The organism is Paucibacter sp. TC2R-5 (assembly GCF_025717605.1).
Taxonomy (GTDB): domain Bacteria; phylum Pseudomonadota; class Gammaproteobacteria; order Burkholderiales; family Burkholderiaceae_C; genus Paucibacter_A; species Paucibacter_A albus.
In genome coordinates this window covers 339,125-452,885 of record NZ_JAJIRQ010000003.1, presented here as the reverse complement: position 1 = coordinate 452,885, position 113,761 = coordinate 339,125, and the positions used below count along the sequence as shown (strand labels likewise).

At 62.4% G+C, this 113,761-nt stretch carries 98 protein-coding genes, 3 tRNA genes and 1 other RNA gene (1 of these 102 only partly in view); 65 read left to right on the top strand and 37 right to left on the bottom strand.

The window, feature by feature from the left end:
- The 3 genes from LNV08_RS09015 to epsA all read left to right on the top strand — a co-directional run.
- Positions 1 to 1,109: the 3' portion of an ABC transporter permease gene (locus LNV08_RS09015; protein ID WP_263533354.1), read on the top strand. It extends 106 nt beyond the left edge of the window; 1,109 of the gene's 1,215 nt are visible here — the last part of the coding sequence; the start codon falls outside the window, past its left edge; it ends in the stop codon at positions 1,107 to 1,109.
- 43 nt (positions 1,110 to 1,152) lie between these two features.
- Positions 1,153 to 1,851, top strand: coding sequence for a VIT family protein (locus tag LNV08_RS09010; RefSeq protein WP_263533353.1), 699 nt, complete (start codon positions 1,153 to 1,155; stop codon positions 1,849 to 1,851).
- Between the two features lie 276 nt (positions 1,852 to 2,127).
- Positions 2,128 to 2,979, top strand: a complete 852-nt coding sequence (gene epsA, locus LNV08_RS09005) for an XrtB/PEP-CTERM-associated transcriptional regulator EpsA (protein WP_263533352.1) — start codon at positions 2,128 to 2,130, stop codon at positions 2,977 to 2,979.
- Between the two features lie 279 nt (positions 2,980 to 3,258).
- On the opposite strand, the gene ffs is transcribed toward epsA, so the two are convergent.
- Both ffs and LNV08_RS08995 read right to left on the bottom strand, forming a co-directional pair.
- An RNA gene (ffs, locus tag LNV08_RS09000) (signal recognition particle sRNA small type) lies at positions 3,259 to 3,355 on the bottom strand.
- A 79-nt stretch (positions 3,356 to 3,434) separates the two neighbouring features.
- Positions 3,435 to 4,562 carry an AIR synthase-related protein gene (locus LNV08_RS08995; RefSeq protein ID WP_263533351.1) on the bottom strand — a complete coding sequence of 376 codons (1,128 nt, stop codon included), beginning with the start codon at positions 4,560 to 4,562 and terminating at the stop codon, positions 3,435 to 3,437.
- A 120-nt stretch (positions 4,563 to 4,682) separates the two neighbouring features.
- On the opposite strand from LNV08_RS08995, the gene dnaX reads away from it, so the two are divergent.
- The 4 genes from dnaX to LNV08_RS08975 are packed head-to-tail and all read left to right on the top strand — an operon-like array spanning position 4,683 to position 8,193.
- On the top strand, positions 4,683 to 6,797 hold the full coding sequence (gene dnaX, locus LNV08_RS08990) for a DNA polymerase III subunit gamma/tau (RefSeq protein WP_263533350.1): 2,115 nt from the start codon (positions 4,683 to 4,685) through the stop codon (positions 6,795 to 6,797).
- A 28-nt stretch (positions 6,798 to 6,825) separates the two neighbouring features.
- Positions 6,826 to 7,152 carry a YbaB/EbfC family nucleoid-associated protein gene (locus tag LNV08_RS08985; protein ID WP_263533349.1) on the top strand — a complete coding sequence of 109 codons (327 nt, stop codon included), beginning with the start codon at positions 6,826 to 6,828 and terminating at the stop codon, positions 7,150 to 7,152.
- A gap of 25 nt (positions 7,153 to 7,177) precedes the next feature.
- A complete protein-coding gene (gene recR, locus LNV08_RS08980) occupies positions 7,178 to 7,759 on the top strand; it encodes a recombination mediator RecR (protein WP_414858705.1) in 582 nt (193 codons plus the stop codon).
- Between the two features lie 38 nt (positions 7,760 to 7,797).
- A complete protein-coding gene (locus LNV08_RS08975) occupies positions 7,798 to 8,193 on the top strand; it encodes an MAPEG family protein (protein ID WP_263533347.1) in 396 nt (131 codons plus the stop codon).
- A gap of 60 nt (positions 8,194 to 8,253) precedes the next feature.
- Here the strand turns inward: LNV08_RS08975 and LNV08_RS08970 are convergent, their stop codons facing one another.
- Positions 8,254 to 9,909, bottom strand: a complete 1,656-nt coding sequence (locus LNV08_RS08970) for a transglycosylase SLT domain-containing protein (RefSeq protein WP_263533346.1) — start codon at positions 9,907 to 9,909, stop codon at positions 8,254 to 8,256.
- A complete protein-coding gene (gene gloB, locus LNV08_RS08965; RefSeq protein ID WP_263533345.1) occupies positions 9,906 to 10,688 on the bottom strand; it encodes a hydroxyacylglutathione hydrolase in 783 nt (260 codons plus the stop codon). Before gloB ends, LNV08_RS08970 begins: the two co-directional genes overlap by 4 nt.
- Before the next feature lie 38 nt (positions 10,689 to 10,726).
- Between gloB and LNV08_RS08960 the strand changes: the two genes are divergently transcribed.
- From LNV08_RS08960 to LNV08_RS08935, 6 genes are all read left to right on the top strand, one after another.
- Entirely contained in the window at positions 10,727 to 11,512 is a 786-nt protein-coding gene (locus LNV08_RS08960) for a class I SAM-dependent methyltransferase (RefSeq protein ID WP_263533344.1), read from the top strand.
- Positions 11,509 to 12,012: a ribonuclease HI gene (gene rnhA / locus LNV08_RS08955; RefSeq protein WP_263533343.1), complete on the top strand. Its 504-nt coding sequence runs from the start codon at positions 11,509 to 11,511 to the stop codon at positions 12,010 to 12,012. The genes LNV08_RS08960 and rnhA overlap by 4 nt, the downstream gene beginning before the upstream one ends.
- A gap of 181 nt (positions 12,013 to 12,193) precedes the next feature.
- A complete protein-coding gene (locus LNV08_RS08950; protein WP_263533342.1) occupies positions 12,194 to 13,411 on the top strand; it encodes an efflux RND transporter periplasmic adaptor subunit in 1,218 nt (405 codons plus the stop codon).
- Between the two features lie 10 nt (positions 13,412 to 13,421).
- Positions 13,422 to 16,481 (top strand): efflux RND transporter permease subunit, encoded by a 3,060-nt coding sequence (locus LNV08_RS08945; protein ID WP_263533341.1) that lies wholly within the window; start codon positions 13,422 to 13,424, stop codon positions 16,479 to 16,481.
- Positions 16,482 to 16,538: 57 nt separating this feature from the next.
- Positions 16,539 to 17,108, top strand: a complete 570-nt coding sequence (dcd, locus tag LNV08_RS08940; RefSeq protein ID WP_263533340.1) for a dCTP deaminase — start codon at positions 16,539 to 16,541, stop codon at positions 17,106 to 17,108.
- A 215-nt stretch (positions 17,109 to 17,323) separates the two neighbouring features.
- A complete protein-coding gene (locus tag LNV08_RS08935; RefSeq protein WP_263533339.1) occupies positions 17,324 to 17,695 on the top strand; it encodes a hypothetical protein in 372 nt (123 codons plus the stop codon).
- A 59-nt stretch (positions 17,696 to 17,754) separates the two neighbouring features.
- Here LNV08_RS08935 and LNV08_RS08930 read toward each other — a convergent pair whose 3' ends face one another.
- A complete protein-coding gene (locus LNV08_RS08930; protein ID WP_263533338.1) occupies positions 17,755 to 18,018 on the bottom strand; it encodes a hypothetical protein in 264 nt (87 codons plus the stop codon).
- Positions 18,019 to 18,200: 182 nt separating this feature from the next.
- Here LNV08_RS08930 and LNV08_RS08925 point away from each other — a divergent pair, with 182 nt between their 5' ends.
- From LNV08_RS08925 to LNV08_RS08905, 5 genes are all read left to right on the top strand, one after another.
- Entirely contained in the window at positions 18,201 to 20,378 is a 2,178-nt protein-coding gene (locus LNV08_RS08925) for a S46 family peptidase (RefSeq protein ID WP_318014111.1), read from the top strand.
- 162 nt (positions 20,379 to 20,540) lie between these two features.
- On the top strand, positions 20,541 to 22,427 hold the full coding sequence (locus LNV08_RS08920; RefSeq protein ID WP_263533553.1) for an acyl CoA:acetate/3-ketoacid CoA transferase: 1,887 nt from the start codon (positions 20,541 to 20,543) through the stop codon (positions 22,425 to 22,427).
- A gap of 101 nt (positions 22,428 to 22,528) precedes the next feature.
- On the top strand, positions 22,529 to 23,962 hold the full coding sequence (locus LNV08_RS08915) for a peptide MFS transporter (RefSeq protein ID WP_263533337.1): 1,434 nt from the start codon (positions 22,529 to 22,531) through the stop codon (positions 23,960 to 23,962).
- Positions 23,959 to 24,756, top strand: coding sequence for a type I methionyl aminopeptidase (gene map, locus LNV08_RS08910; protein ID WP_263533336.1), 798 nt, complete (start codon positions 23,959 to 23,961; stop codon positions 24,754 to 24,756). The genes LNV08_RS08915 and map overlap by 4 nt, the downstream gene beginning before the upstream one ends.
- Before the next feature lie 146 nt (positions 24,757 to 24,902).
- Positions 24,903 to 26,741, top strand: coding sequence for a pre-peptidase C-terminal domain-containing protein (locus tag LNV08_RS08905; RefSeq protein WP_263533335.1), 1,839 nt, complete (start codon positions 24,903 to 24,905; stop codon positions 26,739 to 26,741).
- A gap of 13 nt (positions 26,742 to 26,754) precedes the next feature.
- Here LNV08_RS08905 and LNV08_RS08900 read toward each other — a convergent pair whose 3' ends face one another.
- Positions 26,755 to 28,335, bottom strand: coding sequence for a YfcC family protein (locus tag LNV08_RS08900; protein ID WP_263533334.1), 1,581 nt, complete (start codon positions 28,333 to 28,335; stop codon positions 26,755 to 26,757).
- A gap of 230 nt (positions 28,336 to 28,565) precedes the next feature.
- Here LNV08_RS08900 and LNV08_RS08895 point away from each other — a divergent pair, with 230 nt between their 5' ends.
- Positions 28,566 to 29,054: a hypothetical protein gene (locus LNV08_RS08895; RefSeq protein WP_263533333.1), complete on the top strand. Its 489-nt coding sequence runs from the start codon at positions 28,566 to 28,568 to the stop codon at positions 29,052 to 29,054.
- A 12-nt stretch (positions 29,055 to 29,066) separates the two neighbouring features.
- Here LNV08_RS08895 and LNV08_RS08890 read toward each other — a convergent pair whose 3' ends face one another.
- Positions 29,067 to 30,215 carry an L-lactate dehydrogenase gene (locus LNV08_RS08890; protein WP_263533332.1) on the bottom strand — a complete coding sequence of 383 codons (1,149 nt, stop codon included), beginning with the start codon at positions 30,213 to 30,215 and terminating at the stop codon, positions 29,067 to 29,069.
- A 118-nt stretch (positions 30,216 to 30,333) separates the two neighbouring features.
- Here LNV08_RS08890 and LNV08_RS08885 point away from each other — a divergent pair, with 118 nt between their 5' ends.
- Complete coding sequence (locus LNV08_RS08885; protein WP_263533331.1) at positions 30,334 to 30,732, top strand: YbaN family protein; 399 nt, start codon at positions 30,334 to 30,336, stop codon at positions 30,730 to 30,732.
- A 9-nt stretch (positions 30,733 to 30,741) separates the two neighbouring features.
- Here the strand turns inward: LNV08_RS08885 and LNV08_RS08880 are convergent, their stop codons facing one another.
- The 5 genes from LNV08_RS08880 to argH all read right to left on the bottom strand — a co-directional run bounded on the left by LNV08_RS08880 (position 30,742) and on the right by argH (position 37,425).
- The gene (locus LNV08_RS08880; RefSeq protein WP_263533330.1) at positions 30,742 to 33,042 is read right to left on the bottom strand and encodes an ATP-binding protein; all 2,301 of its coding nucleotides are present in this window, start codon (positions 33,040 to 33,042) and stop codon (positions 30,742 to 30,744) included.
- 204 nt (positions 33,043 to 33,246) lie between these two features.
- Complete coding sequence (dinB, locus tag LNV08_RS08875; protein WP_263533329.1) at positions 33,247 to 34,491, bottom strand: DNA polymerase IV; 1,245 nt, start codon at positions 34,489 to 34,491, stop codon at positions 33,247 to 33,249.
- Positions 34,492 to 34,594: 103 nt separating this feature from the next.
- A complete protein-coding gene (locus tag LNV08_RS08870) occupies positions 34,595 to 35,092 on the bottom strand; it encodes a hemerythrin domain-containing protein (protein ID WP_263533328.1) in 498 nt (165 codons plus the stop codon).
- 115 nt (positions 35,093 to 35,207) lie between these two features.
- The gene (locus LNV08_RS08865; protein ID WP_263533327.1) at positions 35,208 to 35,894 is read right to left on the bottom strand and encodes a hypothetical protein; all 687 of its coding nucleotides are present in this window, start codon (positions 35,892 to 35,894) and stop codon (positions 35,208 to 35,210) included.
- A 124-nt stretch (positions 35,895 to 36,018) separates the two neighbouring features.
- On the bottom strand, positions 36,019 to 37,425 hold the full coding sequence (gene argH / locus LNV08_RS08860; RefSeq protein ID WP_263533326.1) for an argininosuccinate lyase: 1,407 nt from the start codon (positions 37,423 to 37,425) through the stop codon (positions 36,019 to 36,021).
- Positions 37,426 to 37,463: 38 nt separating this feature from the next.
- Here argH and LNV08_RS08855 point away from each other — a divergent pair, with 38 nt between their 5' ends.
- Both LNV08_RS08855 and LNV08_RS08850 read left to right on the top strand, forming a co-directional pair.
- Positions 37,464 to 38,624 carry a sensor histidine kinase gene (locus tag LNV08_RS08855; RefSeq protein WP_263533325.1) on the top strand — a complete coding sequence of 387 codons (1,161 nt, stop codon included), beginning with the start codon at positions 37,464 to 37,466 and terminating at the stop codon, positions 38,622 to 38,624.
- A gap of 22 nt (positions 38,625 to 38,646) precedes the next feature.
- Positions 38,647 to 39,483 (top strand): LytR/AlgR family response regulator transcription factor, encoded by an 837-nt coding sequence (locus tag LNV08_RS08850; RefSeq protein ID WP_263533324.1) that lies wholly within the window; start codon positions 38,647 to 38,649, stop codon positions 39,481 to 39,483.
- Positions 39,484 to 39,502: 19 nt separating this feature from the next.
- On the opposite strand, the gene LNV08_RS08845 is transcribed toward LNV08_RS08850, so the two are convergent.
- The 5 genes from LNV08_RS08845 to LNV08_RS08825 form a co-directional block, all read right to left on the bottom strand.
- Positions 39,503 to 40,114 carry a sensor histidine kinase gene (locus LNV08_RS08845; RefSeq protein WP_263533323.1) on the bottom strand — a complete coding sequence of 204 codons (612 nt, stop codon included), beginning with the start codon at positions 40,112 to 40,114 and terminating at the stop codon, positions 39,503 to 39,505.
- Between the two features lie 4 nt (positions 40,115 to 40,118).
- Positions 40,119 to 41,804 carry a response regulator gene (locus LNV08_RS08840; RefSeq protein WP_263533322.1) on the bottom strand — a complete coding sequence of 562 codons (1,686 nt, stop codon included), beginning with the start codon at positions 41,802 to 41,804 and terminating at the stop codon, positions 40,119 to 40,121.
- A 127-nt stretch (positions 41,805 to 41,931) separates the two neighbouring features.
- A complete protein-coding gene (locus LNV08_RS08835) occupies positions 41,932 to 42,141 on the bottom strand; it encodes a putative motility protein (RefSeq protein ID WP_263533321.1) in 210 nt (69 codons plus the stop codon).
- Positions 42,142 to 42,213: 72 nt separating this feature from the next.
- Positions 42,214 to 45,042, bottom strand: a complete 2,829-nt coding sequence (gene ppc, locus LNV08_RS08830) for a phosphoenolpyruvate carboxylase (protein ID WP_263533320.1) — start codon at positions 45,040 to 45,042, stop codon at positions 42,214 to 42,216.
- A gap of 98 nt (positions 45,043 to 45,140) precedes the next feature.
- The gene (locus LNV08_RS08825) at positions 45,141 to 46,400 is read right to left on the bottom strand and encodes a cytochrome-c peroxidase (RefSeq protein WP_263533319.1); all 1,260 of its coding nucleotides are present in this window, start codon (positions 46,398 to 46,400) and stop codon (positions 45,141 to 45,143) included.
- A gap of 161 nt (positions 46,401 to 46,561) precedes the next feature.
- Between LNV08_RS08825 and LNV08_RS08820 the strand changes: the two genes are divergently transcribed.
- From LNV08_RS08820 to LNV08_RS08785, 8 genes are all read left to right on the top strand, one after another.
- Positions 46,562 to 48,076 carry an ATP-binding protein gene (locus tag LNV08_RS08820; protein ID WP_263533318.1) on the top strand — a complete coding sequence of 505 codons (1,515 nt, stop codon included), beginning with the start codon at positions 46,562 to 46,564 and terminating at the stop codon, positions 48,074 to 48,076.
- Positions 48,073 to 48,798 (top strand): response regulator, encoded by a 726-nt coding sequence (locus tag LNV08_RS08815; RefSeq protein ID WP_263533317.1) that lies wholly within the window; start codon positions 48,073 to 48,075, stop codon positions 48,796 to 48,798. Before LNV08_RS08820 ends, LNV08_RS08815 begins: the two co-directional genes overlap by 4 nt.
- A gap of 35 nt (positions 48,799 to 48,833) precedes the next feature.
- Positions 48,834 to 49,763: a hydroxymethylbilane synthase gene (hemC, locus tag LNV08_RS08810; protein ID WP_263533316.1), complete on the top strand. Its 930-nt coding sequence runs from the start codon at positions 48,834 to 48,836 to the stop codon at positions 49,761 to 49,763.
- A 9-nt stretch (positions 49,764 to 49,772) separates the two neighbouring features.
- Positions 49,773 to 50,570, top strand: coding sequence for a uroporphyrinogen-III synthase (locus tag LNV08_RS08805; RefSeq protein ID WP_263533315.1), 798 nt, complete (start codon positions 49,773 to 49,775; stop codon positions 50,568 to 50,570).
- A complete protein-coding gene (locus LNV08_RS08800; protein WP_263533314.1) occupies positions 50,567 to 51,727 on the top strand; it encodes a uroporphyrinogen-III C-methyltransferase in 1,161 nt (386 codons plus the stop codon). Before LNV08_RS08805 ends, LNV08_RS08800 begins: the two co-directional genes overlap by 4 nt.
- Positions 51,728 to 51,742: 15 nt before the next feature.
- Positions 51,743 to 52,990: a heme biosynthesis HemY N-terminal domain-containing protein gene (locus LNV08_RS08795; protein ID WP_263533313.1), complete on the top strand. Its 1,248-nt coding sequence runs from the start codon at positions 51,743 to 51,745 to the stop codon at positions 52,988 to 52,990.
- A gap of 61 nt (positions 52,991 to 53,051) precedes the next feature.
- A tRNA-Arg gene (locus LNV08_RS08790) sits at positions 53,052 to 53,128 on the top strand.
- Positions 53,129 to 53,295: 167 nt separating this feature from the next.
- Positions 53,296 to 53,372, top strand: a tRNA-Arg gene (locus LNV08_RS08785).
- Positions 53,373 to 53,487: 115 nt separating this feature from the next.
- Here the strand turns inward: LNV08_RS08785 and LNV08_RS08780 are convergent.
- Positions 53,488 to 54,624, bottom strand: a complete 1,137-nt coding sequence (locus tag LNV08_RS08780) for a CaiB/BaiF CoA transferase family protein (protein WP_263533312.1) — start codon at positions 54,622 to 54,624, stop codon at positions 53,488 to 53,490.
- Between the two features lie 57 nt (positions 54,625 to 54,681).
- Between LNV08_RS08780 and greB the strand changes: the two genes are divergently transcribed.
- Positions 54,682 to 55,260, top strand: a complete 579-nt coding sequence (gene greB, locus LNV08_RS08775; RefSeq protein ID WP_263533311.1) for a transcription elongation factor GreB — start codon at positions 54,682 to 54,684, stop codon at positions 55,258 to 55,260.
- Between the two features lie 142 nt (positions 55,261 to 55,402).
- Here the strand turns inward: greB and LNV08_RS08770 are convergent, their stop codons facing one another.
- The 4 genes from LNV08_RS08770 to LNV08_RS08755 all read right to left on the bottom strand — a co-directional run bounded on the left by LNV08_RS08770 (position 55,403) and on the right by LNV08_RS08755 (position 59,599).
- Positions 55,403 to 57,691 (bottom strand): RelA/SpoT family protein, encoded by a 2,289-nt coding sequence (locus LNV08_RS08770; protein ID WP_263533310.1) that lies wholly within the window; start codon positions 57,689 to 57,691, stop codon positions 55,403 to 55,405.
- A 111-nt stretch (positions 57,692 to 57,802) separates the two neighbouring features.
- Positions 57,803 to 58,006 carry a DNA-directed RNA polymerase subunit omega gene (rpoZ, locus tag LNV08_RS08765; protein WP_124452325.1) on the bottom strand — a complete coding sequence of 68 codons (204 nt, stop codon included), beginning with the start codon at positions 58,004 to 58,006 and terminating at the stop codon, positions 57,803 to 57,805.
- 32 nt (positions 58,007 to 58,038) lie between these two features.
- Entirely contained in the window at positions 58,039 to 58,659 is a 621-nt protein-coding gene (gene gmk / locus LNV08_RS08760; RefSeq protein ID WP_263533309.1) for a guanylate kinase, read from the bottom strand.
- Positions 58,660 to 58,678: 19 nt separating this feature from the next.
- Complete coding sequence (locus tag LNV08_RS08755; protein ID WP_318014110.1) at positions 58,679 to 59,599, bottom strand: YicC/YloC family endoribonuclease; 921 nt, start codon at positions 59,597 to 59,599, stop codon at positions 58,679 to 58,681.
- 46 nt (positions 59,600 to 59,645) lie between these two features.
- Here LNV08_RS08755 and LNV08_RS08750 point away from each other — a divergent pair, with 46 nt between their 5' ends.
- From LNV08_RS08750 to hemW, 5 genes are all read left to right on the top strand, one after another.
- Positions 59,646 to 60,614 carry a serine/threonine protein kinase gene (locus tag LNV08_RS08750; RefSeq protein ID WP_263533307.1) on the top strand — a complete coding sequence of 323 codons (969 nt, stop codon included), beginning with the start codon at positions 59,646 to 59,648 and terminating at the stop codon, positions 60,612 to 60,614.
- 151 nt (positions 60,615 to 60,765) lie between these two features.
- Complete coding sequence (locus LNV08_RS08745; protein ID WP_263533306.1) at positions 60,766 to 61,725, top strand: PP2C family protein-serine/threonine phosphatase; 960 nt, start codon at positions 60,766 to 60,768, stop codon at positions 61,723 to 61,725.
- Between the two features lie 11 nt (positions 61,726 to 61,736).
- Positions 61,737 to 62,474, top strand: coding sequence for a ribonuclease PH (gene rph, locus LNV08_RS08740; protein WP_263533305.1), 738 nt, complete (start codon positions 61,737 to 61,739; stop codon positions 62,472 to 62,474).
- 5 nt (positions 62,475 to 62,479) lie between these two features.
- A complete protein-coding gene (gene rdgB, locus LNV08_RS08735; RefSeq protein WP_263533304.1) occupies positions 62,480 to 63,094 on the top strand; it encodes an RdgB/HAM1 family non-canonical purine NTP pyrophosphatase in 615 nt (204 codons plus the stop codon).
- A 74-nt stretch (positions 63,095 to 63,168) separates the two neighbouring features.
- Complete coding sequence (gene hemW / locus LNV08_RS08730) at positions 63,169 to 64,419, top strand: radical SAM family heme chaperone HemW (protein ID WP_263533303.1); 1,251 nt, start codon at positions 63,169 to 63,171, stop codon at positions 64,417 to 64,419.
- Positions 64,420 to 64,427: 8 nt separating this feature from the next.
- Here the strand turns inward: hemW and LNV08_RS08725 are convergent, their stop codons facing one another.
- From LNV08_RS08725 to LNV08_RS08710, 4 genes are all read right to left on the bottom strand, one after another.
- Positions 64,428 to 66,227: a GGDEF domain-containing protein gene (locus tag LNV08_RS08725; RefSeq protein ID WP_263533302.1), complete on the bottom strand. Its 1,800-nt coding sequence runs from the start codon at positions 66,225 to 66,227 to the stop codon at positions 64,428 to 64,430.
- Between the two features lie 123 nt (positions 66,228 to 66,350).
- Positions 66,351 to 67,463 carry a protein-glutamate methylesterase/protein-glutamine glutaminase gene (locus tag LNV08_RS08720; RefSeq protein WP_263533301.1) on the bottom strand — a complete coding sequence of 371 codons (1,113 nt, stop codon included), beginning with the start codon at positions 67,461 to 67,463 and terminating at the stop codon, positions 66,351 to 66,353.
- A 27-nt stretch (positions 67,464 to 67,490) separates the two neighbouring features.
- Positions 67,491 to 68,165: a chemoreceptor glutamine deamidase CheD gene (cheD, locus tag LNV08_RS08715; RefSeq protein ID WP_414858704.1), complete on the bottom strand. Its 675-nt coding sequence runs from the start codon at positions 68,163 to 68,165 to the stop codon at positions 67,491 to 67,493.
- Positions 68,166 to 68,220: 55 nt separating this feature from the next.
- Entirely contained in the window at positions 68,221 to 69,072 is an 852-nt protein-coding gene (locus tag LNV08_RS08710) for a CheR family methyltransferase (RefSeq protein ID WP_263533300.1), read from the bottom strand.
- A gap of 217 nt (positions 69,073 to 69,289) precedes the next feature.
- On the opposite strand from LNV08_RS08710, the gene LNV08_RS08705 reads away from it, so the two are divergent.
- Positions 69,290 to 70,012 carry a GGDEF domain-containing protein gene (locus tag LNV08_RS08705; protein ID WP_263533299.1) on the top strand — a complete coding sequence of 241 codons (723 nt, stop codon included), beginning with the start codon at positions 69,290 to 69,292 and terminating at the stop codon, positions 70,010 to 70,012.
- Positions 70,009 to 70,845 (top strand): MinD/ParA family protein, encoded by an 837-nt coding sequence (locus LNV08_RS08700; RefSeq protein ID WP_263533298.1) that lies wholly within the window; start codon positions 70,009 to 70,011, stop codon positions 70,843 to 70,845. Before LNV08_RS08705 ends, LNV08_RS08700 begins: the two co-directional genes overlap by 4 nt.
- 39 nt (positions 70,846 to 70,884) lie before the next feature.
- Here the strand turns inward: LNV08_RS08700 and LNV08_RS08695 are convergent, their stop codons facing one another.
- From LNV08_RS08695 to radC, 3 genes are read right to left on the bottom strand one after another with little or no spacing between them, the layout of a single operon-like run.
- The gene (locus tag LNV08_RS08695) at positions 70,885 to 71,283 is read right to left on the bottom strand and encodes a group II truncated hemoglobin (protein ID WP_263533297.1); all 399 of its coding nucleotides are present in this window, start codon (positions 71,281 to 71,283) and stop codon (positions 70,885 to 70,887) included.
- A gap of 31 nt (positions 71,284 to 71,314) precedes the next feature.
- The gene (locus tag LNV08_RS08690; RefSeq protein WP_263533296.1) at positions 71,315 to 71,971 is read right to left on the bottom strand and encodes a Smr/MutS family protein; all 657 of its coding nucleotides are present in this window, start codon (positions 71,969 to 71,971) and stop codon (positions 71,315 to 71,317) included.
- Complete coding sequence (gene radC, locus LNV08_RS08685; protein WP_263533295.1) at positions 71,968 to 72,642, bottom strand: RadC family protein; 675 nt, start codon at positions 72,640 to 72,642, stop codon at positions 71,968 to 71,970. Before radC ends, LNV08_RS08690 begins: the two co-directional genes overlap by 4 nt.
- Before the next feature lie 97 nt (positions 72,643 to 72,739).
- On the opposite strand from radC, the gene LNV08_RS08680 reads away from it, so the two are divergent.
- The 13 genes from LNV08_RS08680 to LNV08_RS08620 all read left to right on the top strand — a co-directional run bounded on the left by LNV08_RS08680 (position 72,740) and on the right by LNV08_RS08620 (position 85,362).
- Positions 72,740 to 73,183: an FKBP-type peptidyl-prolyl cis-trans isomerase gene (locus LNV08_RS08680; protein WP_263533294.1), complete on the top strand. Its 444-nt coding sequence runs from the start codon at positions 72,740 to 72,742 to the stop codon at positions 73,181 to 73,183.
- A gap of 1 nt (position 73,184) precedes the next feature.
- A complete protein-coding gene (gene ispH, locus LNV08_RS08675; RefSeq protein WP_263533293.1) occupies positions 73,185 to 74,171 on the top strand; it encodes a 4-hydroxy-3-methylbut-2-enyl diphosphate reductase in 987 nt (328 codons plus the stop codon).
- Positions 74,172 to 74,256: 85 nt separating this feature from the next.
- Positions 74,257 to 75,552, top strand: coding sequence for a serine--tRNA ligase (serS, locus tag LNV08_RS08670; RefSeq protein WP_263533292.1), 1,296 nt, complete (start codon positions 74,257 to 74,259; stop codon positions 75,550 to 75,552).
- Positions 75,553 to 75,642: 90 nt separating this feature from the next.
- Positions 75,643 to 75,732: transfer RNA gene (locus tag LNV08_RS08665), tRNA-Ser, on the top strand.
- 221 nt (positions 75,733 to 75,953) lie between these two features.
- Positions 75,954 to 78,269, top strand: coding sequence for a bifunctional salicylyl-CoA 5-hydroxylase/oxidoreductase (locus LNV08_RS08660; RefSeq protein ID WP_263533291.1), 2,316 nt, complete (start codon positions 75,954 to 75,956; stop codon positions 78,267 to 78,269).
- Positions 78,266 to 79,048, top strand: coding sequence for an SDR family NAD(P)-dependent oxidoreductase (locus LNV08_RS08655; protein WP_263533290.1), 783 nt, complete (start codon positions 78,266 to 78,268; stop codon positions 79,046 to 79,048). Before LNV08_RS08660 ends, LNV08_RS08655 begins: the two co-directional genes overlap by 4 nt.
- The gene (locus tag LNV08_RS08650; protein WP_263533289.1) at positions 79,048 to 79,557 is read left to right on the top strand and encodes a MarR family winged helix-turn-helix transcriptional regulator; all 510 of its coding nucleotides are present in this window, start codon (positions 79,048 to 79,050) and stop codon (positions 79,555 to 79,557) included. Before LNV08_RS08655 ends, LNV08_RS08650 begins: the two co-directional genes overlap by 1 nt.
- Positions 79,554 to 80,408 carry an enoyl-CoA hydratase family protein gene (locus tag LNV08_RS08645; protein WP_263533288.1) on the top strand — a complete coding sequence of 285 codons (855 nt, stop codon included), beginning with the start codon at positions 79,554 to 79,556 and terminating at the stop codon, positions 80,406 to 80,408. The genes LNV08_RS08650 and LNV08_RS08645 overlap by 4 nt, the downstream gene beginning before the upstream one ends.
- A 111-nt stretch (positions 80,409 to 80,519) precedes the next feature.
- Complete coding sequence (locus LNV08_RS08640) at positions 80,520 to 81,671, top strand: acyl-CoA dehydrogenase family protein (RefSeq protein ID WP_414858703.1); 1,152 nt, start codon at positions 80,520 to 80,522, stop codon at positions 81,669 to 81,671.
- Positions 81,668 to 83,290 carry an AMP-binding protein gene (locus LNV08_RS08635; protein ID WP_263533287.1) on the top strand — a complete coding sequence of 541 codons (1,623 nt, stop codon included), beginning with the start codon at positions 81,668 to 81,670 and terminating at the stop codon, positions 83,288 to 83,290. Before LNV08_RS08640 ends, LNV08_RS08635 begins: the two co-directional genes overlap by 4 nt.
- A 17-nt stretch (positions 83,291 to 83,307) precedes the next feature.
- The gene (locus tag LNV08_RS08630; protein ID WP_263533286.1) at positions 83,308 to 83,754 is read left to right on the top strand and encodes an acyl-CoA thioesterase; all 447 of its coding nucleotides are present in this window, start codon (positions 83,308 to 83,310) and stop codon (positions 83,752 to 83,754) included.
- Positions 83,751 to 84,170 (top strand): RidA family protein, encoded by a 420-nt coding sequence (locus tag LNV08_RS08625; RefSeq protein WP_263533285.1) that lies wholly within the window; start codon positions 83,751 to 83,753, stop codon positions 84,168 to 84,170. Before LNV08_RS08630 ends, LNV08_RS08625 begins: the two co-directional genes overlap by 4 nt.
- Positions 84,171 to 84,186: 16 nt before the next feature.
- Positions 84,187 to 85,362 (top strand): acyl-CoA dehydrogenase, encoded by a 1,176-nt coding sequence (locus LNV08_RS08620; protein WP_263533284.1) that lies wholly within the window; start codon positions 84,187 to 84,189, stop codon positions 85,360 to 85,362.
- Positions 85,363 to 85,459: 97 nt separating this feature from the next.
- Here the strand turns inward: LNV08_RS08620 and LNV08_RS08615 are convergent, their stop codons facing one another.
- Positions 85,460 to 85,792 (bottom strand): DUF6172 family protein, encoded by a 333-nt coding sequence (locus LNV08_RS08615; protein ID WP_263533283.1) that lies wholly within the window; start codon positions 85,790 to 85,792, stop codon positions 85,460 to 85,462.
- A gap of 232 nt (positions 85,793 to 86,024) precedes the next feature.
- Between LNV08_RS08615 and LNV08_RS08610 the strand changes: the two genes are divergently transcribed.
- Both LNV08_RS08610 and LNV08_RS08605 read left to right on the top strand, forming a co-directional pair.
- Positions 86,025 to 88,175 (top strand): sensor domain-containing diguanylate cyclase, encoded by a 2,151-nt coding sequence (locus tag LNV08_RS08610; RefSeq protein WP_263533282.1) that lies wholly within the window; start codon positions 86,025 to 86,027, stop codon positions 88,173 to 88,175.
- Positions 88,172 to 90,229, top strand: a complete 2,058-nt coding sequence (locus LNV08_RS08605) for a diguanylate cyclase domain-containing protein (protein WP_263533281.1) — start codon at positions 88,172 to 88,174, stop codon at positions 90,227 to 90,229. Before LNV08_RS08610 ends, LNV08_RS08605 begins: the two co-directional genes overlap by 4 nt.
- A gap of 6 nt (positions 90,230 to 90,235) precedes the next feature.
- Here LNV08_RS08605 and LNV08_RS08600 read toward each other — a convergent pair whose 3' ends face one another.
- From LNV08_RS08600 to hppD, 3 genes are all read right to left on the bottom strand, one after another.
- Positions 90,236 to 90,661 (bottom strand): hypothetical protein, encoded by a 426-nt coding sequence (locus LNV08_RS08600; RefSeq protein WP_263533280.1) that lies wholly within the window; start codon positions 90,659 to 90,661, stop codon positions 90,236 to 90,238.
- A 609-nt stretch (positions 90,662 to 91,270) separates the two neighbouring features.
- Positions 91,271 to 91,816 (bottom strand): VOC family protein, encoded by a 546-nt coding sequence (locus tag LNV08_RS08595; RefSeq protein WP_263533279.1) that lies wholly within the window; start codon positions 91,814 to 91,816, stop codon positions 91,271 to 91,273.
- 42 nt (positions 91,817 to 91,858) lie between these two features.
- Positions 91,859 to 92,896 (bottom strand): 4-hydroxyphenylpyruvate dioxygenase, encoded by a 1,038-nt coding sequence (gene hppD / locus LNV08_RS08590; protein ID WP_263533278.1) that lies wholly within the window; start codon positions 92,894 to 92,896, stop codon positions 91,859 to 91,861.
- A 120-nt stretch (positions 92,897 to 93,016) separates the two neighbouring features.
- Between hppD and LNV08_RS08585 the strand changes: the two genes are divergently transcribed.
- The gene (locus tag LNV08_RS08585) at positions 93,017 to 93,907 is read left to right on the top strand and encodes a LysR family transcriptional regulator (protein ID WP_263533277.1); all 891 of its coding nucleotides are present in this window, start codon (positions 93,017 to 93,019) and stop codon (positions 93,905 to 93,907) included.
- A 41-nt stretch (positions 93,908 to 93,948) separates the two neighbouring features.
- Positions 93,949 to 94,341, top strand: a complete 393-nt coding sequence (locus tag LNV08_RS08580; protein ID WP_263533276.1) for a VOC family protein — start codon at positions 93,949 to 93,951, stop codon at positions 94,339 to 94,341.
- A 3-nt stretch (positions 94,342 to 94,344) separates the two neighbouring features.
- Here LNV08_RS08580 and LNV08_RS08575 read toward each other — a convergent pair whose 3' ends face one another.
- Entirely contained in the window at positions 94,345 to 94,785 is a 441-nt protein-coding gene (locus LNV08_RS08575) for a GyrI-like domain-containing protein (protein ID WP_263533275.1), read from the bottom strand.
- 331 nt (positions 94,786 to 95,116) lie between these two features.
- Here LNV08_RS08575 and LNV08_RS08570 point away from each other — a divergent pair, with 331 nt between their 5' ends.
- Positions 95,117 to 95,389, top strand: a complete 273-nt coding sequence (locus LNV08_RS08570; RefSeq protein ID WP_263533274.1) for a hypothetical protein — start codon at positions 95,117 to 95,119, stop codon at positions 95,387 to 95,389.
- Between the two features lie 12 nt (positions 95,390 to 95,401).
- Here LNV08_RS08570 and LNV08_RS08565 read toward each other — a convergent pair whose 3' ends face one another.
- Positions 95,402 to 96,979: a methyl-accepting chemotaxis protein gene (locus LNV08_RS08565; RefSeq protein ID WP_263533273.1), complete on the bottom strand. Its 1,578-nt coding sequence runs from the start codon at positions 96,977 to 96,979 to the stop codon at positions 95,402 to 95,404.
- Between the two features lie 269 nt (positions 96,980 to 97,248).
- Here LNV08_RS08565 and LNV08_RS08560 point away from each other — a divergent pair, with 269 nt between their 5' ends.
- The 9 genes from LNV08_RS08560 to LNV08_RS08520 all read left to right on the top strand — a co-directional run bounded on the left by LNV08_RS08560 (position 97,249) and on the right by LNV08_RS08520 (position 110,019).
- The gene (locus LNV08_RS08560) at positions 97,249 to 98,304 is read left to right on the top strand and encodes an alkene reductase (RefSeq protein WP_263533272.1); all 1,056 of its coding nucleotides are present in this window, start codon (positions 97,249 to 97,251) and stop codon (positions 98,302 to 98,304) included.
- A 122-nt stretch (positions 98,305 to 98,426) separates the two neighbouring features.
- On the top strand, positions 98,427 to 100,484 hold the full coding sequence (locus LNV08_RS08555; protein WP_263533271.1) for a M13 family metallopeptidase: 2,058 nt from the start codon (positions 98,427 to 98,429) through the stop codon (positions 100,482 to 100,484).
- 16 nt (positions 100,485 to 100,500) lie between these two features.
- Entirely contained in the window at positions 100,501 to 101,949 is a 1,449-nt protein-coding gene (locus LNV08_RS08550) for a PDZ domain-containing protein (protein ID WP_263533270.1), read from the top strand.
- Positions 101,950 to 102,792: 843 nt separating this feature from the next.
- Positions 102,793 to 104,319 carry a methyl-accepting chemotaxis protein gene (locus tag LNV08_RS08545; RefSeq protein WP_263533269.1) on the top strand — a complete coding sequence of 509 codons (1,527 nt, stop codon included), beginning with the start codon at positions 102,793 to 102,795 and terminating at the stop codon, positions 104,317 to 104,319.
- A 156-nt stretch (positions 104,320 to 104,475) separates the two neighbouring features.
- On the top strand, positions 104,476 to 105,819 hold the full coding sequence (locus tag LNV08_RS08540) for a hypothetical protein (protein ID WP_263533268.1): 1,344 nt from the start codon (positions 104,476 to 104,478) through the stop codon (positions 105,817 to 105,819).
- A 14-nt stretch (positions 105,820 to 105,833) separates the two neighbouring features.
- On the top strand, positions 105,834 to 106,268 hold the full coding sequence (locus LNV08_RS08535) for a phosphate ABC transporter substrate-binding protein (RefSeq protein ID WP_263533267.1): 435 nt from the start codon (positions 105,834 to 105,836) through the stop codon (positions 106,266 to 106,268).
- Between the two features lie 64 nt (positions 106,269 to 106,332).
- The gene (locus tag LNV08_RS08530; protein ID WP_263533266.1) at positions 106,333 to 107,682 is read left to right on the top strand and encodes a hypothetical protein; all 1,350 of its coding nucleotides are present in this window, start codon (positions 106,333 to 106,335) and stop codon (positions 107,680 to 107,682) included.
- 2 nt (positions 107,683 to 107,684) lie between these two features.
- The gene (locus tag LNV08_RS08525; RefSeq protein ID WP_263533265.1) at positions 107,685 to 108,110 is read left to right on the top strand and encodes a hypothetical protein; all 426 of its coding nucleotides are present in this window, start codon (positions 107,685 to 107,687) and stop codon (positions 108,108 to 108,110) included.
- 145 nt (positions 108,111 to 108,255) lie between these two features.
- On the top strand, positions 108,256 to 110,019 hold the full coding sequence (locus LNV08_RS08520) for a putative bifunctional diguanylate cyclase/phosphodiesterase (RefSeq protein WP_263533264.1): 1,764 nt from the start codon (positions 108,256 to 108,258) through the stop codon (positions 110,017 to 110,019).
- Between the two features lie 47 nt (positions 110,020 to 110,066).
- On the opposite strand, the gene LNV08_RS08515 is transcribed toward LNV08_RS08520, so the two are convergent.
- On the bottom strand, positions 110,067 to 112,370 hold the full coding sequence (locus LNV08_RS08515; RefSeq protein WP_263533263.1) for a winged helix-turn-helix domain-containing protein: 2,304 nt from the start codon (positions 112,368 to 112,370) through the stop codon (positions 110,067 to 110,069).
- 421 nt (positions 112,371 to 112,791) lie between these two features.
- Positions 112,792 to 113,550 carry a substrate-binding periplasmic protein gene (locus LNV08_RS08510; protein WP_263533262.1) on the bottom strand — a complete coding sequence of 253 codons (759 nt, stop codon included), beginning with the start codon at positions 113,548 to 113,550 and terminating at the stop codon, positions 112,792 to 112,794.
- Positions 113,551 to 113,761 lie beyond the last annotated feature (211 nt).

Genomic DNA, 113,761 nt, shown 5'->3' with positions numbered 1-113,761 from the left:
CCATGGTGACCCTGGGCAATGGCGCCACCCAGGCGATCGAGCAGAAGATCACCAGCCTGGGCACCAATTTGCTGATGGTCAGCCCGGGCCAGCGCATAGGCGGTGGCGGCGGTGGTGGTGGCGTGCCGCAGTTTGTCGAAGCCGATGGCGAGGCGATCTCAGCCCAGATCGGCGGCGTGGCGGCCGTCGCGCCGCAGGGCCGCTCCAGCGCCACCGTGGTGGCGAATGGGCGCAACTGGGCCACTACCGTCGTCGGCAGCAGCAACGCCTGGTTCGAGACCGGCAATTGGCAGCTCGCCAGTGGGCGGCTGTTTGCGCCCGATGAGCAGTTGTCGGGCGCGGCCGTGTGCATCATCGGCGAGACGGTGCGGCGCGAACTCTGGGGCGCCACGGTCGGCCAAACAGGGCTGGGTCAGCAGTTGCGCGTGAAGAACTTTTCCTGCGAGGTCGTCGGCATCCTGGTCCCCAAGGGGCAAGGCGGCATGGGTGACCAGGACGACACCGTGCTCTTGCCACTGCATACGCTGCAGCGCCGCGTCACCGGCAGCCGCAAGGTCGGCGTCTTGCTGGTGTCCATGCAAGACGGCAGCGACAGCGCGCCGCTCAAAGCCAGCTTGCGCCAACTGCTGCGGGAGCGTCGCCACCTGGCGGACAGCGACGACGACAACTTCAATATCTTCGACACCCAGCAACTCGCCGAGACCCTGTCCAGCACCATGGGCGTGCTGACCAGCTTGCTCGGTGCGGTGGCGGCGGTCAGCCTGCTGGTGGGCGGCATTGGCATCATGAACATCATGCTGGTCAGCGTCACCGAACGCACGCGCGAGATTGGCCTGCGCCTGGCCGTGGGCGCGCTGGAAAGTGAGGTGCTGCTGCAGTTCCTGATCGAGGCGGTGGTGCTGTCGGCGCTGGGCGGGCTGATCGGCGTCATCATCGCCACGGCGGCGTCCTATGTGCTGTCGGGCGTGATGGGCGTGCCCTATACCTTTGATCCCGCCATCAATCTGCTCTCGCTGCTGTTCTCGGCCGCCATCGGCGTGGTGTTTGGCTACTTTCCAGCGCGCCGTGCGGCGCGCATGGATCCTATCGAAGCGCTGCGGCACGAATAGTCCCGGCAATGTCCTAACTACTTATATTTACGGAGGCCGAGCAATGCGCCGTCATACTGAAAATCACCGCAGCGAGCGCATTGGCTGGCTGCGCGCCGCCGTGCTGGGCGCCAATGACGGCATCGTCTCGACCGCCAGTCTGGTACTCGGTGTGGCCGCGGCCGGTGCCGAGCCTCGCTTGATTTTGCTGACCAGTGTGTCGGGGCTGATCGCCGGCGCGATGTCGATGGCGGCGGGCGAATTCGTCTCTGTTCATTCGCAGCAAGATACCGAGCATGCTGATCTGGCGCGCGAGCGCGCCGAGTTGGAGCAAGACCCCGCCGCTGAGCTGCGCGAATTGACGGGCATTTATGTGGGCCGTGGTCTGGACAAGGACTTGGCCGAACAGGTCGCCAAACAGTTGACGGCCCGAGACGCGCTGGGCGCGCATGCCCGCGACGAGTTGGGCCTGTCCGACACGACTGCCGCGCGTCCGACTCAGGCCGCGCTGGCCTCGGCGGCCAGCTTCGCGGTCGGTGCGGCTCTGCCGATCGCAGTCGTCGCCACGGCCTCGTCGGCGTCGTTGATTGTCTGGGTATCGGCCTCTTCGCTGGTTTTTCTGGCGGGTTTGGGCGCTGTCTCGGCCCATGCCGGTGGTGCGCCGATCTGGAGCGGCACTTGGCGGGTCGCGTTCTGGGGGGCTGTGGCCATGGCAGTCACCGCAGGAGCAGGGGCCTTGTTTGGTGTGGTGGCTGGTGCTTGAACCCTGAAAGCCGGCATCAAATGAGCCTGCAATAAGGCAATCAGGCGGGCTCGCGTTGCAGCCTGTGCTACTGCTGCCGGCTCATCCTGAAGGCCTAGGACGCTTGCGGCCCGCAGCTGCGGGCCGGCTAAACCAGACTCGAAATGATCCGAACGGCTCATATCCATTTGTATTTTTAAACACCCGGTCATCTGGCCTCACTAAAGTCCACCCGCAGCCAAGTGCTGTTGGTCCAACGTTCTTTCTATCCCCCGTCGCGCCTATGTCAACTTCACCATGCACAACTCTGAAATGAACGACGCTGTGCTGCTGAGCAACAGCCATATTGAAGCCATTGTGCGTGCGGCCGAGCAGTCTTTGGACGTGCGGCGCCGCTACCAGTTTTTCGTCTGGACGCAAAGCAATCTGCAACTGCTGATCCCGCACCAGGTCGCCATCTGTGGCGCCTACCAGCGTGCGCAGCGGGAGCTGGTGTTCGATGCCTTCAACAACGTCACGATCGCCGACGAAGTGTTGCTGAGCCTGACCGCGCCGCGCTGTGTGCTGATGCAGCAGTTGCAAGGTCTGTGGCTGGAAGCGCGTTGCAAGCCGGTTCGAGTGACGGTCGAGCAGTTGGAGGGTCAGGCCTTGCAGCCTCAGCTGGCAGGTTTGCGCGCGGCCGGCATCCTCGAATTGCTGGTGCACGGCGTGTCGCGCCCGCAGCGGCCCAGCGAGATAGAGAGCTTCTTTGTATTTGCACTGCAAAACGCCAAGCTAACGCCGCAGCACAGCAGCTATCTGGAGCTGATGATGCCGCATATTCACGCCACTTGGCAGCGCGTGCAAGTGGTCGAACGCGAGGTCAATACCGCGCCGCAGCCAACCCCCGTCAACGGTGCACGCCAGTCCGGCATCACCGAGCGCGAACGGCAGATTCTGTCCTGGCTGCGTGAGGGCATGAGCAATCAGCAGGTCGGCCAGGTCTTGGGCATCAGCGCGCTGACGGTCAAAAACCATGTGCAAAAAATCCTGCGCAAGCTCAACGCCGCCAACCGCGCGCAGGCGGTTGCGCGGGCCATGTCGATGAATTTGCTGGACCGCGCGCCCGTGGAACAGGTCAAAACTGCCATGCCAGCAGAGGTTTTCTAAATCGGCGGGTCTGAGCTGCTTTGCATATTGCACATTGGGGCAGCAGCATGCCCGTTAGCCGATCGCTTTTTCTTCAGGTCAACGGGTTCTTGGCAGATGGAGGCAATCAAGAGAAGGTGCGATCCATCCTGCTCGCTGGTGGGCTTGTTCAGCGCAGAGGCCTACATACATAGAGATGTTGGTCCGGGCAGGCGATGACGATTGACCTGAAAGACTGGCCGGCCAGAAAGCAAAAAACCTGCTCGTTGGCAGGTTTAATGGCTTGGATCTTATGGGGTGGTTGACGAGCCTTACCCCGGCACTGGTCACAACGGTTGGGGCTGCTTCGTTCCCGACCTGACCCGGTTGGCCGCGCTTCCATGCGAGGAGGCCCGTCAGAGGGGATTGTAAACGATGCCTTGCCTGGGCTTTGGCTCGCTGTTGGGAATCCGCTCCAAAAAGGCTTGAACAGCCTCTCAGCGCAGCTGCAAATCGTCGTCGCTAAAGCGTATGTTCAGCGGTTCGATCAGCAACTGTTTCGGGCCTTCTTCCAGCTGGCCGGCAATGATGGCGTCGATGCCGCAGGCCTTGGCCACTTCGACCGTGCGAGCCGCATCCTCGGCCTTCACAAAGATCGCAAAACCCGCGCCCATATTGAGCGTGGAATAGGCTTCGCGGTCGTCTTGCTTGGCTTGCTCTTGCATGAAGCGCAGCACCGGCGTGACGGGCGGTACGCTGTGAATACGGTAAGTGAACTGAGCCTGATGGCGCAGCAGCTTGCGCCAGCCATGGCCGGTGATGTTGGCGCAGTAATGCGGCAGGATGCCGGCCTTGAACAGCGCCTCGGTGACCGGCGAGTACAGCGTGGTGGGCGCGAGCAGCGCGTCGCCATAAGTCAGGCCGGGGGCAATCTCGGTCAGATAGCCTTGCGGCAGGCGCTCGACCAACTTGCGCGCCAGGCTCAGGCCATTGGCATGGATGCCGCTGGAGGCCAGCAAGACGATGACGTCACCGGCGCCGAGCTTGTCGCCCACCGACAGCCGTTCTTTCGGGTTGATCAAGCCGGTGCAAGACGCGGCGAGGTCGATACGACCGGCTTCGACGATGCCGGCCAGAGCCGGGGTCTCACCACCGCCCCAGGCGACCTGGCAGGTGTCGCAGGCGCGTTTCCAGCCTTCGACCAGGCTTTGTGCGCGTTGCTTGTCGCCGAACCAGTCCGAGCCGCCGGCGGCCCAGTAGGCTTGCACGACCAGCGGCGTGGCGCCGACGGTGATCAGGTCGTTGACGGCCATCGCAATGGTGTCTTGCGCGATGCTGTCGTAATAGCTTTTGCCTGTCAACTCGCGCATTTCGTCTGCGACCAGGGTCTTGGTGCCCAGGCATTCGACGATGGAGGCGATGTAGAACGGGCCAACGTCGACCACATAGGCCGATTCGCCGCGCGAGGCCAGCACTTCGGTGAAGCCGTGCGCCCCGAGGTGAGCGCCGGTGGCGGCGGCTGCGCGCTGGGCGCTGATCTTCAAAGGATCGATCAAGTCGTAGTTGACACCGGCTTGGCTGTAGCTGAGGGTGTCGGCGGAGGAGGGGGCTTCGTGCGTGCTCATGGGGCGGGATTATCGGTCACTCTGTGCGTGTCGCGGCGCGCCTGCCGCTGATTGTTTCCGCTGGGTCGCTAGACCCAGCTCGCCCGGGGACTTGTTGAGAGGCCCGTAGAATCCACGCCCATGAGCTACCAGGTCCTCGCCCGCAAATATCGCCCCCACAGTTTTGAAGAGCTGGTGGGTCAGGAGCATGTGGTGCAGGCCTTGGCCAATGCCTTGACGCAGCAGCGCCTGCACCATGCCTATTTGTTCACCGGCACACGCGGTGTCGGCAAGACCACGGTCTCGCGCATCCTGGCCAAGAGCCTGAACTGCACCGGTGCCGATGGGCAGGGCGGCATCACGGCCACACCTTGCGGAGTCTGCGATGCCTGCCGTGATATCGATGCGGGCCGCTTTGTCGACTACATCGAACTCGATGCGGCCTCGAACCGGGGTGTCGAGGAGATTTCGCAGCTGCTGGATCAGTCGGTTTACAAGCCGGTGATGGGTCGCTTCAAGGTCTATATGATCGACGAAGTCCATATGCTCTCGAATACCGCCTTCAACGCGATGTTGAAGACGCTGGAGGAGCCGCCTGACTATTTGAAGTTTGTGCTGGCCACCACCGACCCGCAAAAAGTGCCGGTCACCGTTTTGTCGCGTTGTTTGCAGTTCAACTTGCGCCCGATGGCACCGCAAACCGTGCTGAGCCATCTGCGCCAAGTCTTGCAGGCCGAAAACGTGCCGGCCGACGCGGGTGCCCTGCGGCTTTTGAGCCGCTCGGCACGTGGTTCGATGCGCGACGCGCTGTCCTTGGCCGACCAGGCCATTGCCTTCGGTGCGGGCAGTCTGGTCGAAGAGGGTGTGCGGCAGATGCTGGGCAGCGTGGACCGCGGCCATGTGATCGCGATCCTGGATGCTCTGATCGCGGCCAATGGTGTCGATGTGGTGGCACAGGCCGATGGTTTGCGCAGCCTGGGGCTTTCGGCTGCCGGCACACTGGAGGATTTGGCCGGCTTGCTGCAGCAAATGGCAGTGGCGCAAGCCGCGCCGGGCGCCCTGGATGAGCAAGACCCGGACACCGCTGAAGCCGAGCGTTTGGCCGCGCTGCTGCCGGCCGATGAGATACAGCTGATGTACAGCATGGCGCTGCATGGCCGCCAAGAGCTGGCCCTGGCGCCAGACGAGTACGCGGGGCTGTTGATGGTCTTGTTGCGGATGCTGAGCTTTCGGCCTGTAGGCACCAGCGGCGCACAGCCCAGCAGGCCCAAGCCGCAGGCGGCGCCGTCCAGCGCGCCTTTGCTGCGGCCGCAAGCGGCGCAAGCTACGGTGCGGGCGCCGCTACCTCCTCAAGCCGCCCATTCAATCGCACATTCACCCGCCCTTGCGCCGAAAGTGGTCGTTGAACAGCCGCCGGTAGCGACGCCAGTGCCCAGCCCAAAGTCGCCTGATGATGCCGTAGCCGAGGTCGGCCAGGCGGCCGAGCCTGCAGCGCCGAGCGTGCATGTGGTACCTGTCGTCGCGCCTGTGGTGGCCTCGGCGGCAGCCCCTGCGGCTGCCCCTTTTACGGCCCCCTTTACTGCACCTGCGGTCAAGCCGGCCCTGCTGGCGCGTGAACCTGCGGCCGGCGGCCACAGTGCACGGCTGCGCCCCCGGGCCGTCGAGGCCAAATCCGCTCCCGCTGCTGTTGCGTCGCCCGAGGCGAGCGACGAAATGCCGCCCTGGATGGATGCTCCACCCGCCGACGATGAAGGCGGCGGCGCAGAAGAATCGTTTTACGAAGCGGCGGACGTTGGCGACGGCGAAGCGTCGTCGCAGGGTCAGGCTTATGCCTCCACTGCCGGTGCCGATGTGGCGCTGCACCCAACACCGCTTGGCGAGCGCTGGGCCGAACAAATTCGCCCCATGGGATTGCTGGCCTTGACGCGTGAATTGGCCGTCAGGTCGGAGTGTGTCGCTGTGGAAGAGCAGGGCGAAACCTTGTTGTGGCGCTTGCGGGTGGAGCGCGAATCCCTGCGCCAACCGGCGCTCAAGGACAAGTTGCAGGCGGCGCTTGCGGCATTTTTGCAGCGCCCGGTGCTGATTGAATTGGAGGCCGGCGTGGCGCATGATTCGCCCGCGCTGCGTGATGCCGCGCAAGTGCAAGCGCGCCAGCGGGCGGTCGAGCAGATCGTGGTTCAAGACCCATTGGCACAGCAGTTGCTGGCCCAGTTCAAAACAGCGCGCATCGTGCCGGGCTCGATCCGGTCGCATTGAATTTTTTGGAAAAAAGAGGAGTACGAAGATGATGAAGGGTCAACTCGCAGGTCTGATGAAACAAGCTCAGGCGATGCAAGACAATATGAAGAAAGCGCAGGACGAACTGGCGCAGGTCGAGGTCGAGGGTCAGTCGGGCGCGGGCTTGGTGAAGGTCGTGATGACCTGTAAGAACGACGTTAAACGCGTCACCATCGACCCCAGCCTGCTGGCGGACGACAAAGACATGTTGGAAGATCTGGTCGCTGCGGCCTTCAATGATGCGGTGCGCCGCGCCGAAGAAGTCAGCGCGCAGAAAATGGGCAAGCTGACCGCTGGCATGCCGATGCCGCCCGGCATGAAGTTCCCGTTTTGAACTTCATTTGATGATGCGCTGATTGGTGACTGCACTCGAAACCCTGATCGAGGCGCTCAAGCGCCTGCCCGGCGTGGGCCAGAAATCTGCTCAGCGCATGGCTTATCACCTCTTGCAGCATGACCGGGACGGTGCCGCGCGCCTGTCCCTGGCGCTGCGTGCGGCGGCCGAGCAAATCGGGCATTGCCGGCGCTGCCATACCTTCAGCGAAACCGAGATTTGCAGCATCTGTGCCGACGTCAGCCGCGACCCGGCGCTGCTTTGCGTGGTGGAGTCGCCGGCCGATCAGGCGGCCCTTGAGCGCACCAACTCTTACCGTGGTTATTACTTTGTGCTGCTGGGGCGGGTCAGCCCCTTGGACGGCGTAGGCACGGCGCAAATCGGGGCGGCGGAGTTGCTCTTGCGTGCGGCCGAAACCGGGGTGGCGGAAGTGATCCTCGCTTGCAGCTTTACGGCCGAGGGCGAGGCAACGGCCCATGTCTTGGGCGAAGCGCTGCGCTCGCGCGGCATCCGTGCCACCCGCTTGGCGCGTGGCGTGCCGGTCGGCAGCGAATTGGAGTATGTTGATTTGGGCACGATTGCCCATGCCTTGGTCGACCGGCGCTGACGCGCTGGCCGCCTGCCTCACCCACTTAGAGGATTTTCATGACGATTGCCAACTATTGCATCTTGCTGGCCTGCGCCTTGCCGATTGTCTGCGCCGGTCTGGCCAAGTCGGGCAGCTTCGGGCGGCCGCGTCGTGAGGGTGGCTATGACAACCACGACCCGCGCGCTTGGGCGGCCCAACTGACGGGCCGCAAGGCGCGCGCCAACGCCGCCCAGGCGAACAGTTTTGAGGCTTTGCCGCTGTTCATCGCGGGTGTTTTGGTGGCGCAGCAGATGAGCGCGCCACAAGGCCTGGTGGACGCGCTGGCGCTGGGCTTTATTGCCGCCCGCGTGGCCTATATTGCGGCCTATCTGGCCGACCTGGCCAGCCTGCGCTCGGGCATCTGGGCGGTCAGCGTGATCTGCAGCGTGGCGCTGTTTTTCAGCGCCAATTAGGCGTTCAAACCAATTAGGCGCTCAAGAAACCGCGCCACCTCGGCGCCAAGCCCGGCTCAATCAGCGTTTGCTCATCTGCCGGGCGGCGCTGCTGGAAGTCGGCGATGCGCCGCCGCCCGATTTGGCTGCCACCGTGCGCGCTGCGCCGGGCTTGCCTCCGGTCTTGGCCGCCGGTGCCGACTTGGCCGCTTGGCCGGGCTTGCCCGCTGCATTGCTGGGCTTGGCCATGGCAAGCCGCTTGGTCGGGAAGGCTTGGTACATCACCACGGTCTGGCCCGGCTTGAAGCTGGCCTTGACCCCGACCTTGTTCCACTCGGCCACCTGCACCGAGCTAACGCGGTAACGGCTCGCCAAGCTCTCCACCGTTTCGGCCTTGCCGGCCTTGACGCTGATGCGGCGCAGCGGCGGCGTGTCGGCGGCCAGGTTGATCGAGGCGTTCTCGGCCATATGCTCGGACACGTCTTCGATGCGATGCGCCGCTCGCGGCACAAGCAGTGTCGAGCCCTGCAAGACCCGCATGCGCGGCGGAATCTTATTGATTTCGCGCAGCTGCGCTTCGCTCATGCCGACTTGCTTGGCCGCAGCGGCTGGGCTCATCGTCTGCGTGACGGTCCAGGCGGTCCAACTCGCCAGCGGGCCGCGGTGCGCGGCCAAGGCCTCGGCAAAAGTCTTGGCGTTGTCGTAAGGCAGCAGCATCTGGCCTGTCACGGCCGCCAGCATCACTGGCTTGTTCATCTGAGGGTTGAACTGCTTGAATTCCTCGACCGTCATGCCGGCCAAGCGCGCGGCCAGATCGACGTCGATATCGCGGTCCAGCGTCACGCTGAGGAAGTAGGGGTGGTTGGACATAGCCGGCAGATTCAGGCTGAATTTTTGCGGCGCCAGCACGATGTTCTTGACTGCCTGCAGCTTGGGCAGGTAGTAGCGTGTTTCGTCCGGCATCTTCAGATTGTCGTAATCGGTCGGCAGGCCGGCTTTTTGGTTGCGGGCAATGGCTTTTTGCACATTGCCCTGGCCCCAGTTATAGGCCGCCAAAGCGAGTTGCCAATCTCCACCGAACATCTTGTTCAAGCGGCTCAGGTAGTCGAGCGCGGCGCGGGTGGAGGCCAGCACATCGCGCCTGTCATCGCGGAAGATGTTTTGCTTCAGGGCGAAATCTCGGCCCGTGGCCGGTACGAACTGCCACATGCCTGAGGCCTTGGCGGTGGACATCGCTTGCGGGTTGAACGCACTTTCGATAAAGGGCAGCAGCGCCAACTCGGTCGGCATGCCGCGCTTTTCGACCTCTTCAATGATGTGAAACAGGTAGCGGCCGCCGCGCTCAGTCATGCGTTGCACATAATCGGGCCGGCTGCTGTACCAAGTTTCGGCACGGCGTACGCCGTCGTTTTCAAGCTCAGGCATGGCGAAGCCGCTGCGCAGGCGCACCCAGAGGTCGGCCGAGGCACGCGCCTCGTTCAGATCGATGGCGACGCCCGGCTGAAGACTGTCTTCCAATACGGGGTGAGCGCTGTCCGCTGGCTTGGCGGTGTCAGCAAATGCAGCAGGCTGCGCAGACGCGCTGGCCGTGGGGCTCCAGGCCCGTGGCAAGGCATTGCGATCGCTGCTGGGGCTCAGGTCTTGCTGCGGCGGGGTGCTGGCGCAGGCGCTGAGCAAGCCGGCGATGACGATAGCGCTCAAGCGCTTGAGCAGCGCTGGCAACTGGACTTTATTCATCGGTAGTCGTTCTTCCATTGACGCAGCTGTGTGAACACTGCGACCGGGTCAGAGACCCGGGTCTGGTTTGAAAACGCTTGAGCGGCCGCCATCACGGCTGGCTCGCTGCAGCGCAAAAAGGGGTTGATCTGCAACTCCAGAGCCAAGCTGGAGGGCAGGGTGGGCAGGTCTTCACTGCGGCGCTGTTCGCACCATTGCTGATAGGCCGCCAGTTCGGGGTTGTCCGGCTCGACCGTGCGCGCAAAGCGCAAATTGGCCAAGGTGTACTCATGCGTGCAGCAAACGCGGCTGGCGCCGGGCAGCGCCGCTAGGCTTTGCAGCGAGGCAAACATCTGCGCCGGCGTGCCTTCAAACAATCGACCGCAGCCGCCCGAGAACAGGGTGTCGCCACAGAACAGCAGCGGTGCGGCGCCGTCGCTGGGGCTTTCCAGATAGAAGGCAATATGGCCGGCGGTATGGCCGGGCACGTCGATGACTCGAAAATCTTGGCCCAGCAGGTGGAAGCTATCACCGTCTTGGCAGGACGTTATGGGAACTGGCATCTGCTCATGCGCCGGCCCAAAAACAGGCGCCTGCTGATGCGCCAGCAAGGCACTCAGACCGCCAACATGGTCGCCGTGGTGATGCGTCACTAGAATGCCAGCCAGACGCAGCGAGCGCGCTGCCAAGGCGTCAAGTACCGGGGCCGCGTCACCCGGGTCGACCACGAGGGCTTCGGCTCCATCGTGCAACATCCAGATGTAGTTGTCCGCAAAGGCAGCGATGGCCTCAAGTTTCATGCAGTCAAACCCAGATCTGTTCCCACTATTTCACGTCCATGGCCAGTGAAACCGCGATTATAGAGTTGGCCGCATGGCTGCAGACCCCGCCCGGGCGCTATTTGCTGGCCTGGGAGCAAGCGCAAATGGACGCGGCCGTGGTGGATCTGTTCGGCTTTCATGCCTTGCAGCTGGGTTTGCCCGAACTGCCGGGGCTGCGCAGCAACCGCATGCCGCATCGCTGGGTTGCGCTCCAGCAACCTGAGCAGGCCCAGGCCGGTGCCCTGGCCGGCCCCGGTGTGGCCCTGCACTGCGAGTTTGACAGCCTGCCCTTCGAGAGCGGCAGCTTGGATCTGGTGGTCTTGCCGCATACGCTGGAGTTGGCGCATGACCCGCATCAAACGCTGCGCGAGGTGGAGCGGGTCTTGCGGCCGGAAGGTCGCTTGGTGATTTTGGGGCTCAATCCGGCCAGTCTTTGGGGGCTCAGGCAAAATCTGGGTCAAGTGCTGCCGGGTGGTCCTCGGCTTTATCTGCCGCAAGACGGTGATTTCATTGGTTACTGGCGCTTGCGCGACTGGTTGCGTTTGCTCAGTTTCGATGTCGAGGCCGCGCAATTCGGCTGTTATTGCCCGCCTTTGCGCTCGGCTGCTTGGCTGGAGCGCTGGGCCTGGGTCGAGCCTATCGGCGGGCGCTGGTGGCCGGTGCTGGGGGCGGTTTATTTCATCAAGGCGGTCAAGCGTGTGCACGGCATGCGCTTGATTGGGCTTGAGCGCAAGCGTGTCGCTAGGCGCAGCGCTGCACCGGCGGTCGCGGTGCAGCAACAACATAAAGAACAAGGTCCATGAATCAAGCAGTTACTCCTTCCCCTACATTGGCCGGTTCGGCAGCACCGGCAGCAAAGATCGCCAGGCCCGTGGTTGTCATCTACACCGACGGCGCGTGCAAGGGCAATCCGGGTCGCGGCGGTTGGGGCGCATGGCTGAGTGCCGGTGGGCATGAGAAAGAAATGTTCGGCGGCGAGGCCAACACGACCAATAACCGCATGGAGCTGACCGCGGTGATCGAGGCCTTGGCCTCTCTGAAGCGGACTTGCGACATCACCGTGTTTACCGACAGCGAATATGTCCGCAAGGGCATGACCGAATGGATTGGCGGCTGGCAGCGGCGCGGCTGGAAGACGGCCGATAACAAGCCGGTCAAGAACGCCGACCTCTGGCAGCGACTGGACGCTTTGCGCAAGCTGCATCAGGTCGAATGGCGCTGGGTCAAGGGGCATGCGGGCGACCCTGGCAACGAGCGTGCCGACGCGCTGGCCAACCAAGGCGTCAACGGCGTCTCTCGCTGAGGGTTGCCGAGCGGCCGCGCTGACTTTGCTTGAGGCTCGCGTTCAGGTTCAGGTTCAAGTTCATTTGAAATTTGTGCGTTGTGCGTACGCTTGTCGTCGCTGACGGCCTCAAACACGTATTTCATGCCATTTGCTCGGCGAGGCCTGTGGACTGCCGCTAGAGTGCGCACCGGAGACTCGCATGACTGTTCACAGAAAATTTCACACCGTGGTGGCCCTTGTGGCTCTTGTTGGGCTGAGCGGCGCCGCTTATTGGTGGCAGCACCGGCCGGCTCAGGCGCAAACCGCCCAAGCCCCTGAGGCGAAGCCAGATGCAAAACCTGGCTCGAAGGCCCCGGGCGCAGCCGGTGGCAAGGAAGCCAGCGGCCCGATACCGGTCGAGGTGGGCAGGGTCGAATCGGTCTTGCTGCCCGACGACGCACAGACCGTCGGCACCTTGAAGGCGCGCCAGTCGGCCTTGCTCAAGCCCGAGGTCAGCGGGCGCATTGTCAAACTGGGCTTCACCGATGGTCAGCGCGTGCGCCAGGGCCAGTTGCTGGTGCAACTCGATGACAGCTTGCAGGCGGCGCAGCTGCAGCAGTCGCAGGCGCAGGCCAGCATTGCGCGCTCCAGCCTGAAGCGCAATAACGAGTTGCTGGCGCAGGGTTTTGTCAGTGCCAGTGCGGTTGAGCAAGCGCAATCGGTCTTGCAAGTGGCCGAGGCGCAAGTGGCGCTGAGCCAGGCGCAACTGCTGCGCATGCAGGTGCGCGCGCCTTTCGACGGCGAGATGGGTATTCGCAGCGTCAATGTGGGCGACTACGTCAAGGACGGCAGTGATCTTGTCACCATCGAAGACAGCTCCATGATGTGGGTGGACTTCCGCCTGCCAGAGCGCTTTGTGCCGCGCCTGAAGATGGGACAACAGGTCGAAGTGATGCTGGACGCGTTGCCAGGCAAGTCCTTTACGGCCCAGATTGCGGCCTTGGATACGCAGCTCGATGCCAATGGCCGCTCATTGCTGGTGCGGGCCAAGTTGCCCGCCGGCACGCCCGAGCTGCGCTCCGGCTTGTTTGCCCGCGTGCGGGTGTTGTTGGCCGTGCATCAAAACGCCTTGCTGGTGCCCGAGGAGGCCTTGGTGCCGCAAGGCGGCAAGCAATATGTGATCAAGCTGCTGGAAAACGGCGCTGCGCCGCCGACTGCCCAGCGCATCGAGGCCAAGCTGGGCCTGCGCTTGCCGGGCAAGGTGGAAATTTTGGAGGGCTTGAAGGCCGGTGAGCGCGTGGTGACGGCCGGCCAGGCCAAGCTGATGCGCGGCGAGGGTCAGGTCTTGAAGATCATCGACGTCGACAAGCAGGGCGTTCCGCGCGGTGCGGCAGCCTCCTCGGCCACCGGCATCTCTGCCAGCGCGGCCAGCCGCTGAAAGGCCCGCGATGCGAATTTCCGAAATCTCTATCCGTCGCCCTGTCTTTGCGACGGTGATGTCGCTGCTGCTGATCCTGGTCGGCATCGTGGCTTTCGGGCGCCTCTCCTTGCGCGAGTATCCGCGCATCGACGAGCCGGTCGTGACGGTCAGCACTCGGCTGGTGGGGGCTTCCAGCGAAGTGATCGAAAGCCAGATCACCAAGCCGCTGGAGGATTCGATCGCCGGCATCGACGGCATCGAGGTCTTGACCTCGAGTTCGCGTACCGAATCGAGCCAGATCACCGCCCGCTTCAAGCTGGAGAAGAACCCCGATGACGCCGCCGCCGATGTGCGCGACCGCGTCGCCCGCGTGCGCGGACGCCTGCCCGATGCGGCTGATGAGCCGGTCGTTGCCAAGGTCGAGGCGGATGCGCAGCCCACCATCTGGATTGCTTTCTCCAGCGAGACCTTGAGCCCGCTGGAGATCACCGATCTGGTCAACCGCATCGTCAAGCCGCGCCTGCAGACCATCCCCGGCGTGGCCGATGTGCAGACCGGCGGTGACCGCAAATACGGCATGCGGATCTGGCTCGACGCCGACCGCCTGGCCGCCTACAAGCTCACCGTGCAGGACGTCGAAGACGCGCTGCGACGGCAAAACCTGGAAGTGCCGGCCGGCCGAATCGAAAGCGAGCAGCGCGAATTCAGTGTGACGGCACGTACCGATCTGAACACGGTGGCAGAGTTCTCTGAGGTGATTCTGAAGCAGACCGGTGGCTTCGCCGTGCGGCTGAAGGATGTGGCTCGGATCGAGGAGGCGGCGTCGAGCGAGCGCTCCCGCGTGCGCTTGAACGGTGTGTTATCGGTCTCGCTGGGCGTGATTCGCCAGGCCACGGCCAACCCGCTGGAAGTGTCTGCGGCGGTGCGCGAAATGATGCCCAAGCTGCAGGCCGATCTGCCCGACAGCATCAAGGTGCTGCCGGCGAATGACAACTCGGTCTTTATTGACCGCTCGATCAAGTCGGTCTACTCCACGATTGTTGAATCGGTGGTCTTGGTGGCATTGGTGGTGTTCGTGTTCTTGCGCACGCTGCGCGCGTCCATCATCCCTTTGGTGACGATTCCGATCAGCTTGATCGGGTCCTTTGCGCTGATGGCCGCCGCCGGCTTCACCGTCAACACCTTGACTTTGCTGGCGCTGGTGCTGGCGATCGGCCTGGTGGTGGATGATGCGATCGTGGTGCTGGAGAACATCTTTCGCCATATCGAGGAGGGCCTGGAGCCTTTCCAGGCGGCGCTGAAGGGCGCCAAGGAAATCGGCTTTGCGGTCTTGGCGATGACGCTGACGCTGGCCGCAGTGTTCGCGCCGCTGGCCTTCACGCCGGGGCGTACCGGTCGTTTGTTTGTGGAGTTTGCGCTGACCTTGGCGGGGGCCGTGATCGTGTCCGGCTTTGTGGCGCTGACCTTGACGCCGATGATGTGCAGCAAATTGCTGCGCCATAACGCCAATCCAAGCCGGTTTGACCGCGGCATGGAGCGCGTCTTGGTGTGGGTGTCGGACAGCTATGCGCGCGTCTTGCGTTATGTGTTGCGGGCACGCTGGTTGGTGGTGCTGGTGATGCTGGCATCGGGCGCCGGCAGCTGGTATTTGTTCAGCACCATGAAGTCCGAATTGGCACCGATGGAGGACAGAGGCGTGATCGTGATGCCGATCAGCGCGCCGGACGGCTCTACGCTGGCCTTTACCGCGCGTTATTTGGATGCGGTTGATCGCATCGCGGCGCAGTACCCGGAGTTCGACCGGGCCTTTCTGTTCTCGGGCGGCGGCGGTGTGTCCTCCGGGCTGGCGATTTTGCGTACCGTTGATTGGTCCGAGCGCAAGCGCAGCACGCAAGAGATCGCTCGCTTGATGCTGCCGCAGGTCAGCAATTTGCCCGGTGTGCAGGCCTTCCCGACCACGCCGGCCAGCCTGGGCCAGGGCTTTACCGCCAGGCCGGTGAACTTCGTCGTGGTCACCAGTGACAGCTATGCCAATCTGGCCAAGGTCACGCAGGCCATGATGGCCGAGATGGGCAAGAACCCGGGTCTGAGTCAGCCGGACAATGATTTGCGCTTGAACAAGCCCGAGCTGTTCATGGAAATCGACCGCGAGCGCGCGGCCGATCTGGGTGTGTCGGTGGAAGCGGTGGCGCGCACGGTTGAGACCATGTTGGGCAGCCGCGCGGTAACCCGTTACAAGCGCGGCGCCGATCAATACGATGTGCTGGTGCAGACCGAGGCAGCGGGGCGTGCCACGCCCGAGCAGATCGAGCGCCTGTTTGTGCGCGGCCGGGGTGACACCATGGTGCCCTTGTCCAGCCTGATCAAGGTGAACGAGGCGGTCAGCCCGCGCGAGTTGAATCACTTCAACCAGCGCCGCTCGGTGACGCTCACCGCCAATCTGGCGCCCGGCTATTCCTTGGGCGAGGCGCTGAGCTTTATGGATCAGACGGCCGCCAAGGTGATGCCGGTCGGCTACGCGACCGAGTTGAACGGCGTGTCGCGTGAATTCAAGTCCAGCAGTGGCGCGCTCGGCCTGGTGTTTGTGTTGGCGCTGTTGTTCATCTTCCTGGTCTTGGCGGCGCAGTTCGAGAGCTTTGTCGACCCGCTGGTGATCATGTTGTCTGTGCCTTTGTCCATGGTCGGCGCCTTGGCTGCGTTGCAATGGTCGGGCGGCACTTTGAACGTCTATTCGCAGATCGGTCTGATCACGCTAGTGGGTTTGATCACCAAGCATGGCATTTTGATCGTCGAGTTCAGTAATCAGTTACGTCAGCAGGGGCGCGGCGTCCACGCTGCCGTGGTCGAGGCGGCCGCCTTGCGTTTGCGACCCATCTTGATGACCACCGGTGCGATGGTGCTGGGTGCCTTGCCTTTGGCGCTGGCCAGTGGCGCTGGCGCCGAGAGCCGCCAGCAAATCGGCTGGGTGATTGTCGGCGGCATGAGCTTTGGCACCTTGCTGACCATCTTTGTCGTGCCCACGATGTACACGCTGTTCGCGCGCAAGAGCACGCCGGGAGAGATCACGACGCCGGCCTTGTCGAACTGACTCGAACTGATTCGGGCCAGCCTCTAAAATGCCGCGATACACCCTGGGGAATTACAGATGAGCATCAAGAGCGATAAGTGGATACGCCGTATGGCCGAGCAGCACGGCATGATCGAGCCGTTTGAGCCGGGCCAGGTGCGCGCCAACGCGGCCGGCGAGAAAATCGTCAGCTACGGCACTTCCAGCTATGGCTACGACATCCGCTGCGCGCCCGAGTTCAAGGTCTTTACCAATGTCTACAGCTCCATCGTCGACCCGAAGAACTTCGATGAGAAGAGCTTTGTCGACATGGAGGGCGACTACTGCATCATCCCGCCGAACAGTTTTTGCCTGGCCCGCACGGTCGAGTATTTCCGCATTCCGCGCAATGTGCTGACGGTGTGCCTGGGCAAAAGCACTTATGCGCGCTGCGGCATCATCGTTAACGTGACGCCGTTTGAGCCCGAGTGGGAAGGCTATGTGACGCTGGAGTTCAGCAACACCACGCCGCTGCCGGCCAAAATCTATGCGGGCGAGGGCTGTGCGCAGGTGCTGTTCTTCGAGAGCGACGAGGTCTGCGAGACCAGCTACAAGGACCGTGGCGGCAAGTACCAGGGCCAGCGTGGCGTGACGCTGCCTAAAACGTGAAAGAAGGACTTACGCAAAACCGCCCCAGCGTCGTTCCGACGCCTTGTCGTACAAGGCGTACTGCCTTTGGCGTCATGCCTAGCTGGAACAATTTTGCGTAAGTCCTAAGAAGAAAACTTGAATCGAATCAGCGGGTGAAATGCCGGCTTTTTCGGATTTAAGTTTTTGCTCAGGCCGGCATCATGGAGCTATCCAAGCCCCAAGCCGAGGAAGCCATGAGCAACGTCTATCGCCTGACACCAGATCTGCCGCTTAGCGCACCGATCTATTTCGATCTGCGCGAGGCTTCGCCCGATTACGTCTTCAATGGGCATTCGTTCGATCCGGCGCTGCGCCCACAGTCCTCGCTTGAATTCGGCTCACCGATTGTTGGGCCGGTAGATGGCGGCGATCTGCAACGCTTTCACGCGCTGATGGCGCAAGAGGGTTTGGCCCTGCAGCCGACCCGCATGCTCTATGACCGCCTGTATGCCTGCGAGCGCTTGGCTCAGGGTCACGCCAGCGCTAATGCGAGCTTGCGTGAATTGGCGATGCGCATGTTCAATAATTATCAGCAAGCCGGGGAATGGATAGGCTTGATCCACTGAGTCAGCCTTCGTACCTCGCGATCAAAAAGCCCTCGTCAGAGGGCTTTTTGTTGCTGGGTTCACAGCGCCGTCAGCCAGTCGCAACGCAGGCGCCCGCTGCGATGCAGCCGAACTCGCCACGAGGCGTAAAAGCCCGGCAGCAAAAAGCCCGCCGGGCATAAGGGCAACAAGGCCCATTCATGGATCAGCAGCAGCGCCGGCAGAGCCACCCAGCCGATCACCCAGGCCGTCAGTACCATGTCCCAGGCACACAACTCCAGCGGGTGTCGGCGGCCATGCAGGAACAACCAGCGCTTGATCTGAGTCAGCTGAACCAGGGTCATGGCACACCTCCGTGCTTGCGGGCGACTAGGTGTCAGTTTCATGTCAGCTTGGCAATCGGTCAAGGCTGGGGGAATATCCAGTCGAAGCGCGGTGCCGACTGTGAAAACCCATGGAGCCTTACTTTTGGCATGGGGCTAGCCACGGTGTAGGCTGCGAGCCTCTTTGAAAAGGCTTGCCTCTCGTGCGCATCAAAAAATTTAAGATTTTGGGACTTATCTCGGCCATCGCCGCCATGGCGCAAATGCCTGCTCAGGCCGCCGAAGGCATGTGGATGCCGCAGCAATTGCCGCAGATTGCCAGTGGCTTGAGAGCCGCCGGTCTGAAGATCGAGCCCAGCCGTCTGTCGCAGCTGACCGAGTTCCCGATGGGGGCCGTCGTCAGCCTGGGCGGCTGCACGGCTTCGTTTGTGTCACCGCAAGGGCTGATCGTGACCAACCATCACTGCGCCTACGGCAGCATCCAATACAACACCAGTGCGCAGCGCGACTTGCTCAAAGACGGGTTCTTGGCCGCGAGTTTGACCGAGGAGTTGCCCGCCGAGCCCGGCAGTCGGGTCTATGTGACGGTGGCGGTGACGGATGTCAGCGCGCAAGTGCTGGATCGCAAGGTTCAAGCCTTGCGAGGCAAGGCGCGTTTTGATGCGATCGAGGCGATTCAAAAACGCTTGACCGCCGATTGCGAGGCCGATGCTGGGCACCGCTGCGAAGTGAGCAGTTTCTATGGCGGCTCGCAATACCAGTTGATCAAGCAGCTGGAGTTGCGTGACATCCGTTTGGTGCACGCGCCCGCGCTCGGCGTGGGTCTGTTCGGCGGCGATGCCGACAACTGGATGTGGCCGCGCCACACCGGGGACTACAGCTTCTATCGCGCCTACGTCGGGCCAGACGGTCGCCCGGCCGACTTCAGTCCCGACAACAAGCCCTTCGAGCCCAAGCATCATCTGAAGTTGGCCAGGCAGCCGCTCAAGGAGGGAGATTTTGTGATGGTGGCCGGCTACCCCGGACATACCAACAGGCACCGTTTGCCGGCCGAGGTGGACTTCACCTTCTCTGAGTGGCAACCCAGCCATATCCGCTTGATGGGCGAGCAACTCGCCCTGATCAAGGCCGCAACCGCCGGCCGGCGCGACGCCGAGATTGCACTGGCTGACCGGGTCGCCGGCATCAGCAATGGCCACAAGAATATGCAGGGTCAGCAAGCCAGCTTTGAGCGCAGCGACATCTTGGCGCGCAAGTCGCAAGGCTTTGCTGATTTGAAGCGCTGGGTAGCTGCTGATGCAGGCCGCCAAGCGCGGTACGGCGCCGATCTGGCCCAGGTTGAACGCTTGCTGGCACAGCGCCAGGAGATTGTCCGTGCCGAACTCTTGTTGGATTATGTGGCGCCTCAATTGCTGGACACAGCGCGCAGCCTCTACCAACACGCGCAGCAGCAAGCCTTGCCTGATGCGCAGCGCAAGCCTGGCTTTCAAGCCCGCGACAGCCTGGCCTTCAGCCAGAGCCTGGAAACGCTGCAACGCCGCTATGACGAGCCGGTGGATCAGGGGCTGAGTGCGCATTTCTTTGCCCAGTATTTGGCCTTGCCGGCCGCACAACTGAACCAGCCTCTGCTGGCGGCCTTGGGGCTGCAGCCCGGCATGATTGAGGCGGCCATCAAAGCGCGCTTGTCGCCCATTTACAGTGGCAGTCAGTTGCAGCAGCAGACCGAGCGCATGGCCTGGTTGACGCGCGATGTGGCGGCGTTCAAGGCCAGTGACGACAGCCTCATCAAGGCGGCGGTGGCCTTGTATGCCGATGATGAAACGCGCGAGGCCCGTGACAAAGAGCTCAGTGGCCAAATCGGCCAAGCCTATGCCGGCACCATGCGGGCCTTGATCGCCTACAAAGCCAGTCAAGGCGAGGTGGTGTACCCGGACGCCAACAGCACGCTGCGGGTCGCTTACGGTCATGTTCAAGGGCGCAAGGGCGCGGTGGACGGCGCCGATTGGCAGGCCTTCACGACGCTGCGCGGCATTGCTGCCAAGCATACCGGCGAGGGTGAATTCAATGCGCCGGCGCCGCAGTTGGCGGCTATCAAAGCGCGTCAGTTTGATGACTACAAGGTGGCTAGCCTGGATTCGGTACCGGTCAATTTTTTGGCCACCCTGGACACCACCGGCGGCAACTCCGGCTCGCCGGTCTTGAACGACCGGGCCGAGTTGGTGGGCTTGCTGTTTGACGGCACGCTGGACAGTGTCATCGACAGCTGGGACTTTGATGCCAAGCGCTCGCGCAGCATCTGCCTGGATGCGCGCTATATGCTGTGGCAGATGAAAGTGGTGGACAAGGCCGAGCGCTTGTTGCGAGAAATGAAGGTCTTGTAGAAGCCATGTGCTGGCGTAGGCATCTATGGCCATGTCTCTGCCTATGTCGGCGACACTGTGCGCAATCACTCAGCCGGAGTCGCCATGACGCAGCCTCTTCACAGCCAAGCCGAAGACAGCCCCCGTTCGCAACGCCTGGTGCAGCTGCATGCGCTGCAGACCATGGAACATGGCAAGGTGGTGGCCCCTGCCGAGGCGGTGGCGCTGATTCATGACGGCGATTGCCTGGCCACCTCGGGCTTTATCGGCATCGGCTTCGCTGAGAACTTGGCGGTGGCGCTGGAGGCGCGCTATTTGCGCAGCGGCCGCCCCCGTGATCTGAGCCTGGTTTATGCGGCGGGCCAAGGTGACGGCAAGCAGCGCGGCCTCAATCACTTCGGCCACAAGGGTTTACTCCGGCGCGTGGTGGGCGGGCATTGGGGGCTGGTGCCGGCCTTGCAAAAGCTCGCACTCGACGGCGATATCGAGGCCTGGAATCTGCCGCAAGGCGTGATCAGCCATCTTTACCGCGACATCGCCGCGGGCAAGCCCGGCCATCTGAGTCGCGTCGGGCTGGATACCTTTGTCGACCCTCGCCATGGCGGCGGCGCCGTCAACGCGCGCAGCATCGAGGCCTTGGTGCGCTTGATGGAGATCGACGGTGAGCCGTATCTGTTCTACAAGGCTTTCCCGATTGATGTGGCTTTGCTGCGCGGCACCACGGCGGACGCCGACGGCAACATTACCATGGAGCGCGAGGCGCTAACGCTGGATTCACTGGCCATCGCAATGGCTGCGCGCAACAGCGGCGGCATCGTGATCGTGCAGGTTGAACGTTTGGCCGAACGCGGCAGCCTGAATCCGCGCCAGGTCAAGATTCCCGGTATCTTGGTCGATGCGGTGGTGTTGGCCGAGAAGCCCGAGTTCCATATGCAGACCTTCGCCGAAGCCTACAGCCCCGCATTTGCTGCCGAGTTGCGGGTGCCGATGGCGGCCTTGCAAACAATGGCCCAGGGTCTGCGCAAGGTGATCGCCCGCCGCGCCGCGCTGGAGTTGCAAACGCACGATGTGGTCAACCTCGGCATCGGCATGCCCGAGGGTGTGGCGGCGGTGGCGGCCGAGGAGCATATCTCCGACCTGATCACGCTCACGGCGGAGGCCGGCGTGATCGGCGGCCTGCCGGCCGGCGGCCTGAACTTTGGTGCGGCGGTCAATACCCAAGCCGTTATCGACCAGCCCTATCAGTTCGATTTCTATGATGGCGGCGGGCTTGATCTGGCGGTCTTGGGGCTAGCGCAGGCCGATGCTCAGGGCAATGTCAATGTCAGCCGCTTCGGTTCGCGCCTGGCCGGCGCCGGCGGCTTTATCAACATCAGCCAGAACGCCAAGCGCTTGGTTTTTGTTGGCAGTTTTTTGAGCGACGACAAGCCCAAGTTCCTGGCAGAAGTGGAGCAGCGCACCTTCTCGGGAAGAGAGGCGAGCCGGCGCGGCCAGCAGGTGCTCTATGTGACCGAGCGCTGCGTGCTCAGGCTCGCTCCCGAGGGTTTGATCCTGTCTGAAGTGGCGCCGGGTCTGGATCTGCAGCGTGATGTGCTGGATCTGATGGGCTTTGCGCCCTTGATGCCGACGCCGCCGTCCATCATGGACGCGGCGCTGTTCAAAGACGAGGCGATTGGTTTGCGCGCCAGGCTCTTGATGCTGCCGCTGGCCGATCGTTTCAGCTATGACGCGGCGACGCGGCAGCTGTTTCTCAACTTCGAGCGCTTGGCGGTGCGCAGTAGCGACGATGTGGAAGCGATTCGCGCCGAGGTGGAGCGCCGTCTGGCACCGCTGGGGCAGCGCGTTTGGTGCGTGGTCAACTATGACCATTTCCACCTCGACCCCGAGGTCGCCGACGCTTACGCTGCGATGGTGCGGGAGCTGAGTGACCAGTTCTATGAGAACGTGACGCGCTACGGGACGGCCGGTTTCAACCGCAGCTTGCTGGGTGCCGCGCTGGCAGCGCGCGGCGTCGAGCCGCAGATGTTTGACTCGGCCGAGCGCGCCTTGTTGGAGGTCAAGCCTGTCTGAGGCTGTGCCGCGCCGCGCGGGCTATGGTTAATGCCACTTGCATGCGCGCCTCGGCTGGTGGACAGTCTCGGCTGAGCAATTTTCTATGAGCATTTTAGTCCGTGTCCTCTCTCACTCCTGGCGATCTTCGCCTTAAACAAGACCGAGCCTTTCTCGGTCATCCCGCCGGCCTGGGTTGGCTGGCATTCTGTGAATTCTGGGAGCGCTTCTCCTATTACGGCATGCAGGCGCTGCTGGTGCTCTACCTCAGCAACTACCTGTTCCTGCCCGAGAACATCGGCAATGTCGCCGGCATCGACGCCCTGCGGGCCTTTATCGAGCGGGCCACCGGGCCGCGCTCGCCGCAGCAACTGGCCTCGGCCGTGTTTGGCCTTTATGCGGGCCTGGTCTACCTAACGCCAATATTTGGCGGCTTGCTGGCCGACCGGCTGCTCGGTCGCACCCGCACCGTCGTGATAGGCGCCAGCCTGATGGCGCTTGGGCATTTCTTGATGGCATTTGAGGCGAGCTTTTTGCTGGCCCTGGCTTGCTTGCTGCTGGGTGTTGGTTGCTTCAAGGGCAATATCGCGGCGCAAGTCGGCGCGCTCTATGCGCCCGGCGACAAGCGTCGTGCCAGCGCTTTCCAGATCTTCATGCTGTCGGTGCAGATGGCGGTGATCCTGGCGCCCATCGTCTGCGGCACGCTGGGCGAGAAGGTGGCTTGGCACTGGGGCTTTGGTGCGGCCGGTGTGGGCATGTTGATCGGTTTGGTGGTCTACCTGGCCGGGCGGCGCTACTTGCCGCCCGAGGAGGCTCGCGTCAAGACGGCAGTGCGCAGAGAGGGCGAGGCCAGGCCGCGCATGACGAGCCAAGAAAAGGCCAGATTCGTGCTGCTGATCGCGCTGATCCCTGTGCTGATGCTGTCCATCGTCGGCAACCAGCAGTTCAACAATGCCTACCCGCTGTGGTCGCAAAAGCATATGGACTTGCTGCTGTTCGGCTTTCAGGTGCCGGTGAGCTGGCTGCAGGCGGTGGACGCGTTGATCAGCACCTCGACCATGGTGGCCTCGATCGCGTTCTGGCGCTGGTGGGCGACGCGCCGGCGTGAGCCCGATGAACTGACCAAGATGGCTTTCGGCGCCTTGCTCGCGGCCTGCGCGCCGGCGCTGTTGGTGATTGCCGCCGGCTCAATCGCCGGTACCAACGAGAAGGTCAGCTTCGTCTGGACGCTGGGCTACACCTTGATCAACAACCTGGGCTTCGCCAATATCTTGCCGGTTGGCATCGCGCTGTACTCGCGCGCCGCACCGCGCCGGCTGGAGGGCTTGATGATTGGCATCTACTACTTGCACCTGTTCCTGGGCAATAGTTTTGTCGGTTGGCTGGCCGGCTTGCTCGATGAGATGCCGGGTACCGAGTTCTGGGGCCTGCATGCGGTCTTGGTGGCCAGTGCCGGCGTCTTGCTGCTGGCGGTCAAGTTTTTGTTTGGGCGGGTTCTGTTGCCGGATGAGCAAGCGCCGCCGCAAGGCGTGCAAAAAGGAGGGCTTCCTGCATGAGAGGCAATTCAGTGAAGATTCGGGGTGCGGAAGAAATTGCCAAGGCCAGGGAGGCCGGCCGCTTGGCCGCCCAGGTCTTGCAGATGATCACGCCGCATGTGCAGCCCGGTGTCAGCACCGATGCGCTGGACAAAATCTGCCATGACTACATCGTCGATGAGTTGGGCGTCACGCCGGCCAATATCGGCTATCACGGCTACCCCAAGACGCTGTGCAGCTCGGTCAATGAGGTGGTCTGCCATGGCATCCCCTCGCCGACAAGAATCCTCAAGAATGGCGACATCGTCAACCTCGATGTGGCGCTGATCAAGGACGGCTGGTTCGGTGACACCAGCCGCATGTATTTTGTCGGTGAGCCCAAGCCGCAAGCGCGCCGCCTGGTCAACACCACTTACGAGGCGCTGCGGGCCGGCATCCTCAAGGTGCGCCCCGGCGCCACGCTGGGCGATATCGGGCATGCGATCCAGAGCGTGGCGCACCGCGCGGGCTTCAGCGTCGTGCGCGAGTATGGTGGCCACGGCATCGGCGACGTCTATCACGACCAACCCCATGTCAACCATTTCGGCCAGCCGGGCGAGGGCATGAAGCTGCAGGCCGGCATGATCTTCACCATCGAGCCGATGATCAACGCCGGCAAGCGCGGTATCAAAGAACTCGCCGACGGCTGGACCGTGGTCACCCAGGACCGCAGCCTGTCGGCGCAATGGGAGCATATGGTGCTGGTCACCGCCAGCGGCTTCGAGTTGCTGACCGCTTGGCCGGAAGGGTTTGGAGACTATCCCGTCATAGCGTGAGCGGTGGCGGGGCGCCGTGAAGCGAATGTGCTTTGCTGCGACCCTGTCAACTATGCCTATACCCGGCCCGAGCCAGGGGCGAGGACACTGCCGGCGCTGGCCACAAGCGCGGCGAACCCTCAACACTTTGCTCGGAGACTCTCACTATGTACAAAAGAAGATCGCTGGCCCTGGCGGCCATGCTGTCCCTCGCCGGCCTGACGCAGGCCCAGCCTGCCGATCTTGCCAATGCTTTGAGCGTCGATATCGGCAGCGGCGAGCAAGTCATTCAGGCCTTGCGCGATCAGCACAAGGGCGCGCGCACGACTTTTTTCCGCACGCTGGGGGCCGACTCGCTGGCCGTACACATCAAGGACTTCTTTGACAAGAACGGCCAAGTTTCGATCTCCGGTCATGCGCTGGGCAATGCGAACTCGGTGTTCTTTTTGAAGGGCAATAGCAAGAAGCTACATGGTTTTTTGGCCCTCAATGACGGCCGCAAGGCCTTCGAGTACAGCAGCAATGAACTGGGGCAGGTGACGGTGCGCGAGGTGCCGTACACCAAGGTATTCCCTGACTTCGAGGAGAAGTTTCAGCGCGACTATGCCTTGGCGCAAGGGGTCAGCACTTTGGCCGTGGCCGCGCCGACGTACAGCCCGATGGCTCTGCGCCAGGCGCCGCATATCGGCCCCTACGCCAATCAAGACGTCACCAAGCTGGAGAGCAAGCCCGGCAGCCCCTGGGTGTTCTATCTCAATACCGCAGCGGTGATGAGCGGCAGCACGCCGCTCAACGGTGTCAGCAAGGAGCAGATGTACCGGGCCTGGCAATCGGTGGCCGATCAGTATTCGATGCTGAATATGAACGTCACCACCAACCGGACTGTCTATGACGCTGCGCGCGCGGCCAATACCTTGCGCACCGGCATCATCAACTTCGTCAACCAGGACGGCCGCTCGTTTGCGCCGCTGCAGTCCTTCGGCACCACCTCGGCCGGCACGCTCTACCGCAACCCCTCGGCCGGTTTTGACTATGGCTACGGCATCGGCATGACGGGCGCGCATGAGGTCGGCCACCAGATGGGCATGTCGCATGACGGCGGCGGCACGGGCGGCGAGTATTTCGAAGGCATTGCCGCCTACCAGTGGGGCCCCATCATGGGCAATTACTGGATGGGGGGCAGCTGGGCCAACCAGTTATTTACCTGGAGCCGTGGCGAGTACAGCACGGCCAATAACCAGGAAGATGATTTCCGCATCATGACGGTCAATGAGTCGGTGCCCTATGTGGCGGATGACAACGTCAGCGGCAAGGCGCTGGCGTTGCGCGCGGCCGGGGAGATCAACCCGCAGGACAACTGGGGCCAGATCGAGCGCAATAGCGACAGCGATGTCTTCAACTTCACGGTCGCGGCTTCGGGTGTGCTGAATCTGCGCATCGATCCGATCGAGTACCTGCGCATGCTGGACGTGGACGCCTCCATCATCAATGCCGCCGGTCAAGTGGTGGCGCGCAGCAATCTGGCCGTCAACCGCTCGGCCGAGTTCAAGAATCTGCAACTCGGTGCCGGCAGTTATCAGCTCAAAATTCAGGGCGGCGCCGAGGGCACGCCGCAGAATGGCTTTTCGAACTATTCGTCGGTGGGCTACTACGCGATGCAGGGCAGTTTGACCGGTGGCAGCGAAATTCCCGCTACGCCCTTGACCAGCGGTGTGCCTCTGCTCAATCAAAGCGGTGCCACCGGGGTTTGGAGTTATTACGCGATCAACTTGCCAAGCAGCGCGAGCAAATTGACGGTCACCGTCAGGGGCAGCAATGGCGACGCCGATCTGTTCGTGCGCAAGGACTTGCGGCCCACGACCACTACCTATGGCTGCAAGAGCGACGGCTCCACCAGTGCAGAGACCTGCAGCATCACTTCAGCGGCAGCGGGTACCTATTACGTCGGCGTCTACGGCTATAGCGCCTACACAGGCTTGACGGTGACGGCCACGGTCACGCCTTGACCTGATTCCGGCTTCACTCCAGCGTCGCCGCAATCCCGATGATCAAGGTCGATACGGCAAACAAGGCCAAGAGCAGCGGCCAGACGAAGCGCAGGTATTTGTCGTAGCCGACCTTGGCGATGGCAAGTCCGCCGACCAGCACCACGCTGGTCGGCGCCATCAGCAGCGCCAGGCCGTGACCCATGATCCAGGCGGTGATGGTGCTGGCCCGGCTGACCTGCGCAAAGTCGGCCAAGGGCGCCAGCAAAGGCATGGCCAGCGCGCCATGGCCGGAACTGGACGGAATCAAAATGGCCAACGGGATATTCACCAACACGGTCAGGAAGACGAAAAAGCCCGCCGAAGCGCCGGTCACCAAGCGTTCCATCGAGTGCAAAATTGTGTCCAGCGTTTGCGTGTTGTTCATGATCACCGACACCCCGCCGGCCAAGAGCACCACCATGGCCGGGCCCATCATGTCGGAGGCGCCGGCGGCAATCAGCCGCACCGTCTCCTTCTCGCCCATGCCCGCGACGATGCCGACCAGCACCGAGGCCAGAATGAAGAGCATCGCCAGCTGCGGAAACCACCAGTTCAGCTCGAACCAAAAAGGCGTTGCCCCCACCACCGCGTGCAAGCCGTAGTAATCGGCCGCACCGGCGCGGCCGCCTAGCACGCTGGACCAGGGGATGACGGAGAAGATCATCAGCCCAAAAGCCAGCGCCGTGATCAGCAGCACCCATTTTTGCGTGCCGGTCAGCCGGGCTTGCGCGTCAGCACTTGGGCTTTGTTCGGCGGCCGCAGCGGTGTCCTGCTGCGTATCCCAACCCACCAGCGACGCCGAGGGGTCGCGGCGCACCTTGGCCGCATAGCGCAGCACCCAGCCTATGGACATCGCTGTCAGCACCACCCACAGTACAAAACGCAAGCCAATGCCGTCGCCAATCGAGATGCCTGCCTCGCCGGCAGCCACGCCAATGGAAAAGGGGTTGACGGTCGAACTCATCACGCCGACCAAGGCGCCGATGATGATCATGGCCGCAGTCACCAGTCTGTCGTAGCCGAGGGCTGTCATCAGCGGGATGAAGAGTGCGTAAAAACCCAGCGTTTCGACCGAAAAGCCCATGGTGGAGCCGAGCAGCGAGAACAGCGTCATCACGGCGGCGATCAACATCCAGCCTTTCTCCCGCAGCCGGTCGGCGAGTGCCGCTACCGCTACTTCTAGCGCGCGAGTGGCGAAGCTGACCGAGATAAAGGCGCCGATCGCCATGATGAACACGATTACGCCGATCTGCCCGAACATGCGGCCGACGGTTTCGCTGTCCACCCGCTTGGTGTTTGAGTTGTGCAAGCCGTAAACGCCATTGACCGGCGCCAGCACAAGTTGCTCCGCCGCTTCCTTGAGGCTCAAGGGAGAGGCTTGCTGCTGGAAGGTGCCGGGGATGGGCGAGCCATGCTCATCAAGCTGGTATAGACCGGAAGGAATAAACAGCGTCGCGACCCAGACCAGCAAGGTGACGATGGCCAGCGTGGTGACGGCGCCGGGGAACTTGAAGCCGCGCTTGGGTGTCGCTGCTTTGCTATCGCCATCGGTGTCGCTACTGCTGCCTGCCATTGTTATTCCCCATGCTTGCTTATGTAAGCGCAGTTTAACCAAGCATTCGTACGGTATGGCCGCCTGCTCGCCTGTTTTGCACGCTGGTTTGCAGGCACTTGCTGACCCTGAGTTGCCCCATGTTTGAATGCGATCCGGGAATGCTATGCTGAATTGACACAGACCAGAGTGACCGAAACCCGATGCCACATCACTGCAAAACCCTTGGCTCAGCAATCGGCTTCAGCCTCTTGCTTCCCTGCATTGCTGCGCTGGCCCAGCCGGCGTCGCCGCAACAATGCCGAGCATTGCCGGATGCTCAGGCTCGCTTGCTTTGCTATGACACTTGGGTGGATGGGCAGGCGGCGGCCCTAAAGACGCCGGGCCAAGTTGACCCGGCTCTAGCTGCGGCGGCGGCTGCGGCTGCGGCGCCTGCGCTTGTTCCTGCAGCTGTATCGACTGCACAGCCTGCCGCTGCCAGCTTTGGCCTCGAGCAGCAGGCTCGCAAAGCCGAAGCTCAGGAGGTCGAAAGCGAGATCAGCGGGCTGTTTGAAGGCTGGGGCCCCAAGCATGTGATCCGATTAGCCAATGGCCAGCTTTGGCAGATCGTGGACGGCAGCTCGGCCGTGCTCTATTTGAAGAACCCCAAGGTCAAGGTGCGCCGCGGCATGTTGGGCACTTACGTGCTGGAGTTCGAGGCCAGCAACGAGACCGCCAAGGTGCGGCGTTTGGAGCGCTGAAGTCTGAGCGCTTCAGCGCAGTCTGGGTGGCAGCAAAACATCCGGCCCGACTTGGTCGATCTGCGTGTGGCCGCAAAACGCCATCGTCAAGTCCAGCTCCTTGTGGATGATCTCCAGCGCCTTGGCTACGCCGGCTTCACCCATGGCGCCCAGGCCATATAAAAACGCCCGGCCGATATAGGTGCCGCGTGCGCCCAGGGCGCGGGCCTTCAGCACATCCTGCCCCGAGCGGATGCCGCCGTCCATATGCACTTCGATTTGGCTGCCCACCGCGTCAACAATGGCGGGCAGCGCGTGGATGCTGGACTCGGCGCCGTCAAGCTGGCGACCGCCATGGTTGCTGACGATCAAGGCATCGGCGCCGGAATTGACGGCCAGCCTTGCGTCTTCTACGTCTTGGATGCCCTTCAGAATCAGCTTGCCGCCCCAACGCTTTTTGATCCACTCGACATCGCCCCAGTTGAGCGCGGTGTCGAACTGTTTGGCCGTCCATTCGGATAGCGAGCCCATGTTCTCTACGCCCTTCACATGGCCGACGATATTGCCAAACTGGCGCCGGGGTGTGCCCAACATGCCCAGACACCAGCGTGGCTTGGTCATCAGGTTGATCAGGTTGGCGATGGTTGGCTTAGGCGGCGCCGACAGGCCGTTCTTGATGTCTTTGTGGCGCTGGCCGAGGATTTGCAAGTCCAGCGTCAAGACCAGCGCGCCGCAGCGCGCCGCCTTGGCCCGGTCGATCAGTCGCTCGATATAGGCGCGGTCTTTCATCACATAGAGCTGGAACCAGAACGGCGCTTGGGTGCGAGCCGCCACGTCTTCGATCGAGCAGATGCTCATCGTTGACAAGGTAAACGGGATGCCGAACTTCTCGGCCGCGCGCGCCGCCAGGATTTCGCCGTCGGCATGCTGCATGCCGGTCAGGCCGGTCGGCGCAATCGCCACCGGCATCGCCACATCAACGCCAATCATCTGCGTCGCGGTGGAGCGGTTTTCCAGATTGACCGCAACCCGCTGGCGCAGCTTGATGGCCTGGAAGTCCGCCGAATTGGCGCGGTAAGTGCCTTCGGTCCATGAGCCGGAATCGGCATAGTCATAGAACATGCGCGGCACGCGCTTTTGAGCCAGAACGCGCAGGTCTTCGATGCAGGTGATCACGGGCATATGGGAGTCTCTCGGTGTTTTATGGTCTTGTTGGCGGCAATGCTAGCGGAGCTAGCTGAGAGAATGTTGAATGGGAACGCGGTTTGTCGTTTCCAGGTTTGCCACCCACGAGTCGCTGATGCCTGTCGCTGAGAATTTTGTAAATCCCTTGCCCACCTGGCAGCGCGTGCTGTGGCTATTGGCCGGCATCGCGAGTTTGGTCTTGGGCTTTGTCGGCATCTTTGTGCCGCTGCTGCCGACCACGCCTTTTGTGCTGTTGGCGGCGTTTTGCTTTTCGCGCGGCAGCAGCCGCTGCGAGCGCTGGTTGCTCAGCCACAAGCTGTTCGGCCCTATGGTGCGCGACTGGCGCGCCACGCGCGCGGTGCCGCTACGCGCCAAGCAGTTGGCCAGCGTGATGATGTTGTTCGGCTCGGTCACGGCCTGGTTCAAGCTGCCGCTGCTGTGGGCTTGGCTGCCCGCCGCGTCTTGCGCCTGCGTGGCTTGGTGGTTATGGCGCTTGCCGACGCGCAAGCCCTGATTCCAGGCCTCAGCCCTTGTGGGCAAGCAGCGGCAAATGCAAACGCACGCACAAGCCTTGTTCGACCTCGGGCAATTCGATGCTGCCGCCTAGGCGCCCCATGATGGAGTGAACGATGTACATGCCCAGGCCCGAGCCCCCCTGGCCGCGCTTGGTTGTGAAGAAGGGCTCGAAGATGCGTGCCCGCACCGCCGCACTGACGCCGACACCGTCATCGGCCACATCCAGGCAAACCTGTTGCCCGTCCAGGCTCGCGCTGATTCGAATCTTGCCGCCGCGCCGGTCAGGGAATGCGTGGTGGATGCTGTTCATGATCAGGTTCGAGATCACCTGCGTCAGCAGCCCGGAGGCCATGCACAGTTCGATGCCGGAATCCACATTGACGCTGACCTCCACGGCTGCCTTGCGCAGTGCTGGGCTGAGCACCGAAATCACGCTGTTCAAGTATTCGGCCAAGGGGAACTCGCTGACCGCCTCCGAGGCCTGATCGACGGTGACCTTCTTGAAGTTGCCGATCAGGCTTGCGGCCCTCTCCAAATTGCGCTCGACCAAGTCTGAACCGGTATTCAGGCGAACCGAGAGCTGCTGCAGCTCGCTGCGGCTGATGCGTTCGCTGGCCAGCATGTCAACCAGCCGCTGCGCGTTGTCAGACACGCTGGAGGCGGCCGTGACTGCCACGCCAATCGGCGTATTGACCTCATGTGCCACGCCGGCCACCAGGCGACCCAAGGCATCGGCTTTTTCCTGCTCCATCAAGGCCTGGGTCTGCTGGGCCAGGGCCAGGTCGGCACTCAGCAGCACACGCTCGAACACCTTGCCCAGATGGCTGGCCTGTAGCTGGTCTTGGCGTGACCAGGCACGCTGCTGCCCATGCTGGGTCAGCCAGAGCACGGCCCGCAGCTGCTGCTGCACAAAAAGCGGGATTTCTATCTGCGAGGCGGCCCCCTGCATGGGCGCCAAGCCGATCAATTCCTGCAGGCAGGGGTGCAGGCTCAAGTCGGCCAGGAACAAGGGTTCGCGCCGCTGGGTGAGCAGTTTCAGGTAGGCGGCCTGCGCAGGCTCGCTCAGGCAGGTGCTTTCAGCGCAGTCGCCATTTTCAGTCATACTCGGCTCCCCACAATTGACCCCTGACTCGACCTTATCCGACTCATGTTGCAACAGGGGGTAGACGCCGGGCGTCTGGTGGGCCCACCACAGGCTGACCCTGTCCAGCGCCAGGATTTTGCCGGCCTTGGTGCTCAGCTCCGCAAATGCCTGCTTGAGTTCGGCGGCACTGTCGAGCGGCCATTGCTGGTTCGAGAGTTCCAGCAGCATTTCGTCGGGCGGCTTGCGCGAGAGGTCGTAATGGGCCAGCTTGGCCAAGCGCTCGGGCAGGCTCAGGCGCTCGATCTCGGCTTGCACCTCGACATGCTTCCACAAATGGCCCAGGGCGGCTTGCAGCTGGCCTTGTGATTGGTAGAGCTGTGCCAACTGCTGGTGTGAACGGCTCTCCTGCGCACGCGACTGTATGCGCAGCGCTTGCTCCAGCGCGTGTTGAGCGCTCTTCAGGGCCTCGGATTGGTCGTTGCGCGCCAGCGCAACTTCGGTCCAGGTCTGGCTGGCGACGCTCTCCAGCCATAGATGCCCCAGGCGTCTGGCCAATTCCAAGGCCTGGTGGCACTGGTGTGCGGCCAGGTCGGTCTGCCCACGCAGCAGGGCTGCGCGGGCCAGATGCCAAAGGGCTTCGGCCTCAAACTCCAGGTGCTGGCCCCGGCGGGCCGCCGCAAGACCTTTGCTGAATTGGGCCTCGGCCTCCTCCAGCTGCGAATTCTCGTAATTGCCCACACCCAGATTGAGGGCCAGCTTGGCCTCCAAATAGCTGTCATCCAGGCTGGACAGCAAGGCTGCGGCGTCGCGATGAAAGCGCCGCCCGTTGTCCCAGGCGCCCATGGCGTAGTGGATCTGGCCCAGGCCAATGCGTGCCGCAACGCCGATGCGCAACTCGCCGACCAGTTGCGCCAAATCGAGTGCTCGCGTCCATTTTTCGGTCGCCAACAAATAGTCGCCGGTTTGGTAGGCAATGCGCCCCAGGGCTTCAAACATGCGCGCGGCCTGGCATTGCAAGCCCGCCGATGCGGCCTGGGCTTGGGCCTGTGTCAGGCTGCCTTGCAGCTGCTGCGCCCGGCCCATGTGTTCGAGCAGATTGAAGCGGATGTAGAGCAGGTCGATGGCGCACGCTAAATCGCCCCGGCCGCGTGCCGTCTGTTCAAGTACCTCGTAGCGGCGCAATGCGCATGAGGGGTGCCGTTTAGCCAGCCGTGCGAGACGCATCAGCAGTTCATCAAATGCTGCGGACTGAACGGGCGCTGGCACTGCGTCTGACACTTGCTCGACACTCCTGGCTGATGTGCAACAGCACACTTGAGCGCCACTGCTTGTGGCGCGACGCAAGGATAAGGGCTTTGCGGCGGCTTGTCAGTGTGTGGCCCCATTGCGCTGGTCTGGATCAAGCCCCGCAAGACCGGAAAACAACAGTCAGAACAAGGCGAGGTTTTCCGGCCTTGGGCCGGCGGTGGTGCTTGCGACCTTGCGCGGCTTGCTGCCCAGGGCGTCAATGGCACCGGGCCGGCTCAAGCCTCCCACTCGCACGCCGAGCAGCCGAATTCGTTTGTCCAGCGGCACGCGCTTCAGGCAGGCTCCGGCGGCGCGGCGGATGGCTTGCGCATCTTGCGTCGGCTGGGGCAGCGTCAGGTCACGCGTGACGGTATGAAAGCCCTCGAAGCGCAGCTTCAAACCTATGGTGCGGCCCTGATAGCCCTTGCGCAGCAGGTCGCTGGCCACTTGCTCGCACAGTCGGGTGAAGATGGTGCTCAGCTCGGCCTTGTCATGCACCGCATGCAGGTCGCGCTCAAACGTGGTCTCGCGGCTGATCGAGACGGGTTCGCTGTGCGTGACCACCGCGCGCTTGTCGCGCCCATGCGCTGCCGCATGCAGCCAGGCGCCAAAGCTGTTGCCAAACTGGTTGATCAGCATCTGCGGCTCGGCGCGCGCCAGTTGCTCGACGGTTTCAATCCCCAATCCCAGCAGCTTGGCCGCCGCCTTGGGGCCGATGCCATTGATTTTGCGCACGCCCAGCGGCCAGATGCGCGTCGGGATATCGGCTTCGGTCAGGAGCGTGATGCCGTCGGGCTTGTCCAGATCGGAGGCGATCTTGGACAGCAGCTTGTTGGGGGTGATACCGATCGAGCAGGTCAGGCCGGTGGCACGCAAAACGGAGTTCTTGATCTCGCGTGCCACTGCGCGCAGGCCGCCGAGTGGGTCATGGCCGACGGTTTCTCGGATGCCGGGGATGTCACTCAGGTCGATGTAGATTTCGTCAATACCCCTGTCCTCAATCACCGGCGCCAACTCAGCCACCGCCGCTTTGAACAGGCGCGAGTAGAGGCGGTAGGCGTCAAAGTCGGTCGGCAAGAGGATGGCATCAGGTGCCCGCAGGGCCGCCTTCATCAGGCCCATGCCCGAGAACACGCCCAGATCGCGGGCGGCGTAAGTGGAGGTGGTGATGACGCCACGGCCGGTGTAGTCGCGCAGCCGCGAGTAGCGCCGGCTGCCGTCTTCCAGTGTCACCGGTGCATGGCTGCGACGCCCACCGATCACAACCGCTTGGCCCTTCAAATCGGGGTAACGCAGCAACTCCACGGAGGCGTAGAACGCGTCCATGTCCAGATGCGCAATCAAGCGCTCGGGCAGTATGGTCGAGGTCAGCGTCGGTGTTGACATGCGCGCATTGTCGGCGCAGCGGCTGTCAGCTCTTGTCAGCAGTGCGGAGCGGCGCAGTGCACGTCAATCTACCCGCCAGCGCCAGGTGTTCAACCGTATTTTTTCAGCCGCAGCTGCCGCTGCCGCAGGAGCTGATCGGCTCAGCGCCCACCAGCGCTGTTGTGCTGGCTGCCCCGGTTGCTGGGTCAAAACCAACTTGGCTCATGTGATAGACCAAGGCCGCGTCCATCATCTCGGCGTGGGCCGGAAACCAATTGACCAGTTCCGGCAGCAGATTGCGCATAGGCTCAAGATCCTGCTCGGCATGGGTATGCACCAGCACCTGGCGCATCACGTCCAGCACCATGGCGTGTTGCTTGCTGTGGCAGTTGTCCGGGGCGAAGCCGGTCGCGGCCATAAAGCCTTCTTCCATCGCGAAGTGCTGCTCCGTGTGAGTCAGCAAGCGCTGGTACGCGGGCAGGGCGTCTGCGGGCTCGGTGCAAGTCGGCAAGAGTTCAGCCAACTCGTTGAGCAAGGTCACGAATTCATGGTGGGTTTGATCGATCTGCGGCTGATTCAGCGTCAGCGCATCGGTCCAGGTCAATGTACTTGGGGTATTCATGGGGTCAGCAGCTTAAACGATGGCTGCGTACTGTGTGACGGCGTGAGGACGGCAGCGCTGCTTTGAGCGCGTAATCTTTGCGCTGAGTCAAGGCTGCGTGCATTGGATGCGTGCATTACATGGGCACGGGGGCTTCGGCCCAGGACTTGACGTCGACTTCAAATCGAACCTCGGGGCCCTTGCCGCGTATCGCCGCCTTGATTTCTCCGGTCACTTTGTTAGCCAGTGAGCGCTCTTTGCTGGCAATTTCGTAATGCGAGCTGAGGTCCAAACTCAGCACCATCAAAAAGCGACCCTTGACATCGATGCGGTGAGGGCGGCCTGTTTCGGGCTCGACCCAAGCGCGCATCAGTACGTCGCGGCCAAATCCTTTGTCCTGCGCTTCGAACAGAGTCCAGAGTTTGCCGTCAAGGCTCTGCCCATCGCTGCGCTTGACCGGGGTGCTCGGCAATAGCAGCTGATTGCCTTGGCCCAAGGCCGATGAAATCTGCTGATCGGCCTTGTTGGCGCGGGTGATGCGCAGATCATCATCGGTCCAGATGGGGGGCTCGGCGGCCACGATCTCGTAGCTGGGTTTGCCGTCCTTCCAGCCAACGAGTTTGCGGCTGATGAAGTCCCGCTCGCCGGTACCGCCGGCCTCGCGCGGCAGCATCAGCAAGGTGTCCGATTCATCCGGCACCACCTGCTTTTGCGCCTGTAGGTGCGCAAGCAACTGCAGCCACAGGGGGTCAGCGACTTGGGCTTGGCTGGTTTGTACCCCGGACAGCAGCAGCGCCAGGGCCAGCAAAAAAGTTCGAATCATGAGGGCAGGGGGGCGATGAAGCCCGCAGCTTGAGTTTGCGGCCAGTTTCGGCCGAGGCTTCACTTAGCGCGGCCGTCGGCCGCGCGGTTGACAAGCCTGCCGAATTGGGCTGTCTCTGCCTGAATCAGCCCAAGCGCACCCGGTGCCGCGCAATCTGTGCCCGCACCTGCGCCGGCGCGGTGCCGCCCAAGATGTTGCGAGCATTCAGCGAGCCGCGCAGAGATAAGACCTCGAACACATCCTCGCCAATGCGGGCGTCGAATTTCTGCAACTCACTCAAGGGCAGGGCCGACAGATCAAGCCCGGTGCCGATGGCGGTTTTGACCGCATGGGCGACGATCTCATGTGCGTCGCGGAAGGCCAGGCCTTTCTTGACCAGGTAGTCGGCCAGATCGGTCGCGGTGGCATAACCCTTGAGCGCAGCGCGCTCCATGGCCTCGGGTTTGACGGTCAGCCCGCCCATCATTTCGGCAAAGATGCGCAGCGTGTCCTTGAGCGTGTCAACGGTGTCGAACAGCGGCTCCTTGTCTTCCTGGTTGTCCTTGTTATAGGCCAGCGGCTGGCCCTTCATCAAGGTGATCAAGCCCATCAGATGGCCGACCACGCGACCGGTTTTTCCCCGTGCCAGCTCCGGCACATCGGGATTTTTCTTCTGCGGCATGATGGAGGAGCCGGTGCAAAAGCGGTCCGCCAGGTCGATGAAACCAAAGCTCTGGCTCATCCACAAAATCAACTCTTCGCTCAGCCGCGAGATATGCACCATCACCAAGGAGGCGGCGGCCGTGAACTCGATCGCGAAGTCACGGTCGGAGACGGCATCGAGGCTGTTTTGGCACACAGCCTCCATGCCCAAGGTCTTTGCCACACGTTCACGGTCAAGTGGGTAACTGGTGCCGGCGAGTGCGGCCGCACCCAGCGGCAAGCGGTTGACACGCCGGCGCACGTCGGCGAAGCGCTCTGCATCGCGCGCAAACATCTCCACATAGGCCAGTAAATGATGGCCAAAAGCGACCGGCTGAGCGACTTGCAGATGGGTGAAGCCGGGCAGGATCACCTCGGCGTTCTTCTCGGCCACATCGACCAGCGCGGTCTGCAGCGCGTTCAACAAGACGCTCAGCTCATCGATCTCGCCGCGCAGCCACAGTCGCACATCGGTGGCGACCTGGTCATTGCGGCTGCGCCCGGTGTGCAGGCGTTTGCCGGCAATGCCGATCAGCGCGGTCAGGCGCGCTTCGATATTCAGGTGCACATCTTCCAGGTCCAGCTGCCACTCGAAGCTGCCAGCTTCGATCTCGCTCTTGATCGTCGCCATGCCTTGCTGAATGGCGGTGTGGTCTTCGGCACTCAAAATCCCTTGCGCCATCAGCATCTCGGCATGCGCCAAGCTGCCTGCGATATCGGCCGCCCAGAGCCGCTTGTCGAAGAAGACGCTGGCGGTGTAGCGCTTGACCAAGTCGCTCATAGGCTCCGAAAACAGCGCGGACCAGGCTTGGGCTTTGTTGGCAAGGGGATTTTCTGAGACTGAGGACATGGCGGGCGGTCTGGCGGTTAGTAAAGAGGCGGGCCGGCTTGACAGACAATCCGGCGCAGCGCGATTCTATCGAGCCGCACTTCCACCAGACGCCGCAGAGCGAAAGCAAAATCTTGAAACCCAGCAGCAAGCGACCGGACTGGCCCGACAGCGGCAACCTGAGCAGCATCCTCGGCTTCGCGCCCAGCGATGGCAGCGAGGCCACGGTCCTGCCCTTGTTCGACCCCGCGCGGGTTTTCGATGTGTGCCATGTGGGCCTCGTGCTGCGCGCGGTGTTGGGCGTGCAGGGCTTGCTGGCCTTGGGGCTGGCGCTGGTCTCGCGCGATCTGGGCCACTGGATGCAGAACATGGCCAGCGGCACAGTGGTGACGATGTCGGCCGTGCTGGCCTGGCTGCTGCTGGTGTGCAGCGCGCGCCGCCAATTGGCCGGCTTGCGTGGGCTGTGGCAATGGACCGTATTGTTGGCTTTGGGGGCGCTGTGCGCCTTGGCGGGTTGGGAGTTGTTGAATCTGGCCAATGATGAGCCCAGCAGCGGGTTTCGGCTGATCAGCGTGAGCTTGGCCGGTGCGGCCTGCGCGGGCCAGCTCTTGCTCTGGCTGAAGCAGCGCGAACGGGCGCAGCGCCCGGCAGACGCGATGGCGCAATTGGTCGAGTTGCAAGCGCGCATACGGCCGCATTTCTTGTTCAATACGCTGAACAGCGCGATTGCGCTGGTGCGGCTGGACCCGCACAAGGCCGAGGGGCTGCTGGAGGACTTGAGCGAGCTGTTCCGTGTCGCTTTGGCCGATGCGACGGCCGTGGTCAGCCTGGACGCCGAGATTGAGCTGGCGCGCCGATACCTCGATATAGAGCAGATCCGCTTTGACGGGCGCTTGCGCATCCATTGGCGCTTAGATCCGGCCGCCGGCGCCGCCAAGGTGCCACCCTTGTTGTTGCAGCCCCTGGTCGAGAATGCGGTGCGTCATGGCGTCGAGCCTAATGAGGCGGGCGGTGACGTCGAAATCAGCACCCGGCGTCTGGGCAGCGAGGTGGAGATCTGCGTGGTCAACACAGTGGGGCTGCCGGCCCAAACATCCGGGCATGGTTTGGCGCTGCGCAATGTGCGCCAGCGCCTACGCCTGATGCATGATGTAGCCGCGCGCTTTGAGCTCAAGCGCGAGCCGGAGCGCTTCAGCGTGCGCATCATGTTGCCACGCTGATGGTTTTCACTGGAGCTGCCTGATGTCTGTGCCGTCCTTGTTGAAGGTTTTATTGGTCGATGACGAGCCATTGGCGCGGCTGCGCTTGCGCAGCTTGCTCGAAGGCTGTGTCGACCCGCGCGCCGAGGTGCTGGCCGAGGCCGGCAGTGCTTCGCAGGCGCAAGCTTGGCTGCGCGAGCATCGTTGCGACCTGATCTTGCTGGATGTGCAAATGCCCGGGCCCGACGGGCTGCAACTGGCCGGCGCCTTGCGGGCGCAGGCTCAGCAGGGCGGAAATAGCCCGGCGGTGGTGTTTGTCACCGCCCATGCCGAGCATGCGCTGCAGGCTTTTGAGCTGGAGGCGACCGACTACTTGAGCAAGCCGGTACGCCGCGAGCGCCTGCAAGCCGCTTTGCTGCGGGTCGCTCAGCGCCTGGCCGAACGCGCCGCCATGCAGGCCCAGCCAGAGGGTCGGGGCTTGCCGCTTGGGGAGCCAGACGGCGTGATCAATGTGAGCGACCGTGGCCGGCTCTTGCGCGTGCCCTTGGCCGAGGTGCTTTATTTCAAGGCCGAGCTGAAGTATTTGACTTTGCGCACCGCTACGCAAAGCCTGGTGATGGACGGCAGCTTGTCGGACCTGGAGCCGCGCTTGGGCGAGCGCTTTTTGCGCGTGCACCGCAATGCTTTGGTGGCCAAGGCGGCGGTGCGCGAGTTGCAGCGCCATGCGGTCAGCCATGCCGGGGAGGATGAAGCAAACAGTGACAGCGCCGACGGTGCCGACGGTTGGGCGGTCCGGATTGCCGGTGTCAACGAGTGGTTGGCGGTGTCCCGGCGGCAAGTGGCGGCCGTGCGTGAAGCGCTGGCGGGGCAGGGCGGCTGATTTTTCAGGCCTTCAAGGCTTAGGGCAGCCAGATCTCGAATTTGGTGCCGCCTTCCGGGCGCGGCGCCAGCAAGACCCGGCCCTGCCGCTCTCCGTTTCTATGAGCGCGCGCGACGGCCGCGCAGAGCTCCATCCCCAAGCCGGTGGATGAGCGGCTAGATGGGTCTTTGCTGCCCAGACCCAGCCCGTCATCCTCGACCGAGAGCACCAGGTAAGCGTCTACTTGAGCGGCGCCTAGCGAGACATCGGAGCGGGCAAAGCGCCAAGCATTGTGCAGTGCCGCCTCCATGGCCAGCAGCACCAGGCGGGCGTCAAAATACCAAAAAGGCGGCGCCTGGCTCACTTCGCCCAAGCGCAGCGGCGCGCCGTCCGGCCGCGAGTCCACCTTCAAGAGCTTTTGCAGAAAATCCAGCGGCGACTCATCCTCGGCCTGTGCGCTCATGGGCCTGTCGTCCGAGGCGTAGAGGGTCAGATAGGCGATCAGTCGCTGGCGCAACTGCGAACAATGCTGGTGGGCGCGGTGGGCGCGTGCCCGGTCGGGCTCGGCCTCCAGCAAGTGCAACTCGGCCTCAAGTACACCCAGCTGGTTCTTGATGTCATGCACGAACAGGGCCAACAACTCTCGGTTCATGCCACTATTTCACCAGTTTGCCGAAGCTGGAGGCCGGGCTGTTGGATAACTCCACCGCCGCACCCTTGGTCTGCAAGGCGGCCAGCGTCTCGCGCAAATAGCGGCGCATGCTGGCCACGCGGTCATTGGCTGGCAGCAGCTTCTCCAACCGCGCCAGATAGTCGCGCACCTGCTCGACACGGCGCTCGTCCAGTGATTTTTTCAGGCGCAGCGACATGCAATTCATCTGCGCGCATTCCAGCAAGACGGTGGTGTTGTCGGGGTACTCCGACAATTCAGCTTCAATCGCCTCCAGGGCCGCATCCAGCTCGCCGGCCCGCAGCAGGCGCTTGGCCTCATGCAGCCGGGTCTTCAGGCCTTGGGTGGCGGCCTTGACCAGCAACTCAACTTGCTCGGGGTGGCCGGTGTCGACCAGGGCTTTGCAGATCAGTTGCTGGACGCGCGAGTTTTCATGGTCGGCATTAACTGCTTGACGCAGCAGCGCCAGGCCGGCCTCGACATGACCGGCCTGCAGCGCGGCGCGCGCCACGGTGACGGTGGCAAAGTCAGCCTTGCCTTGGGGCAGGCCGGCGAGTGCCGAGGCGGCTTCTTTTTCCGCCTTGGCCGTGTCGCCCTGCAGCGCATGGGCTTGCGCGCGTATGGCCAAGGCTACATTGTCAAATTCGGGCGTGTGGGCGCCTCGCGTGGCGGCTTCGCTGAGGGTCTCCAAGGCCTCCTTGGCCTCGCCCATATCGACTTGGGCCTGCGCCATGGTCAGCAAGTCTTGCGAGTTCGCGGTCATGGCGCCCTGGCTGGACTTCAAGGCCTTGGCCAGGCTGGCTTTTGCCGTGACAAGGTCTCCATTGCGATAGGCGCTCTCGGACAGCACACGCAGGCGTTTGGCCGAAGGCACGACTTGCGCGGCTTGCTTCATCAACGCCAGCGCGCTGCCGGTGTCGCCTAGTGCCTCCATCGAGGCGGCCACCAGGTCAAAAGCGGCCAGGCATTTGGCACCTTCCGCGCTGCCCAAGATTTCTTGGCCCAGGCGTTTGGATTCTTCGAACTTGCCCGAGGCCTTGGCGGCCTTGACCAGGCCCAGCTGCGCCCACATCAGCCCATCGCGCAAGGCCAGCGCATCCTGGTAGATGCGCTTGGCGTCATCGGGGCAGCCCAGATCGAGCAGGGCCTGCGCCTTGATTTGCAGCGCATGCATATACCAGCGGTCTTTTTTGGCCAGCAAGGCGTCGCAGGCCGCCACGGCGGCGGCTAAATCGTTTTTGTTCAGCTGGCGGTTGATCTCCAGCAGCGCCTGGCGCTTGTCGAGTTGGTTCTTCAGCCGGTCCTCGATATCGCCGGCGGTGATGGGTTTGAGCAAATAGGCGTCGGGCATATGCTCGCTGGCGGCCGCCACCGAGTTGTAATTGCTTTCGGCCGTGATCATGAAGAACAGGCAATCGGGGGCGAGCAGGCGCTGCTCGCGCAGCAACTCGAACAGCTGTTGGCCGTCGGTGCGATGGTTGAGGTTGTAATCGCACAGAATCAGGCCGTAGCGTTTGGCCTTGATCATGCGCAGCGCATCTTCGGCCGAGCCGGCCGCGTCAATCTTGCCCACCCCCACCATGCCCAACTGACCACGCAGCGTGGTTTGCTGGGTGGCCATATCGTCAACCACCAAGGCTTCGATCTTGGCGTAGGGAGTTTCAATATGCATGGGCTGTGGCCTTGGTCGAGCGCCTAACTCTGTGATCAGGCGCAACGCATAGAAGTTTGCTCGCAAGCCAGAGCTTAACGGACGAATCGCTGCCCGGCACGGCGAGCATGCCGAAGCCCAACTTTTTTCAGGCGTAGGTGTTCAGTCGGGTGCCGAGCGACCCGCTGGTGGCCAGCGCAGGCTGTGTTGGCGTAGGCGGTAAGCTGCCCAGCAAGTCCATCACTCCTTGGGCCTGCAGATTGATCGCTTTTTTGAGCACCATCATCTGGGCCGAGCTTTGCACCGAGCTGCCTGAGCTGCCGACGTTGTTGACCAAGGCGGTGTTGGCGAGATCCATGACGCATGCTCCTTGAGGGGGATGCTTTCGTCATCGGCAAAAAGGCCGCTCAACTTGAGCGGCCCGCCAGCTTTAACCGGTATTGCGCAGCCCCGCCGCAATCCCGTTGATCGACAAATGAATGCCGCGCTGCACGCGCTCGAGTGCCGGATCTTCGGTCCGCTTGTCCGCCGGAATAGCGCGGTAGCGCCGCATCAGCTCGACCTGTAAGTGGTTCAGCGGGTCGATATAGGGGAAGCGGTGCTCGATCGAGCGCGCAAGCGCCGGGTTGCCGGCCAGTCGATTGGCCTCGCCGGTGATCAGGCTTAGCGCTTGCTGCGTGCGCTCGAACTCGGCCTTGACGGCAGCAAAGATCCGCTTGCCCAGGCGCTTGTCCTCGACCAGCTCGACATAGCGCTCGGCAATGCCCAGATCAGTCTTGGCCAAGACCATGTCCAGATTGGAGAGCAAGGTGCGGAAGAAGGGCCAACCTTTCAGCATGCGCTTGAGCAGGGTCAGGTTTTGCGTGTGCTGAGCTGAGCCTTCTTCGCCCAAGAACTGCAACACCGCCGAGCCGAAGCCGCACCAGCCAGGGAGTGCTACACGGCTCTGGCCCCAGCTGAAGCCCCAGGGGATGGCGCGCAGGTCTTCGATCGCGCGGGTCGCCTTGCGCGAAGCGGGGCGCGAGCCAATATTCAGCTCGGCAATTTCGCGGATCGGCGTGGCGGCGAAGAAGTACTCCGCAAAACCGGGCGTGTCATAGACCAGGCCGCGATAGGCCTTGAAGCTGGCGTCGGACAGTGTTTGCGCAGCCTCAAGAAAGCTCTTCGGCGCGTTCTTGGTCGGGTGCAGCAGCGTGGCTTCCAGCGTGGCCGCCACCAGCGTTTCCAGATTGCGCCGGCCGATTTCGGGGTTAGCGTACTTGGAGGCGATCACCTCGCCCTGTTCGGTCAGGCGGATCTGGCCGTTGACGGTGCCCGGGGGCTGGGCCAGGATGGCTTGGTAGCTCGGGCCGCCGCCGCGGCCGACCGTGCCGCCACGGCCGTGGAACAGGCGCAGCGTGATGCCATGCGCAGCGCGCAGCTTTTCGAACATCTCGACCAGCGCGATCTCGGCGCGGTAGAGCTCCCAGCTGCTGGTGAAGACGCCGCCGTCCTTGTTGGAGTCGGAGTAGCCCAGCATGATGTCTTGCTCCGCGCCACTGCGGATCAGCATGTCGGCGACACCCGGCAACTCGTAGAACTCGGCCATGATGGCCGGCGCCTCGCGCAGGTCACCAATGGTCTCGAACAGCGGCGAGACGATCAGGTCGTTGACGGCGCTGCCATCATCCAGCGTGCCGCGCAGCAGGCCGACTTCTTTCAGCAGCAGCAGCACCTCCAGCAGGTCGCTGACCGACTCGGTGTGCGAGATGATGTAGTGGCGCAGCGACTCGCGGCCGAAGCGCTGCAGCGATTCGCGCGCCGCCTCAAAAACCGCCAGCTCGGTCAGGCTGCGTTCGCTGTATTCGGCGCCGTGCACGCGCAAGGGACGAGCGTCGTTCAGCAGCTTGAGCAGCAGCTCGCGCTTGTGCGCCTCGTTCAGGCTGGAGTAATCCGATTCGATGCGAGCAATCTGCAGCAGCTCGGCCAGCACGGCCTCGTGCTGATCGGAGCTTTGGCGCAGATCCAGCGTGGCGAGGTGGAAGCCAAACACCCGCACCGCACGCATCAGCGGCTTCAGACGCGGCGCGATCAGCGCCTCGGCGTGGTTGCTGCGCAGCGAGGCCTCGATCACGGCCAGATCGGCCAGCAGCTCGTCGGCGCTTGCATAGGGCTCTTGGGGTGCGACCGCGTGGCGCATCGCCTCGGTGCCGGTCAGCTGGTGCAAGGTGGCGGCAGCGCGCGCATACATGCCCGTCAAAGCGCGGCGATAGGGCTCGTCCATGCGGTGCTCGTTGCGGTCCGGGCTGCGTTCGGCCAAGGCCTGCATCGCGGGCGAGACCTGTGCCAAACGGGCCGAAATCGACAGCTCCGCGCCCAGTTCATGCAGCTCGGTCAGGTAATGGCGCAGCGCCACCTCGCTCTGGCGCGCCAGCGCATGGCGCATGGTGGTGGCGGTGACATTGGGGTTGCCGTCACGGTCGCCGCCGATCCAGTGGCCCATGCGCAAAAAGCTGTTGAAGTCATGGCCCGGCAGCGCTTCTTCCAGCTCGGCATAGAGCTTGGGGATCTGGCGCAAAAAGGTTGATTGGTAATAGGACAGCGCGTTCTCGATCTCGTCGGCCACCGTCAGCTTGCTGTAGCGCAGCATGCGGGTCTGCCAGAGCTGGGTGACGCGGGCGCGGATGGCGGCCTCGTTGTCACGGTGCTCACGCTCGGTGTGCAGCTCATCGCGCTGCTCGACCAACTGCGCGACGGCGCGCTCGGCGTCCAGAATGCTCTTGCGCTGCACCTCGGTCGGGTGGGCGGTCAAGACGGGCGAGATGAAGCCGTGATGCAAGGTCTTGGCGATCTCGGCCGGGCGCACGCCGGCGTCGTGCAGGCGCTCCAGCGCGAAGGCCAGCGAGCCGGCTTGTTGGCTGCCGGCGCGCTCATGAATCTCACGCCGGCGCACATGGTGGCGGTCTTCGGCGATATTGGCCAGATGCGAGAAATAGCTGAAGGCGCGGATCACACTGACCGCTTGTTCGCCGCTCAGGCTCTTGAGCAGCTTGTCAAAGCTCTTGCCCGCCTGTGCGTCGGCCTTGTGGCGATAAGCGACCGAGAGCTTGCGGATGCGCTCGATCAGCTCATAGGTGTCGCGCCCCTCTTGCTCGCGAATCACCTCGCCCAGAATGCGGCCCAGCAGACGAATGTCATCCATCAAGGGCAGGTTTTTGTCGGCAGCAGTAGGTGCAGACTTTTTGGCGCGGGACACTGGGCTTACTGGCTTGGGCGGCATGGCGGGGCTCGTCAGAAGGGTGAAACATGCATGTAACCAAGTTACATGTTTCTGACTTTAACAGTTTCTTTGCGCCTTGCCAGCCCAGCCTGTGCAGATTAGGGCGAACTGTTGAATCCGTCCGACAGCGTGTGCAAGAAAGCGACCAGATCGCCCACATCTTGAGGGCTCAAGGCGGGCGGCTGATTGGCGCGCCGTCCGAACGGTGGACCCTGGTGAACATTGGCCCGGTAGGCAGCGGGCAAGTCGTTGAAGCGCTGCACCTGGCCGGCGACGAACGGGTACCAGCGCGCCGGGTCGCTGTCTCGCGTGGCGTAAAAGGCCACGGCATCCTCCAAGGTCTTGACGGCGCCGTTGTGAAAATAGGGCGCGGTCAAGGCCACATTGCGAAGCGTCGGTACTTTGAACATGCCGCATAAATCGCTGCGGCCGCTCAAGTCGCTGCGCTGCGGGCCGCATAGACCGAGGTCGAAAAAGGCGGGGTCAGCCGTGGCCTGGCTGCTGTTGCGCGGCACGCCGAGGGCGAAGTAGCGGAAGTTGCTGAAGGCGGCGGGCTGGCCATTGGGCCTGGGCGAGCTGTCATGGCAGGCCGCGCAATTGCCGCGTTGCGGGTCATTGAAGGTGGCCAGCCCGCGCGCCTCTTGGGCCGTGAAGCTGGCGCGGCCGGCCTGCACCGCGTCGAACTTGCTGCTGTGCGCGTGGAAGTCGATATCGCTGACTTGGTAGGCCGCCAAGGCGCTGGTGACGGCCTGCAGCAATTGCTCGTCGCTGGCGCTGGCGCTCAGATTGGCGCTGCGCACAAGGTCGGGGAAGTAGCTCAAGGCGCGCAGCTTGTTGCTGAAGGCCGGCCCTTCCGTATTGGCCATCTCTTTGGCGTTGAACAAGGGGCCACGGGCTTGCGCCTCACGGCTGTCGGCGCGGCCGTCCCAGAACAGGCCGCCCTGTGGGTCGCCTTGGGCATTGAAGCGGAAGGCGCCCGCGCCTTCGAGGTAGTTCAGGCTGGGGCTGCTGCGCAGGCCTTGCGCCTGACCATCGATGCCGCCCAGCGGCAGGAAGCCACCGGCGGGGTCGGCATGGCCAGCCGCTTGCACATGGCAGCCCGCGCAGGACAGCTTGCCGCTGGCGGACAGGCTGACTTCATTGAACAGGCGATCGCCGACTTCGCTCAGGGTCAGTGGCGCAGGGTTTGGTGCCGGCGCAGGAGCAGGAGCCGGGGCCGGGGCCGGCTTGGCCATCGGGGCTACTGTTGTGTCGCTTGCGCCGCCGCCGCTGCCTCCGCCACAGGCACTCAAGATCAGTAATGCGCCAGCGCCAAAGTGGGCGAAGAAGGGGTGGCGAATTTTGCTGGGGCCGTTCATAGGGTTCTCCGTCAAGCCAAGGGGTGAGCGCAAGCTTGAGCAAAGTCTGTGCACAGAGGATGGATGAAATGTGGAGATGAGCTCCATAGTTGCCGATCAATGTCTGCGTAAGATGGCGCTTCACTCCCTTGCGGTCCACTCCTTTGCGCATTCGCTTACGCTTGCTTCATCAACTTTCGCTGCTGTTGCTGGCCAGCACGGCCTTGGCGGTGTTGGCGATGGCGGGTGTGGTGGCGTGGAATTTGCGCGCTGGCTTCAGCGACTATTTGCGCGCCCAAGATGGGCAAATGCTGGATCGCCTGATGCTGCTGGCCGAGCAAGACTTGGCGCAGCGCCGGCAAGTGCCGGGCTTGTGGCCCGAGCGACCCGAACAGTGGCGGCCCGTGCTGAGGCAGTGGTTGGACGGCAGCCTTGAATTGAGCGATGGCCGCCGTGCGGGGGGTGTTTTTGATGAACCCGATGCCGGTCGGCCTCCGCCGCGCCGGCCACCTCTTTTTGGAGGCTGGCGCGATCGGCCGCCACCACCACATCCTCCTCCTCCTCCTCGGCCCAATGGCGACCCGAATTTGTTCGGACCCCGTCTTGTGCTCCTGGATGCGAGCGGTACGCGGGCGCTGGCCGGTCACCGAGAAGTGCTCGATTTGCCCGGGCAGCTGCGTGCGCTCAAAGTTGAGGGCGACACCGTCTTGATGTTGCGTTTGGCCGAGCGGGCTGGCCCCGCGCAGGGCGTGGATGCGAGCTTTTTGCGCCGTCAATATTGGGGCTTGGGCGGCATGGCGGTCTTGTTGATTGCGCTGGCGCTGTTGGCGGCGCGCTTGCTTGCGGCGCGTTGGGTGCGGCCGCTTCAAGCGGCGCAGGCGGCGACCCGCAGAATCGCCCATGGTGAGTTGAGCGTGCGGATTGCCAAACAGCGCGATGACGAGCTGGGCGAACTCAGCGAGGACATCAACGCCATGGCTGCGGCGCTGGCGCGGCTGGAATCGAGCCGGCGGCGCTGGATTGCCGAGCTTTCGCATGAGTTGCGCACGCCCTTGGCGGTGCTGCGTGCTGAGTTGGAGGCCTTGCAAGACGGCATCCGGCCGCTGGACGCTGCGGCGCTGGCGTCACTGCAAGATGAGGTGCAGCGCTTGAGTCGGCTGACCGATGACTTCCATACCCTGGCGATGTCCGAACTGCAGGAGTTGCCTTGCAAATTCGCGCCGGCCGATGTGCCTGCCCTGTTGAGCGAAACCTTGGCGCGGATTCGCTCGCGCGCGGTGGGTGCCGGTTTGACCTTGCAGTCCGATTGGCCGCAGGCCTTGCCTCAAGCGCTGTGGGACGGAGAGCGCATCGCGCAGATGATGGCCAATCTGCTTGAAAACAGCTTGCGCTATACCGATGCGCCGGGCTTGGTGCGCCTGAGTACCAGGCTCCTGGGCGAGCATATCGAGATCAGCCTCGACGACAGCAAGCCGGGCGTGCCGGCTGCCGCCTTGGCGCATTTATTCGAGCCGCTTTATCGGGTGGACGCTTCGCGCAGCCGGCAGGCCGGCGGCAGTGGCTTAGGGCTGGGTGTGGCGCAGGCCATCGCCCGCAGTCACGGTGGTCACCTGCAGGCTGAGCCTTCGAGCTTGGGCGGATTGACGTTGCGCCTGACCTTGCCCTTGCGGCCGCCGGCAGCAAAGGGGGTGGTATGAAACATGATGCGCGGCGCATTCTGGTTGTTGAAGATGAGCCCAAGCTAGCCGCCGTGCTGTGCGATTACTTGCACGCCGCCGGCTATGTCTGCGAATGGCTGGCCGATGGGCGCCAAGCCTTGCATCGCGTGCAAGACAACAGCCAAACCAAGCCGGCGGCGATGTTGCTGGACCTGATGTTGCCGGGCCTGGACGGCCTGGAGGTGTGCCGGGGCGTGCGCCTGCTGTCCGATCTGCCCATCCTCATCATCAGCGCTCGGGTCGATGAGCTGGACCGACTCTTGGGCCTGGAGTTGGGTGCCGATGACTATGTCTGCAAGCCCTTCAGTCCGCGCGAGGTCGTGGCGCGGGTGCGGGCTTTGTTGCGGCGCGCCGATGGCCGCTTGACGCCCGCGGGTCAGCAAACTCCTGTTCAGCCCTTGATCGGCGGCTTCACCGTGGACGAAGCAGGCCAGCGCCTGGCTTGGCAGGGTCAGGTCTTGCATCTGACGCCGGTGGAGTTCAAATTGCTGCGCTTGCTCCTGTCTCAGCCCGGCCGTGTGTTCGAGCGCAGCCAATTGCTGGACGCCATCCATGAAGATTTCCGCGACGTCAGCGACCGCGTGGTCGACAGCCATGTCAAGAACATCCGCCGCAAGCTGGCCGCGCTGCAGCCGCCGCAGGATTGCATCAGCGCGGTCTATGGCGTCGGCTATCGCTTTGATCCGGCAGCTATTGCTTGAAGCAGGGTGAATGACTCGCCTGATAGCATTCGGTCATGACCGAAAACATCATCATCGCAACCCGTGAAAGTCGCCTTGCCCTGTGGCAGGCCGAGCATGTCAAAGCCTTGCTGGAGCAGCGCCTGCAATTGCAGGTCGACCTGCTGGGCATGACGACCCGCGGCGACCAGATTCTCGACCGCAGCTTGTCCAAGGTGGGCGGCAAGGGACTGTTCGTCAAGGAGCTGGAAACCGCCTTGGAGGAGGGCCGGGCCCACCTGGCCGTGCATTCCTTGAAGGATGTGCCGATGGAATTGCCGGCCGGCTTCGAGCTGGTGGCAATTCTGGAGCGCGAAGATCCGCGTGACGCCTTTGTTTCCAATCTCTATGCCAGCCTGGCCGAGTTGCCGCAGGGCGCGGTGGTTGGCACATCCAGCTTGCGCCGGGTGGTGCAACTCAAGGCCTTGCGGCCGGACCTGCAGATTGAGCCCTTGCGCGGCAATCTGGACACCCGTTTGCGCAAGCTCGACGAGGGCGGTTATGCCGCGATTGTCCTGGCTTCGGCCGGGCTCAAGCGGCTTGGGCTGGCATCGCGCATTCGCTGCTGCTTCAGCGTTGAGGAAATGATTCCCTGCGCCGGCCAAGGTGCGCTCGGGATTGAGGTGCGTGCCGACGCGCTTAGCCTGAAAAGTAGTCTGAGCGGCTTGATCGATATCCCTACCTGGCTGGCAACACAGGCCGAGCGTGCTGTTTCACGCAGCCTGGGCGGCAGCTGCAGCATGCCGCTGGCAGCGCATGCCCATTGGGTTGGGGCCGAGCTGCACATGGCCGTCGCCTTGGGCGACGCGGAGCAGACCGAGCGCCCACTGCTGAAGGCTTCTATTCGGGCCGCCGTGCAGTCGGTCGAGCAGGCCTTGAGCTTCGGCGAGCAGGCCGCGCAAGCCTTGCGGGATTTGGGCGCGCAAAGCTATTTGCCGCTTGCGTGAAAGTTCGCTGTGAGCGAGGCTGAACAGACGCTATTGCTGACCCGCCCCAAGCAGCAGGCGGGTGAATGGCTGGCGCGTATGGCGGCATTGGGGGTGCAGGCGGTCAGCTTGCCCTTGATCGACATCGTGCCGACCGACGGGCAGGCGGCTCGCGCCGCCGGAACCTTGTTGCCAACAGCTGCTTTGGCGGTGTTTGTCAGCCCGAATGCGGTGACGCAGTTTTTTGCCGCGCAAGCGCCGGGTTTCGCGTGGCCCGCGCACACCCTGGCGGCTTGTGTAGGCCCAGGCAGTGCGCAGGCTTTGCGCGCGGCCGGCGTTCCGGCGGCCCTGATCGTGCAGCCGCCGGCCGATTCACCGAGCCTGGATTCTGAACATCTGTGGCCCCAGCTGCGCGAGCGCGCTTGGGGCGGCCGGCGCGTGCTGATGATCAGAGGCGACGGTGGGCGTGAATGGCTGGCCGATCGCTTGCGTGAACTGGGCGCCATGCCCGAGTTTTTCAGCGTTTACCAGCGGCGCTGCCCAGAGCTGACGCTGCCCGAGCAGGCCTTGCTGCAAGCGGCACTGAGCGCGCCCGGGCGCTATGTTTGGCTGTTCAGCAGTGCCGAGGCGATCGGCTATTTGCACACGCTGAGCGGGCCTGCTGCTGATTGGCGACATGCCCGTTGCATTGCGACTCATGCGCGAATTGCGGCGCGCGCCGAGGAACTTGGCGTCGGGCATGTGGTTTTGGCGCGACCCGATGCACGCGCAGTGGCCGAAGCCTTGGGTGTGATGCGAGGCCGGCCCCTACAATCATTTTCACTGTGAGTGAAACCCAACAAACCCCTCAAGAGACCGGCCCCGCGCCCGCCGTCTCGTCCGCCGCACCTTACCCTGTGGCCGCCCCAAGCGCCGCTTTGCCCGGCTGGTTGCCGGTGACGGCGGTGATCTTGGCCCTGACATCATTTGGCGGCCTTGGCTTGGCCTGGCAAGGCCTCAGCCGGCAACAAGCGCTGGAGCAGGAATTGGTGCGCCGCCAAGCTTTGGTGCAGGCCGATGCCAGCGAAGCCAAGGCAGCATCCAAGCAGTCGCAAGACTTGACGCGTGATACCGCGGCCAAGGTGGCTTTGCTCGACGCACGCTTGGCCGAAGTGGCCTTGCAGCGGGGCCAGTTGGAGGAGTTGATTCAATCGATGTCGCGCTCGCGAGATGAGAATGTGATTGGCGATATCGAGGCTTCCATCCGTGTCGCCTTGCAGCAGTCCAGCATCACCGGTAGCGCCGAGCCCTTGATCGCGACGCTGAAGCAGGCCGAGGAGCGCCTATTGCGCTACAAGCAGCCGCGCATGGAAGGCGTGCGCCGGGCCGTGGCGCGCGACCTGGACCGGGTCAAGGCGATCAGCGTGGTCGATATGTCGACGCTGACGATCAAGCTCGACGAGGTGGTGCGTCTTCTGGATGAATTGCCCTTGATGGCGAGTGCCGAGCGTTCCGACGGCAAGGGCCGCGAGGACAAGGCGGCGGCGGCCAACACGCCGAAAAATACCCGTAGCCAAGGTACAGGCGCCAAGCCCGCCGCGCCAGCAGATGGTACGTTGGCGACTTGGTGGTGGCAGGCCAAAACCGGCTTGAGCGAAGCCGCCGGCTTGGTGTGGGGTGAGGCCAGAACCTTGTTGCGCGTGACCCGGATCGATCATCCCGAGGCTGCCTTGCTGGCCCCGGATCAAGCATTTTTCTTGCGAGAGAATTTGAAACTCCGCCTGCTCAATGCGCGGCTGGCCTTGTTGAGTCGACAGTTTGATACCGCGCAAGCCGACCTGCGCGATGCCCAAGAGGCCTTGGCGCGCTACTTTGACCCGCAATCGCGCAAGGTGGTGGCGGCCAATGACTTGATCCGCCAAGTGGCGGGCCAAGCACGCCAGGTCAACGTGCCCCGACCCGACGACACGCTGGCGGCCTTGGCCGCCGCAGCGGCCGGACGCTGAACGGGGGCAAGGGCGATGCGCACCGTTATTTGGTTGATTTTGCTGTTTGCCGTGGCTGTGGTTGCGGCGCTGGTGCTGGGTCGCAACGACGGCCTGGCCAGTTTTTATTGGAATGGCTGGCGGCTTGATGTCTCGCTGAATCTGTTCTTGCTGGTTTTGGTGGGTTCATGTTTTGCGCTGGTGACCGCGATACAGACGCTGCACGCCTTGACGACCTTGCCCGAACGTGCGCGAGCCTGGCGCCTTGCGCAGCGCGAACGTTCGGCACAGCTGGCGCTGCGTGAAGCCTTGGCCGAGTTCTTCGGTGCGCGCTATGGCCGCGCTCAAAAAGCCGCTCAACGGGCCTTGAGCATTCACCAGCAGACGCCGGAGTTGGTGCAAGACCCAGGCTTCACGGCGCTGGGTCATTTACTCAGCGCTAGCAGCGCACATCGCCTGCAGGACAGGCGGCGCAGGGATGAACAGTTGCAGTTGGCTTTGGAGTTATCCAAGCGCAGCTCGACCACTCGCGCACAAGAGGAGGGCGCCTTGTTGCTGGCGGCCGAATGGGCCTTGGATGACCGCGATGCCGGCCGTGCGCTGGACTTGCTGGCCGACTTGAATCCGGGCGTGGCGCGTCGCACACAAGCACTGCGTTTGAAGCTGCAGGCCACCCGCTTGGCCAAACAGCCCTTGGAGGCCTTGCGCACGGCTCGTTTGTTGGCCAAGCATCAGGGCTTTTCCAAGGCTGCGGCGCAGGGCTTGCTGAGGTCGCTGGCCTTTGAGGCGCTGGACGGCGCGCGTGATGCGGATCAGCTCCGCGCTGTTTGGCAGCAACTCGACAATGTCGACAGGCGTGATGTGGTGGTCGCCGCCCGCGCCACTCAGCGCGCCGCTGCGCTGGGCGCGCCGGAAGATGGCCGCGGCTGGCTGCGTCCATTCTGGGACGATATTGCCGACCTGTCACCAGATGACCGGGCGGTGCTGGCCGAGGCCTTGGTGCCGGTCTTGCCGGGGCTAGGCCCGGAATGGCTGCAGCGTCTGGAGTCTGCGGTGCAGCGCTTCCCGCGCGACAAGTATCTGGCCTATGCCCTGGGTCATGCGCTGGCCGAGCGTCAGCTCTGGGGCAAAGCCTGCATGATGTTGGAGCAGGTGGGGGAAGACCATGCCATGCCTGCTGCGGCGCGGCGGCGGAGTTGGTTGATGTTGGCGCAAATGGCCGATGGCGACGGCAATCAAGAACGGCGTGCGCGCTGCCATGAGGCTGCAGCCTTGATTCAGTAAAACTTGTTTGGGCCGAAAGGCTTGCAAGCCAAGTAAAAATCGTGCTACACTGCGAGGCTTGGCGGCTGTAGCTCAGTTGGATAGAGTACTTGGCTACGAACCAAGGGGTCGTGGGTTCGAATCCTGCCAGCCGCACCAAAAATAAAAAGTACCGAAAAGTACGCTAATAAGAAACTGAAAAGCACTCATGAAAAATCATGGGTGCTTTTTCAATTCCTGCCGAGGATTTCAAGTGGCAGTTTTGTGAAGAATATTTGATTCTTTTGCTTTGGTCGATAATTCGATGCTATAGTAGAGGGCTTGGAGCGGCTGTAGCTCAGTTGGATAGAGTACTTGGCTACGAACCAAGGGGTCGTGGGTTCGAATCCTGCCAGCCGCACCAAAACCATAAAAACGGGAAGGGCCAGTGAGAAATCACTGGCCCTTTTCTATTTGTACTTTGGATTATCCAATCGCAGATTGGGCGCCAATTCTGGGACGTCAAACCGGGCGCCAATTCAGGCAGGCGCCATCTGTTTGATTTGTTCCAAATTGAAGCCCAGTTCGAGCAGCAACTCCCTGCTGTGTTGACCCGGCAGCGGCCCCGCTTGTGGTGGCCGAGCTTGACTGCGTGAAAAACGCGGCGCGGCGGCCGCTTGAAGCTCACCCTCGACCTCTGCAAAGTTGCCGCGCCAGCGGTTATGCGGATGTTCGGCGGCTTCGTCCAAGGTCAATACCGGCGCAAAGCAGGCCTCCGAGCCTTCCAGCAGCTCGCACCATTGCGTGCGCGTTTTGCTTTTGATCCGATCAGCCACGCGCGCTCGTAGGCCTGGCCACTGAGCGGCGTCATATTGCCGGCTCGGGTCAACATCGCTGAGTTCGAGCAAACGCAACATCTCGCGGTAGAACTTTGGCTCCAGCGCGCCCAGGGTGATGTAGCGGCCGTCCGCGCATTCAAAGCTGTCGTAAAAGGGCGAGTTGTGCAGGAACAGGTTCTGCTCCGGCGTGGCGGGCCACATGCCACTGCCCCGCATCGAATGGATCAAACCGCTGAGCGCACTGACGCCGTCAATCATCGCAGCGTCCACGACCTGACCCCGCCCGCTGCGCTGGGCCTCCAGAATGGCGCAGAGCAGACCAAAGGCAAGAAACATCGCGCCGCCCGCCATATCGCCGATCAAGGTGGCGGGCAAACTGGGCGCCGCACCTGCCCGTGAGGCGATAGCGCTGACGCCGCTCAGGGCGACAAAATTGATGTCGTGGCCCGGCGCTTGGGCGAGCGGCCCGGTCTGGCCCCAGCCGGTGACGCGGCCAAACACCAGCTGCGGGTTGCTGACCTCGAAAGCTGCCGGCGCCAGGCCGAGATGCTCCATCACGCCGGGTCTATAGCCTTCAATCAAGGCGCTGGCGCCGTTGATCAAGGCCTTGGCGGCCTGCAGGCCCAGCGTTGACTTCAGGTCCAGGCAGATCGAGCGTTTGCCGCGGTTGATGGCGTTGCCGGTGTTTAAACCCCTCAAGGCCGCAGGTCGCTCGATCACGATCACGTCGGCGCCCATGTCGGCCAACAATCTGCCGCAAAAGGGCGCTGGGCCGAGGCCGGCCATCTCGATCACGCGCAGACCTTGCAGTGGACCCTTGGCAGCTTGATTGCTCATCGTTCGGATAACCTGGTTGAAGTGCGTGGGCGATTGGCTTGGCGCCACAATACACGCATGAACAAGGCATTCACCAAAGAAAGCGACCATCAAGACGATGAAGAGGAGGGTGCCTCAGGCGCGCTACCTGCCTTACCGCAAGGCACTCGCAACTACATGACGCCCGAGGGCTATGCCCGCATGCGGGCGGAGTTTATGACGCTGCTGGATGAAGAGCGTCCCAAGATCGTCGAAATTGTTTCCTGGGCCGCCAAGAATGGTGACCGCTCCGAGAATGGCGACTATCTGTACGGTAAGAAGCGCTTGCGCGAAATTGACCGCCGCTTGCGCTTTTTGACCAAGCGGCTGGATATCGCCGAGGTCGCCGACCCCAGCATCCACTACGGCAAGGATCAGGTCTTTTTCGGCGCGACCGTGACCTACTCAAACGCCAAAGGCGAAGAGCGCACGATCACCATCAAGGGCATCGACGAGTCTGACAGCTTGGCCGGCGAGGTCAGCTGGATTGCGCCGATAGCGCGTGTGCTGCTGAAGTCACGCGAGGGCGATGAGTTGCAGCTGATGACGCCGGGCGGACTGGAGCAGATCGAGGTCCTGGAAGTGCACTATCCGGCGCCTGGTTCTTCGGGCGCATAGGCCGAATTGAGTCGATGAAGGCCGGACGCCGGGCCGCCCCAAGGCAGGCCCTGTGCCGATGTGATCGTGGGGTAACCCCCGCGATCATGGGCGTCCCCTCGGGGGACCGCCTGCGTACTCGCAAATCAACGGGAATTGGGGCCTACGGCTTGACGCGCCAAACCCGCAATACGGCCGGAGAGCGTTTCAAGGTACGCAGCACATCGGCCAAGTGCAGCCGGTCACGCACCGACAGCAGCAAGTTCATCTCGGCGGTTTCGCGTTGCTGCGACTCGTCACTCATCAAGATATGGGTGATGTCGGCTTCGGCCGCGCTGACGGCGGCAGCGACTTGCGCCAGCACACCCTTGCCGTTGTTGAGCAGCAGCGAGACGGCGGCTTCAAAGGGGCGGGTTAACTCATCGGCCCAGTGGACGGCAATCCAATGCTCGCTGTCACGTGCAAACAGCTTGCGGCCCACCTGGCATTCGGCGGTGTGAACCAGCAGGCCTTCGCCGCGGCCCAAATAGCCCTTGACCTCATCGCCGGGGATCGGCCGGCAACAAGTAGCTAAGCGCACCGAGGCGCCTTCGCTGCCGTCCAGCGTGACCTGACCCTGGGCCGGCTCGGCGTCAGCGGCGAAGCGCCCCATGCTGAGCATCACGGCGTCGGGCCGCTGGCCCTGCGCGGACAACATGCGGGCCAGCTTTTTGGCCACGATGGTGGCGATCTTGCGGCCCAGGCCAATCTCCACCAGCAACTCGTCCACATGGCGGTTGCCGGCCCAACGCGCCAGTTGCTGCCAGAGCTGGGCGGCACTGTCGGTGCCGGCGGCGTCTTCGGCGTCCTCATGCAGGCTTGGCAAGGCCAAGCCTTCGGCACGCAAGGCTTGCGAGAGCATTTTTTCGCCCAAATCGCGCGATTCGTCTTGCTCCAGATTCTTCAAGAAATGCCGGATCTTGGAGCGTGCTCGGCCGGTGCGTACAAAGCTCAACCAGGCCGGATTCGGGCGAGCCCCGGCCGCAGTGACGATCTCGATCACATCGCCGCTGCGCAATTCGGTCCGCAAAGGCACGGCCTCGCCGTTGATTTGCGCCGCCACGCAATGGTCGCCCACGTCGGAGTGGATCGCGTAGGCAAAGTCCACCGGCGTGGCACCTTTGGGCAGGGCCATGATCTTGGACTTGGGCGTGAAGACGTAGACCGCGTCGGGGAAGAGGTCGATCTTGACATGCTCAAGGAACTCGTTGGCGTCACGGGTTTCGTCTTGAATTTCGATCAGTGACTGCAACCAGCGCGCACCCATTTGCTGCGCGCTGTGCGCGCCGCCACTGTCTTTGTAGAGCCAATGTGCGGCAACGCCTTTTTCGGCCACCATATGCATGGCTTCGGTTCGAATCTGGAACTCCACCGGCGTGCCCAGCGGGCTCACCAGGGTGGTGTGCAGCGACTGATAGCCATTCGGCTTGGGGATGGCGATGTAATCCTTGAAGCGGCCAGGCTGTGGCTTGTAGAGTTGGTGCAGCACGCCCAGGCTGAGGTAGCAGTGGGGCAGGTCGGCCACGACGACTCGAAAGCCAAAAATGTCGCTGACCTGAGCAAAACTCAGGTGCTTGTCCTTCATCTTTTTATAGATGGAATAGATGGTCTTCTCGCGGCCGTCGATCTCTGCCTTGTATTGCGCGCCCTCAAAGGCTTTCAACACATCTTTTTCAATCCGCGACACCAGATCGCGCCGATTGCCGCGCGCCTTGGAGATGGCCTTGCTCAAGGCGGCATGGCGCCATGGGTTGATATGCTGGAAGGACAGGTCTTGTAGTTCGCGGTAAATTTGGTTCAGACCCAGGCGATGCGCAATCGGGGCGTAGATGTCCAGCGTTTCGCGCGCAATGCGGCGGCGTTTGATGGCGGCCATCGCCTCCATGGTGCGCATATTGTGCAATCGGTCGGCCAGCTTGATCAGGATTACGCGCACGTCCCTAGCCATCGCCAGCAGCATCTTGCGAAAGCTCTCGGCTTGCGATTCTTCTTTGGTCGAGAACTGCAGCTTGTCCAGCTTGGTCAGGCCGTCGACCAATTCCGCCGTGGGTGCCTCGAAGCGCTCGATCAACTCGGTCTTGGTGACGCCGCAATCCTCCATCGCGTCATGCATCAGCGCTGCCATGATGGCTTGTGCGTCGAGACGCCATTCGGCGCAGATGCCGGCCACCGCGATCGGGTGGGTGATGTAGGGTTCACCGCTGGCGCGGAACTGGCCCAGATGGGCCTCGTCGGCGAATTTATAGGCCTCGCGCACGCGCTTGATATCGGCCTTGGGCAGATAGCTCAGCAGATGCAGCAAGGCGTCGAAAGACGCCGCTTCGGCAGCGGTCGGCTCGATGGGCGAACGCAGGCCTGGTAGGCCGGTGAGGGCCGCAGGCAAGCGGGAGGCAGCAAATGATCGAAAACCCATAGCGCCTAATTTAACGCATCAGCGGGGCAAGCTAGCGCACAGGGGCACTCAGAAACGACAACGGGCGCCCGAAGGCGCCCGCGTGCAGCGAAATTTATCGCCAGGTGCTGCTTAGACCGGCACCTTGCGCAGCATCTCGATGCCAACTTCGCCGGCAGCAATTTCACGCAAGGCGGTCACGCCTGGCTTGTTCTTGCTCTCAATTTTTGGCGTGTGGCCTTGGCTCAACATGCGAGCGCGGTAGGTTGCAGCGAGCACCAACTGGAAGCGGTTAGGGATCTTGGTCAGGCAGTCTTCAACAGTGATGCGGGCCATTTTGGGTTCCAGTACAGGTGTTCGGTGAAAAACTAGGGCAGATCGAGCGCCAGGAAAACGACGGACCGATTTCTGCGCTGAGCCGCGTATTTTAACCGCTGCGCGTGAACAATCGCCTTCAAATCAAAAACAGCGGTGTCAAAGACGGCATTTACCACCACAAAATCGAACTTTTGGGCCTGCGCCACCTCGATGCGGGCGTTGGCCATGCGTCTGGCGATCACCGCCGGGTCGGTGTCGCCGCGCCGGTTCAGGCGCTGCTCCAACTCTTCCCAACTGGGCGGCAAGATGAAAACCAAGACAGCGTAGGGGAACAGTTGCTTGATCTGCAGCGCGCCCTGAAAGTCGATCTCCAGCACCACATCGTCGCCATGCGCCATGCGGGCTTCGATCGCGGTGCGCGAGGTGCCGTAGAGATTGCCGTGTACTTCGGCCCATTCAAAGAACTCGCCGCGCGCGGCCATCGCCTTGAATTCTTCGACCGTGGTGAACCAGTACTCGCGGCCATGTTGCTCTTGCCCGCGTGGCGCGCGCGAGGTGTGGGAGATCGAGACGTCCAGTTTGGCGTCAAGCTCCAACAAGGCTTTTACCAAGCTGGACTTGCCGGCCCCGCTGGGCGCCGCGACGACGAATAAATTGCCTGGGTATTCCATGCTCTATCGATTCTTTGGCTTATTCAATGTTCTGCACTTGCTCGCGCAGTTGTTCGACGGCGACCTTCATCTCGACCGAGATATTGGTCAGCTCAAGTGCTGCAGCCTTGGAGCCCAAGGTGTTGGCCTCGCGGTGCAGCTCTTGGATCAGGAAGTCCAGCCGCTTGCCAATCTCTCCGCCTTTTTTCAGCAGGCGAGCAATTTCTTCCAGATGCGCGCGCAAACGAGCGAGTTCCTCGGCCACGTCGATCCGGATCGCATAAGCGGCCGCTTCATTCAGCGCGCGCTCCTTGAGGTTCTCCTCGGGGATGGTTTGCGCCGCGCCGGTGCTGGCCAAGGCTTCTTGCCAGCGCTCCAGAAAGCGCTGCTGCTGGCGTTGCACGATGGCGGGCAGCATGGGTTCGGCCGCGTCGGCCAATTCGCGCAGTTTGGCGACCCGCTCCATCAGGATGGCGACAAGTTTTTCGCCTTCGCGCTCGCGCGCTTCCAGCAGCCCCTCCACGCATTTGCGGGCGGCTTCCATCGCCGGCTCATCGAGCTTTTCGGTCGCCGCGCCACCGCCTTTGCACCACTGCAAGGCCTCATGGACCGACAGCGGCTGCGCCTTGGGCAGCCAGTTTTGCACCGTACCTTCCAGGCGTGACAAACGGTTCAATTGATCGGACTGCGGCTGCGGCCATGAACCTTCGACATCGCGCTGGGTGTTGATGCGCAACTCGATCTTGCCGCGCTTGAGCTTGCCCGTCAGCAACTCCCGCAAGGCCGGCTCAAGCCCACGCAGGTCTTCCGGCATGCGGAATCCCAGGTCAAGAAAGCGGCCGTTGACGGAGCGCAATTCCACCGTCACGGCCGTATGGACGGCTGCGCTGGCGGGGCTTGCGACCCCGGAAGAGTCGGTGGGGGCGGAGGGCTGCGAGCTGGCGCTGGCATATCCTGTCATGCTGTAGACTGGCATCTAGCGTCCGGTAAGTAGATAAAACTCGATTATGTCAAAGCCTAAACCGGCGCCCCTGCCTGCAGGCACCGTCGTTGGGGGCTACCAGATCATCAAACGACTGGCAGCAGGTGGATTCGGCGTGGTTTACCTCGCCGAAGACCCCGAACACCACCTCGTCGCCCTGAAAGAATACCTGCCTTCCAGCTTGGCCGAGCGTTCGCCGGGCGAGTTGACGCCGCGCGTGCGGCCCGAGAAGCAGCCGCTGTACCGGCTCGGCCTGAAGAGTTTCTTTGAAGAGGGGCGCTCGCTGGCGCAGATCTCGCACCCCAGCGTGGTCTCGGTCTTGAACTTCCTGCGCGAGAACGAAACCGTCTACATGGTGATGAATTACTTGCAGGGCGACACCTTGCAGGACTTCATCGTGACGGCGCGCGACATGAAGCGCGACAAGGTCTTCCGCGAGTCCACCATACGCAGCTTGTTTGACGAGATTCTGCGCGGCCTGCGCATCGTGCATCAGCACAAGATGCTGCATTTGGACATCAAGCCGGCCAATATCTTCATCACCAATGAAAACAAGGCGGTGCTCTTGGACTTTGGCGCCGCGCGCGAAGTGCTGTCCAAGGAAGGTAACTTCATCCGGCCGATGTATACGCCGGGTTTTGCCGCACCCGAGATGTACCGTCGCGATGGCGCTTTAGGCCCCTGGACCGATATCTACGCGATCGGTGCGTGCATCTACGCCTGTATGCAGGGCTATCCGCCCAACGATGCACCGCAGCGCTTAGAGAAGGATAGGTTGGCGCTGAGCCTGTCTCGGCTGCGCAATGTCTACTCCGACAATATGATCGAAGTCGCCGAGTGGTGCATGTCGCTGGACCCTTTGGCGCGCCCGCAAAGCGTGTTTTCATTGCAAAAGGAACTGGCGCGCGAGACCGAAAGGCGCTACACCAAGCTGAGCTTCAGTGAGCGGCTGAAGCTGCAGCTGGAAAATCTCAAGACCGGAGCCAAAGCTTGATGAGCCCCCTCGCTCACTTTCGTTCGCTGCCCCCCGAGGGGGCTGAATGGCGCGGCTCCGAGTCGACCTGCGTCGACTTGGACGCCATGAAGGCCGGCAGCGTCCCGCTGCCGGCGCAAAGCCCCCTCGGGGCGGCCCGTCGGAGGCTTTCGTGAGATTCACCACCTATCAGGTCAGCCGTCGCGGCGGGCGCGAGAAGAACGAAGACCGCATGGGTTATTGCTACACCCGTGAAGCCGGTCTGTTCGCGCTTGCTGACGGCATGGGCGGACACCCGGAGGGCGAGGTGGCCGCGCAGCTGGCCTTGCAGACCTTGGCGGCGATCTTTCAGCGCGAGGCCAAACCGGCGCTGGCCAATCCGGCGGCATTTTTGCAAGACGCGATTCTGATCGCGCAGCAGCAACTGCTGCGTTATGCGGCCGACAAAGGTATGTCGGACACGCCCCGCACCACCATCGTCGCCTGCGTGCTGCAAGGCCGCAAGGCTTATTGGGCGCATTGCGGTGATTCGCGTTTGTATCTCGTGCGCGCCTCCAAGCTGATTGCCCGTACGCGCGATCACTCCTATATCGAACTGCAAGCCGCCTTGGGGCGTTTGCCGCAAAGCGCCGAGGGCTTCAACCGTAACGTGCTGTTTACCTGTCTGGGCAGTCCGGGCAAGCCGATGATTGATATCCACGGGCCCATGTTGCTGGAAGCGGGCGACCGTTTGCTGCTGTGCTCGGACGGGCTATGGGGCACGGTCACCGATGACATCATCACCGAACAACTCGCTTCTCGGCCGATCTCCGATGCAGTGCCCGAGTTGGTCGAGCAGGCGCTGCGCAATGGGGGCCCGCGTTGCGACAACGTGACGGTGCTGGCGCTGGAATGGGACGGCATTGGCGAGCCGGACGCCGGCGAAGATTCTGTCGCTGTGTCCACCCAGGCGCTCGAAGACCAAGGCTTTGCCTCGACGATCCAGGGTCGCGAAGTGCCGGATAGCGCGGACCGCAGATTCGAGATGGACGAGGCTGAGATCGATCGCTCGGTGCGAGAGATCAAGGAAGCCATACGCCTCGGCAATGAACGAGCCCGCGCCAACGAGAGCACGGCCAAGAAGAAATCCTGAAAGAAAAATCGATGACTGTTGAATTGAATGCTGCCCGCGCCGGCGGCCGTGCGCCCAATGCCTTGCGCGCTGTGACCATCACCCGCAACTACACCCGCCATGCCGAAGGCTCGGTGCTGATCGAATTTGGCGGTACCAAAGTTTTGTGCACCGCTTCGGTGGAAGAAAAAGTACCGCCGCACAAGCGCGGCTCTGGCCAGGGCTGGGTCACGGCTGAATACGGCATGTTGCCGCGCGCGACCCATACGCGCAGCGACCGTGAAGCTGCGCGTGGCAAGCAAAGCGGCCGCACTCAAGAGATTCAGCGCCTGATTGGCCGCTCGCTGCGCTGCGTGTTTGACCTGAGCTTGCTGGGCGAGCGCACGATTGCGCTCGACTGCGACGTGATTCAGGCCGACGGTGGAACCCGCACGGCCGCCATCACCGGCGCCTATGTGGCTGCCCATGACGCGGTGACTTGGCTGCTGGCGCAAGGCAAGATCACGCAGTCGCCGATCCGCGACGCGGTGGCGGCGATCTCGGTCGGCATCGTGGACGGAGTGCCCTTGCTGGACCTCGAATACACCGAAGACTCGGCCTGCGATACCGATATGAATGTGGTGATGACCGCCGCCGGTGGCTTTGTCGAGCTGCAAGGCACGGCCGAGGGCGTCGCTTTCAGCCGCCAAGAAATGAATGCTCTGCTGGACTTGGCCGAGCAGGGCATCTTTGATTTGTTGGCTGCGCAACGCCGCGCCTTAGGGATCTGATCACCATGGATTTGGTACTGGCCTCCAACAACGCCAAAAAGCTTGCTGAGCTGCAGGCCTTGTTCGCGCCCCTGGGCGTCAACTTGCTAACGCAGGGCTCGCTCGGCATTCCTGAGGCGGAGGAGCCGTTTGAGACTTTCGTCGAGAACGCCCTCACCAAGGCGCGGCATGCGTCCCGGCTGAGCGGGCTGCCGGCCTTGGCCGATGACTCCGGCCTGGCGGTCGAGGCCTTGGCAGGCGCCCCCGGCGTGCTTTCGGCGCGCTATGCGACGCTGTTCGGCCAAGCCAAGTCGGATGCGGACAATAACCGCGTGCTGCTGGAGCAGATGGCCAGCTTTGCAGCACCCGAGCAGCGTGGCGCGCGCTTTGTGTGTGCGCTGGTCGCGGTGCGCAATGCGGCCGACCCCGAGCCCTTGATCGCCCTGGGCCGCTGGCAGGGTCAGATCTTGCCGGCCCTGGCGGGCGAAGCCGGTTTCGGCTATGACCCCTTGATGTGGATTCCCGCCTTGGGTCGCAGCGTCGCGCAACTCAGTGCGGCCGAGAAGAATGCCCAAAGTCACCGGGCCCTGGCGTCGGCAGACTTGGTGCGGCAAATGCGTGAGGCCTGGCATCTTGGCTGACATGAAGCCCCCACGCCCATTTCGTGGGCTGTCCCCTCAGGTGACGCAGCCGATGTTGGGGAAGGCCCTGCGCCATGGCTGATGTCCTGCATATGATGCGGCCCGGCACCTTGAGCTTGGCCGCTTTGCCGCCGCTGTCGCTGTATGTGCATCTGCCTTGGTGCCTGCGCAAATGCCCTTATTGCGACTTCAATTCGCACGAGTTGCCGGGGCCGAACGGCAAGGTCATCCCCTTGGCGTCCGCAGGCACTGCACCTGTCAGCACCCAGCTGTCGGTGGAGACGGCGCGCGCCTATCTGGCCGCCTTGCGCCTGGATCTGGAAGCGGCACTGCCCTTGATCTGGGGTCGGCCGGTGGTCAGCATCTTCATCGGCGGCGGCACGCCCAGCTTGTTTGCGCCCGAGCAAATCGCCGAGCTGATCTCCGATCTGCGCGCGCGCCTGCCCCTGGAGCCGGGCTGCGAAATCACGCTGGAGGCCAACCCCGGCACCTTCGAGCGCGACCGTTTCAAGGGCTTTCGCGCTGCCGGCGTGACGCGTTTGTCTATCGGGGTGCAGAGCTTTGATGATGCCAAGCTGAAGACCTTGGGCCGCGTCCACAGCGCCGAGCAAGCCAAAGCGGCGATTGCTGAAGCCGCGCAGGCTTTTGATACCTTCAATATTGACTTGATGTATGCCTTGCCCGGGCAGACGCTTGCGCAGCTTGACGCTGAGCTGAGCACCGCTCTGGCGTTCAAGCCGCCGCATCTGTCGGTCTACCACCTGACGATCGAGCCCAATACCCGATTTGCGACGGCGCCGCCCGCGCAGCTGCCCGATGCCGATCTGGCCAGCGAGATGCTGGATCTGATCACGGCGCGCACCGGTGCCATGGGGCTGGAGCGTTATGAAGTGTCGGCCTTTGGGCGTGCTGGACACCGCTGCGCGCACAACCTGAACTATTGGCAGTTCGGCGACTATCTTGGTATTGGTGCTGGCGCGCACAGCAAGCTGTCCTTCCCGCACCGGGTCTTGCGCCAAGTGCGTTGGCGCGAGCCGGCCGCTTATATGAGCAAGGCAGCTGAGGGTGCGGCTGTGTCGAACGAGAACGAGGTCAGCCGTGCTGACTTGCCGTTTGAATTCATGCTCAATGCCCTGCGCTTGCGTGAAGGCGTGCCGCTGACGTCCTACCTGGAGCGCACCGGACTGCCGCCGTCCAGCATCGCAAAGGCGCTTGATGCTGCGCGCGCCAAGGGTCTGCTGGAGCCGGACGCGGCCCGTTTGGCCGCCACGCCGCGCGGTTTTGATTTCCTCAATGATTTGCAGGAGCTGTTTCTGGCACCCTGATCGAGTGCTTAAGCGGCCATCACATACACGCTGAGCTGCTCATGCTTGGCATGACGCTTGGCAGTGGCTGCGGCACTGGCCACTTGCTCTGGCCGCTGCAAGGTGCCCGGTGCTATTTGCACCGCGCCAATGCTCAGCGTGGTGCAGGGGTGAAAGCGCATATCGCCGTGGCGGTCTTCGGCCATGATGCCGCCGGCTTGCAGCGCGGCGGCGTCGAAGAGATTGCGCGCCAAGTCATTGAATCGCGTGACGATTTGCTCGCAGCGCAGTTCCCAATCGTCGCTTTGAAACAGCATCACAAAGTCATCGCCGCCGACATGGCCCAGAAAGTCGCGCTGGCTGTCGCAATGGCTGCTGGCCACGCGCGCGACCAAGCGGATCATCTCGTCGCCGCGCCAATAGCCATACTCGTCGTTGAAGGGCTTGAAGTGGTTCAGGTCGGCATAGGCGGCCACAAAGCCGCGCCCGCTGGTCAACAGGCGGCCGATGTGCTGGCTGATCGGAATATTGCCGGGCAAAAAGGTCAGGGGGTTGGCGTGGCGCGCCGCTTCAATGCGCGCCTCGGTGACCGAACGCACCAGTTGTTCGCCCGTGCCCAGGCCCAGGTAGCGGCCCTCGCGCGTGATGATGAAACCTTCACGCAGATAGCGCTGATCGGCCGAGGTCAGCACCGTGGTCAAGGCCTCGATGCCGGTGTCGGCGTCCACGATCAGGGGCGATGGGTTGGCGAACAGCGTGCAGGCGTGGCGACCATACAAATCGTTGAAGAAAGGCTTGGCCCAGCGGTTGATGAACTGGCTGCGGTCCACCAAGGCGACCGGCTCATCCTTTGCATTGAGCACGGCGATCGCGTGCAACTGCTCATGTTCGTTGAAAAGGCGGAACAGCTGCTCATGGCTGGCGTCTTCGCGCACCGTCACGGCTTCCATCATCAAGCGCTCGGCCGTAACGCCATTGCTCGACGCACGGCGCAGCTCGGGCAGCACGGCGATGTCGCTGCTGGCAAGCACTGTGCGAGCGCCCGGCAGGGCTTCAGTGGCACCTTCGCGGCTGGGACGGCCAATCAACCAACCTTGGCCGAAGGTCACGCCCAGATCACGCAGGACGCGCAGTTCCTCGGCGCTCTCGATGCCTTCGGCGATCAGCTGCGCGCCGAAGGTCTCGGCCAGTTGCAGCAGCGCTCGGAAGGTCTGCAGCTTCTCGGCGTGGGCCGGCAGGTCATGGCTAAAGTACTTGTCGATCTTGACGATGTCGGGCTGAATCTCGGACCACAAGCGCAGCGAGGAGCGCCCGTCGCCGAAGTCGTCCAGCGCGATGCCCACACCTTGGCGGCGTAAGGCGGTGATGGCTCGGCGCAGGCTCTCGATGTCGGTGACGCGCTCATGTTCGGTCAGCTCGATCATGATGCTGCCCGGCGCCACGCCAAACGCTTCATCGCTGAACAGGCCGCCACGCCCCTGTTCGTCATGCAGCGCGTGGGTCAGGGCAGCGGCACTCATATTGATCAGTAATCGGCCGCCGAGCTTGTGCCGACTCCAATCTTTCAAAGCTTGGGCCGCGCAGCGCACCTCTAGCTCTACCGTCAGGCCTTCGCGGCGACCGGCGGCGAAGAGGGCGTCCGGGTATTCCAAGGCGCTGCCAGCAGGTCCGCGCACCAGCGCTTCGTGACCGTAGATCAAGCCGCAGTCCAGCTGCACAATTGGCTGGAACAAGGTGGTCAACAGGTCTTCGGAGATCAGCGTCTGAACCCGCAGTGGGGCGGGGCGCTCAAGGCTGCGGCTGGGGGCAGGAGAGATCAAGGTCGTCATGCCGGCATCTTGTCTGCCGTCTATGACAGCGCCACGAAACGGCGCACCGCTTGCAACACAAAGGGCCGGCCCGTGACAAATTGCTCGCGGCCGGTTTTGACCAGTCGTGCTAGGCAGGCGCTCCTAGACGCGATTCATCGACATGCCGGCCGTGCTGCGCAGGCGCTCGATCAAGCGCGTGGCAATTTGCGGCAGCGGCAACACTTCGTCCGCCGCTCCGGCGGCAATCGCTTCGCGCGGCATGCCGAAGACCACGCAAGTCGCCTCGTCCTGCACGAAGTTATAGGCCCCGGCATCTTTCATGACCTTCATCGCCTTGGCGCCATCCGCGCCCATGCCGGTCAGCATGATGCCCAGGGCGTTTTGCCCCACTACGCGCGCGGCAGAATTGAACAAGACTTCGACCGAGGGCTTGTGGCGATTCACCGGTTCGCCGTCTTGCACTCGCGCGATGTAGTTCGCGCCGGAGCGCTCCACGCTGAGGTGAAAGCCACCGGGGGCGATATAGCCGTGGCCCGGCAGAATCCGCTCGCCGTCGGTCGCTTCCTTGACGCGAATCCGGCACAGGCTGTCGAGCCGCGCCGCATAGCTCTTGGTGAAGCCGGGCGGCATATGCTGGGTGATGACCACCGCAGGGCAGTCGGCCGGCAGGTTGATCAAGACATCTTTGGTCGCTTCGGTGCCACCGGTGGACGCGCCGATGAAGATGATTTTTTCGGTCGACAGTCTGCCCAAGCTGGCCATGGTCACCGGCTTGGCCGGTGCGCTAACGCCGGCGTGGGCGCCGCCGCCGGTGGCCGCGGCGGGCGCGATCGCCGCATGGCTGCGCCGGATATGGGCTTTTGAGGCGATGCGGATCTTGTCGGTGATGTCATCGGCCAGCAAGCGGATGCCATCGGCCACGCCGATCTTGGGCTTGGCGACAAAGTCCACCGCGCCCAGCTCCAAGGCCTTCATGGTCACTTCGGCACCGCGCTCGGTCAGCGTGGACACCATCACCACCGGCATCGGCCGCAGCCGCATCAGGCGTGACAAAAAGTCCAGCCCGTCCATCTTGGGCATCTCGATGTCCAGGGTGATGACATCGGGGTTGAGCGAGCGGATCATTTCGCGCGCCAGCAGCGGGTCGGCCGCAGCGCCTATGCATTCCATATCGGGTTGGCGGTTGATGATTTCGGTCAGGATGCTGCGCACCAGCGCCGAGTCATCCACCACCACAACAGTGATTTTGGCCATCGAATACTTCTCCTAGCGAGTGGGGGCTCAGAACAAATCGACCGAGCCGCCCGTGGCGACAACCGGTTGAGCCTTCTGAGCGGCGGCACGGTCTTGTTGCACCAAGGCGTCGGTGTTGGCCGGAGCCAAACGCTTGACCATGGCCTTGCCGCTGTGCGGCAGGAAGCAGACCTTGCGCGGGTAAATGTCCATCACGTCTTTGGAGACGATGGGAATCCGTTCGGTCTTCAGATAGTCGATCACGAAGTTGGTGTTGCGCTCGCCGACGTTGATGGTGTTCATGCCGGCAATCACGGCGCCGCCGCCAAAAATTTTGGCTTCCATACGGCTTTTGGCAGCGCCGCGCTTCATCATTTCATTGATCAAGAGCTCCATCGCAAACGAGCCATAACGGCCAGAATCCCCGCTGCCTTCCGGCAGCATGAAATGATTCATGCCGCCGATTTGCGCGTGCCGGTCCCACAGGCATGCCGCGATGCAGGAGCCCAGCGTGGTCATGACCAGAATGTCTTCGTTGTCGACGAAATACTCGCCCGGCAAGATCTTGACGGCCGCGTTCTTGAAATGCGCGTCGTAGAAAAAGAAGGAAGCCTCGCCGTTTTTGCGCGGCATGGACTTCAGCTGGCTGACCCTGGCGGCACCCGGGCTGCTGGATAACATCGAGCCGGAGCCGGCACCGGTGGAGGCGGGGGAGGTGCTCATTTGTTTTGGGCTTGCCGCGAGGCTGCTGACTGAGGGGTTTCGACAGCGCCTGACATCAGACGCGCTCGTAGATGGTCTTGCCACGCAGGCGGAACAAATCTTTGGACTCGGTGAAGTTCTCCGAATGCCCAACAAACAAAAGCCCGTTCGGTCGCATCACCTTGTGAATGCGTTCCAAGACCTTGCGCTGCGTTGGCGGATCAAAATAAATCATCACATTGCGGCAAAACACAATGTGAAAGGGCTCTCCCAGCGACCACTGCGTATCCATCAGATTCAAGGAGCGGAAGTCGATCCAGCGCTGCAACTCCGGCTTGACGCGAATGCGCCCGGCGTTGTCGCCGGTGCCGCGCATGAAGAAATTGCGCAGCCGGGTCTGGTCCAGGCCGCGAGCGTCGGCGTTGTAGACGCCGCGTTTGGCGGTGTTGAGCACATTGGTGTCGATGTCGCTCGCGCTGATCTGCACCTGCGCATTGGCGCCAAGGGCCTCGCTGCAGGTCATGGCGATCGAATAGGGTTCCTCGCCGGTGGATGCGGCGCAGCACCAAATCCTGACGGGCTTGCCGGCCAGCGGCTTGAGGTCATCGATCAAGGCGTGGAAATGATGTTCCTCGCGGAAGAAAGAGGTCAGATTGGTGGTCAGGCAGTTGACGAATTCCTGCCACTCCTGGGTGCTTTGGGCGCCGGTAGAGCTTTCCAGCCACTGCAAATAGGCGGAGAAAGACTTGTGACCGGTATCACGCAGGCGGCGCGACAGACGGCTGTAAACCATCGCATGCTTACCTTCATGCAAGCTGATGCCGGCATGCTTGTAAATCAGCTCACGCACACGGTCAAAGTCGGTCCGGCTAAAACCGAACTCGTGGTCAATCACTTCTGCGCCTGAGGCGCTTGGTGCAGTGGACATGTGTTGGGCTCGCTTGTTGTTCGGGTCAGCTCTGAATGAGCCGGGATCTGATTTTGCTCTGGCGGCAAGTTTGGCCCGAGAGCGCTTGTCAGCATAGAGCAAACAGGCCCATCAACACAGGCTTGTTTGCATGCTGGAGCGAGTTTTTGTGCTGCTAGACTGGCTTCGCACCAGGCTTGTACTGGCCTTCAAACACCTTGGCACACCTTGGAATACCTTGGATTCAAGCTCCCAATCCCCTCCATTCGATGCTCGCCTCTTGCAGCTCGACCTGGCCTTGCAGCTCTTGCAGCAGGCCGGAGCCTTGCTGCCCGAGGCCGAGCCCTATAGCGAGATCTGGGTTCAGGGCGTGATCGACGCTCTTTGCGATTTGTCCAGCAAGGACGCCCTGACGGGCCTGGTCAACCGGCGCAGCTTCGAGATGGCTTTGTCGCGTGAGGTGGACCGGGTGGCCCGCTCGGGCGAGTCGGCGCTGTTGCTGGCAGTGGACATCGATCATTTCAAGGCCGTCAACGACACCTACGGCCACGCGGCCGGCGATTTGGTGATCAAGGCCGTGGCCGGCGCCCTGAACCAAGTGGTGCGGCCGATGGACACGGTGGCCCGTGTCGGGGGCGAAGAATTTGGCATCGTGCTGCCCAAATGCGCCGCGAGTTTTGGCGCGATGGTGGCCGAGCGCTTGCGAGAGCGAGTCTCTGAATTGCGCGTCGAGGTGGCCTCGGGGCAGATTTTGGCGGTAACGATCAGCTTGGGCGGTGCTTTTGCGCCGCAGTGGGTGCGGTCGTCGTCGCTGTTGTGGATGGAGCGCGCCGATCGGCAGCTCTACCGCGCCAAGGCCGAGGGGCGTAACCGTGCCTGCCTTGAGACACAAATTGAGTCCTTGGTCAGTGCCGAGGAAAAGGGCATGTTGTTTGCAGTAACGCAACAGGACAGTGAATGAGTACGACAACAACAGATCCTGCTGTACCTGGCGCTGGCGCTTTCTCGCCGGGCTCGTCCCGCCCCGTGACGGGTAAAGGTGGCGCTCGCACGCTGGCCGTCACCAGTGGCAAGGGCGGCGTGGGCAAGACCTTCGTCACCGCCAATCTGGCCGCTGCATTGGCCATGCGTGGGCAAAAAGTGCTGGTCTTGGACGCCGATCTGGGCCTGGCCAACTTGGACGTGGTGCTGAACCTGCACCCCAAACTGACGCTGCACGATGTGTTCACTGAAAAGGCGACGCTGGAGCAGGCGATTTTGCCGGCCCCTTGCGGTTTCTCGGTGCTGTTGGCAGGCTCCGGCATGGTCGAGTATTCGCGTCTGACCCCGGATGTGCGCGACAAATTGCTGCACATTCTGGAGCTGGTCAAGCCGCGTTTTGACTGGGTGTTGCTCGATACCGGCGCCGGCATCTCGGATGTCGTGCTGTTCTCGATTTCGATGGCCGCCGATGTCTTGGTGGTCGCCACGCCAGAGCCGACCTCCCTGACCGACGCCTATGCCACCATCAAGGTGCTGGCTACGCAGCAAGGCCGCCGTGAAGTGGGCTTGCTGGTCAATCAGGCTAATCGGGTCGGCGAAGGCAAGCTGATCTGCGGCCAGCTTCAACAGGTCTTGCAGCGCTTTGTCGGCTCGCAGCCGGGTCACCCCTTCAAGCTGGAATTGATGGGCGAGGTCAAGAATGACCAGACCGTGCGCCAAGCGGTGCTCAAGCGCCAACTGGTGCTCGAGCATTACCCAGGCAGCGACGCCGCACAGGCCATCAAGGCCCTGGCCAACAAGCTGCTGGCCTGAGAGTTCAGCCGGCGGCCGAGCACCGCGCAAGAGGCACGTTCAAGCGCCCCGGTTGCGCATCCAGTCAGCGGTGGCGTGGAAGGACTCCGCCAGCCGCTGCTGCAGCCCGACTTCGATGCCGCTGTCTTGCATCGCCAGGCTCATGCAGGCCAGCCATTGGTCACGCTCGGCGATGCCGATCGAGTAGGGCAGGTGGCGCGCCCGCAAGCGCGGGTGCCCGAAGCGCTCGATGTAGAGATCCGGCCCGCCCGACCAACCGCACAAAAACCAATGCAGTTTGTCGCGCGAGCCGCCCAGATCGGCCGGGTGCAGCGCTCGGATCAAGGCGAATTGCTCGTCCAGATCCATATGGTCATAAAAAGCATCGACCAGGCGGCGGATGCCGGCCTCGCTGCCGAGCAGATCAAACAGGCTGAGAGTGGGGGAGTTGTCTTGCATGGGTCTATTGTCGGCGGGGCTCGCCGTCGTGCTAGTCCACCTGTTGAAGCAAGACCATCAGTGCGCCGCTGCCGCCGTCGCTGGCACGCGCCTGCACAAAGCCCAGCACCTGCTGCTTTTGCACCAGCCAGCGCCGCACACGGGCCTTCAAGACCGGCTCGCGACCGGGTGAGCCGTGACCCTTGCCGTGCACGACGCGCACGCAGCGCAGGCCGCGTCGGGCGCAGTCCTGCACAAAGCTGCCCAGCGCCTCGCGCGCTTGGTCGGTGCGCAGTCCGTGCAAATCAAGCTGGGCCTGCAAGCTCCAATGACCCCGGCGCAGCTTGCGCAGCACTTCTTGGCTGATTTCGGGCCGCCGAAAGGACAGGCTGTCGTCGGTTTCCAGCAGGGATTCGACGTCGAAATCATCCGACAAGGCCTGCTGCATCACCAAGCGCTCATCGGCCTCGCGTTGCAGCGGCTCAGGCCGAGGCAGGACCCTGTGCTGCGGGGCTTGCGCTTGCACGGTCAGCGGCGTGATGGCGCCCACGCTGAGCTCGAACAGGCGCCGTTCCTGGTCCGCGGCCCGCGCCGCTGCGGCCAGGCGCGCGGCTTGTTCTTCTGCGGCTTGGCGGCGCAGGGCCAGTTCGCGCTGAAAAACCTTGAGTTCTTGCAGGCTGTGCAGCGTTGGGGTTGGGGCCGGCTTCACATCAGCCCTCGTTCGGCCATCGAAATCACTTCGCCCGAGCCGACCACCAGATGGTCGAGCACGCGTATATCGACCAGGGCCAGGGCTGCTTTCAGGGCCTGGGTCAACAGTTCGTCCGAGCGCGAGGGCTCGGCCACACCGGAGGGGTGGTTGTGCGCCAAGATCACGGCGGCAGCGCCCAGGTCCAGCCCGCGTTTGACCACTTCTCTGGGGTAGACCGAAGTCTGGGTGAGGCTGCCGCGAAACATTTCCTCCATCGCAATCAGCCGGTGCTGCGCGTCCAGAAACAGCACGGCGAAGATCTCGTGCGTCAGGCCGGCCAGCTTGAGGCGGATGAATTGCTTGACGGCATCGGGTGCGTCGAACACCGGGCGTTGCGCCAGTTCTTGCAGCAAGGAGCGGCGCGCGATCTCCAGCACGGCGGCGATTTCGGCCCGTTTGGCCGGCCCCAAGCCTCTGACTTTGGCCAAGTCACTCACGCCAGCGTGCAGCAAACCATGCCAGCCGCCAAATTGGTCGAGCAGGTTTTGCGCCAGTTGCAGCACCGGCGTGCCGGCAATGCCGGTTCGCAGCAGCAGCGCCAGCAGCTCGGCGTCAGCCAGCGCTTGCGGGCCGCGCGCGAGCAGCTTTTCGCGCGGTCTGGCGTCGGGGGGCAGGTGGGTCAGGGGCATGAGAAAACGGCAGTTCGGTGGGCTTGTTCCGTGGAGGGGGCGCGGGTCGCGCCTGCAGTGGCCCTAAAATCCGCTCAGTCTAGCCACCATTGTCCCCATGAATCTCATCCAAGCCGGATCCTTTTTGACCTTGCACTACCGTTTGGCCGGTCCCGACGGCAGCGATGTGATCAATACTTTTGCCGATAAACCCGCAACTTTGTCGCTGGGCAGTGGGCAGTTGTCGCCCGCTATCGAGGCCAGGCTGATGGGCATGGCCGAGGGCGTGCGCACGCAGATCGAGCTGGCCCCGGGCGAAGCTTTTGGTGATCACAACCCGCAGCTGCTGCAGCGCGTCAAGCTGAGTCTGCTGCATGAACTGGGTGACCCGGACGAGCAATACAGCGTCGGCGACGTGATCCAGTTCCCAACGCCGGACGGGCAGAGCAGCTATGCCGGCAGCGTGCGCGAAGTCGGCTCCGATTGGTTGCTGTTCGACTTTAATCACCCGCTTGCCGGCCAGCCGGTCAGCTTTGAAGTCCATGTGATCGGGGTGCTGTGAAATGAGCGACGCCCTGTTGTCAAACCCGCAAGAGGTCTTGCTGGCCGAGCCGCGAGGCTTTTGCGCCGGCGTGGACCGCGCGATCGAGATCGTCGAACGTGCACTGGTGAAGTTCGGCTCGCCGATCTATGTGCGCCACGAGATCGTGCACAACACCTATGTCGTTAACGATCTGAAGTCGCGCGGCGCCATCTTCATTGAAGACCTGGCCGATGTGCCGCCCGGCGCCACGCTGGTGTTCAGCGCGCATGGCGTCAGTCAAGCCGTGCGTGCCGAGGCCGCTGAGCGCGGTTTTCAAGTCTTTGATGCGACCTGCCCCTTGGTCACCAAGGTGCATGTGGAAGTGGCCAAGCTGCACCGCGAGGGCTATGAGTTCATCATGATTGGCCACAAGGGTCACCCCGAGGTCGAGGGCACCATGGGCCAGCTCAGCGAAGGCATCTATTTGGTGGAAGAAGTGGGCGATGTGGCTCATGTGCGTGTCAAGGATCCGGCCAAACTGGCCGTGGTCACGCAAACCACGCTCAGCGTGGACGATGCGGCCGAAATATTGCTGGCGGTGAAAAAGCATTTCCCGCAAGTGCGCGAACCCAAGAAGCAAGACATCTGCTATGCCACGCAAAACCGCCAAGACGCGGTCAAGGTCTTGGCGCCGCAGGTGGATGTGGTGATCGTGGTTGGCAGTCCGACCAGCTCCAACAGCAATCGCCTGGCCGAACTGGCTCAGCGCCTGGGCACACCGGGTCACATGGTGGATGCGGCCGATGATCTCAAGCCCGAATGGCTGGAAGGTCGCGCCCGCGTCGGCCTGACGGCCGGCGCCTCGGCGCCCGATGTGCTGGTGCAGGCGGTGATCCAACGCCTGCGCGAGCTGGGTGCCACCACGGTGCGCAGCCTGCCCGGTGTGGAGGAACATGTGCGCTTCCCGCTGCCCAAGGGCCTGGGTGACAAGTCCATGGCCGAGCTCGGCAGCGCTTCTCGATCCTGATCCCAGCGCCAAGAAAGCTGCCACGGCGCCAGAGACAGGCGCCGCTCTGCCTTTTTACCGAATCCTGCAAGTACAAGGAAGCACCATGTTAGACATTACCCTGCTGCGCAAGGACCTCGACGCTGTCGTCGCGCGTCTGAGCACCCGCAAGACCCCACAAACATTCCTGGACATTGAGCGTTATGTGGCTCTGGAAACCGAGCGCAAGGGTGTGCAGATGCGCACCGAAGAGCTGCAAAGCCGGCGCAACACCTTGTCCAAGCAAATCGGCATGCTCAAGGGCAAGGGTGAAGATGCCTCGGCCGTGATGGCCGAAGTGGGCGGTATCGGCGATGACTTGAAGGCCGCGGCCGACCGGCTCGACGTCATCCAGCAAGAGCTCAATAGCATGCTGATGAGCGTGCCCAATCTGCCGCACGAGAGCGTGCCGGTGGGCTCCGACGAGAGCGGCAATGTGGAAGTAAGGCGTTGGGGCACTGCTCGGACCTTCGACTTCGAAGTGCGTGATCATGTTGACCTTGGCGCCGCGCTGGGCCTCGACTTCGACACCGGCGCCAAGCTCAGCGGCTCGCGCTTCAGCTTCATGCGCGGCAAAATAGCCCGCCTGCACCGCGCGCTGGCCCAGTTCATGCTGGACACCCAGACCGAAGAACATGGCTACACCGAGTGCTACACACCCTATATCGTCAACCGCGAGGTGCTTGAAGGCACGGGCCAGCTGCCCAAGTTCAAGGAAGACATGTTCTGGGTTTTGCGCGGCGGCGACGACGAGGCCGCAGAGCAATACCTGATCTCCACCGCCGAGATTTCTCTGACCAATTCGGTACGCGAGCAAATCCTTGACGTGGCTAACTTGCCGATCAAGCTGACCGCGCACAGCCCCTGCTTCCGTTCCGAAGCGGGTAGTGCGGGGCGTGACACACGTGGCCTGATTCGCCAGCACCAATTCGACAAAGTCGAGATGGTGCAGATCGTGCACCCGGATAAGAGCTATGAAGCGCTGGAAGAAATGGTCGGCCATGCCGAGGCCATCCTGCAGAAGTTGGAGCTGCCGTACCGCGTGCTGACGCTGTGTACCGGCGACATGGGCTTTGGTTCAACCAAGACCTATGACCTGGAAGTCTGGGTGCCGGCGCAGGGCGTTTTCCGCGAAATTAGCTCATGCTCCAACTGCGAAGCCTTCCAGTCGCGCCGCATGCAAACTCGCTTCAAGAATGCGCAGGGCAAGAACGAGTTGGTGCACACCTTGAATGGCTCCGGCTTGGCGGTGGGTCGTACCTTGGTGGCTGTGCTGGAGAACTATCAGAACGCCGATGGCAGCATCACCGTACCGACGGCTTTGCGCCCCTATATGGGTGGCCTGGAAATCTTGCATGCCTGACAAAAAAGCCGACAAGTATTGTGTGAGCTAAAAATTCAGCTATACTAGTCGGCTTACTCGCAAACGAACCACTGCGAGCACCAGAATACCGGAGAGGTGGCAGAGTGGTTGAATGTACCTGACTCGAAATCAGGCGGGCGGTCAAACGCCTCGGGGGTTCGAATCCCCCCCTCTCCTCCAAGTAGTACGTAAAAACGGGCCCTAGTGGCCCGTTTTGCGTTTCTACTCATCATCCCGCCCATCATCAGGAAAGGCGGTTGAGATATTTGTTGTCAGCGGCGATTTACTGAGCCGGGATAGCACGCCCCATCTAATTCAAGCATGTGCTCTTGTTTGTTTGACATCTAAACTATTAACACCTAAAGTTGCTCGCATTCCAGCAGATCTTCGAGGTCAGAGCAATGCGCATCAGCTGTATCGGTGGGGGTCCAGCCGGCCTGTATTTCGCGCTGCTGATGAAGCAGCAGAACCCGGCGCATGAGATCACGGTGTTCGAGCGCAACAAGCCCGGCGATACCTTTGGCTGGGGCGTGGTGTTCTCGGACCAGACGCTGACTGCGATGCGCGAGGCCGATGCCAAGACCGCCGGGCAGATCCTTGATGCTTTCAACCATTGGGACGATATCGAGGTCCATATCAATGGCCGCACCATGCGCTCGGGGGGGCACGGCTTTTGCGGCATTGGCCGCATGAAGCTCTTGAATATCTTGCAGGCCCGCTGCGTTGAGTTGGGTGTGGATCTGCGCTACGAGAGCGATGTGCAGGACGATGAGGGCTTGGACGCCGACCTGATCATCGCCGCCGATGGACTCAACAGCCGTGTGCGCCAGAAGTACGCTGCCACCTATCAACCCGATATCGATCTGCGCCAATGTCGCTTTGTCTGGCTTGGTACGGCCAAGCTGTTCGAGGCCTTTACCTTCGACTTTCAGCAGACCGAGTGGGGCTGGTTCCAGGCCCATGCCTATCGCTTCGATGACACGACCTCGACCTTTATCGTCGAGGCGCCGCAGGCGGTCTGGGAAGCGGCCGGCATCGAGGCCATGAGCAAGGAAGAGGGCATCGCTTTTTGTGAGCGCCTGTTCGCCAAGGTGCTGGATGGTCACAAGCTGATCTCCAACGCCTCGCACTTGCGCGGCTCGGCGCAATGGATTCGTTTCCCCCGCGTGGTTTGCAAAAACTGGGTGCATCACAATGGAATTGCGCCAGTGGTTTTGATGGGCGACGCCGCTCACACCGCGCATTTCTCGATCGGCTCGGGCACCAAGCTGGCACTTGAGGATGCAATTGCGCTGGCCTGGGATATCGGCGACGCCCAGGATGATTTGGACGTCGCTTTGCCGCGTTATGTGGCCAGCCGCTCCATTGAGGTATTGCGGATCCAGAACGCGGCGCGCAACTCAACCGAATGGTTCGAGAACGTTGCCCGCCACGCCCAGCTCGCGCCCGAGCAGTTTGCCTATTCCTTGCTGACCCGCTCGCAGCGCATCTCGCATGAGAATTTGCGCCTGCGGGATGCCGCTTATGTGGCGCGCTTCGAGGCTTGGCTGGCGGGTGGTCAGGCTGTTCCGCCTATGTTCACGCCATTCAAGCTGCGCGGCCTCACGCTGAAGAACCGCGTAGTCGTGTCGCCGATGGCGCAGTATTCCTGTGTGGACGGTCTGCCCGGCGACTACCACCTGATGCATCTGGGCGCGCGCGCAGCCGGCGGCGCAGGCCTGGTGTTTGCCGAGATGACCTGTCCCTCGGCCGACGCTCGCATCACACCCGGCTGCCCGGGCCTGTACAGCGACGAGCAGGGCGCCGCCTGGACCCGCATCGTTGACTTTGTGCATAGAAACAGCAGCGCCAAGATTGCCATGCAGCTCGGCCATGCCGGCGCCAAGGGCTCGACGCGACGCGGCTGGGAGGGCATCGATCAGCCTTTGGGCGATGGGCTGGATTGGCCTCTGATCTCCGCCTCGCCGCAACAATATCTGGCCGGCGTCAGCCAGACCTCGCGCGCCATGACGCGCGCCGATATGGACCGCGTGCGGGCCGACTTCTGCGCCGCTACTGAGCGCGCAGCGCAGGCCGGCTTTGACTGGCTGGAGTTGCATTGCGCGCATGGCTATTTGCTGTCCAGCTTTGTCTCGCCGCTGACGAATCAGCGCAGCGATGAATACGGCGGCACGCTTGAGAACCGCCTGCGCTATCCACTCGAGGTGTTCAAGGCGACGAGGGCGCTGTGGCCGGCCGACAAGCCCATGTCGGTGCGAATTTCTGCCCATGACTGGGTGATTGGCGGCACCACCCCTGAGGATGCGGTGCTGATCGCGGCCGCCTTCAAGGCCGCCGGTGCGGACTTGATCGATGTGTCTTCGGGTCAGGTCAGCAAGCTGGAGAAGCCGACCTACGGGCGTATGTGGCAGACCCCGTTTTCGGAGAATATTCGCAACCGGGTCGGCATTGCGACGATCGCGGTCGGCGCCATTTCCGAGGCCGATCATGTCAACAGCATCATCGCTGCCGGCCGCGCCGATCTTTGCGCCGTGGCCCGCCCGCATCTGGCCAACCCCGCCTGGACGCTGAGCGAGGCCGCACGGATTGGCTACCAAGGCCCGGCGGGCCTGGACTGGCCGCTGCAATACCTGTCGGGCAAGCCGCAGCTGGAAAAGGAGTTCGAGCGCCAGCGTGCGCAGGCCCAGCCGGCGAAAAAAGAGGAGGGGGTCGTATGAGCACGGCTGTATCGGCAATGGCGTTGAGTGGCTTGCATGCGGCCGTGACCGGCGGCGGCAGCGGCATAGGAGCTGCGGTTGCGCAGCGCCTCGTGGCGGCGGGGGCCAGGGTCAGCTTGCTGGGGCGCAATCTCGACAAGCTGCAGGGCCAAGCTGCGGCGCTTGCCCCATTTGGGCTAGTCGATGTGTGCGTGCTGGATGTGGCGGACGAGGCTAGCGTCAAGGCGGCTTTCGCGCAAATCGGCGCCATCGACATCTTGGTCAACAACGCAGGGCAGGTCGAAACCGCGCCCCTGGCCAAAACCTCGCTGGCGCTGTGGCAGGCGATGCTCAATGTCAACCTTACCGGCACTTTTTTGTGTTCGCGCGAGGTCGTAGCCGGCATGAGTGAGCGCGGCTTCGGCCGCATCATCAATGTGGCCAGCACCGCCGCACTAACGGGTTACGCCTATGTGGCTGCCTATTGCGCGGCCAAACATGGCGTGCTGGGCCTGACCCGGGCGATGGCCCTGGAGTTCGCCAAAAAAAGGGTGACCATCAATGCGGTCTGCCCGGGCTACACCGAGACGGACATCGTTGCTCGCGCGCTGGACAATATCGCGAACAAGACCGGTCGCAGCACAGATGAGGCACGCGCCGAACTGGTGGCCGCCAACCCGCAGGGCCGGCTGGTGCAGCCACAGGAAGTGGCCGACACGGTCTTGTGGCTGGCGCAGCGCGGCAGCGGCGCGGTGACGGGCCAGGCCATCGCCGTTTGCGGCGGCGAGTTGATGTTGTGATGGAAGAACTCGATTTGGAGTCGCGCGCCAGCGCGGATGACCACCAGGCTCTGCGCTTGTGGCTGCGCCTGTTGACTTGCACCAACCGCATCGAGGGCGTTATCCGCAACCGCTTGCGCCAAGACTTTGCCACCACCTTGCCGCGCTTTGATTTGCTGGCGCAGTTGGAGCGCAACCCGGACGGCCTCTCCATGCGCGAGCTGTCCCAGCGCTTGATGGTGACCGGCGGCAATATCACCGGCATCACCGATCAGCTGGAGCTTGAGGGCCTGGTCGTGCGCGAGGCACGCCTGAGCGACCGGCGCTCCTTCACGGTCAAGTTGACGCTCGCCGGCAAGCAGCAATTCAAGCGCATGGCCAGCACGCACGAGCAATGGGTGATTGAGCTGCTGGCCGGCTGGTCAGCAGAAGAAAAGAGTGAGGTCCATGGCCTGCTGGCGGGCTTGAAGTCTCATTTGACAAATTTGGCTGCGATGGATGCGGCCGCGCCCAAGGAGAAATCGAAATGAATCAACGCAAGATGGACGGCCATTTGCTGGCCGGCAACCGGCAAAGCCTGGCGGACTTCGCACCCGAGCATTTCAGCTGGGCCCAGCATGGCGCGGTCGGCCTGATCACGCTGAACCGCCCCGAGCGCAAGAATCCCTTGACCTTTGACTCCTACGCCGAGCTTCGCGATCTGTTCCGCCGGCTTGTGCTTGTGGACGAGGTGCGTGCCATCGTCGTGCAAGGCGCGGGCGGCAACTTTTGCTCGGGCGGCGATGTGCATGAAATCATTGGGCCGCTGACGCAGATGAGCATGCCTGACTTGCTGACCTTCACGCGCATGACGGGGGACTTGGTCAAGGCGATGCGTGCCTGCCCGCAGCCGGTGCTGTCGGCCATAGACGGGGTCTGCGCGGGTGCTGGGGCGATCGTGGCCATGGCCTCGGATTTGCGTGTCGGCACGGCCCGCTCCAAGACCGCGTTCTTGTTCACCCGGGTCGGCTTGGCCGGCTGTGACATGGGCGCTTGCGCGATTTTGCCGCGCATCATCGGCCAGGGCCGAGCCTCGGATCTGCTCTATAGCGGGCGCAGCCTGGGCGGCGAAGAGGGCCTCAATTGGGGTTTTCTGAACCGACTGGTGGAACCGGAGGCTTTGTTGCAAGAGACCCTTGATTGGGCGCAGCAGATCGCCAGCGGCCCCAGCTTTGGCCATGCAATGACCAAGAAAATGCTGCATCAGGAATGGGCCATGGGCGTGGACGAGGCAATCGAATCCGAGGCGCAGGCGCAGGCGATTTGCATGATGACTAAGGATTTCCATCGCGCCTATGAGGCATTTGTGGCCAAAGAGCGGCCCGAGTTCAAAGGGGACTGAGATGTTGACCCCCACGTTCACTTTCGTTCACTGCCCCAAAGGCTCGGCACGTGCCTTTTCATCGGCCCGGGGGCGCAGCTTCCCTTGGGACGGCCCGTCGGGAAGCTAATCATGCATCTCAAACATCTGGAATGGCCTTTCTTCGAGCCCAGACATCGGCAGCTGGCAACAGAGCTGGATGCCTGGTGTGCGGAGCATCTGCAGGCGGCACATGGCCATGACGTCGATGCGGAGTGCATTGGTCTGGTCAAGGCTCTTGGGGCAGGCGGGTGGTTGAGCCATGCTGTCGCTGGAAAAGCGCTGGGCGGCTCGGCCGAGGTGATTGACACCCGCGCCATCTGCATCTTGCGTGAAACGCTGGCCCGCTACAACGGCCTGGCCGATTTTGCTTTTGCAATGCAGGGCCTGGGCTCGGGTGCGATTTCGTTGGCTGGCACTGACGCTCAACGGCAGCGTTACTTGCCGGCGGTTGCCGAGGGCAGGGCGCTGGCCGCTTTCGCGCTGTCCGAGCCCGAAGCCGGCTCGGACGTTGCGGCCATGCAGTGCGCGGCGGTCGAGGATGGCGACAGCTATGTCTTGAACGGTGAAAAAACCTGGATCTCCAACGGCGGCATTGCCGACTTCTATGTGGTTTTTGCCAGAACGGGAGAAGCTCCCGGCTCGCGCGGCATTTCAGCCTTCATTGTTGATGCCGGCCTGCCCGGCTTCGAGATTGCCGAGCGCATCCAGGTGATCGCGCCGCACCCTTTGGCCAGGTTGCGTTTTAATAATTGCCGGGTTGCCAAGAGCCAGATGATTGGCGCACCCGGCGAGGGCTTTAAGGTGGCGATGCGCACGCTCGATGTGTTCCGCACCTCGGTGGCGGCCGCGGCTCTGGGCTTTGCGCGCCGTGCGCTGCAAGAAGGCCTGCAGCAGGCAAAAAGCCGCAAGATGTTCGGGGCGACCCTGGCCGAGCTGCCGCTGACGCAGGCGAAATTGGCCGAGATGGCCTGCACGGTGGACAGCTCGGCCTTGTTGGTCTACCGGGCCGCCTGGCAACGCGATCAGGGCCAGAACGTGACCCGCGAGGCGGCCATGGCCAAGCTGATGGCGACCGAAGGCGCGCAGCGCGTCATCGACGCTGGCGTGCAGCTGTTTGGTGGGCGCGGCGTGCGAAGCGGCGAAATGGTGGAGTCGCTTTACCGCGAAATTCGTGCCTTGCGCATCTATGAAGGTGCCAGCGAGGTGCAGCAACTGATCATTGGACGGGATCTCCTTAAATGATTACTTCAGCGCATCTTGATACTTTCACGCGTGACAACCTGCCGCCTACTGAGCTGTGGCCTGAGCTGATCTTTGAGCTGCCGGAACTGCAGTTCCCAGAGCGGCTGAACTGCGCGACCGAGCTCTTGGACAGTTGGATCGCCAGCGGGCAAGGTGCTCGCCTGTGCCTGCAAGGCTCGGACGGCTCGCGCTGGACCTATGCCGATCTGCAGGCCCGTGCTAACCAGATCGCCCATGTGCTGCACACCGAGATGGGCGTCGTGCCGGGCAACCGCGTCTTGCTGCGCGGCGCCAACACGCCGGAGATGGTGGCTTGCTGGTTTGCGGTGCAAAAGGCCGGCGCGGTGGCGGTGGCGACCATGCCCTTGCTGCGCGCCAAAGAGTTGACCCAGGTGATACAGAAGGCCGAGGTCAGCCACGCGCTGTGTGATGTCCGTCTGGCGGATGAGTTAGGGGCTGCTTTGCCTGCCTGCCCGCAGCTGCGCAGCGTGGTGCACTTTCATAGCGAGGCAAGCGATGGGCTGGAGGCCCGCGCCGCCAGTCACAGCAGCGAGTTCAGCAATGTCGACACCGCCGCAGATGACTGCTGCCTGATTGCCTTTACCTCCGGCACGACCGGTGCGCCCAAGGGCACCATGCATTTCCACCGTGATGTGCTGGCAATTTGCCGCTGCTGGCCCAGCCATGTGCTCAAGCCTCAAGCGGACGACATCTTCATCGGCAGCCCGCCGTTGGCGTTCACCTTTGGTTTGGGCGGCTTGGTGCTGTTCCCGATGAGTGTGGGCGCCTCGGCCGTGCTGCTTGAAAAAGCCTCGCCGGAGACCTTGCTGCCCGCGATCACCCAGTACCGCGCCACGATTTTGTTCACGGCGCCGACTTCGTACCGGGCGATGGCGCCGTCGGTGGCTCAGCACGACCTCAGCAGCCTGCGCAAATGCATCAGCGCCGGCGAGGCGCTGCCGGCGGCGACGCGCAAGCTCTGGAAAGATTGCAGCGGTATCGAGTTGATCGACGGCATCGGCGCTACCGAGTTGCTGCATATCTTTATCTCGCATGACGAGCAGCATGCCAAGCCCGGCGCGACGGGTCTGCCGGTGCCGGGCTACCGGGCCTGTATCTTGGGCGACGAGGGTCAGGTCTTGCCTGCGGGCCAGGTGGGCCGCTTAGGCGTAAAGGGGCCGACCGGCTGCCGTTATCTGGCCGATGCGCGCCAGGCCGGCTACGTTTTGAACGGCTGGAACCTGACCGGCGACGCCTATCTTCAAGACGCCGAGGGCTATTTCATCTACCAAGCGCGCACTGACGACATGATCATCTCGGGCGGCTACAACATCGCCGGCCCCGAGGTGGAATCGGCCTTGCTGGCTCATGCGGCGGTGGCGGAATGTGCGGTGATCGGCGTGGCCGACGAGGAGCGCGGCCAGATCGTCAAGGCGGCGGTGGTTTTGCGGCAGGGCATTGAGCCCAGCCCGGAGATGGCCAAAGAGCTGCAAGACTTCGTCAAAGCGAGCATTGCGCCCTACAAATACCCGCGGGCGATCGAATTCAGGGCCAGCCTGCCGCGCACCGAAACCGGCAAGCTGCAGCGCTTTCGCCTGCGCCTGCCAGACGAAAAGTGAAATAGAAGGCCTGAACCATGATGATGAGTAAGCCATGGATTTTTAAGCGCCAAGAGTTGGTGCGCTTCGGCCACTGCGACCCCGCCGGCATCGTGTTCTATCCGCGTTATTTCGAGATGCTCAATGCGCTGGTGGAAGACTGGTTCACCCAGGGCTTGGGCATTGACTATGCGCAGCTGCTGGGGCCGCGCCGCGTCGGCATGCCCTCGGTACGCTTGAGTGCAGATTTCAAGCGGGTCAGCCGCATGGGTGACTTGCTGACGCAGCGCATCGCCATCAACAAGCTGGGCCGCAGCTCACTGGGGCTGACGCTACAGTTCGACGGCACCAACAACGATGAAGATGGCTGCCGGGTCGCCTTCGAGCAGGTCTTGGTCTGTACCTCGCTGGACACACACAAGGCGCAGCCCTTTCCCCCCGATTTACGTGCCGCCTTGGAGCGAGTCACAGGAGCAGCAACATGAGTGCAACAAACAAACAAGTTTTGCAGCCCGTTGGCTGGGCGCAGCCGCGCGGCTACGCCAACGGCGTGGCGGCGAGCGGCCGCACGGTCTTCGTTGCCGGCCAGATTGGCTGGAACAGCGCCTGCCAGTTCGATAGCGATGATTTCATTGACCAGGTCCGCCAGACGCTGCTGAATATCAAGGCCATCCTGCAAGAGGCCGGTGCCACGCCCGCTCATATGACGCGCATGACCTGGTATTTGCTGGACAAGAAAGAGTACCAGGCGCGCGGCCGCGAGGTCGGTCAGGTCTACCGCGAGGTGATGGGGGCCGAGTACGGTGTCGCCATGGCGGCGGTGGTGGTGGCCGGTCTGATGGAAGATAGGGCCAAGGTCGAGATCGAAGTGACGGCCGTATTACCGGTTTTACCGGCTTGAGAGACAGGAATAAATCATGAGCAAAGCCACATTTCATTGGGACGACCCGCTGCTATTGAACGAGCAGCTCAGCGACGAGGAACGGATGATCCGTGACGCGGCCGCGTCTTATTGCCAGGACCGCCTGACACCGCGCGTGCTCGAGGCCTTTCGGCACGAGCGCACCGACCTGGAGATCTTCCGCGAGATGGGCGCCATCGGCCTGCTGGGTCCCACGATTGCGCCCGAGTACGGCGGGCCGGGTCTGAGCTATGTGGCCTACGGCTTGATTGCCCGTGAAGTGGAGCGGGTCGATTCCGGCTACCGCTCAATGATGAGTGTGCAAAGTTCCTTGGTGATGGTGCCCATCAACGACTTCGGCAACGAGGCGACCAAGCAGAAATACCTGCCCAAACTGGCCACGGGCGAGTGGATAGGCTGCTTCGGCTTGACCGAGCCCAACCATGGTTCCGACCCTGGTTCCATGATCACGCGGGCCAAGGCGGTCCCTGGCGGCTATTCGCTGACGGGCTCCAAGATGTGGATCACCAACAGCCCGGTGGCCGATGTGTTTGTGGTCTGGGCCAAGGATGATGGCGGGCAGATCCGTGGCTTTGTCTTGGAAAAGGGCTGGAAAGGCCTGACGGCGCCTGCCATCCACGGCAAGGTCGGCTTGCGCGCGTCCATCACCGGCGAGATCGTGATGGACGAGGTCTTCTGCCCTGAGGAAAACGCCTTCCCCGAGGTGCGCGGCCTCAAGGGCCCGTTCACCTGCCTGAACAGCGCCCGCTACGGCATCGCCTGGGGCGCGCTGGGTGCGGCCGAGGACTGCTGGCACAAGGCGCGCCATTATGTGCTGGACCGCAAACAGTTCGGCAAGCCTTTGGCCGCCAATCAGCTGGTGCAAAAGAAGCTGGCCGATATGCAGACCGAAATCACACTGGGCCTGCAGGGTTGTTTGCGCTTGGGCCGCATGAAGGACGAAGGCACGGCGGCGGTGGAGATCACATCGATCATGAAGCGTAATAGCTGCGGCAAGTCACTGGAGATTGCCCGTACGGCCCGCGACATGCTGGGCGGCAACGGCATCTCAGACGAATTCGGCATCGCCCGCCATCTGGTCAACCTGGAGGTGGTCAACACCTACGAAGGCACGCATGACATCCATGCGCTGATCCTGGGCCGGGCGATGACGGGGATCGCGGCTTTCTGAGCGGCTTTCTGAGCGGGTTATTGCGGGTTGGACCTTGTCGTACCCGACAAGCTCCGGCCCCAACTGATTGAGCGGCTTTGGAGCCGGTTAAACGGCTCTACGCGTCCGATGTGTCGTCGGTTTCAGCGATGGGCGCGGGAGCCGGCGGGCGGGGCTTCTTCACGCCCGGCTTGGCCAGCAGTTCCAGGTAGAAGGCATCGGCCTTGTCGGCCGCGTAGGCATTGATGCGCGCGGTGATGTTGGCGAATTCAATCACCGCGGCGGTGGCTTCGCTGCTGCCGAAGCGGCAATCAAAGTCCCAGAAGTCCACGCCCACGGGGCGGGCCTTGTTCTGCTCGCGCTTGATGTACTTGCGGATTTCATGCTTGATGGCTTCCAGCAGACGGTCCGGATGCTTGCCTTCAACTTGTAATTGGAATGTTTTTTTCATGTTTTGCCTTGGGTGAGCGCAAGCGCTGTGGCGTGGATTATCCGGCGTTTGTGAAACTGTGATGATCAAAGCTGCGCGGGACTCAAATATCCGGCGATACTGAGCCTTCGTGATCACTATGTGCTGGGTGAAAATGCAATTCAGCTGCCAAGCTCGCAGGGAACTCGCGCATCAAGGAACCCGCCACTGTGTTTGACCCCGGTGTCGATTGCTTCAGCCATCAAGACAGCACATGATCGCGCCTTTGCCCCAAGCAACGAGAAAGTCGCATCAGCCGCCGAAGCTGCGGCCCAAGGTCAAGGCGGCTGGGCTTGTCCTGCTGCTCTGCCTCATCGCTTTTTCAAGCGCACAGGCGAATGACAGTCCGAGCGGCGCCAGCGCCAAGCCGGGCCTGCATACGAGTGCTTCTGCACCCGATTCGCTGATCGCCAAGACGGAGTTACAAGCGGCGCTGGAGCGCATCGAGCGCAGAGGCAGCAGCCGCGCGCCGGAAAATGATTTGGCCTTGCTGGCTTTGTTGGCGCAGGTGGCGCCGGGCAGTGCCGAGCATGTCGAAGTGCTTGCGCTGCGAGGCAGCTTGAATGCAGATCAAGCCGATAAAAAGCCCTTGCTGGAGCGCTTGATCAAGGAGCTGGAGGCCTGGCCCAACCCTGCCCAGCGTGGGGCCGCACGATTGGCAGCGGCCCATTTGCGGGCCAAGCTGCTCTTGCGCCAAGGTCAGCCGGCGCTGGCCATCAAGAGCTTGGAGATGGTGGACAGCGTTGCAGACAACGAAGCAAGCTTGACGCTGCGGCTGCGCAGCCTGGGTATGCTGGCCTCTTTGCTGTCCGATGCGGGGGAGGTCGATGCGGGCATCAATACCAGCGTGATGGCTTTGCGGCTGGCCGAGCAGAGTGGGGCGGTGTGGCGCCGCGCGAATGCACTGGTGAGCCTGTCCTTCAGCTATATGCGCGCTCAGCAACTGGAGCGTGCCAAGCAACTGATCGCTGAGGCGCAGCAACTGGCCTTGCTCGACCCCGACCCGATGTTGCTGTCCCGGGTCTACAACGTGCGCGGCATGGTGTATTCGGAGCTGGGCGACTCGAGTACCGCAGGCCAGGCGATGCAGTTGGCGCTGGACTATGCGCGCCAGACCGGCAATCCCGTCACCTTGGCGCTGGCGCTGGGCAATGCAGCCGACTCGCAGCTGCGCAAGAGCGATTTTCTGCGGGCGCGGCAGTTGTCGGAGGAGGCCTTGGTATTGGCCTTGGCGACGCACGATCTCAATAGCGAGACCCTGGCCCGCCAGAACATCGGCATGGCCAAGATCGGCCTGCGGCAGATCGCGGAGGGCAAGCGCGAGGTCATCGCGGCCATAAGCGTGGACGAAGCGCAGGGTCAATTCGCCCAGGCGTCCGATGGTTGGCTGGAGTTGGCCAAACAGCTCGAGCGTTTTGGCGACCAGCTCGGCGCCGTTCAGGCCTATCACCATTACCGCAAGCTCAATGATCAAGTCTTGCGTGAAGACAGCCGCCGGGCGGTGCTGGAGGCGCAGGCCCGCTTTGACAATGAGCGCCAGGCCAAGGAGATCGAAGCGCTCAACCAAGGCAACCAACTCAAGGCCGAGCAGGTGCGTGCAGGGGACTTGCGGCTGCGACTGTGGGCAGCCCTGGGTGGCTGCGTGCTCTTGTCCGGGCTGCTGATGTGGCTGGCCTATCAACGCATAGGCAAGACCAACCAAGCGCTGGCGCTTAGCAATGAGTCCTTGAAACGCCAGGGCGAGCGTGACCCGCTGACGGGGCTGGCCAACCGGCGACATTTCCAGGCGGCCATCAAGCGCTTGGCCGATAAGGGGCGCTTCAGCGGCACGGTGTTCTTGATTGACATCGACCATTTCAAACGTGTCAATGACAGCCGCGGCCATGCTGCCGGCGACGCCGTCTTGGTGGAAGTGGCCCGGCGGCTGCGCCTGATCTTGCGCGACGAAGACATGGTGGTGCGCTGGGGCGGCGAGGAGTTTTTGATCGTCGTCGATGGCCGTGATGCAGACGCGGCGCGGCTGCTGGCGCAGCGCTTGCTGGACAATATTGCCCAGCCGCCGGTGCCCTGCGCGGGCGGTGACATTGCGGTGACGGCTTCGCTGGGTTTTGCCAGCTTCCCGCTCGCGCCGCATGATGTGGCACTGAGCTGGGAGAGGGCCATCGATTTGGTCGACACCGTGATGTATATGGCCAAAGCACATGGCCGCAACCGCGCTTACGGCATCAAGGTGATGCAGGCCAGCGACGCAGCGGGCGTGGCCGAGCTGTCGGCCCGGATCGAGGCTGCCTGGCACGAAGGTACTGTTGAACTGTTGGCCCTGCTTGGCGCCAGCGCGCTTGTGCGTGAGGAGGAAGAGGCATGACGCTGCGACTGTCTTGGGTGTTGAGCAGCATCTTGCTGGTGCTGAGTTCGACCGGCAATGTGGTGCACGCTCAAGGCAGCAAGCTGCCTGGCTTGGCGCAGCCGCAGGATGCAGCACTGGCCCAGCAGCTGAGTCAGCTTTTGCGCAGAGGTTTCGATCATCCGCAGCAAGCCCTGCAAGAGCTGCAAAAGCTCTCGGCCGCACCCACCAACGCGGATGCTGAGGCCCAGCGGGCCTTGCGTTTGACCGAAGGGCGGCTGCAGGTGTTTGCCAGCGATATCGACGCCGCGCAGCGAATTGCCGACGCCCTGGCCGTCGAGCCCGAAGCGGCTCAAATAGTGTTGGTGCTGCGCGCCGAGATTGCCGACCGCCAGGGTCAGTCTGAGCTGGCCGCTAGCTTTGCGAGCCAAACGCTAGAAGCGGCAGCGCAAGACTGCCCGCGTGAAGATCTGCTCAAAGCGATGCCGGCCCCAAACTGCGATTACCGAAATGCCTGGAGTGCTTTGCGTGTGCTGGCCCGCACGCAGTACAAAGAGGGCGCCCTGCCGCAGGCTCTTTCTTCGGCCCGGTACGCCTTGGCCTTGGCCGAGTTCGGCCGTGACCCGGCACTGGTGGTGCAAAGCCTCGGTCAGCTCGCCCTGCTGGTGCAGGCGCAAGGGCAGTCCGAGCAGGCCGACAGTTACCTCGCACAGGCGCTCAAGGCGGCCCGAACCGACGAACTCAGCCAGGCCAATTTGAAAAACTATGTCGGCTCGGTGACCGGGATGCGCGGCGAAGCAGCCACGCAACTCAAGGCGTTGGAGGAGGGGCTGCGGCTTGCAAAGCTTGCCGATGCGCCGCGCCTGGCTGCTCATTTACAGGCCAATATGGCCGACGCTTATTTGCGCATGAAGCAGCCGGCGCTGGCGCTGGCGGCAGCCAATCAAGCCTTGCCTGTGGTGCTGAGTTTCAAGGACTTGCGCCTAGAGCGCACCTTGAGGCAGAACATTGCGGTGGCCTTGATTCAACTCGGGCAATTCGACCAAGCCCGCCAGGAGTTACAGCGCGGCCAGGACTTGCGCGGGGCATCGGCCGACCAGGGGCAGCGCGCCGAGGAGTTGCGCGAGTTGGGCGAAGCTTGGGCCCAAGCCGGCCAAGCCAAGGAGGCAATTGCGTTGTTTCATGCCGAGCGCAAACTCAGCGCCGAGCTGACCGCGAGCAACCGGGAAGCCTCGCTGCGCGAGCTGAAGATCAGATACGACAGTGATCGCAAACAAGCTGATTTGGCCTTGCTGCAGCGCGAGAGCAGCTTGGTCGAGCAGCAACTGGCCAACCGGGGCTTGGCGCAGCAGGCCAGCGCGGCGGTGGCGGTGTTGCTGGTGCTGACCTTGGTGTTCGTGGTGATGATGGTGCGCAAGGTGCGTGCCGCCCGTCAACGCTTGCAGGCCAATGAATTGCTGTTGCGTGCGCAAAGTGAGCGTGATCCGCTCACCGATTTGGCCAATCGGCGTCATCTGCTGGCGGTGATGGCGATGCAGCCCAAGGCCCAGTTCACCGGCGCGCTGCTGATGATCGATATCGACCACTTCAAGCATGTCAATGATCACCATGGCCATGGTGTTGGGGATCAGGTGATCTGCGAGGTGGCGCGGCGCATCAGTCACGCGGTGCGGGCCGAGGACCTGGTGGTGCGCTGGGGCGGCGAGGAGTTTTTGGTGTTTGCGCCCGATGTCGATCAGGAGACGCTGCGCCGCTTGGCCAAGCGCATCTTGATGGAGGTGGGCGCTTTGCCCGTGCAGGCCCAGGATGGGCCGCTGCGCATCACCGTGTCGATTGGTTTTGCACATTTCCCGCTGCCCCCGGCCATGCTGGATCTGCATTGGGAGCAGGCGGTCAATTGGGCCGATATGGCGCTCTACACCGCCAAATCGCGGGGCCGCAACCAGGCCATGGGCATTGCCACCGTGGCCGCCGGCGATGCTGAGGCCTTGATGCAGATCGAGGCTGATTTCGACGCTGCCTGCTCTTCCGAGCGGGTCAGCCTGCACCAGGTCTTAGGGCCGGCGGCGATTTAGCTTATATCAGTCGCTCTTTTTAGGGCGGCCAGTCTTGATCGGTGTCAGCGCCGTCAAAATCGCAGCCAACTGCTTGTCGGTCAAGGCCATCAAGGCTTGCAGACCGGCACGCAGCAGCTCGCTCTTCTTGGTCGAGCGCTTGAAGCCGATGGCGCGGTCCTTCAGGCGTGTGATCAGTTCGAAATCGGCGCGCGGCATGGTGAAGCTGTCGCGCACGAGCTTGAGCTTGGGCTTGGCTTCGATTTGCACCGCAGGCTTGGCCGTGGCGGCTTTGAGTTCAGTTTTGGCCGCTGCTTTGGTAGCAGTCTTGGGTGCTGCTGCTGCTTTGCTGGCGACTGGCTTCGCAGCGACAGGCTTGGCGGCAGCCGTGGCCTTGGCCGCTGGCTTGGCGGCGACCTTTGATGCAAGCTTTGGTGCTGCTGCAGCAGCCACGACGGCTTTCGCGGGTGCTTCAGGGGCAGCCTTCGCTGGGGCTTTGACGGGTGCCTTCACCGCTGATTTCAGCGCTGACTTTGCGGCTGTAGTGGCGGCTGTAGTGGCGGCTGTAGTGGCAGCTGCAGTTGCAGGTGTTTTCGCAGGTGCTTTTGCAGGCTTTGGCGCTGCTGCTTTGACTGCGGCTGCCTTCACGAAGGGCGTGGCGGCTGTCTTGGCGACGGCTTTTGCTGCGGGCTTAACAGCAGGCTTGGCTGCATCGGCAAGGCGCGGAACTGGCCATGCGGCCGGCTTAGCAGCCGCCTTGGCGGCGCGTTTGACTGCCGGCAGGGCAGGGCTTGTTTCGGCGGGCTTGGCCACGGCGGCGACAGCGGCTGGGGTGGCCGGGGCCGTTGCAGCCACGACGGACGCTGCTGGAACTGCGCTAGTGGCCTGATCAACAGCTTCGTGAGCAGTTTCAGTGACGTCTGCGGACAGCTTGTTTTGCATGGTACTCCTCTTGGTAAATCGTATAAACAATTTACATCTTAATCGCAGTGGGCAGCTTGGGCAAGCCGCGCCGCTGCGGTGAGTTGGCTTGAGGAGTTTGGGCGCGCCGCGCCGCCGCGTCTATTCGCTGGTCTGAGCGAACTCTTTCTCATGCAGCCAAGCCGCATGTTTGACCGCCCGGTGGGTGCGGCCCCATTCCTCGATCATGGCGGGAGCCAGCTCGCGCAGGCGCTCCAGCTGACCGGGCTTGACCGTGTTGGCCGCCAGCTCGATGCGGTGGCCGTTCGGGTCGTGCAGATAGATGGACTGGAAAATCTCGTGATTGGTCGGGCCCAATACATCAACCCCCATGGCCACCAGCTTGGCTTTGCAACGCTCCAAGGTCGCTACATCTTCGACCTGGAAGGCGAGATGTTGGACCCAGGCGGGGGTGTTCTCATCGCGGCCTTGCGCCGGTGAGTCCGGCAGTTCGAAGAAGGCCAGCACATTGCCCCGGCCCGCATCCAGAAAGATATGCATATAGGGGTTGGGCTCTTTGGTCGAGGGCACATGGTCCTCGGAGATGGCCAGCATCAGGTCCATATCGAGCGCGTCTTTGTAGAAGCGAATAGTTTCTTGCACGTCGCGGCAGCGGTAGGCGACGTGGTGAATGCCTTGAACCAACATGGTGTTGCTCTCCTGCTAGCTAGATGTGTATTTAAGCGGCAATCAGATCACGCCGCGGCGTTCCTGGTCCTTCTCCAGTGAGCGGAACAGCGCACCGAAATTGCCCTCGCCAAAGCCCAGGTTGTTGCAGCGCTGGATGATCTCGATGAAGATCGGGCCGATGATATTTTTGGTGAAGATCTGCAGCAGATAACCCTGTTCATCGCCGTCGATCAGCACTTGGTGCGCTTGCAGGCGCTTGTGATCTTCGCGCACGCCGGCCACCCGCTCGAACACCTCGGCGTAGTAGTCATCATCAATTTCCAGGGTTTCAATACCGCTGCCTTCCAACTGGTCCAGCGAGCTCAGGATGTCATGGGTGCTGAAGGCCAGATGCTGCACGCCCGGGCCCTTGTACTCGCGCAGGTACTCGGCGATCTGGTCCTTATCGTCCTTGGGCTGGTTGATCGGGATGCAGAACGAGCCGTCGGGCGAGCGCAGCGCGAAGCTGGTCAGGCCGGTCTTGGCGCCTTGGATGTCGAAGTAGCGTACTTCCGTGAAGCCGAAGATGCTTTTGTAGAAATTAGCCCATTTGTCCTGCTCGCCGGGCGGCACATTGTTGGTCAGGTGATCGACGGCCAAAAAGCCCTTGTCTGGCTGAATCAAGGGCGCGTCCAGTGCCACAAAGTCGCGCTCGTAAATCGACTGCCCGTTGGCGGTGGGCTCGACAAAATAGATGATGCTTTCGCCAATGCCCCAGACGGCGGGGTAGGCGTGATCTTTCATCGCCTCGGGTACGGCGACGGCGCCGCGCGCCACGGCGGCCTGCAGCGCAGCCTGCGCGTTCTTCACGCGCCAACCCATAGCGCTGATGGCCGGCCCATGTTGGCGGGCGAACTGGGCGGAGTGGCCATTGCGCTCGCCATTGAGCAAAAAGTGAATATCGTTCTGGCGGTAGTAACTGATGGCCTTGGCCGGATGGCGGCGCAGCTTAGAGAAACCAAAAGCCCAAAACAGGCCGTCCAGATGTTTCAGCGACGGGCCACAAAACTCGGTGAATTCAATGCCGGTCAGGCCGACTGGGTTGCTCTCGTTGTTCATGATGTCTCCGACTGGGTTGCTCGTTAGCCCTGCGTGCTGCAGGATTGAGCGCAATTTTTATGGGCTTTAGCCAACAAGAAAAGCGAAAATATTTGCGAGACTTGATCAATAATTTCGAACATGAAATTGGATCTTGAAGCGCTCGCTGCACTCGACGCGGTCGTCAGCCACGGCAGCTTTGCGCGTGCCGCTGAAAGCTTGCACAAGGTCACTTCGGCCGTCAGCTATCAGGTGAAAAAGTTGGAAGAGCAACTGAGCTTGACGCTGCTGGACCGCAGCGCCTACCGGGTCAAGCTGACCCCGGCCGGTGAGGCGGTGCTGGCCGAGGGCCGGCGCTTGCTGCGCCAGGCCTATCAGCTTGAGGCCTTGGCGCAGCAGTTGGCCAGCGGCTGGGAGGCGAGGCTCCTGGTGGTGGTGGACGGCATCCTGCCGCTGGCCGATACCTTGCAGGCGCTCAAAACGCTGGCCGACGAGGGCGTGCCGACGCGGGTGCAACTGAAGATCGAGTTCTTGCGCGGTGTTCAGTACCGCTTCGAGAAAGAGCAGGCCGATCTGATGCTGGTCAAGGCTTACGAGCCTTCCAATCAAATGCAGGCCGAGCCTTTGAAGGAAATCGAGTGTGTCTTGTGCGTGGCGCCGACCCATGCTTTGGCGCTGCTCAGCGGCCCGGTCAGCCTGGATGATTTGCAGGCCCATGTCGAGCTGAGCGTACAAGACAGCAGCGAGCGGGGCGGCCATGATGGCGCGGGCGATAGCCGCCGCTTTGGCGGCGAGCGGGTGTTTTATTTGTCCGGCTTTGTCGCCAAACGCCAGGCCTTGCTGATGGGCATGGGTTTTGGCTGGATGCCGCGCTACCTCGTCGATGAAGCCTTGGCTGCCGGGCAATTGCTGGAGTTGGCCTACGCTGGCGGCTCACGCTTTCGCTTCACGCCCTGGCTGGTGCAAAGTCTGGATCGACCCGCCGGGCGGGCAAGGCAGCGCTTGATGCAGTTGTTGGCGGGCTCAAGCTGAGATTCTTCTACATCTTTCTACGAGTGCAGGACGGGACGCAAGTGATTTCACATATCTATCTGGGTGTGGCTGACTTTGAACGCAGCCTGGCTTTTTACGCGCCGCTGATGGCCGAATTGGGGCTGCTGCAAAAGTTCAGCGACCCGGTCAATGCTTGGGCTGCTTGGGTGGCGCCGGATGCTCCCAGGCCCTTGTTCCTGATCGGCAAGCCCTATGACGGCGGGCCGGCAGCGCCGGGCAATGGTCAGATGGTGGCGCTGCTGGCCGCCTCGCGGGCGAGCGTGGACCGCGCCTACGCCATGGCCATGGCGCAGGGCGGGCAATGCGAGGGGGCTCCTGGCTTGCGCCCGCATTACCACCCCGACTATTACGGGGCCTACTTCCGCGACCTAGACCGCAACAAGATTTGCATCTGCTGCCACCAGCCGGCTTAGGCTTCAGGCCTTCAAGCCAATGCAGATTTGCGCGTGGTCCAGGCCCAGATAACGCTCGAAATCATGGCCATAAGCGCGCGCCGGTGCGTCGGGCTGGGCAAAATGGGCCCAGACCTGCCCCCAGCCCGCGATCAAGGCGCCCGGCATCGGGCCTTTGCAATCGAACACCAGGTATTCACCGGCAGGAATGTTGACGCTTCGCTCACCTGCGCTTGGCGCTTCGGCCCGTTTGACGCCGGCCATCACCGAGTATTCGCCCAGATGGCGGTCTGCGTAGTCGAAATAGACGCCAAAGACCTGGCTCAAGTCGGTGCCCAAGCCACTGGCGGCAAATTCTTGCCAAAGCGGGCCAATGCGGCCGGTCAGCGGATTGAATTCGGCGGCGTTGCTGGTACGGCAACTCGGGCCTTGGACCTGGAAGCTGGCTATTTTTTCGCGTTGCATGAGGTGCGTCCTTGTTCAATGAAAGAGGTCAAAGCTCTCGCCTTGATGTGGCAGCAGTGAGTGTAGATGGGCCGTCAGCAGTGACGAGCTTGCAGGGTGCGCAGGGTGTGCCGCTGCCTCAATTCATGAAGTTTTCACGCGCTGCCCGGTTAACTTAGGCGCGCCAGGGTTGACCCCCTTGCCTGCCGGCCGATGAATCCTCTACAAGCCTGTTGTTGCCCAAACAAGGCAGCCCACAACAATAAGACATCAGAAGATTTACAGGGAGTCAAAGAAGAAGCACCAGTCGGCTCTAGCCTGGCTGCGACAGCTTGATCGAGGAGAGACCCAATTGCGATTGGATCTTGATGAGGAAACAGGCCGCGAAGCGGTGGCGCGCGCGGCCTTGCGCACGCTCTTCTTCGCCCCAAAACTGGAACGCGCCGTGGTGCTGGCCGAGCCTGATGGTACGGTTCTTGTGCGGGGCGAGAGCCGGCAGCTCGAGTTCTCGATTGGCGTGCAACTGCATCCCTTGCAGATGCCCGCCCTGTGCGAGCGCCTGCGCCAACTCGGAGTCGCCGTGTTTGCGCCCGAATCGGACTACGCCAAATCCTTGGCGGCCTAGCTTTTTTGCAAGCTAATTGCCCAACTGACCGAGCTTGAAGATGCCGACCACGGCGGCAAGGTGGGCGGCCTGATGCTTCAGGCTTTCGGCGGCGGCGGCACTTTGTTCGACCAGCGCGGCGTTTTGCTGCGTCGAGAGGTCGAGCTGCGTCACGGCCGCGCTGACTTGGCCAATGCCGCTGGTCTGCTCCAGCGTTGACGCGCTGATCTCGCCTATCAGCACCGACACGCGCTGCACCTGCGACACGATGTCTTCCATGGATGCGCCGGCTTCTCCGACCAGTCTGGAGCCTACTTCCACCTTGTCCACGCTGCTGCCAATCAAGGCCTTGATCTCTTTGGCTGCTTCGGCGCTGCGCTGTGCCAAGCTGCGCACCTCGCTCGCCACGACCGCGAAGCCCCGGCCTTGCTCGCCGGCGCGCGCGGCCTCTACCGCCGCGTTCAGCGCCAAGATATTGGTCTGAAAGGCAATGCCGTCGATGACGCCGATGATGTCGCCGATCTTTTTAGAGCTGGTGGTGATGTCGTCCATGGTCGCGACCACACGGCCAACCACCAGCCCGCCTCGTTCGGCAGCGGCGCTGGCCGAGCTGGCGAGCAGCGTGGCCTGACGAGCGGTTTCGGCATTCGCCTTCACGGCCGCATTCATCTCCTCCATCGAGGCGGCCGTCTGCTGCACATTGTTGGCCTGCTCTTCGGTGCGCTGCGACAGATCCAGATTGCCGCTGGCGATCTGGACAGAGCCGGTGGCGATCGAGTCCGAGGCGCTGCGGACCTGCCCCACCACGCGCGCCAAGCTGGCCTGCATGGCCGCCAAAGAAGCCAGCACACTGCCCGCCGGCGCTACCGCTGCGCCTTCCACCATGCTCAGATCCCCTTCGGAGACGCGCCTTGCGGCGTCGCCCAAGGTGGTGGGTTCCGCGCCGAGTTGCCTGACGATGCTGCGTGAGATCAGCAGGGCCAAGCCGATGCCGCCCGCCAGCGCCAAGGCCAGCGCGGTCAACATCACCGCACGGAAGCTGTTGGCCTGCGCAGAGGCCAGCTTGCTCTTTTCCTGAATACGGGTTTCTTCGAAATCAATCAGCTTGTTGATGGCGGCCAACCACTGCACATATTGCGGCTTGGCCTGCGACCATGCCAGCGTCTGCGCGCCGGCCGCGTCGCCCTTGTCCAGCGAGAGGATGACGGCCTGTGTGGTGGCCACCGATTGGCGCTCAATGTCCTTGATGGCGCCGTACAGCCGGCCCAATTGCTCGGCATCGCCGGCGCTGCCGATCAGCTTTTCCAGCGGACCAGCGGAGTCGGCGTAGAACTTGGCGAGCGAGTCAATCGTCGCCACTTCTTTTTGGCGGTCGGCCGGGGTTTCGGCCAGCACGAGGTCGCGCGTGGCAATGGCACGGTCATGGGCGGAGCCGCGGAAGTTGATCGCGTAACGCTGTATCGCGCCATGTTCTTCGCTATTGGCGTGCAAGGCCGTTTGTATGGCCTGCACCTTGAACATCGCCAGCACCGTGACGATCGCCATCACGATCAGAATCAGGCCAAAACCCGCATTCAAGCGTTTGCCAACGGTCATGCGGGAAAAATCCATGGAATTCCTTGTTTGCTGCTTAAACTGCTCGGCACTCATTGAACCTCGGCCTGATGTTTCGGTCTGTGTGCTGGCGCACATAGGGCGGACTTGGCCTGTCCAGCAGTGCGGCTGGCGCCCATTTGAGACCTTACGTCCTTCATGTCGCATCCCGTGAAGCAGCGCGGCATGGCGGGGGAGGGCAGGGCCTTGCCGCGCAAAGCCCTCCGCCATGCGCCCGCGCCGGCTTGGTGTTATCTTGGTTGCACATAACTTCTTCGTCCAACACCATGCTGTTCTCCCCCTTGCAAGCCGGCGCGCTGAGCCTTCCCAATCGCATCCTGATGGCACCGCTGACCCGCGCGCGTGCCAGTCAGGGGCACCTGCCGAACGATTTGATGGCCGAGTATTACGCGCAGCGCGCCAGTGCCGGACTGATCGTGACCGAATGCACCATGATTGCCGCCGGCACCTCGGCCTTCGCCAGCGAGCCGGGCATCTACAACACCGAGCAGATCGAGGCTTGGAAGAAAGTCACCGCCGCAGTTCATGCCAAGGGTGGCCGCATCGTGCTGCAAATCTGGCATGCCGGCCGAGCCGCTCACCCGGCTCACAACCATGGAGCGCCTACGGTCTCTTCGAGCAGTGTGGCCCTCAGTGGCGAGGTGCATACGGCCGAAGGCAAGGTCGCCCAAGTCGCCCCGCGCGAGTTGCGAAGCGATGAAATTCCGGCTTTGGTGCAAGCCTTCGCCGATGCTGCCAAGAATGCGCTTGCGGCCGGCTTCGACGGCGTTGAGGTACATGGCGCCAACGGTTATCTGATCGACCAGTTTCTGCGTGACAGTGCCAATCAGCGCAGTGACGCGTATGGCGGCAGCATGGAAAACCGCGCGCGCTTTCTGTTTGAAGTGCTGACTGCCGTCTGTGCGGCCATTGGCTCGGAGCGTGTGGGTCTGCGCCTGTCGCCGCTCAACAGCTACAACGATATGAAGGACAGCGACCCGCTGGCCCTGATCGCCTTCTTGGCCGAACGCCTGAGCGCCTTTAACTTGGCCTATCTGCACCTGATGCGGGCCGACTTCTTCCAAGCGCAAACAGGTGATGTGATGACGCCGGCGCGGGCGTATTACAAGGGCGTACTGATCGGCAATATGGGATACAGCGGCGCCGAAGCCGAGCAGGCGATCAGCGCCGGCAAGCTCGACGCCGTGGCCTTCGGCACCGCCTTCCTGGCCAACCCCGATTTGCCTGCCCGGCTCAAGGCGGGTGCGAGCCTGAATGCGCCCGACTCCAGCACGTTTTACACCCCCGGCCCCAAGGGCTATACCGACTATCCGAGCTTGTAGGCCCGGCGCCGGCAAGGCCTAGCTTCGCCTTGCCGTGCGAGTTCGGGAATGTCCCATGATGAAAACTTTCGGCTCAAGCGCAGCTGGGCGTTAGCCTTGAGCTTTCTTTATTCATGCGCCCTATGAAATCCTTAGCCAAACTTCGACTCTTGCCCTGTCTGCTGATGCAGGCTGCTTTGTTGACGTCGACGGCCTACGCGGGCACGTCGGCGCCTTTGAGCGCCGGACTGGATGCCAGTGCCTTTGATGCCAGCGTGCGCCCGCAAGATGATTTGTTTCGCGCCGTCAATGGTCACTGGCTGGCGACCTACGAGCTGCCCGCCGACAAGGCGCGCGTCGGCAGCTTTATCCAGTTGCGGGATTTGTCGGACGAGCGCGTGCGCGTCATCGTCGAAGAACTGGTGGCCAAGCCTCTGGCGCGCAAGCCGGTGATAGGCAGCCTGGAGCAAAAGATTGCCGACACTTACGCGAGCTATCTCGACACGGACGCGATCGACCGCCTTGGCCTCAAGGCGATCGCGCCGCAGCTGGCGCGCCTGGATGCGGTCAAGGACCTGAACGAGCTGGCCCAGTGGCAGGGCGCGGTGCAAGGTCAGCTGTCTTTGCCGATCAACTTGAACGTGTCGGCCGATTACAAAGAGCCCACCATCAACCGGGTGTCGGCGTTCCAAGGCGGGCTGGGGCTGCCCGATCGCGACTACTACCTCAATGAAAAGAACGATGCCCGTCTAAGCAAGGCGTTTGCGGCCTATGCGCAATACCTGACGACGCTGGCCCGGCTCGCTGGCGAGGCCGAGCCCCAGGCTGCGGCACAGCGTGTTTTGGGCCTCGAGCAGGCCTTGGCGCAAGCGCACTGGGACCGCGTACAAAACCGCAACCCAGCCAAGCGCTACAACCCGATGAGCGTGGCCGAGCTGCAGGCCTTGGCGCCCGGCTTTGATTGGGCAGGCTTCATGCAGGCGGCCGGTTTGGGCGGTCAGACGCGCCTGTCCGTCGCCCAGCCCAGCACGGCCACGGCAACAGCCAAGCTCTATACCGAGCTGCCCTTGGCCGACTGGAAGCTGTACTTCAAGCTGCGCAGCCTGGACGCCGCCGCCGCCGTGCTGCCCAAGGAGTTCCGCGAGGCCCGATTTGCCTTCAGGGACCAGGCCTTGAGCGGCACTTCGGCCGAGATGCCGCGCTGGCAGCGCAGCATTGCCGAGCTGAACGGGGCTTTGGGCGAGGGTGTGGGCCAGCTCTATGTGGCGCGGCATTTTTCGCCCGAGCACAAGGCGCGCATGCAGGCCTTGGTGGCCAATCTCATGCAGGCTTACCGCGAGTCCATCGACGGCCTGGCCTGGATGAGCCCGGCCACCAAGGCCAGCGCGCAACAAAAGCTCGCCAAGTTCATCACCAAGATCGGCTACCCCGAACAGTGGCGCGATTACAGCGGTTTGAAGGTGATTGCCGGCGATGCGCTTGGCAATGCCGAGCGTGCGGCGGCGTTCCGCTGGCAGCGCCAAGTCGCCAAGGCCGGTAAGTCGGTGGACCGCAATGAGTGGGGTATGACGCCGCAGACGGTCAATGCGTCCTACAGCCCAAGCTTCAATGCGATCACTTTCCCGGCGGCGATTCTGCAGCCGCCGTTCTTCGACATCAATGCCGATGATGCGGTCAATTACGGCGCCATCGGCGCGGTGATCGGGCACGAGATCAGTCACGGCTTTGATGACAGCGGCAGCCAGTTTGACGGCGACGGCGCGCTGCGCAACTGGTGGGGCGAGGCAGACCGCAAGGCCTTTGAGGCGATCGCCGCCAAGCTAGCGGACCAGTTCGACGGCTACTCACCGATCCCGGGCAAGCAGGTCAATGGCAAGCTCACCTTGGGTGAAAACATCGCCGATTTGTCCGGCCTGCAGATTGCTTACAAGGCCTACAAGCATTCGCTGCAGGGCCAGCCGGCTGCAGTGATAGACGGGCGCAGTGGCGAACAACGTTTCTTCTATGGCTTCGCCCAGGTCTGGCGCGGCAAGACGCGGGATGAGCAAACGCTGCAGCAGTTGCTGTCCGACCCGCATTCCCCGGCCGAGTTCCGCGCCAATGGCACGCCGGTCAACCACGACGGCTTCCACGAAGCCTTCGCAACCAAGCCGGGCGACAAGATGTTCAAGCCCGAGGCCGAGCGGATTCGGATTTGGTAGAAGGTTCTTGCGAGCGATGATGAAAAGAAAAACCGCAATCGCGAGTTTGACCGCCGTGTTGGTGGCGACTTGCTTGGCCGCAGCCATGCCTGCGCGCAGCGCCGAGCTTGAGCAAACCGGCGCTGCAGGAGAGCTGTCCCGCAAGGGCGTGCTGGGCGTCGGCGCCAAGGCCTTGGACGATCTAACGGCCAAAACCCTGGGTGTGAACGTCGGTGATGGCTTGCTGATCACCTTGGTGCTTGCCGGCTCCAGCGCCGATCAAATGGGGTTCAAGGTGGGGGACTTGCTGCTATCGCTGAACGGGCACAAGTTTGCTCGTTTCGAGGATCTGGCCGCCTTCACCCGCAACTTGAGAGAAGGCTCGCCGCTGGAGGCGCTAACGCTGTCTGCCAGCGGCGAGCGCCAGATGCGGCAAGGGCTGGCCCAGGGCCGGCCGCTGGAAACCTCGGAATATGCGCAGGTCCGCTACGGCGCGGCGCCGGTGTCGCTCGGAACGCTGCGCACCATCAGCCACATCCCCAAGTCCGGCGCCAACAAGTCGGGCAAGCTGCCGACCATCTTTTGGCTGCAGGGCTATAGCTGCGACTCGCAGGAGTACCCGCCCAATTCGACGCATGCCGGCAAGCGCTTGATCGATGACTGGACGCGGGCTGGCTATGCGGTGTTTCGCGTCGAGCGCCCGAATATCGGCGACAGCCGCGCCAGCAAGGACTGCCGCGACATCGACTACGAGGAGGAGTTGGCGCTGCATCAGCAGGTCTATCGCCAGCTATTGAAGCAAGACTTTGTCGACCCCGCGCAGATATTCTTCTTCGGCCATTCGATGGGCAGCGTGACGGCGCCGCTGTTGGCGCAAGTGCATCAGCCCAAGGGCATCATGGTCTACGGCGTGGTGATGCGCTCTTGGTTGGAGTACTTCATCGACCATGCCCGCATTCAGTCAACCTATACAGGCAGCAGCCATGTCGAAGCCGAGGCCAAGCTGCGGGCAATGCTGCCGGTTTACTACGGTTGGTTGGAGCAGGGGCAGAGCCCGCAGCAGTTGAAGGCGCAGAACCTGGGCTGGCGACAACTGCTTGAAGCAGGTGGCAACGACATCAGCGATGGCGACTATATGTATGGTCGTAACTACAAGTTCTGGCAGCAGATGAACCAGCGCCCTATGGCGGCGGCCTGGAGCCAGGTCAGCGGCAAGGTCTTGGCCATGTATGGCGAGTTCGATCTGCAAGCCCTTCATGACCGCGACGCCAAAAGCATCGCCGCAGTGGTCAACGAGAGTCATCCGGGGCAGGGTAGCTATCTCCTGGTTCCTGGCACCGAGCATGCGTTCATCAAGGTTGGCTCTTATCAAGAGGCGGCGGCCTTGGCCGAGCCGGGCAAGATGCTGCCAGCGCTGCAAGAACGCTACAACCCGGAGTTGGGTCGCCTGACGGTGGAGTGGTTGGCGGCGGCCGTCAAACCTTGAAAAACTGCCACACCAACTTCAATAGGCCAGACGGCTGAACAGCGCATTAAAGGGCAGGGCGACGGTGTTCTTGATGTACGCCTTGGGGCCCTTCCACGGACATCACAGTGGCCGGCTGATCTACCTCTTTCTTGTGGCGCTGACGGAAAGCATGATGGCCATTGAGAAGCCAGAGGGGGCGGGGGGAGCAGTTGCGCTGAGGCGCCCCAGAGTTGGAGTAGAACTCCAAACCAGGGTGCCCAGTCGATCTGATTGCCCGCTGAATTTGGAAGTCAGCTTGGTCCCAATTGCTGTCGCCCATCGTGCGAGATCTCTCGACGCTGGAAAGCTGGCTGCAGTCGTTCGAATTTGGCAAGCCAATGACTGCTGCCTCCGACACCCGCCATTGAACATTGCCTTGGTCAAAAGTCAGCTTTACCTTCCGAAGCTGCCGATCCGCAAAATCCGAGGCACATGACCATCAGGGCGCGAAGTATTGTCTGATCCAACTACACCGTTCACAAGCCGCGATTAACTCCACCGGTTTGCTAAGGTAAGCGGTGTCCGCTTCCACAAGGCTTTGTTTCGTGCGCGACGCGATTTCTCAAAGCAGAGGGACCACAACGGTCGTAAGCGCCTAGCTTGTTCCAGTTCGGATCGAATCCTTGGACACAGGGAATTCTGCGGAGTAGGTCGATCGCTGCAAACGATGCAGTCATGCAAGGCTGTTTTGAAGCCAGAACGGCTTCTACGCCTGCCGGGATTGAATGGTCATGGTTTGGTCAAGCAGCGATCATGACGCCGCCGCCCCCGAAAACGACACTGCAGCCTTGTTAATTTCAACGGCAGCACAGTTGGTATCTCATGGGAATCAAACAACGGATATGGGCCTTGCCGGCGATAGCGGCCCTCATCTTTGCAATCAGCATCGGCATCATTCTGACCGTCTCCCACAAGACGTCTGAAACCATCAACAAGATGGGCAGAGATGCCTATCCGCATCTGACTGCCGCAACTCAGGCGCTGGCATTGTTGGACCCTATTTCGGTCGCGTTTCAAGCGGCGGTCAGCGAGACCGAACCGAAGCGGCTCGAAGACGCGGGCCGCTTGACGCAAGGCATGAATCAGAACCTGGAGCGCATCTCCCGGGTAACTGGTCGCGCGGATGCGGCTCAGAGTCTCTTGCTGGCAAGCAACGCATATGCCCGCGATGCGAACAACACCGCTTTGATCCTGCTCGGTAAGGCCGATGGCGAAGCAGCTAGCGCTGTGCCGCGCATGCAGACGAGCCTCAAGGCCCTGCGAACGGCTTTGGAGCAAGAAACCCAACTGGCACAGGAAGCCTTTGACCAGATGCTGATCGGTAGTCAACAAGGCGTGCAGTCGGTCAGCAAAGTCACCCTCATCAGCGCAGCATTTGTGCTGACCGCCCTGATGTTCGCCTCTTGGCGGATCATCTCCAGCGTCTGGGGTCAGCTTGGTGCGGAACCTGCCGAGGTTCGTGATGTCATGCAGGAAATAGCCGAGGGTGATTTGTCCCGCCACATCGAAGGCAAAGGCGAATCAGGCAACGACTTGTTGAGTGCTATCTGCGTCATGTCCTATAGCCTTCGCGATATGGTCGATCAAGTCCGCGACGGCGCCGGCGAAATTGCCTACGCGGCGCGCGAGATTGCCGCCGGTAATCTGGACCTCTCCAAACGAACCGAAGCTCAAGCAAGTGCGGTCGAAGTGACCACCCAGACCATGCAACTACTGACCGACTCGGTGCGGCACAACGCGGCCAACGCCAGACAAGCCACCCGGAATGCTGCAAATGCCTGCGAGGAAGCGGAGCGTGGCGGTGAGGCGGTTCGGGAAGCCATCGTTTCGATGCAGCAGATCACCGAATCATCCAAAAAGATTTCCGAGATAACCGGCGTCATCGACGGCATCGCATTCCAGACCAATATCCTCGCGCTGAACGCGTCGATCGAAGCGGCGCGCGCCGGCGAGCATGGCCGGGGCTTCGCAGTGGTCGCCGGAGAAGTGCGCCGCCTGGCTCACCGGGCCGCCGAGGCTGCCAAAGAAATTGCTGGTTTGATTGATGCCTCGGCGCAACATGTCTCACACGGCACAGCCAAAGTGAATTTGGCCGGCAGCACGATGCAAAGCGCTGTGCAATCGGTCAGTTCAGTGGCCACCTTGATCACCGAGATTGCCCAGGCCAGTAACGAACAAGCCGAGCGCATCACTGAGGCTGGAACCGCCATTTCAGGCATTGATGACAGCACCCGGCAAAACAGTGCCCTGGTTGAGCAAGCAGCCGCAGCAGCCGCAAGCCTGGAGCAACAAACGCAAAGGCTGGCGGCACTGACCCAACGATTCCAGACGGGCAACGAGCCCTCCTAGCCCTCACCGCCAGACCGCAGCTCTGCGATCTCTGGCAAACCCAATCCAACAGCTGCGCTGCCCTTCACCAGAAGTCGGGCAGAGCGTGTCGTCGCCTATTTGCATGGTGGGCAAGTCGGCGCATGCAAATTTCCTCCCGCCTAGAAAGTCCATTCAATGAAGTTTTTTCACCGTCGTAATCTGACAGCTTTGGCTGCCGCCATTGCCTGCTCGGCCACCGTCCATGCCGAGATTTCCAACGAAAGCAAAACGCTTGTGCTGTCAGGCTTTGGCACCTTGTCTGCCGTCCAAACCGACAACGCCAACATTCAGTTCCGCTCCGACAACCGCTTGCCCAGCGGCACGGCGAACAGCCATGAATTCGACAACGACAGCAAGCTCGGTGTTCAACTCAGCTACCGCCCTACCGAAAAATTGCAGGCCGTCGTGCAACTGCTGTCGCGCCGCAATGAAGAAAACAGCTTTAAGCCTTCGATCGACTGGGCTTACCTGGCCTATAAGCCGATGAGTACCTTGACGGTTCGTGCCGGCCGCTTTGTCGCTCCGGTGCTGATGGGTTCGGACTATCGCAATGTGGGCTACGCCAATATCTGGGTGCGCCCACCCACCGATGTATACAACTCAGCGACCATCAACAATGTCGACGGCCTTGATGCCATCTACCGCGGTGAACTGGGCCCGTTTTCATACAGCGCGCAAGCCTACTTCGGCACTTATGACCTGAAGTTTGCAGGCGGCTCGGGCATCAAGTTCAACCGCATGGGCGGGCTGAACCTGACCGCTGAACTGGGCAGCTGGACCTTCCGCGCCAGCCACATGGACGCGCGGCACACCAACTATCAGGCCGACGGCCAAGTAGCCCCTTCCACGCTGTTTGCAGTCAGCGAGCCCAGCACCGGCCGTGGCTTCCGACTCAACCCGGCCGGCGCCACTTGCAATGCTGGCCTACAAGCCAACGCAGGCTGCAGCGCCCTGTTCGCGAGCTTTGATGATGTTTTCAGCGCCGTGCGCCGCGACCACAAGCCTTTCAACATCACCGACCTGGGCCTGGCCTACGACAACGGCAAAGTCGTTGTGCAAGCCGAGTACATGATGCGCAAGTCTGACTCCGCGCTTTCGGATTCCGACGCCTACTACGTGACTGCTGGCTACCGCATCGGCAAGCTGCTGCCTTATGTGACTTACTCGGGCAGCAAGACGGATACCCGCCGGCTCACCTTGACGCCTAGCGCCGCGATTGCAGGCAAGTTCACCAATGGCGCGCCCTATGTGCAAACCTCGAATACGGACAACAACACCTTGTCCCTGGGCTTGCGCGTCGACGTCGCGGCTTCGGTCGCCTTGAAGTTCCAGCTTGACCGCTACACGCCAAACACCAACAGCTTCGGTGCCACCGATGCGCAAACCATGAGCCGGGTGAACGGCGTGCTCGCCACACCTATGTCTACTTCCGTCGGCTCCGTCAAGTTGGCGACCGTGGCGCTTGACTTCGTCTTCTGAGGAGCGCCATCAACATGTTCAGCTTTAACAAAACTACTGCCGCCCTGACGCTCGCCCTGCTGTCATGCTTGCCATCGATCTCTTTGGCTGCAGACTGGGTGCTTGTCGCCAATGCCAAGAGCAGCATCAATAAACTAGATGCTGATGCTGTAGGCAACCTCTATCTCGGCAAGAGTACCGACCTGCCGGGTGTTGGCTCCGTCGCTGTCTTGGATCTGCCCGAAGGCAGCACCACCCGGGACAGCTTCTATCAAGACGTCACCAAGAAAGACGCCAGTGCGCTGAAGGCCTATTGGGCCCGCATGATCTTCACCGGCAAGGGCCAGCCGCCCCGCGCGATGGACAGTGCCGCCGCGGTGAAGAAGGCCGTGGCGGCCAACCCTTCGGCCGTTGGCTACATCGAGAAATCGGCCGTTGACGCCAGCGTCAAGGTATTGCTGGCTCTGTAAGGGCGTAACCCGAGGCGGCGCCTGAACGGTGCCGCCCAACATCTTTGGCCGATATTCCGACACCATGAGCCTCTTGGCAATCATCACTACCTTGAACGGACTGAGAAAGCCCTTGCTGGTGGCCTCGGCCTGCTTATTGGGCGGCGCTGCGCTTGCCGACGTCGAGGACAGTAATGCCGCCTTCTCCTTGGCGACCTTTGGGACCCTGTCCATGGTCCGGGTCGACAGCGGGGGGGCTACTTTTCTGCCCTTCGGCAACCAGCCCTCCGGTGCTAAAAGCGCTTGGACCAGCGGTCTTGACTCCATGCTGGCCGTGCAGGCCCGTTACAACTTCCTGCCCAGCGCCACGGCTACCCTGCAACTGACCGCCAGGCGGGATGACCAGAACAACTATCGGCCCGATATTGACTGGGCCTACCTCAGCTACCAGCCCAGTGCCGGACTCAACCTGCGCGCCGGGCGCTTTGTCGCGCCCTTGTTTGCGGCCTCGGACACCCGCCTGGTGGGCTATGCCAACTTATGGGTCCGGCCGCCCGTGGACGTATACACCTTGGCGCTGAACGGGGTCGACGGCGCTGATCTGATCTGGCGCCAGGCTTGGGCCGGTAATGCTTTTTTGACACAAATCTGGGGCGGTAGCAGCCGACAGCAGTTCCCGCGCAAAGGCGCGGTCGGGCTCACCAATCAAGCGGTTGAGTATGACAAGATGTTGGGCCTGAATCTCAGCCTGCAAAGAGACGGGCTGGGCTTGCGTCTGGCGCATATGCGTGCGCGCCAGACTTTTATCACCACCCAAGGCCTGCCCGAACGGGGCCTCAGCATATTTGGCGATAGCCAGCTGGCCTGCATGTCCAAGGCCAATAGCGCGCGCACGCCCCTGCTCTGCCGCGGCCTGTACACCGGTTTTGCGGAACTGGAACAAGGATACGACGTCAATCAGGCCCTCTTTCGTTTTAGCAGCGCCGGCGTGAGCTATGAACGAGGCCCTTGGCGTTTAAGCAGCGAGGCCATCTGGCTGCACCATCATTCGCGCGTTGCCAACAGCCGCGCCGCTTACATCACCCTGGCCCGAAGCTTTGAGCAACTGACGCCCTACATCACTTGGTCTTGGCACCGGGCGGGGAGCAAAACCTTCGAGGCCGCAGTCAAGCCTGAGTATGAAACCCTGGTCAAGCCCAATTTGAAGGTCTACCGACCGGCCGGCTCCGAAGGGCCCGAACAAGACAGCCAAAGCCTGGGTCTACGCTGGGACGCGATGCCCGGACTTGCGTTCAAGGCACAGATCGACCGCATGAGGCCACTGGGCCAGGGCAATGGCGTGAGCTCCTTGAACCGTGTCGGCCTTGTGGGCCGCAATCTGAGCAGCAGCCCGGCCATCCATGTCTACAACCTCAGCATGGACTTCGCGTACTGACCATGAAACGCCTTCACCTGCTTGTCTCTGTTGTCTGTGTTTGGATGAGCTGCACGGTCCAGGCTCAGCCCACAAGTTTTGTGGTCGTGGTCGGGCAGCAAAGCACCCGTACCAAACTGAGTTCGCATGACATCAGCAACGTCTTTCTGGGGCGCGTGGAAAGCCTACCAGGCAGCGGCGACATCAGGCCGATTGAGCTGAAGGGCGAGGACGAACTTCGCCTGAGCTTTCACGACGAGATGACCGGCATGTCCGAACACAAACTGCGCTCACATTGGGCAGCCATGGTGTTCACCGGCAAGGCCAAACCGCCGCTGAAATGCGCCTCGCTTGATAGCCTGAAAGCTCGCTTGAGAGAGGACGCACAAGCAATTGCCTATATCCGGCGGCAAGACTTGGACGCCTCTCTGAAGCAAGTCTTCCCTTGAGTTTCGCCACACCCCGGAGATTGCCCCTGGGCGCTCTTCTGCACCCCTGCTCGAGCAAATGCTATTCATGACCCACACCACTACGAACCGAAACGGACTCAGTTCAAACTTGCATTCCGCGCCAAGCAGAGAGCTTGCAGGGCTGGTGCTGGCCCTCTTTGGCATGCTGATGCTGCTGGGCTTGGTGCAATATCACGGGCTCAGAGCCAGCATACTGGCGGACTTGGGCTCGTCGGCAGAATTGATCGCGCAGAACACCAGCTATGCCATCGTGATCGAGAACGACACCGAAGCGCATGAATTGCTGACCGCATTGGCTACCTCCAGCAATCTGCGACAAGCTCGACTTGAAAGCCTGGATGGGCGGCTACTGGCCGTTTACGCCGGGGGGTCGACTCATTGGAGTCATAGCCTGGTGCTGCTGAAAGTCTCGCGCCCAGTGCTGGCCTTTGGCAAGCCCGTTGGGAATTTGATCTTGACCGGCTCTTCACAAAAGTTGCTCATCTGGACCGCAGTCTTTCTCGGCGTCGGGTGCTTGGCCATTTTTGGCGCCTGGTTGGCATCCTGGTTCTCGGCCAAGCGAGCGGCCAAGACGGCCCGACAGGCCCAACAAAGTCTGGCCTGGATGTCCCGGCATGACCCATTGACCGGCTGCGCCAATCGCGAGGAGCTGCGGGCACATTTGCGCGAGCTTCAGCGCAGGGCTGAGGGCATGTCCGCTCTGTATCTGATTGACCTGGATGACTTTGGCGTCATCAACGCTGCCTACGGCGCGCAACAAGGCGACGTCATCTTGCGCGTGATCGCACAGCGCCTGCAGCACTTGCTGGGCTCAGCAGACTGCTTGGCTCGACTCAGTGCCGACGAATTTGCCTTGTCCCTGACGCAGGGTGATGAACCAGGCTTCGCCAACTTCAGCAGAAAAATCCAGGCGGTACTGAGAGAGCCCATCTTCATTGGCAACATTGCCTTGAGGCCTACGGCCTGTATTGGCATGGCGTTGCTGCCGGTCGATGGCGCAGATGAAGACAGTGCGATCCGGGCCGCCAGCGCAGCCTTGAGCGCGGCCCGATTGGCTGGGCATGGTGGTTTCTCGCGCTATGCGCAAGCCCATGACAGGGAAATGCGCGAACGCGCCGAACTTGCCGAGGCTTTGCGGCAGGCCTTGGCCAAGGCAGAGTTTCACCTGCATTACCAGCCTATCTATTCGATACACGACCAGTCTTTGTGCGGCGCCGAAGCCTTGCTTCGCTGGCACCACCCCACACGCGGCATGATCTCGCCGGAGCGATTCATCCCGATCGCAGAAAGCGCAGGCTTGATCGAAGAAATCGGCCTGCAAGTACTCGGCCTGGTTCACAAGAATCGCCTTGAATGGCTTAGTCGTGGCCTCAAGGTGCCGCCCATCGCCATCAATCTGAGCTCCTTGCAGTTCTTGCGTGAGCAATCGAAAGACACTTTTATCCAGCGTCTGCGCGACTTGGAGCTTGGGCCCGAAGCCTTGGAAATCGAACTGACTGAGCGCGCGGCCTTCGAGGAAATAGAGGCCGAAGACTCCATCATCAATCGGCTCAAAAGCCTGGGCTATTGCCTGTCGCTGGATGACTTTGGCACTGGCTACAGCTCGCTCAGCTACCTCCACCGCATCAACTGTGACAAACTTAAAATCGATCGGAGCTTTGTTCGCCGTATGGAGCAAGATCCCAGCGCCAGGCAATTGGTCAAGGCCATTGTTGAAGTGGCCCATGCGTTTCAGATGAAAACCGTTGCCGAGGGTGTGGAAACAGCGGGTGAGCTGGAGGCACTGCGCCAAGTAGGAAGCGATGCGGTGCAAGGTTATCTGCTGGATCGCCCGCTCGACGCCAACGGCTTCAGCACTAGGCTGAGCACCGGCCAAGCAAGCCGCTGATTGGGTCGGCAAGAGCGCCCGGCAGTGGCGAAGGCCAACGCCGATGCTCAGTCACAAGCGTTATTGAGTAGCAAGTGAAATGCCGGCTGTTCCCCACGCAGCAGCCCGAGCAGGCCGCCCTCGCCGATCAAAGCCGGGACGTTGCGCACCAGTGCCGGCACTTGCTGCAGCAAGGCTTGCCATTTCTGCAGCCAATCTTGCTGCGCCTCGCCGGCATACATTGCCTTCCAGGCGTAGACGCTTTGCAGCAAGGCCGTGGGCGCGTGCTCTGCGCTCATCTTGGTGACCGAGCGCATCAGGAATTCCAGCTCCTTGCCCTGACCATCCTCCAGCAACATCCAGCCCAAATCGACAGCCAAATCCTGCCCGGCTGCGCTTTCGCTGGAGCTTGTGGACCAAGCCATGCGCAGGCAGGCCTTGGCTTCCTCTCGGCGGGACTGGTGCAGCAGCAGAGCAGCCTCGCTGCGGCTGCGCCGCGCGAGATTGTTGTCGTCCTTCAATACCTCAAGCGCGGTTTGCGCATCGGCCTCGCGGCCGATCGTGATGTACCAGCTGCACAGCAAGGCAGCACAAAGCCAACGGGTGTACCAGCCCCATTTCCGGGCCAAGTCGAGCATTTGCTCTTGCTGCTGCACAGCTTGCTCAAGAAGTCCCGCACGCCATTGCAGATGCGCGTGCGCACGGCCATGTGCAGACGATAAGTAGATCGGCACATCCCCACCCATCAGCCGGATGCAATCATGCGTAGATGACTCCGCCTCGACCAAGCGCCCTGCGTCAATCAAGATAAAGGTCTCCTGGATTTTTGACCCCAGATATTTTCCCTGGTAGCCCAGGCTAGTGGCGAGCAATGCAGCCCTTCGAATGGCCTCCACCGCTTCGCCATACTGACGCATCACACTCAAGGCGGTCCCGAGCGACATATAGGCTTGCAGCTCAACGCGGACCAATCCCCGCAGGCGCGCTTCTCTGACCACATTGCGCAAGGTGTCAATCGCCTTGGGCATCAAGGGAATGCCCATCAAGACATGACCATACAGGCAAGAGGCCAATAGCTCACGGTAGACATCGCCAGCCGCCTTGGCTGCTTCGACGGCACGCGCTACCGTCTTGGCAGCCACTTCCGACTGCCCCTGAAAGCGCTCCAAATCGGCGCGCGCAATCAAAATATTCGCCAAAACCCCGACGCTGGCCTGCCCGGAAAACACCAGCGCTAGGCCCAGCTCACATTGCCTAGCTGCAGACGGCAAGTCCCCCGAGTTGATGTCGATGCGCGACAACTCTGCATAAACATCAACTTGCAAATCATGCTTATCGGCGGCCCGCGCTCCCTCCAAAGCCGCATAGGCGGCTACACGAGCCTGATCCATCGCTGCAGACTGCTCCCTCAACAGGCGCGCGTGAACCAAGTGAATGCTAGGCGTGACATCTAGCCGCTGCATGCAAGACTCCAGCAACGGTAAGGCTGAAACCAGGTCACCCCGCAATTCAAAGTCCAAGGCCCGCGCCAACTGCTCCTCCCAGTACAAAGGCTCCGGCACTTGGGCGGGGTCGAATTGCGCCTCCAGATAGCCCACCATGGCGGCAGCTAGCGCCAACAGGTCGCCACCCTCAAAAAGGCGGCTTTCCAGGTCACGCTCCGCGCTTCCGTACAGGGACTCCAGCGCGTAGACGTTTTGGTCTGAACGGGAAAACCGACAGAGCAAGGCCTTCTCGGTGCCAAGTTGCTGACAGGCATGGCTCAGGGCCTCGGCCCCCCAGGCAAAATGGCTGCGCCAGTCGCTGGTGGCATTCATGCTGGCGACTGCAATCTTGCCTTTTGCCTCCAGCTGGTGATGAACCAGGCCCGCCAAGCCGCGCTCTGCCCAGTCAAACTGCGGATCGCCGGCTTGGTTGACAAAAGGCAGCACGGCAAGGGTGGGGCGGCTGCCTTTGGGATGCATGACGCCGATAAGCGTCAAAGTGGCCGGCTTAGGGGGCGATGCTGCGGGAGAGATAGTCGGACTGGTCCCGGATGCCGCTTCCTTCCCTGAGTCCTGGCGCAACTCAACACTTGCATCGAAACGGTAGCCGACACCACGCACAGTCTTGATGATGTCTTCCGAGCTGCCTGCAGCTTGAAGCACACGGCGTGCCTTCATCACCGCCCTAGCCACCACCGAATCGGTGACAAAGCTGGTTTTCCAGACCGCATCGAGCAGTTCATCCTTGTTGAGCATGCGTTGTGGATTGCGCGCGAAAAACAGCAAAAGATCAAAAATCAAGGGCTGTACTTCGGCAGGCTGACCCTGAACGGACAAGCTGTGCTTGAGGGTGTCAATGACGCAATGATCAAAACAGTAGCGAGGCATGCGGAAAAATGGACTCCTGTTGTGCGATCAATAGAACCTTTCCATTCTTTCACGACAAACTCGCAGCCAATGAACTTCATCCGCTTCAGTAGACATTTGATAGGGTCAAACTTAAAACGGAGAAGAGGAAAAAAGTCGAGCAAGATATGCCTCGGAGTTCAAAGCCGAGGCTGTGAAGCCAGTGACCGAGCGACAACAGCGGTCTTTGGATCGCCAAAATCAAATGACCGCAGCCAGCATTGCTGTATTGGTCGGCTTGGTGCAGACGGGCGACAGCTCTGGGCACTTTGCAGCCTTTTTGGAAGCTACCTTATTTGTAGCAAGACCCCCCGCTTCGGCAAGTAAAGTCGCGTCGGAACAGCTGGCGATTGCGCCCCTGAATTCGCGCTGATCAAACCATGCTGGACGGCGTGCGTTGACCTCACTGATAGCTGCGCAAAATCCGCTCGATCTGGCCGGACTTTTGCAGCGACTCCATCGCGCGCTGCAGCCGCCGCACCGTCTCGGCGCCAAGCTCCCGGCGGGCGTACAAGACGTAACTCTTTTCGTTGACGGTGAATGGGCTGTTGAACTGGTTCAGGTCAACGCCGCTTTGCTTCAAGGCATAACTGAGCAGGTAGTCGGACGAGATCACCGCGTCGAGCCGGTCCAGAGCCAGCATGCGCACGCCTTGAAAAGGATCGGCGACGCCGAACTTGCGGATGGCGTCGTCCTTGTTGATGGCGTCATCATAGAAGGCACCGCGGGCCACACCCAAGAGCTTGCCTTTGAGCTGGGCGACGCTACGGATGTCGGACGCCTTCTTCGTCAGCACGACGAACTTGAAGACGTGAAAGGGTGTGACCCGTTGCGCCAGTTCTTCCAGCTCGGGTCCTTCAACGCCGACCACCAGATCGGCACTGCCATCCTTCAAGCCCATGGCCAGGCGCACATAGACGGCCGAGCCGAGTGCCACCGGCAGCGCCGCTTCGCGTGCCAGGGCCAGCATGATTTCATGATGCATGCCGGGCCGGCTCACCTCGCCATGCAGGGTGTAGGGCGCCACATCATTGAGCAAGATGCGCAGTGGTGGTCCAACAGCGGGCGCCGCCAATTGAGCGGCGGCGGCTGGGGTTTGCGGCTGCGCTTGGGCGGCCGCCGGCAGCGGCTGGGCAAGCAGGCTCAGGCAAAGTAGCGCCAAACAGTGCTGAACCCTTGCGCACGGGCCGAGGCGCCGCGATGTCGGCTGAGTTGCATTGGGCATGCGTGCAGTTTAGCGAGTCGCCAGTCGGCTATGCGGCATGCGCCATGCTGCTGGCTTGCCCCCCGCGCCTCCCGCGCCGCCAGCGACGTTGAGGACTTTGGGTCGGCGGCGTCAGGCCAGTGCAATGCCACTCTTGTGGATATTTCGT

Bases quoted from the DNA above. Each gene is read 5' to 3' on its own strand.
- LNV08_RS08640 (WP_414858703.1), top strand. From the start codon at position 80,520: ATGCATCTCAAACATCTGGAATGGCCTTTCTTCGAGCCCAGACATCGG.
- LNV08_RS08700 (WP_263533298.1), top strand. From the start codon at position 70,009: ATGAGTACGACAACAACAGATCCTGCTGTACCTGGCGCTGGCGCTTTC.
- LNV08_RS08840 (WP_263533322.1), bottom strand. From the start codon at position 41,804: ATGCATATTGAAACTCCCTACGCCAAGATCGAAGCCTTGGTGGTTGAC.
- LNV08_RS08825 (WP_263533319.1), bottom strand. From the start codon at position 46,400: ATGAACGGCCCCAGCAAAATTCGCCACCCCTTCTTCGCCCACTTTGGC.
- dinB (WP_263533329.1), bottom strand. From the start codon at position 34,491: ATGTCAACACCGACGCTGACCTCGACCATACTGCCCGAGCGCTTGATT.
- LNV08_RS08555 (WP_263533271.1), top strand. From the start codon at position 98,427: ATGAAATCCTTAGCCAAACTTCGACTCTTGCCCTGTCTGCTGATGCAG.
- LNV08_RS08750 (WP_263533307.1), top strand. From the start codon at position 59,646: ATGTCAAAGCCTAAACCGGCGCCCCTGCCTGCAGGCACCGTCGTTGGG.
- LNV08_RS08885 (WP_263533331.1), top strand. From the start codon at position 30,334: ATGCCTGTCGCTGAGAATTTTGTAAATCCCTTGCCCACCTGGCAGCGC.
- greB (WP_263533311.1), top strand. From the start codon at position 54,682: ATGAACAAGGCATTCACCAAAGAAAGCGACCATCAAGACGATGAAGAG.
- LNV08_RS08545 (WP_263533269.1), top strand. From the start codon at position 102,793: ATGGGAATCAAACAACGGATATGGGCCTTGCCGGCGATAGCGGCCCTC.
- LNV08_RS08985 (WP_263533349.1), top strand. From the start codon at position 6,826: ATGATGAAGGGTCAACTCGCAGGTCTGATGAAACAAGCTCAGGCGATG.
- LNV08_RS08720 (WP_263533301.1), bottom strand. From the start codon at position 67,463: ATGGCCAAAATCACTGTTGTGGTGGTGGATGACTCGGCGCTGGTGCGC.
- LNV08_RS08650 (WP_263533289.1), top strand. From the start codon at position 79,048: ATGGAAGAACTCGATTTGGAGTCGCGCGCCAGCGCGGATGACCACCAG.
- serS (WP_263533292.1), top strand. From the start codon at position 74,257: ATGTTAGACATTACCCTGCTGCGCAAGGACCTCGACGCTGTCGTCGCG.
- LNV08_RS08660 (WP_263533291.1), top strand. From the start codon at position 75,954: ATGCGCATCAGCTGTATCGGTGGGGGTCCAGCCGGCCTGTATTTCGCG.
- rnhA (WP_263533343.1), top strand. From the start codon at position 11,509: ATGAATCAAGCAGTTACTCCTTCCCCTACATTGGCCGGTTCGGCAGCA.
- LNV08_RS08905 (WP_263533335.1), top strand. From the start codon at position 24,903: ATGTACAAAAGAAGATCGCTGGCCCTGGCGGCCATGCTGTCCCTCGCC.
- epsA (WP_263533352.1), top strand. From the start codon at position 2,128: ATGCACAACTCTGAAATGAACGACGCTGTGCTGCTGAGCAACAGCCAT.
- map (WP_263533336.1), top strand. From the start codon at position 23,959: ATGAGAGGCAATTCAGTGAAGATTCGGGGTGCGGAAGAAATTGCCAAG.
- LNV08_RS08530 (WP_263533266.1), top strand. From the start codon at position 106,333: ATGAGCCTCTTGGCAATCATCACTACCTTGAACGGACTGAGAAAGCCC.
- LNV08_RS08865 (WP_263533327.1), bottom strand. From the start codon at position 35,894: ATGATTCGAACTTTTTTGCTGGCCCTGGCGCTGCTGCTGTCCGGGGTA.
- radC (WP_263533295.1), bottom strand. From the start codon at position 72,642: ATGCCCCTGACCCACCTGCCCCCCGACGCCAGACCGCGCGAAAAGCTG.
- dnaX (WP_263533350.1), top strand. From the start codon at position 4,683: ATGAGCTACCAGGTCCTCGCCCGCAAATATCGCCCCCACAGTTTTGAA.
- LNV08_RS08835 (WP_263533321.1), bottom strand. From the start codon at position 42,141: ATGGATCTCGCCAACACCGCCTTGGTCAACAACGTCGGCAGCTCAGGC.
- LNV08_RS08575 (WP_263533275.1), bottom strand. From the start codon at position 94,785: ATGCAACGCGAAAAAATAGCCAGCTTCCAGGTCCAAGGCCCGAGTTGC.
- LNV08_RS08595 (WP_263533279.1), bottom strand. From the start codon at position 91,816: ATGTTGGTTCAAGGCATTCACCACGTCGCCTACCGCTGCCGCGACGTG.
- hemW (WP_263533303.1), top strand. From the start codon at position 63,169: ATGGCTGATGTCCTGCATATGATGCGGCCCGGCACCTTGAGCTTGGCC.
- hppD (WP_263533278.1), bottom strand. From the start codon at position 92,896: ATGAACAACGAGAGCAACCCAGTCGGCCTGACCGGCATTGAATTCACC.
- LNV08_RS08610 (WP_263533282.1), top strand. From the start codon at position 86,025: ATGATCGCGCCTTTGCCCCAAGCAACGAGAAAGTCGCATCAGCCGCCG.
- LNV08_RS08995 (WP_263533351.1), bottom strand. From the start codon at position 4,562: ATGAGCACGCACGAAGCCCCCTCCTCCGCCGACACCCTCAGCTACAGC.
- LNV08_RS08560 (WP_263533272.1), top strand. From the start codon at position 97,249: ATGCTGTTCTCCCCCTTGCAAGCCGGCGCGCTGAGCCTTCCCAATCGC.
- LNV08_RS08630 (WP_263533286.1), top strand. From the start codon at position 83,308: ATGATGATGAGTAAGCCATGGATTTTTAAGCGCCAAGAGTTGGTGCGC.
- LNV08_RS08540 (WP_263533268.1), top strand. From the start codon at position 104,476: ATGAAGTTTTTTCACCGTCGTAATCTGACAGCTTTGGCTGCCGCCATT.
- LNV08_RS08975 (WP_263533347.1), top strand. From the start codon at position 7,798: ATGACGATTGCCAACTATTGCATCTTGCTGGCCTGCGCCTTGCCGATT.
- LNV08_RS08935 (WP_263533339.1), top strand. From the start codon at position 17,324: ATGAGCAACGTCTATCGCCTGACACCAGATCTGCCGCTTAGCGCACCG.
- LNV08_RS09010 (WP_263533353.1), top strand. From the start codon at position 1,153: ATGCGCCGTCATACTGAAAATCACCGCAGCGAGCGCATTGGCTGGCTG.
- LNV08_RS08890 (WP_263533332.1), bottom strand. From the start codon at position 30,215: ATGCCCGTGATCACCTGCATCGAAGACCTGCGCGTTCTGGCTCAAAAG.
- LNV08_RS08620 (WP_263533284.1), top strand. From the start codon at position 84,187: ATGAGCAAAGCCACATTTCATTGGGACGACCCGCTGCTATTGAACGAG.
- LNV08_RS08635 (WP_263533287.1), top strand. From the start codon at position 81,668: ATGATTACTTCAGCGCATCTTGATACTTTCACGCGTGACAACCTGCCG.
- LNV08_RS08710 (WP_263533300.1), bottom strand. From the start codon at position 69,072: ATGTCCACTGCACCAAGCGCCTCAGGCGCAGAAGTGATTGACCACGAG.
- LNV08_RS08645 (WP_263533288.1), top strand. From the start codon at position 79,554: ATGAATCAACGCAAGATGGACGGCCATTTGCTGGCCGGCAACCGGCAA.
- LNV08_RS08845 (WP_263533323.1), bottom strand. From the start codon at position 40,114: ATGAACCGAGAGTTGTTGGCCCTGTTCGTGCATGACATCAAGAACCAG.
- ppc (WP_263533320.1), bottom strand. From the start codon at position 45,042: ATGCCGCCCAAGCCAGTAAGCCCAGTGTCCCGCGCCAAAAAGTCTGCA.
- LNV08_RS08680 (WP_263533294.1), top strand. From the start codon at position 72,740: ATGAATCTCATCCAAGCCGGATCCTTTTTGACCTTGCACTACCGTTTG.
- rph (WP_263533305.1), top strand. From the start codon at position 61,737: ATGACTGTTGAATTGAATGCTGCCCGCGCCGGCGGCCGTGCGCCCAAT.
- LNV08_RS08900 (WP_263533334.1), bottom strand. From the start codon at position 28,335: ATGGCAGGCAGCAGTAGCGACACCGATGGCGATAGCAAAGCAGCGACA.
- LNV08_RS08870 (WP_263533328.1), bottom strand. From the start codon at position 35,092: ATGAATACCCCAAGTACATTGACCTGGACCGATGCGCTGACGCTGAAT.
- LNV08_RS08815 (WP_263533317.1), top strand. From the start codon at position 48,073: ATGAAACATGATGCGCGGCGCATTCTGGTTGTTGAAGATGAGCCCAAG.
- gmk (WP_263533309.1), bottom strand. From the start codon at position 58,659: ATGGAATACCCAGGCAATTTATTCGTCGTCGCGGCGCCCAGCGGGGCC.
- LNV08_RS08655 (WP_263533290.1), top strand. From the start codon at position 78,266: ATGAGCACGGCTGTATCGGCAATGGCGTTGAGTGGCTTGCATGCGGCC.
- LNV08_RS08950 (WP_263533342.1), top strand. From the start codon at position 12,194: ATGACTGTTCACAGAAAATTTCACACCGTGGTGGCCCTTGTGGCTCTT.
- LNV08_RS08605 (WP_263533281.1), top strand. From the start codon at position 88,172: ATGACGCTGCGACTGTCTTGGGTGTTGAGCAGCATCTTGCTGGTGCTG.
- LNV08_RS08585 (WP_263533277.1), top strand. From the start codon at position 93,017: ATGAAATTGGATCTTGAAGCGCTCGCTGCACTCGACGCGGTCGTCAGC.
- LNV08_RS08930 (WP_263533338.1), bottom strand. From the start codon at position 18,018: ATGACCCTGGTTCAGCTGACTCAGATCAAGCGCTGGTTGTTCCTGCAT.
- cheD (WP_414858704.1), bottom strand. From the start codon at position 68,165: ATGAGCACCTCCCCCGCCTCCACCGGTGCCGGCTCCGGCTCGATGTTA.
- LNV08_RS08535 (WP_263533267.1), top strand. From the start codon at position 105,834: ATGTTCAGCTTTAACAAAACTACTGCCGCCCTGACGCTCGCCCTGCTG.
- LNV08_RS08525 (WP_263533265.1), top strand. From the start codon at position 107,685: ATGAAACGCCTTCACCTGCTTGTCTCTGTTGTCTGTGTTTGGATGAGC.
- LNV08_RS08795 (WP_263533313.1), top strand. From the start codon at position 51,743: ATGCGCACCGTTATTTGGTTGATTTTGCTGTTTGCCGTGGCTGTGGTT.
- LNV08_RS08780 (WP_263533312.1), bottom strand. From the start codon at position 54,624: ATGAGCAATCAAGCTGCCAAGGGTCCACTGCAAGGTCTGCGCGTGATC.
- LNV08_RS08960 (WP_263533344.1), top strand. From the start codon at position 10,727: ATGGCCAGTGAAACCGCGATTATAGAGTTGGCCGCATGGCTGCAGACC.
- LNV08_RS08695 (WP_263533297.1), bottom strand. From the start codon at position 71,283: ATGCAAGACAACTCCCCCACTCTCAGCCTGTTTGATCTGCTCGGCAGC.
- LNV08_RS08625 (WP_263533285.1), top strand. From the start codon at position 83,751: ATGAGTGCAACAAACAAACAAGTTTTGCAGCCCGTTGGCTGGGCGCAG.
- LNV08_RS08565 (WP_263533273.1), bottom strand. From the start codon at position 96,979: ATGGATTTTTCCCGCATGACCGTTGGCAAACGCTTGAATGCGGGTTTT.
- LNV08_RS08515 (WP_263533263.1), bottom strand. From the start codon at position 112,370: ATGCCTCGCTACTGTTTTGATCATTGCGTCATTGACACCCTCAAGCAC.
- LNV08_RS08550 (WP_263533270.1), top strand. From the start codon at position 100,501: ATGATGAAAAGAAAAACCGCAATCGCGAGTTTGACCGCCGTGTTGGTG.
- rpoZ (WP_124452325.1), bottom strand. From the start codon at position 58,006: ATGGCCCGCATCACTGTTGAAGACTGCCTGACCAAGATCCCTAACCGC.
- LNV08_RS08725 (WP_263533302.1), bottom strand. From the start codon at position 66,227: ATGACGACCTTGATCTCTCCTGCCCCCAGCCGCAGCCTTGAGCGCCCC.
- LNV08_RS08970 (WP_263533346.1), bottom strand. From the start codon at position 9,909: ATGAATAAAGTCCAGTTGCCAGCGCTGCTCAAGCGCTTGAGCGCTATC.
- LNV08_RS08755 (WP_318014110.1), bottom strand. From the start codon at position 59,599: ATGACAGGATATGCCAGCGCCAGCTCGCAGCCCTCCGCCCCCACCGAC.
- LNV08_RS08850 (WP_263533324.1), top strand. From the start codon at position 38,647: ATGTCTGTGCCGTCCTTGTTGAAGGTTTTATTGGTCGATGACGAGCCA.
- LNV08_RS08880 (WP_263533330.1), bottom strand. From the start codon at position 33,042: ATGCGTCTCGCACGGCTGGCTAAACGGCACCCCTCATGCGCATTGCGC.
- LNV08_RS08615 (WP_263533283.1), bottom strand. From the start codon at position 85,792: ATGAAAAAAACATTCCAATTACAAGTTGAAGGCAAGCATCCGGACCGT.
- argH (WP_263533326.1), bottom strand. From the start codon at position 37,425: ATGTCCTCAGTCTCAGAAAATCCCCTTGCCAACAAAGCCCAAGCCTGG.
- LNV08_RS08770 (WP_263533310.1), bottom strand. From the start codon at position 57,691: ATGGGTTTTCGATCATTTGCTGCCTCCCGCTTGCCTGCGGCCCTCACC.
- LNV08_RS08920 (WP_263533553.1), top strand. From the start codon at position 20,541: ATGGAACATGGCAAGGTGGTGGCCCCTGCCGAGGCGGTGGCGCTGATT.
- dcd (WP_263533340.1), top strand. From the start codon at position 16,539: ATGAGCATCAAGAGCGATAAGTGGATACGCCGTATGGCCGAGCAGCAC.
- rdgB (WP_263533304.1), top strand. From the start codon at position 62,480: ATGGATTTGGTACTGGCCTCCAACAACGCCAAAAAGCTTGCTGAGCTG.
- LNV08_RS08945 (WP_263533341.1), top strand. From the start codon at position 13,422: ATGCGAATTTCCGAAATCTCTATCCGTCGCCCTGTCTTTGCGACGGTG.
- ispH (WP_263533293.1), top strand. From the start codon at position 73,185: ATGAGCGACGCCCTGTTGTCAAACCCGCAAGAGGTCTTGCTGGCCGAG.
- gloB (WP_263533345.1), bottom strand. From the start codon at position 10,688: ATGAAACTTGAGGCCATCGCTGCCTTTGCGGACAACTACATCTGGATG.
- hemC (WP_263533316.1), top strand. From the start codon at position 48,834: ATGACCGAAAACATCATCATCGCAACCCGTGAAAGTCGCCTTGCCCTG.